The organism is Rhodococcus sp. 1168, from assembly GCF_002091955.1.
GTDB lineage: Bacteria > Actinomycetota > Actinomycetes > Mycobacteriales > Mycobacteriaceae > Rhodococcoides.
This window is the reverse complement of sequence record NZ_MKKY01000020.1, coordinates 1-114,052: the sequence shown is the minus strand read 5'-3', so window position 1 is coordinate 114,052 and position 114,052 is coordinate 1. Positions and strand designations below refer to the sequence as shown.

Genomic DNA, 114,052 nt, shown 5'->3' with positions numbered 1-114,052 from the left:
GATCGCCAACAGATACACGATGTCGTGTTGCGGTACTGCCGCGGGATCGACCGGCTGGATTTCGATCTGGTCCGGTCTACCTACCATGTGGACGCCATCGACCATCACACCGGCTTCGAGGGCACGCGTGAGGAATATATTGCCTGGGTCGAACCCAAGTTGAGGGCTCGGCGCGGTGGGACGATGCATATCCTCGGCAATCATCTGGTTGAACTGATGGGTGATAGTGCGATCAGCGAGACGTATGGGACGTCGGTTCATTGGGGCGAACCTACCGACGATTCCCGGGTGAATTTCACCAGCGGCGTGCGATTCATCGATCACTTCACTTGGCGAGACGGTCGGTGGGCGATCACCGAGCGGTGGGCTGTGCGGGAATGGACCCGTTCGGACGCAGGCCGGCTGATGCCCAAAGAGGGTGCGGGGCCTTCTGGAAGCAGGGACGGGGACGATCCGTTGATTCGACTACAGCGAACGCTACAAGTAACGGAGGCACAGGTATGAAGGTAGGAATCAGCTCGCCGATCGTGGCGTTGGCAGGTCATCGTCCCGCATGGGAGGCTGCGGCCGGTACTGCCGAGCTCGTCCGGGTGGCTCAGGCTGCCGATCGACTCGGGTACGAACACATGACGTGTGGTGACCACGTGGCCGTACCGCCTGGGCTCCCGCGTGGCGAACGTTTCTACGACCCGCTGGCGACATTCTCGTTCCTGGCGGGGCAGACGCGCCGACTTCGGTTCACGCCGTACGTGTTGGTTCTGCCCTTCTATCACCCGTTGGAGATCGCCAAGCGGTACGGGACACTCGACTACCTCAGCGATGGGCGACTGATCCTCGCGTTCGGAGTGGGGAATTTGAAGGAGGAATTCGACATGCTCGGGGTCCCCTTCGACGACCGCGGGCCGCGTGCCGACGACGCCCTCCGGGCACTGCGGGCAGCGTTGTCCGGAAGAAAGGTGTCGTATGACGGTCCTTACTACTCGTTCCAGGACATGGTGGTCGACCCGCACGCCGCTCAGTCTCGGGTGCCGATGTGGATCGGTGGACACAGCGAGCGCGCCTTGCGCAGAGCGGTGACTCTCGCCGACGGTTGGGCCCCGGCGCCGCAGGCCTTCCGTGGACCGACTCCGGAACTGATGCGGCAGATGCTCGACCGGCACGACTTGCCGATGGGTTTCGATGTTGTCTTCTCCCCGGGCAAAGCCCTGGACCCGACCGACGCGCCAGGCCTGGTGGCCGAGGTTATGGCCACCGCAGAGAAGGCAGGAGCGACCCGAATGAACTTGACGGTCCGTCATGAATCGCTTGCTCACTACCTGGAGCAGCTCGAAGCATTCGCGGAGATTGCCGGCCTCGACATTCAGTTGGTCTAGGCGGCGGACTCCAAAGGTCGTTGCACTGAACGTACGTAGTTCGACCCGCTGTCCTGTTGTGGAGGGCGCTGGGTCGCTTCAGCTTCTGAACGAGCAGCTATAGCCACTTCTGTCGCTTGAAGGTCACATATAGTGCACTCGAGCAGAGGACCATTGCCAGTAGTGCGAGCGGGTATCCGATGTGCACGCTCAGTTCCGGCATGACCTCGAAGTTCATGCCGTAGATCGCGGCGATCAGTGATGGCGCGAACAGGATGGCGCCCCACGACGAGATCTTCTTCACTTGCTCGTTCTGTTCGAGGCTGACTTGCGTCATGGCGCGAATTTCATCGTTCTGCTGCTGGGCGACCATCGTCGCATTTACCGAAAGTGCGTTCTGCAAGTTCGACCGGAATGTTTCGACGCGTTCTGCGATCAGAACACAGTGGTCGAGTACGTCGCGCAGATTGCGTTGAAGTTCGATGTCGACGTGGTACTTGTCCGAACCTTTTGCGAGGTGCTCGATCATTGTCACCAGGGGGCCGGTTGCGCGTTGGAACTCGGTGACCTCACGGGAGAGGGTGTAAATGCGTCGGGACACCGATTCGTCTCTCGAGAACAGTTGGTCTTCGATTTGGTCGATGTCGATCTGGAGTCCTTCGACCACGGGTTCGTACTCGTCGACGACTTGGTCCAGGATGGCATAAAGCACAGCCTCGGTACCTTGGCGGAGTAGCGCGGGTGTCTTCTCGAGTCGTTCGCGCACCACTTTGAGGTCCGGTGATTCAGCGTGCCTGATGGTGATGACGAAGTCTGGGCCCAGGAAGATGTGGAGCTCACCGAATTCGACTTTCTCGGTCTCGTCGATGTACCGAGCAGGTCGAAGTACGACGAATAATTGGTCGTCGTAGCGTTCGAGTTTCGGACGCTGGTGTGCGGCGATGGCATCCTCGACGGCCAGGCGGTGGAGGCTGAATTCTTCTGCAACGGAGTCGATTTCGTCGATATCCGGGCGGTACATGCCGATCCAGGCCATCCCTTCGCGTTCCCGCATCACCTCGTAGGTGATGTCGAGACTGCTTGGGTTGGCTGTCCTTTTGCCGTCGACGTACACGGCGTTGTCGACGATCGGCAACGTGAACCCAACCTTTCCTGTGGCGCTCCTCGAATGAAGTCAGCGTGCCATAGCAGTGGCGGATGCGCCCATGGGACGCTTACCGGGTGCTCGTGGATGTGTTGGGTTATGTGGGAATCGCGGCGTTCGCAGCGTCGGGCGCTCTGATCGGTGTTCGTAAACGCCTCGATCTCTTCGGAGTGTGTGTCGTCGGAATCACGACGGGAGTCGGCGGCGGCATCATTCGCGATCTTCTGCTCGGGATCCACCCGCCGACGTCGCTGGATCGGTGGCCCAATCTTACGGTCGCGCTCGTCACATCGCTGTTGGTGTTCGTCGCGCATCCGGTCATCGATCGCGTTTGGAAAGGTGTGTTGCTCTTCGACGCGTTCGGCATGGGGTTGTTCGCGGCGACGGGTGCGACGATTGCGTTGGAGAGCGGGGGTAGTTCACTCGCAGCCTGTCTCATCGGTGTGACGACAGCTGTGGCGGGCGGCGTCATTCGAGATATTCTGGTCAACGAGGTTCCGTTGCTACTTCGACGCGATCTGTATGCCGTCCCGGCATTGTTGGGTTCGACGGCAGTTGCGGTGACCGAAGCGATCGGATGGTCCGAGAATCTCGGCCTGCTCATCGGCACCGTTGCCGCGACGGGGCTGCGTGTTCTCGCCCTGTGGCGACGGTGGAATCTACCGATTGCTCGACGCCTCCCCGTCGAGGAGTAGGACACATCGGGACCCTTCTCAGACATATCTCAGTCCTTCAGGACAAACTAGACGAATGCGTATTCTGGTTGTCGACGACGATCGAGCGGTCCGTGACTCGCTCAGGAGATCCCTCACCTTCAACGGGTACACCGTCGACATCGCTGTCGATGGTCTCGATGCACTCGAAAAAATCGCAGCCGATCGCCCGGATGCCCTTGTCCTGGACGTGATGATGCCCCGTCTCGACGGGCTCGAAGTGTGCCGGCGCTTGCGCAGCGTCGGCGACGACTTACCGATTTTGGTGCTCACTGCCCGCGACTCGGTGTCCGAGCGCGTGGCAGGTCTCGACGCCGGGGCCGACGACTATCTGCCCAAGCCGTTCGCGCTCGAGGAATTGTTGGCTCGACTGCGTGCGCTGCTTCGTCGCACGGCGATGGAAGCCGACGGAGAATCGGAGGCAATGGAGTTTGCGGATTTGTCGCTGGATCCGGTCACCCGCGAAGTGACGCGAGGGGAGCGGTCGATCAGCCTGACGCGCACCGAGTTCTCGCTGATGGAAATGTTGATCATGAACCCGCGTCGAGTGCTGACGCGCAGTCGAATTCTCGAAGAGGTGTGGGGTTACGACTTCCCTACGTCGGGGAACGCCCTCGAGGTGTACGTCGGTTATCTGCGACGCAAGACCGAAGCAGAGGGGGAGACTCGGCTGATTCATACGGTCCGAGGAGTCGGCTACGTGCTCCGCGAGACGCCCCCGTAATGGTTGCTCCCTTCGGGCGTCGGCCGCCCGCGCAGGCTGTGTCGGACCCGTCGGCGATGCGTCCTCCCATGCCGTTGACACGGACGGTGTCGTTGCGTTGGCGGGTGACGTTGTTGGCCGCGTCGGTGGTGGCTATCGCCGTGGCGGTGATGGCGATTGCGGCCTATGCCGTCGTGTCGCGAGCGTTGTACGGCGATGTCGACAACCAGCTTCGTACCCGTGCAGATGCGTTGATCAACAGCAATCTGGTGACGTTCGACCCCCGCTACGTTGCCGGTGCGACGCTGTACAGCACCGACGTCTCGGTTGCGTTGATCTATCCCGATCTCACCAAATATGTGCCGCCAGGTTCCAAAGTGCCGATCGGGGCCGCGGAAGTCGCTGTCGCCGAGGGGGAGAGTGATCTTTCCTTGCGAACGGTCGACGGGCAACGGGTGCTCAGTCAGCGCACGCAGGACGGCAGCACAATTGTCATTGCGCAGCGGCTTTCGCCCACCGGTGAGGTGCTGGATCGACTCGCGTGGGTTCTGCTGTTCGTCGGAGGTGGTGGTGTCGCACTCGCAGCCGGCGCTGGAATGGCCGTGGGCCGCACCGGTTTGCGTCCGATTGCGAGATTGACCGCAGCCGCTGAACGGGTCGCCCGTACCGATGATCTGACGCCGATTCCTGTTACCGGCGACGACGAATTGGCTCGTCTCACCGAAAGTTTCAACACGATGCTCCGAGCCTTGGCCGAATCCAGAGGTCGTCAGAGTCGACTCGTCGCCGATGCAGGTCACGAACTCCGCACGCCGCTGACTTCGCTGCGCACCAACATGGAATTGCTGATCGCCTCGGGCCGACCGGGCGCCCCGTCGATTCCGGACGAGGACATGGCCGAGTTGCGCACGGACGTCGTCGCGCAGATTCAGGAATTGTCCACGCTCGTCGGAGATCTCGTCGACCTCGCCCGTGAAGACACACCTGAGACGGTGTTCGAGCGCGTCGATCTTGCCGATGCCGTCGCTCGCAGTCTCGAGCGTGTACGACGGCGTCGCAACGAAATCGACTTCGTAGCGACCCTCGAGCCGTGGTTCGTCTATGGGGATCAGGCGGGGTTGTCGCGAGCGGTGCTCAATGTTCTCGACAACGCTGCCAAGTGGAGTCCTGCCGGCGGTGAGGTTCGCGTGGTGATGCGCAAGATCGGTGATGGGCTGATGGAACTCACCGTCGACGACGGCGGTCCGGGAATTCCTGAGGAGGATCGCGAGCTCGTGTTCGATCGCTTCTACAGATCGACTGCGTCGAGGTCGATGCCCGGGTCCGGGCTAGGGCTTGCGATAGTGCGGCAAGTTGTGGTCAAACACGGCGGCACTATCGGTGTGGAGGTGTCCGAACGTGGGGGTGCGCTGATTCGAATTGTGTTGCCGGGTGAAGTGGATCCGCAGATCGTGCCCACGACTTCGGAAATTTGACCTTCTGGCCAAGAGCTTTACAGAGAGGGAATTGGATCTGGAGAGTCTCGGGAAATCAATAGGTGCATCTCAGCACGCTCTCAGAAGCAACCGGCATTGTTACCCATAACAACGGCGGGCGACCTCTACCGAGGTTTCTACTGAAAGAAGCACCACTGATGACCGATGATCGCACAGGCTCTGGGCAGAACCCCGAGCGTCCGGCGGCTGAGCAACCCACTGCGCAGAGCCCCTCGGATCAGCATTCCACCCAGCAGTTTCCTCCGCAGCAACCTCCATATGGTCAGCAGCAGGCCACCGGACAGTACGGCAGCCCGTCCTACGGTCAGAATCCGTACGCGCAACAGGGGTACGGCTACAACCAACACGCTGCACCACAGCATCACGAGGCGACTACCCAGGCGCCCGCTGCGCTCCAGGCCAGGCCCGGCCGAACCACCCTTGTCGCTGGAGCTATCGCACTGGTTCTGGTCGGCGGCGGAATCGGTGGCGCGGTAGGCGCATTGGCTACCAACAACGCCAACGGCACTGGCGGCGTGTCCAATTCGCTCAACTCGACCGTCACCGCGGCGCAACCGGCCGCCAACTTTCCCGACGGCTCGGTACAGGCTGTGGCAAACAAGGTTCTGCCGAGCGTCGTGCAGATCCAGGTCAAGGGCAGCCAGGCCGAGGGGGAGGGCTCCGGCGTCATCTTGTCTTCGGACGGGCTCATCCTCACCAACAATCACGTCGCGACCGGTGCCGGAGCCAACGGCAAACTGAGCGTAGCTTTCTCGGACGGGTCGATTGCAGACGCCACGCTCGTGGGTGCGGATGCAGTGTCGGACATGGCGGTCATCAAGGCGGAAGGCAAGACAGGCCTGACGCCGATCGAACTCGGCACTTCGTCGAACCTCGAGGTCGGGCAGCAGGTTGTGGCAATCGGATCACCGCTAGGGCTGGCCGGAACTGTGACCACGGGCATCGTGTCCGCGCTGAACCGCCCGGTGTCGACCAGCGGTGAGTCGGGTAATCAGAACTCGGTAATCGATGCCATCCAGACCGATGCCGCTATCAACCCTGGCAACTCGGGTGGCGCACTGGTCAATACCGACGGCCAGCTGATCGGAATCAATACCGCCATCGCCTCGCTCGGCGGAAGCCAGTCCTCGGGCGCGCAGAGCGGTTCCATCGGCCTCGGCTTCGCGATCCCGGTCGATCAGGCCAAGCGCATTGCCGATGAGCTGAGTAAGACCGGTAAGGCGACGCAGGCCATGATCGGCGTCCAGGTTCCCTCGAAGGACGACGCGAACGGTGCGACGGTAGTGGAAGTGACCGAGGGCGGCCCAGCAGCAGCAGCGGGCATTCCGAAGGGGGCTGTCATCACCAAGGTCGACGATCGAGTAATTTCCAGCGGTGACGCGCTCATCGCGGCCGTACGCTCACACGCTCCCGGCGATTCGGTGAAGATCACCTACACCGAAGGCGGCCAGGACAAGACCGCCGACGTCACACTCGGAACCGCCGAGTCGCAGACTGCCGCCGTCCAGATGCCGTCCGAATCGGAGTCGCAGTCACCGCTGCAAATTCCCGGATTCCCCGGTGGCCGCTGATGTTGTCCGATACCGATCTCTTGGCGACAGTTGCAACGATTTACGCACAGCGTGAGACCGAGCAGCGCGCTACTACTACGGTAAGCACTATGGAAATAGAGGCACCTCTGGCTGGACGGGCGTTGGTCGTGATCGTGGACGATCGGACCGCAAACAGCAGCGAACAGGACTCGACCGGCCCATTGGTCACAGAGTTGCTCACCGAAGCAGGATTCTTGGTCGACGGCGTGGTTGCTGTGACGTCGGATGAGGTCGATGTGCGCAATGCACTCAATACCGCTGTCATCGGTGGCGTCGATCTCGTCGTGTCGATCGGCGGGACCGGCGTCTCGCCGCGAGATGTAACGCCGGATGTCACTGCCGAGGTTTTGGATCGAGAGATTCCGGGCATCAGTGAGGCTCTTCGGTCGTCCGGGATTGCGGCCGGCACTCTCGACGCGGGCCTGTCCCGTGGGCTCGTCGGAGTTTCCGGTAGCACATTGGTGGTGAATCTCGCGTCCTCGAGGGCTGCGATCCGCGATGGCATGGCGACGTTGACCCCGTTGGCCAAGCAGGTCATCACTGACCTCTCTGGCCTGGACGCCTGAGTAGGAGGCCTTTTCATGGCCGAGCAGCACAGCGACAAGCATGACGAGGAGAGCCGGGCCCGAATCGAACGGGCTCGGCTCACTCGTATCTTCGGGGACGTTCTGCCGGAAACGACTGGCGACGATCGGGCGGGCGCAGAGGACACGAGATCGGACGACTGGTTCGACCGGGAGCGACCGCCACACCATTATTAGTGTGATCTGAGACACGTTTTGCAGGTTGAATCGAACGTGCGTTCACCGTTTGTTTACGTGTTATTAGCACAGTACGTCAGCCCGAAATGGGTGTCCCGCTTCCGATCACGATGATTCCAATCTCCACTTTCGGGTCCTTCGGCGGCGGTGTGAGTGGTGTTACTTGAGTGTCTGCCCACTTCAGGCCCTGTTTGGTCTTCGGTGAGGTCTATAACGGATCGGCCACGGACGTCAAAAAATGTGTTCTGCACTACCCGTCAGTATGTTGTCAACGTCCTTCACCCGCTCCAAACACGTAACGAACGGGACACCTTCGACGGCCAATCCTAGGGATTGTCACGATCCGGCAACTCCTCTAATGTTCCCCTCAGCTTCCGGCATCGAGGACGTGGAATCACACGTTCGACGCTCTTGGGCCGGAACTGACAATGAACCCGATCCAAGGATCGAAGTTCTGCTCGGGGATTCTCGGCAATGCTGCCGTCGTGAACCGAGGGTGAAAGCCACAAGCTTCCCGTGCGACTGTGCTGGGACTGAACATGATGAGGAAGTAAATGACGGAGATCCAGAAGTCGCGGCGTAGCCGTGGGTTCAAGTCCATGAGTGTTGCGGTTGCAGCAGGCGCTTCGGTTATCGGCCTGGTGCTCGGTACCGGTACCGCATCCGCCGCTGTCGACAGCACCAACACGGTCGTCGACGCCAACGGAAACACCATCACCGTGTCGCTGTCCGACACCTTCATCAACAGCGTTTCGCCGCTCGACGGCAACCCGCTCACCCGTGAGTGGTTCGCCAACGGTGTTGCAGGCTGGACCGTGACCGGACCTGACGCCGAAGACTTCGAAGGCACTGTGGCCATGGGCTACCAGGTCGGCTACCCGGCCAGCATCGGTGGCAAGGTGACGTTCGATTACAAGACCCCGAAGGTCGGCGCGGACATAACCCTGGGCTCGGACGCAATCAAGTTCGGTATCAGTGACATTCTTCCGCAGGCCGGTTTCTCCGCCGATATCGCTCCCGGACCCGGCATCGTCGACGCCACCGCTGCCTCGGGCAACGTCCAGGGCACCGAGGGTGACGCCGAAGGCGCTTCGGGAACCATCCAGATCGCCAACGCTCACGGCACCGCGACCGGCATCCTCGGTAACGTTCGCGTTCGCCCGTACGTCTCGGTCACCAGCTCCACCGGTGACGTTGCTGTCACCTACGGTGACCCGTGGACCTTCAACTGATCTAGATCGGTTGATCGAAAGCTTCACACCCCAGCGCTGACGCGCTGAACCTGATCGGGCCCGTCCGGAATTATTCCGGACGGGCCCGATTTGTTCGTCCCCAACTTTCCTCTGGATGCGTGCACCGGACCCGGCAGGCTCTGGGTGTACGAGAAACGGCTGATAATCGATGCGCTTCACTCTAATTCCCGTAGTCGCTTTTGCTGCTTTGGTTGCTCTAGTCGGTTGCAGCAGTAGCGATTCGGCGGACGGCTCGGTATTGGGCGCGAACGCTGATGTCTGCACGAAGTTCAGTGCTGCGCACGACGAGCTGGCGGCACTCGCCACAACCGGCCCCGGCGTCGGCGGGGACACTGTCCGGTGGACTGCGGACAAGGACGCTGCGCTCGCAAAGATCTCCCCCCTCGCTGACCAAGCAGAGGGGCAGGTGAAGGCGAACATTCAGAAGCTCGTCTCCGCACTTCCGAAGGATTCGCTCGAACTCACAGAGGCGGACAGCGTCTCGGGTCAGGCGTTCGTCGACAATTCGGAGGCAGTGGCAACCTCGTGCGACAGTAGCGGTACGACTGTCGAGTTGGCTGAGTTCCCTCTGCAAAAGTTCTGATCTCGGCAAAAATCGGGAAGCCCCCGGTTTCATGTGATTTGAATTACACTTGCTCCGTTTAGTTTCCCGTTCATCATGGTCGGGTCTAGGAGTGCAGATGTTCAAGAAGACCATGTGTGCAGTCGGCTTCGCGGGGTGTGGTTTGTTGGGATTCGCGGCGGTGGCTCATGCAGGGCCGCTGGTTCCGCCGCCCAACGTGGTGGGGATGAGCGAGTCGGAAGCCAGGGGCGTGCTGGCAGACGACGGCTACAAGCCAAAGGTGATATCGAGGAATGGCGGTGGCCCGAACTGTGTGGTCTTCCATCAGAGTTCGGTTACGGATTTCGCGTATCGCCAAAATGATGACGAAGACGTGTATCGCGTTTATCTGGCTGTGAACTGCTTGGCGTAAGAAGTTTGAATCTCACTATCCGGGGGGTGTAAGCGGTACAGCCCTGGATAGTTCAAAAAGCCGAAAGGCCCGTTTCTGCTGAGGGGATCAGCAGAAACGGGCCTTTCGCCTGGAGGCTGTGTCTTACTTGCTGTGCAACCCGCCGCCCGAATCGTCGGAATCGCCTATCGCCTCGCCGCTGCCGCCGGTATCATCCGCGGGTGTCGAGAGCCTGCGGCCGACGTCGGTTCCACCGGCCAGCATGTCTCGGATCTGAACGAGGACATCGACGTCGCTGAGTTCCTTGTCGGGCTTGCTGACGAACCGCTTCTTGGCGGTGGTCACCGGCAGGATGAGTACGAAATACACCACCGCGGCGAGGATGATGAAGTTGATGATTGCCGTAATCACCGCGCCGATATTGACGAATGTCTCAGGGCTGGAGGTGATTTTGAATCCCCAACCGTATTCGTTGGAACCGCCGAGGGCCGCGATGATCGGGTTGACGATATTGGTCGTGAATGCGGTGACGATGGCAGTGAACGCAGCTCCGACGACCACCGCGACGGCCAGATCGACGACATTTCCGCGGAGCAAGAAGTCCTTGAATCCTTTGAGCATGATTCTCCTCGAGTCCAGTCGAGCGGATGGACGACAAAGCATTGTTGGAAAAGGGTAACGGAATGAACGGCTCTCGGGGCGGAACTTGGCTGGTCTGTCGATTCTGTTCTCTATAACGGTCTCGTAAAATTTCATTCCATTTGTTCGTGTCGGCGGGCAGAACGTCCAGTACCCTTCGCCAGGAAACGTTTCGCTTCATGTGGGCCGTCGGATTCGAAGTCTTTCAGTTGACGTTGTATGAGGGGAACCATGAACGAGTCTCGCTTTTCCGCGCTGCGCAGGTTCGGCCGGCTGGTCGCACTCGGGGCTGTGGCGTCCGTCGGTATCGGGATGCTGTCCACCGGTGCGGCCAACGCAGAAACCTTCGTCCCATTGGCCAACGGTGAGAAGGTGGCCGGCCCCTACAAGATTGCGCACTTCGACGAGTCTGCCAAGGTTGCGCCTCAAATTGCCTTCAACGGACTGAACCGAAACGCGTGGGCCACCGGCACCGCACTGTCGGAGGTCCCCGAAGGCTCGACCGGAACACTGAAGACCGGCTACTTGGTCGGCTGCCAACTCGATATGACCGATCTCGAATTCGGGTTGAATTTCGATGCCGGTATCGAAGGTGGCAACACCAACATCATCACTCTGTTTCCCATCCCGTTCTTGATCGGCGGAGAAGGTAAGACCGAGAACAAGATCGGTGGCGGCGTCGACTTCGACATTCCGCTGCAGGACCGCGAGGTCGCCGCTGTCGAAATAGCATCCAAGGATGTGTCGGGACCGACTACGGCCATCCAGTATCAGGACGTCGCGATCTCGGTCCAGAACTGCGGAGGATTTGCGCAGGCGCGGTCCTACACCACACTCGAGCTCACCGGAAACTACCGATACAAGGGAACTCTGTACGGCCAGCCGTTCAGCCTCGGCTGAGACTTTCGAAACTTCGTAGGACCTAGAGGGGAACAGACACAGTGAAGAACAACAGAACTGTTGCTGCGCGCATCGCAGCACTCGGGGCCGTCGGTGCCATCGCAATCGGATTCTGGTCGGCAGGTGCAGCGAGCGCAGATACCTTCGTACCGTTGCCGGACAACGAGATCAGCAAGACCCTGATCGATGGAACAGTGGTGACCGTCAAAGGCTTCGGTCAGAGCGGGCTCATCTCTCCGTCCATGGGCGCCACCCCGACACAGCGCAATGTATGGGTGACGGGCAACTACACCGTAGAAACCTCCAATCCCGGTGGCGGAAAGATCGAACCAGGCTTCCTCGTCGGGTGCCAGGTGGATTTCGCAGCCGGGATCGGCGGCGGAGTCGGTGCCACCTTCGGTCAAGGAAATACGATTTCGCTCGAACCGGGTGACTTGAGTTCACTGAAAATCGACCGTACGCAGCCCAACACCTACGAGATCGGCGCAGGCCTCAACCTGGAGCTCGCGCCGGGACAGCTCAACGACGTCAAGCTGATCGCCGACGAGACAGATGCGAAGATCGATGGCATCACCGTTGCGACCGAAACGGACAACGACTTCCCGTTCGAAGGCAATGGCGGCGGGTTCACCTTCGCCGATGAAACCTTGAGCGTGTCCGGCTGCGCAGGCTTCGCGGAGGCCCGTTCGTACGTAGATGTCACCATCGAGAACGATGCAGTGACCTCGACCGTCACTCTCTGGGGACAGCCTTTCAGCATCGGTTGATGCGGGGGATCAAGATCTCACGAGTCTCTATGATCTATCTCAGGATCCGATGCTCAAACCAGCGGCGGGATAGGATGCCGCTATGAGTCGTCACAGAGCCGCTGCTTGTGCGCCTTCGAGCGACTGGATCGAAGGCGTACTGAGCAAGCGGTACAGGTTGTCGGAGTTCTACGATCCGGCCGCCACGGGCGCAGACCAATCGGACCTGTTGTGGATGTTTTCCAAAGCCGGTGACGTCGAGGACACTGCGCACAGGGCAGACGCGCAACGAAACCTGTCGACGTCTGCGGCTTCATGTGTGCTCGGGGAAGTCTTCGCGGAATTCGACTCCTATGTCCTGAGCCTGACCGAGCAGCGCACCATCGAGCATCGACCTCTGCGCTCGGAGGACAGTCTGCACAGCGATGTCTTCCTCGAGAGCCACGGCCGTGAGAACAACGCGGACACCTTCGGCGTCAAAATCGTCTTCACCGATCGGATCGGCGCACTGGTATTTACCACTTTCGCGACCTACGCCGGTCACCTCGATGCCAGCTCGGCAGACGTCGACAACACAGCGGCGTCGGATATGAAGGATCCGCCGTCGGAAGGCATGCACGGGCTCACCGTCAGTGAAAAGTCACGGTCAGTGAGCTGACCAGGGAAGCGGCGGCAACATCCGTCGCATCCTCCGGTGACATCGCCACCAGCACCACTCGGTCGCTGCTGCGTTGACGCGCGTCCTTGTCCGAAATCAGTACGACGACGGAATCGGTCGTCAGTATCCGCGCATTCTGTTCACCGCCGTCCCCGTCGGGCTGGACAGTGAGCACGTCGACGATGTCGCCCTCGCGTAGGAGATCTGTGACCGCGGCGTCGGTCAGCCGGACGGGCACGATTCGGGCGTCGGCGGAACCGAGAGCTGCCCCGGCCAACCGCGGAGTGAGTAGTCGTACATCGGTGAGGGGCTCACCGGCACGGATGGGACCCGCCACTGTATGGGCCGTCGCGTCATCGACATCCGTGATCGCGCCCTCCGGGACAGCCCCCGGCTCGTAACCGGTGATTCGAACGTCCTCGAGCTGGATTGGCCTACCCGGAGCCAGATCGCGGGCCGCAACGACAATCGGTACGCGATCTGTAGCTGCAGCATCCCTGACGAAGAGCACAGCCGCCAGAAAGGCAAGGGCCCCGGCGGCCACGCGCCGGACGAGGATCGTACGAGTCCATCCCGGCCGAACAAGGAGTCGATCCAGCATTGTGGAATCGAGTCGGGCATATCGCTGTGGCATGAAAGTGACGGTAACGGCGGACAGTCCGCACCAGCAGCCGAAACAGGCCTCGGCTGTGGATAACGCCGAGGCCTGTGGACAATCGAGAAACTACGAGGTTGCTGCTGCCTTCGACGGAGTGGACGAGGAGGTGCTCGGCGTCGAAGACGCGCTGGTCGAGCTGGATTCCTTGGCCTTCGTATCCGTCTTCACCGGTGCGGAATCGCTCTTGTCGCTCTTCGATTCGCCCGCGCTTTCGCTGGCTGAGCTCGCTCCGCTACGACTGTCGGTCCGGTAGAACCCGGTTCCCTTGAAAACGATTCCGACCGAATTGAACAGCTTCCGCAACTTGCCGCTGCACTGCGGGCACACGGTCAGCGAGTCCTCGCTGAACGACTGCACAATGTCGAACCGGTTCTCGCACTCGGTGCAGGCGTATGAATAGGTGGGCATCGATGTTCCTCCGCGCTGGTCCACTGGTCAACTGGTCGACTGGTCACCATGGAGATTTCGCCATTGCTCGGTCGAGACCACTGGTGTGCCGAAAAAACTGCTGGAACTTCTCCGAGTAGGAGAGAGCATTAGCACTCTACAGTCATGACTGCCAACGCTGCCATTCAGGCAGCTATTCCCAATTCAAGGCAATGAGACCGCCGGAAGGCGTCAGGGCATGGGACGCGCGTCGATCATGCGGTTCCTCGGGAAGTTCGTCAACCAATTCCGAGTCGCGAACGACAGCAACGACAGGGATTCCCGGAGGCACCAGATCGAGTGTTCGATCATAGAAACCGGCGCCCCGACCCAACCTGACTCCGCGCCGATCGACGGCCAACGCAGGCACGAACACCACATCGCACGTAGCGACTCGCGCGGGAGGCAACAGCGGTCCGGTCGGTTCGGACAAGCCGTAGGAAGCAGCCTTCAAGTTCTCGCGCCCTGTGTACTCCGCCCACTGCAACGGCCCTGGCTCCCTGGCCACAGGAACCAGTACGACCGCGGATCGAAGGGCAAGCGCGTCGAGCATGTCGAGCGACCCTGGTTCGCTTCCTACCGGGATATATGCCGCAACAACGGACGCGTCACACACCGTTTCGGCTGCGGCATGACAGAGTTTCAGCGACTCGTCTTCATGTGTGAGCGCACTCGAGGCCCGACGAGACGCGAGGACGCGTAGGCGCCACTCCTTCTTGGAGATCGGTTTCACAGCATTGCCAGCAGCATCGTCTCTAGCAGCATGGGTCGAGCTTAGGCACCTCGGGAACAGTCGGCAGGCGCGGAGCGAGATCCGCGGTGACCATGGATAAGGTGGGCAGCATGACAGAAGCCGCAGCAGACGCTCCGACAACGCATGTCGGGCATCAAGGGCACTTTCGGACAGCGATCGTTCCGGCCGCCGGCATGGGGACACGCTTCTTGCCTGCCACCAAAACCGTTCCCAAGGAACTGCTTCCGGTCGTCGACACGCCAGGAATCGAACTCGTTGCAGGTGAAGCGGCCGATTCCGGTGCCGAGCGTCTCGTGATCGTCACCTCGCCGGGCAAGGACGGTGTCGTCGCGCACTTCGTCGAGGATCTCGTTCTCGAGACGAAGCTCGAGAAGAGCGGCAAGTTGAAGATGCTCGCGAAGGTCCGCGTTGCTCCCTCGCTGCTCGATGTCCAATCCGTTGTGCAGTCCGAGCCGCTCGGGCTCGGACATGCCGTCGCATGTGCCGAGGAAGTGCTCGACGACGATGAAGACGCCGTGGCAGTCCTGCTGCCCGACGACCTTGTTCTTCCCCGGGGTGTGCTCGACGTGATGTCCCGGGTGCGGGCCAAGCGTGGCGGCACCGTGCTGTGTGCCTTCGAAGTACCCGAAGAAGACGTCTCCTCCTACGGAGTCTTCTCCGTCGAAACCGTCCCTGATGCGGTGAACCCGAATGTCCTCAAGGTCACCGGCATGGTCGAGAAGCCCAAGCGTGAAGATGCTCCGTCACTGTTCGCCGCGGCAGGCCGCTATCTGCTCGATCGAGCGATTTTCGACGCCTTGCGACGCATCGAGCCTGGCGCTGGTGGCGAGATTCAGCTCACCGACGCCATCGCATTGTTGATCGATGAGGGTCATCCGGTTCACGTCGTCGTACATCGCGGTTCCCGACACGACCTCGGAAATCCCGGGGGATACCTACGCGCTGCGGTTGACTTTGCACTCGAACGCGATGATTACGGTCCGTCGTTGCGTGAATGGCTGACCGAACGACTGAGTGACGATTGGGCGCCGCAACTCACCACGTATGAATAGGCCCGTAGTACAGAGATAGAGAAGGGGCCAGATGCGCTCGGTTGAAGATCAGCAGACCAGAGTGACCGCTGCGGCGGTCGCTCCACGGCCTGTCCGAGTGGCGATCTCGGAAGCGCAGGGCTTGTTGTGCGCCGAGGAAGTGGTCACCGAGCGTCCACTGCCAGGCTTCGACCAAGCAGCCATCGACGGTTACGCGGTGCGCAGCGTCGATGTCGCATCCGCCGGAACCGACTTGCGCAACGAGGACGACGAGCGGATCGAATTGTCGCTGCCTGTGGTCGGCGAGGTCACCGCCGGCTCACGGCAACCCATTCGGTTGCAACCGCGGCAGGCTGTTCGGGTGGATACCGGTGCACCGCTCCCGACGCTCGCCGACGCGGTACTCCCGCTGGACCGGACCGATGGAGGACGGGCGCGAGTGCAGGTCTATCGACCGGTGCGCTCGGGCGAATACGTCCGGAAAATCGGGGACGACGTACAACCGGGTGACGTTGCCGTGCGGGCAGGCACCATCATCGGCGCAGCTCAGGTCGGTCTGCTCGCTGCAGTCGGGCGTGACAAGGTGCTGGTCCATCCGCGCCCGCGCCTGTCGGTCATTTCCGTGGGCGGAGAACTCGTCGACACCGATAGAACCCCGGGACCCGGCCAGGTCTACGACGTCAACTCCTATGCCCTCGCGGCCGCGGCACGTGATGCGGGCGCAGACGTCAACCGCGTCGGAATCGTCAGCGGTGACCCTAAACGGTTACGTGAAGTCGTCGAAGGCCAACTCATTCGCTCCGAGATCGTCGTCATTGCCGGCGCCGTCGGTGGCGGTGCCTCCGACAGTGTCCGGGAGGCATTGTCGGACCTCGGCGATCTCGAAGTCGAACGCGTCGCGATGCATCCAGGTTCGGTACAGGGTTTCGGACAACTGGGCCGCGACGAAGTACCGACGTTTCTGCTTCCAGCCAACCCGGTCAGTGCACTGGTGGTGTTCGAGATCATGGTTCGGCCGTTGATCCGCATCGCGCTCGGACGTCGCCAGCCGATGCGTCGCATCGTGACTGCGCGAACGGTCGCGCCGATCACCTCCATCGAGGACCGCAAAGGTTTTCTGCGCGGTCAGCTGATGCGTGACGAAGGCTCCGGTGAGTACCTCGTACAGGCGCTCGGTGGCGCCCCCGGATCCTCCTCTCACCTGCTCGCCACTCTTGCCGAGGCCAACTGTCTCGTAGTCATCGAGCCGAATGTCACCGAAATCAGAACGGGTGAAGAAGTCGACGTAGCTTTCCTCGCCCAGCGGGGGTAGCCACTCCGCGGGGATGGTGCAGTGTCCCCGCCGGAGGCGCTAATGTCGACAGATGCCGCGCACGTGGTCGAGCCACCCAGGTTGGCCGGCGAAACTGGGACCTCTGACTGTGGCCGGGGGTAACGTCACCCTCCGCCCTGTGAAGCTCCGGGATGCGGGCCCCTGGAGTCGGCTCCGGCTCCGCGATCGCGACCACCTCGAGCCCTGGGAACCGACAGGTGAGGGCTCGTGGGCCGCGCGACACCACATTTCGTCATGGCCCGCCTTGTGCACCGGTCTCAAGTCCGAAGCACGTAAGGGCCACATGCTGCCGATGGCCATCGAGGTCGACGGTGAATTCTGTGGACAAATTACTGTCGGCAACATTATTCGCGGTGCGCTTAAATCTGCATGGATCGGGTACTGGGTGGCCAAGGACGTCAATGGTCGCGGCGTCGCCACTGCAGCGTTGGCCATAAGTCTCGATCATTGCTTCGGTCCGCTCGGACTCCATCGTGTCGAAGCGACAGTGCGGCCGGAGAATCTTCCGAGCCAGGCTGTACTACGAAACGTCGGGTTCCGTGAAGAAGGACTCCTGAGGGACTACCTCGACGTCGATGGACGATGGCGCGATCACCTACTGGTGGCGCTGACTTCCAACGAGGTTCAGGGGTCCGTCGCAGACCGTCTGGTGCGTACCGGACGGGCGGCTTGGGCATAGAACCAGGACGTGTCCACTCGTGACGGATGTGACTGGAGTTGCCTGTGTGTAATCTGGTGTCGGCGCGTCGGCGAGGTGCGGCAGCAACTTCCGCATAGCCTGAAGACGTCGTAGATGTCGGACCCAACAGGCATGAGAGGAGAACGCCGATATGCCCAACTCGATCATCTGGATCGGTCTTGTCGCAATCTGGGTGTTCGTCCTGCTGCCGATGATGATGAGTAAGCGCCCACGCATCATGCAGACGTCCGATGTCGCCCTCGCGACCCGCGTCCTGCACCGCGGCGGAACCTCGAGGCCCCAACGGGGACCTGCCGCCGGACACGCAAGCGACCCCGACTGGCGACCCGAGTACGACGAGCGCACATCGGCACCCGCCGGCGTCGTCTTCGGACGTAACGCACCAAGCACCGACGCGGAGGACCCGATGGACACTCACGCAGAAACCGAAGAAATCGACACACGCGACGTCGAACGTGCCTACGTTCCCAGCCGTCGAGGACGCGGCGGCTTCGACGCCGAAGCCGATGCGATTGCAAGCGCCGCTCGATACTCCTTCCGGCAGCGTGCCGTACTCGGGTTGGTCTTTGCCATCATCGCCACTGGCGCGCTCGCACTCATCATGACGCCGATGCTGTGGTGGGCGTGCGCCCTTTCGGTCGCAGCCCTCGCTGGATACCTCGCCTACCTGCGTCGGCAGGTCCAGATAGAGCAAGAGATCCGACGGCGGCGGATGACCCGAGCGGGTCGCTCACGCCTCGGTGTGGAATCACGCACCGACGAAGAGCTCCGGCTCGTTCCGCAGCGACTGCGTCGACCCGGCGCTGTAGTACTCGAAATCGACGACGAGGACCCGGAGTTCGAGTATCTCGATCGCTACGACGAGCCATTTCAGCAGTCGGCGCGCGAGAGCCATGGCGTGCGGCGGGCATCAGGGGCCTGAGGTTCAGCGGTTTCCGATCCCTTTGATAGGGTTTGCCCAGCAGTGATAAACGTTGCATCAGGGGCTGTGGCGCAGTTGGTAGCGCGTCTCGTTCGCATCGAGAAGGTCAGGGGTTCGATTCCCCTCAGCTCCACCCTTGAAATCGCAGGCCAGGCCCCATTCCGAGCTTCTCGGGTGGGGTCCTTTTTTGCTTTGGGCACAATTTGGGCACCGGACTGCGGAGCCTTCGGTCCGCTCCCGCGGTGCTGCCTTCGAGTGACAGGTGAGCGTCGTGTCAAAAAAGGGGTCTCCGACCGGTAGTCTTGCTGACAAGATGAGATCAAAGTCGGTTGTCGACGTCTACCGGGAAACGTCAGCCCGTCCCAGCAGTCTCGAACGTGCGCGCTGAGCTATGTGGAGAATGAATGACTTTCGAGATTGTCGACCTCGAGGAAACTTGGGTTGCAGGTCTTCCTGTACGTAGCCCCAAGCGGGCGTTGGGAAGGTTGAACGATCCCGCTCTGAATCGTGCGTGGTCTTCTGTACTCAAGCAGGAAATCTCCGGTCCGCTCGCATCCATTTATACCGACTTTGCGCCCGGTATCGGTTCCTATAACACCCAAATAGTCGGTTATCGATGTTCTTCTTTGAGTCACGTGGCCCGGGGGCATCTCGTAGCCAGGGTGCCACGCGCCAAATATGCGAAATTCTCCGCGGTGGGCTATTTCCCCGACGTTATGACGCGGTTGTGGAAACAGATCGACCATGCGGAAGATCAGGGCGAGATCAAGCGGTTGTTCACTGCCGACTACGAATGCTATCCACACGCGTACAAAATCGATCTGTATTTGCCGATCGCGTCTCCCGGACAGTCGGCATGACGCACAGCGTGACCGCGCGAGGTGCCGAGGTGTTCGGAGGGTTGGTAGCCCCGCTTGCCGTTCTGGGTTCCGAATCCAGCGGTAGCGAGCTGTTTCGCTTTCTGCGAGAACGCATTCGAGACAGATCGACCGATCCTGTTGCTGTCAGTACTGTCTTCGTTCCCGACGAGTTCGGTGACTACAACGTGCTGATCGGTCTACCGTATTCGTCACCGAGTGATGTACCTGTGGGTGACGTGTTCTTGCAAGTCCCGAGCGGAGTATTCGCAAAGTTCGTACCGAGCGGTAATCTTCGCGATCCCATCGACGATGTCTGGGCCCAGGTCGATGAGGCAACTGAATCCGGCACGCTATTCCGGGCATACAAAGAAGATGTCGAAGTCGTTACACAGTCCGGCGAAGTGGAACTCTTTGTCTCCGTTGTTATCTGATTCCGTGAGGTGTTCGCCGCATTGGGGCACCTTAAATCACATTTCGAACCTAGTTTGTGGTTATCATTACCCTGCGAGTACGGGTTCAGTGAGTTCGAGACTACGGATTCCTTGTGACTCGGATGTCCACGCTGGACAGCGTAGGTGTCATGTAGGCAACTGGGCAGGGGTGAACGATCATGGTTAGGCAACTGAGAGCGGAAGCAACACGAGCAGCCGCGCTTCGGGCAGCAGCGGATCTTTTTCTCGATGTCGGGCACGCGAATGCGACACTGAGTCAGGTGTCCGCGCAATCAGGCGTCACGAAGGGTGCACTGTACTTCCACTTCGCGTCGAAGGAAGAACTCGCCCGCGCCATTGTCGACGAGGGTCACGAACGCGTATCGACTGCGTGCGCAGGATTGGTCGATAGCCGATCGCCTGCCCTCGAGTCGGTCATCGGAATTTCGTATTCCGTTCTCGAGTTGGCGGCCTCCGATCCTTTGGTCCGAGTGATGTACCGGCTACAGATGGAGATCGACGGATCCGAAACCGCACGAGGCAGTGTCTTCTGCACCTGGGGAAACATCTTCGAGCATCTCTTCGATCGGGCGATCGAACACGGTGACGTCGCCGATCACCTCGACTCCGGAAACGCTTCGCTTCTCGTCTGCGAGATGCTCGCCGGTGTTCTGATGGTGTCCGAGGCTCAGTCCGCACTGGAGAGTGCACCGTCCCGTATGGAAAAGGTGTGGAACACCGTACTTCCGTCGCTCGTGCCGCCGAACAAGCTCGGATACTTCCGCGAGTTCGCAGCGCGCAGTCTGTCGAGTTTCGTGCCGTCCGAGGAATTCTCCAACGTGTAGAGCCCCTCTGGGCAGGCTTGCTAAGGGTCGGCGTCGGGCGGACACTGTGTGATATGAGCCACACAACGAGTTACCGCGTAATGTCCGACACCGAGCTTCGAAAAGCAATCGGTACCCTGCAGAGTCGAGCTGACGACGCACGTCGGCGCGGCTCTGAAGCGGACGCCGAGCGGATCGAGCAAGCAGTGAACGAGTACCGCGACGAGATGTCCCGGCGCTTGTGAGTCACCGGTTCAGCTCGAACCGAAACGTTCCGTTCGGATCCGATACGGTGGGTGACCTAGTTCGACGAGCATGTCGGCAGTCGACTCCACGAAACCGGTAGGACCGCAGACAAAGCAATCCGACGAGGAGTCTGGCTGCCACGTGTCCGACGCCAAGTCCTGAGGGCTCAGTCGACCCACGCGGCCGTCATATTCTGGCGGTGCCTCACGGGTGAAGCGGTAACTGACGTCGATTCCCTCCGGCAGTGACCGGAGCTCCTGGGCGTAGATCAAGTCGACCGGAGATCTGACCGAATAGATCAACCGGAACGGGGTCTTTCTCGCGCTCCGACTGCGGGCCCGCGTCATCGCCATCAGCGGCACGATGCCAGACCCTCCCGCTACGAGCAGGATCGGTGCCGGGCGGGCCTCGTTCCAGACGAACCAACCGCCGATCGGCCCGCGCAACTCGATCTGCTCACCGATCTCCAACATGGACGTCAGGAAGGGCGATACCTCGCCGTCGGCGACGGTCTGCACCGTCAACGCAATTCGGTCACCGTCGCTCGGCTGGGCGAGAGAATAGCTTCGTTGCGCGCTGTACCCATCCTCTGCGGTGAGACGCACGTCGACGTGCTGCCCTGGCTGGTGACCGGGCCAACCTTCGACGTCGTAGATCAGCGTGCAGGCAGTGTTCGTTTCGTGAATCTTTTCGACCAGGGTCGCGACGAGCCACTTCATGGTGTGCTCAATCTCCTTGGTATCGCTGTTCCTGCCAGGGGTCGCCGTAGTCGTGATAACCGTTGCGTTCCCAGAAACCCGGCTCGTCCCGCATGAGTAGCGTCAACTTCTCGATCCATTTCGCGGACTTCCAGAAGTACAGGTGCGGCACCAGGAGTCGAGCTGGACCTCCGTGTTCGGGAGTCAACGGCTTACCGTCGAACGTGTATGCAAGCCAAGCTTTTCCGCCGCGCAAATCGGTCAGTGGGAGATTGGTGGTATAGCCGTCGTGACTGTGTGTCATGACGTGCGTGGCCTGCGTCTCGATACCGTCGAGAAGCGTGTCGAGCGAGACTCCGCGCCACCGAGTGTCGAGTTTCGACCACTTGGTGACACAGTGAATATCCACTGTCGGCTTCTCTTCCGGCAGCGCACGCATCTGCGGCCAACTCCACTGATGCTTGACGCCCATCTCGTTGGAGATGGTGAACTGCCACCGATCCGGGTCCACCCTGGGCGTCGGGCCGACGGACAGGACGGGGAAGTCGTCGACCAGATACTGACCTGGTGGGGTGCGGCCGTCGTTGCCGCGACGCTTTCCGTGGAATCCTCGGGACACCAGTGCCATGGTCAGCTCCTCGTCTTGTCTGCTCTGGAAGTGTCCTCCGATTTTGTGTCCTGTGACAACTCGGTGTTTCCTGTGACAACTCGGTGTTCCCCGTGACAACTCGGTCGACGCGTAAGGTGCGGCTAGGAACGCACAGCAGGACGCCACCGAGAGTGGGGGAGAAGAGACACCGACATGGGCATCACCGATTTAAGCGGTAAGAAGACGTTCATCACCGGTGCAGGGAGCGGGATCGGCCGTGCGACAGCGCTCGCTGCCGGTGCGGCAGGTGCCGAACTCGTACTCACCGATATCAACGACGTAAGTCTGAAGGGTACCGTCGACGCCGTCCGGGGCGCGGGTGGAAACGTCTCTTGCTCAAAGGCATTCGATATTTCCGTGTTCGAAGATGTGACTGCATTCGCAGATGAAGTCCATTCCGCTCTCGGCAGCCTCGACATCGTCATGAACGTCGCTGGAATTGCCGCGTGGGGAACCGTGGAAAATCTCGAGCATCGGCACTGGAAGTCCATGATCGATGTAAATCTGATGGGGCCGATCCATGTCATCGAGAACTTCCTACCGCCGATGGTGAAAGCCGGCCGGGGTGGGCACCTGGTGAACGTCTCCTCGGCGGCCGGGCTGATCCCCTTGCCTTGGCACGCCGCCTACAGTGCGAGCAAATACGGTCTGCGCGGCGCATCGGAGGTGCTCCGATACGACCTGAAGCGGCACGGCATTGGGGTAAGTCTCGTCGTGCCAGGTGGAGTCAAGACAGGATTGGTCGACACCGTGGACATCGCGGGCGTCGACCGTGACGATCCGCGAGTGCAGAAGCTGCAACATCGGTTCGAGGCGCGTGCCGTCGAGCCGGAGAAGGTAGCCGAGGCGATCCTTGCGGGCATAGTGAAGAATCGCTATCTGGTCTACTCGTCCAACGACATTCGGTTCGCCTACTGGTGGGCTCGCAAGTTCGCACCACCGTACGAATTCGTGCTGCAGAAGGCCAACGATCAGTTCAGCAAGCTGCTTCGAAAGTAGTTCGGCAGTTCAGCGAATGACCCAAGTCTGCGCACAGCGCATTACGGTTGAGTGATGACTGCAGAACTCGGCGCTGATTCCGAGGTCGGAACGCTACGTACGGTGATGCTTCACCGCCCGGGCGACGAACTGCGACGCCTCACACCCCGCAACAGTGATCAACTGCTGTTCGACGGCATCCCGTGGGTCGATCGAGCGCAGGAGGAACACGACGCATTCGCGGAACTGCTACGCGGCCGCGACGTCGAAGTGCTGTTGTTGGCGACGTTGCTCACCGAGGCGATGACGGTCAGCGGAGCAGCGCGAATGCAGGGCATTTCGGCGGCGGTGAACGAGCGGCGTCTCGGTCGCGCGTTGGCGCACGATCTTTCCGTACATCTGCGAGAGGTCCCTGCAGCGGAGTTGGCGCAGATCCTCATGGCAGGCATGACGTTCGACGAACTTCTGGAAGCGGAGAGCGGTAACCCCGAACTCAGTGGGTCGTCACTGGTGCGTCGGATGCACCATGGAGCGGATTTCATCATCGACCCGCTGCCGAATCTACTGTTCACGCGTGACTCGTCGTTCTGGATCGGGAACCGCGTCGCGATCACGTCCCTGGCGTTGCCTGCACGTCTTCGCGAGACGACCCTGACCGATCTGATCTATGCGTTCCATCCGAGGTTTCTCGGTATTCGGCGCGCCTACGAGTCGCGGACCGCCCCGGTCGAAGGAGGCGATGTGCTGCTGCTCGCCCCGGGTGTGGTGGCCGTCGGGGTGGGGGAGCGCACCACTCCTGCCGGTGCAGAAGCATTGTCTCGCAGCCTGATCGAGGATGACTTGGCACATACGGTGCTGGTCGTTCCGATCGCGCAGGAGCGTGCATCCATGCATCTGGACACCGTGTGCACGATGGTCGACGTCGATGCCGTCGTGATGTATCCGGCCATTCAGGACACCCTGTCGGCGTACACGATTCGTCGAGAAGACACCGGCGTTTCCATCCGCGGTGCCGATCCGTTTCTGGAGGCTGCAGCGGACGCGATGGGAATCGGCAAGCTCCGAGTCATCGATACCGGACTAGATCATGTCACTGCCGAACGCGAGCAATGGGACGACGGCAACAACACCCTCGCCCTTGCCCCCGGTGTCGTCGTCGCTTACGAGCGCAACGTCGAGACCAACGCCAGGCTGGAGGCGTCGGGCATCGAGGTGCTGCGGATCAGTGGTTCGGAATTGGGCTCCGGACGTGGCGGTCCGCGGTGCATGTCCTGCCCCGTGGCGCGGGATTCGCTCGAGCACCCTGCCTGAGTGCCGTCCCAGGCAACGAGGCGTACGAGGAACCGCGAATCAGAGAATTTCGCGGACCTTGTCCGCTGGCCGCGCCAAGACCGTCCCCTGGTCCGTCACCACGATCGGCCGTTCGATGAGAATCGGGTGCTCGACCATTGCCTTGATGAGTTCGTCCTCGGAGGCGTGCGCCAAGTCGAGTTCTTTGTAGACAGGCTCCTGCTTGCGGATTGCTTGCGACGCTGAAAGGCCCGCGTCGTCGAGAAGCTTGCGGAGACCGTCCTTCGTCGGCGGGGTGTCCAGGTATTTCACGATCGTCGGTTCCAGTCCGGATTCTTCGATGATCTTCAACGCAGTCCGAGAGGTGTTGCAGCGTGGGTTGTGGTAAATAATCGCAGTAGATGCCATGTTTGTTGATTCTGCCACCAGGGTAGGCGACTGGACATGACGGATCTGAGAGTAGTTATCGCTGGAGGCCACGGAAAGATCGCTCAGCACTTGATTCAGGTGCTCACTGCGCATGGCGACCGCGCGGTCGCATTGATTCGCAACCCCGAACACGAGAGTGCGGTGGAAGCGCTGGGTGCGCTTCCCGTGGTGCTCGATCTGGAAACAGCGACGGTCGACGAGGTAGCCGAGGTTCTCGCTGGCGCCGACGCGGCCGTGTTCGCTGCCGGATCGGGTGGATCGGGCGGGGCCGCGAGAAAGGATTCGGTGGACCGAGCAGGTTCGGTGCTGCTGGCCGACGCCGCGGAGAGGGCCGGAGTCAAGCGTTTCGTTCAGATCAGTTCCTTCGGCGCAGGTGAGCCGGTAGCCGATGACGCCGAGGACAGCTGGAAGGAATACATGGCTGCCAAGACGGCGGCCGAAGAGGATTTGAAAGCCAGATCGAAACTCGATTGGACCATCCTTCGTCCCGGCGGATTGACCGACGAGGACGCGACGGCGCATATTGCCTTGTCCGAGCCGCCGCTCGAGCGAGGGACGGTGCCGCGCGGGGATGTTGCAAAGGTGATTGCCGCGTTGATCGAAACGCCGTCGACGATCGGGAAGACCCTGATGTTGACTTCTGGTGGTGTACGCCTGGAAGATGCCCTCTGACTGTCCTGGTTCTGCAGGGGCACCAGAGCAAAGGATCCATATGCGAGTGCACCTCGATCCAGCATCCAAAACCCCACTGTACGAGCAGCTCCGCATTGAAATTCTCGATCTGGTGCGAAGCGGAGAATTGATCGCGGAGACGAAGATTCCGACGGTCCGGGGCCTGGCCGCGGAGCTTTCCATAGCGCCGCACACGGTCGCGAAGGCTTACCGGGAACTGGAGCAGCAGGGAGTCATCGAGGCTCGAGGCCGGCTCGGCACATTCATCGCTTCCGGAGGTGATCCCACCGAAGACAGTGCCGCCCGGGCGGCGATGACGTACGTGGCAGAGCTTCGGGCATTGGGTTTGTCCGACCAGCGAGTGCGAGATCTCGTAGATAATGCACTGGCTGCAAGTTGACGCTTCAACCTGATCGTGACAAAGTCTCCGTGTCTCGCTGCCGCCCCGAAGGAATTGATATATGAACTCGAACATCTTCCGTGACGTCGCAACGCTGGTTGCCCGAATCGGGCTCGGCATCGTTTTCATCGCACACGGTTGGCAGAAACTCAACGCCAACGGTCTCGACGCCACGAAAGCCGGCTTCGACGGAATGGGCGTGCCTCTACCTGGGCTCTCCGCCTATTTCGCAACCTTCGTCGAGCTCATCGGCGGAGTCGCACTGGTTCTCGGCATCTTCACTCCGATCGTCGGCATTCTGCTCTTCGTCGACATGCTGGGTGCATTCTTGTTCGTGCACTACGACATGGGGGTCTTCGTCGGCGAGGGTGGCTACGAATTGGTAGTAGCGCTCGGGGTCGGATCTTTGTTGTCGGCGGCAGTCGGTGCCGGACGATTCAGCCTCGACGGGGTCTCCGGAGGTAGAACGAGCTTCACGAAAATGCGCAAACGCCGCTAGCGCCAACTCGGCAGCCAGAGTTGTTGCTGCCACAGCTCCGGCGAGATCGGCATCGCGGTCAGAATCGGCCACAACCAGATGAAGTTCGCGACCACCAGACCGACGTAGAGGCACACCAGTAGTAGTCCGGTGCCTCTACGTTCGGCGGACGCGCGTGCGCGGCCGATGATCTGCCCGAGTATCAACGCGAACCCCATCACCATGAATGGTGCCATCGCGACTGCGTAGAAGTAGTACATCTGCCGATCGAGCGTGATGAACCATGGCAGAAATCCTGCGGCGTACCCGACGATGACTGCGGCGAACCGCCAATCTCGCCGGACCAGGAACATCCACAATCCCCAGGCGAGCATCGGCACCGCGAGCCACCACATAGCCGGCGTGCCGATGAGCATGATGGCCTTGACGCACGACGACGTCGAGCAGCCCTGTACTTGCTCACCGTCGGCGAAGTAGTACAGCATCGGGCGTAAGCCCATCGGCCACGTCCACGGCTTCGATTCCCATGGGTGACGGTTGCCCACCGAATTGGTGAGACCCTCGTGAAAAGTCAGTACATTGCCGCTGTAATACCACAGTGAGCGCAGTGCATCCGGTACGAACGAGAACAGCCCGCCCGTACCGATCTGATTCCCGACGGCATGGCGGTCGACTCCGGTCTCGCTGGCGAACCACCCTGAGTACGTGCACAAATAGACGATCAACGGCACCACGACGAGGGCGTACAGAGACGGTCCGATGTCTCGAATTGCGGTACCGATCCATGGCCGCGACACTCCGTTCGCGCGGCGGGCCGCGACGTCGAATCCGACGCACAACAGTCCGAAGAACGCGATGAAGTACATCCCGGACCACTTGGTTCCGCAGGCGAGACCGAGCATGATTCCGGCGCCGAAACGCCACCAGCGGACACCGAGCCTCGGCCCGAATTCGCTTGCCTTGATACGTCCTTCGCTTCGCACCTTCGCCATGCGTTTACGGACGTCGTCTCGATCGACCACCAGACAACCCAGAGCCGCCGTGACGAAGAACGCCAAGAAGATATCGAGCATGCCGACGCGTGAGGAGACGAATGTGACGCCGTCGGCGATCAGTAGGACGCCGGCGATCGCTCCCACCAGCGTCGACCGCGCCATCCGCCGTACTATCCGAATCACGATCAGTACCAACAGGGTTCCGAACAGGGCTGCCGAGAAACGCCAACCCCAACCGTTGTAGCCGAACAGTGCTTCCCCGGCTGCGATCAATTGCTTGCCGACGGGCGGATGCACCACGAGTCCGTAAGCGGGGTTGTCCTCGACCCCGCCGCCGGTGAGTACCTGCCATCCTTGCGGGGCGTAATGCTTCTCGTCGAAGACCGGTGTGCCGGCATCGGTGGGGTAACGCAGAATCGCGAAACGGGTGATGGCGGCGATGGCAGTGAGAACGAGCGTGACGATCCATCCGCGTCGCCGATCGGTGTCGCGGTAGAAGTCGGCCGCCGCAATGGTGGGCCCAGGACTGACGACGGGGCGCGCATCGGTCGACAGGGTCACATGCCGATCGTAGGCGGCGCAGCGGAATGCGAGAAGGTTGGTGTGGGGGATGATGGGTGCATGCTGATCCTTGCCGCAACACCCATGGGCGATGTGGGTGATGCGTCCCAGCGACTGCGCGACGCACTGGCCACGGCCGACGTCGTCGCAGCAGAAGACACCCGAAGAACCAAACAGCTGGCGAGTTCGCTCGGAGTGGCCATCACCGGCAAGGTGATCAGCTTCTATGACCAGGTCGAAACCGCGCGTCTTCCCGGACTGCTCGACGCGGTTCGTGCCGAGAAGTCGGTCTTGTTGGTCACCGACGCGGGCATGCCATCGGTGAGTGACCCGGGGTACCGGCTGGTGGCCGCCTGCGTCGACGCCGACCTTCCGGTCACCTGTCTGCCGGGCCCTTCCGCGGTGACCACCGCACTCGCGCTGTCCGGACTACCCGTCGAACGGTTCTGTTTCGACGGGTTCCCGCCGCGCAAGCAGGGCCAGCGGCGAACCTTTTTCGAGTCCTTGCGGACGGAATCGCGTGCCTGCGTGTTCTTCGAGGCGCCTCATCGACTCGCTGCCAGTCTCGACGACGCCGTGACAGTCCTCGGCCCGGATCGACGTGCTGCGGTCTGCAGGGAGCTGACGAAGACCTACGAGGAAGTCAAGCGCGGCACGCTCGGCGAGCTGGCAGCGTGGGCCGCCGACGGGGTTCGCGGCGAGATCACCGTCGTGCTCGCCGGAGCGCAGCCCGTCACCGCGGAACCGGAAGATCTGATCGGTGAAGTAGAAGAACTGGTTGCGTCGGGCATGCGGCTCAAGGATGCATGTGCCGAGTTGGCGGTCGGCGGCGTCAGCAAGAGAGAGCTGTACGAGGCCGTTCTCGATTCCCGTAAATCGGCGGAGGAAACACTGCCGTAAGTTTTGGGCCGAGCCGTCAGCGGTGGGCCGTGGAGGTGAATTGGTAGGTGGCCGCGTCGACGATCTCGTCGGGCGTGATGGCGATCTCGTCGTTCAGCCATGCAGTGACCAGCTCGGCCAAGCCGCCGACGAACAGCAAGCCGTTGATTTCTCCCTGGTGTGGTGGCCACGCTCGATCGCCGTACATTCGGGTCGCTTCGTCTGCGACCATCTGAGCGAAGCCCCGTAGAGCTGCACGACGGTGGGTTCGTAGGGGCTCGAACGCAGCGGATTCGATCATCGCAACTCGACCCTTGCGCGGATCTTCAGTGAGGATGGTGACGAAGGAGGAGATGGCATTTCGTACGCGTTCCTCCAGTGTTCCGGTGTTCGATCTAAGCGCTGCCAACCCCGCCTGTCGAACTTCGTCGGCGATGCCGTCCAGGACTTTCTGTAGGAGATCGTCTCTGCCAGTGAAGCTTTCGTAGAAATATCGTTCTGTCAGCTTGGCGCGGCTACAGATGGCAGTCATCGTGGCACCGGTTTTGCCGGTAGCTGCAAACACGTCCAATCCTGCTTCGAGCAAACTCGCGCGCCGCTGGACTGCCCGTTGGTCTGCGCTCATGCCGCCGTAACGGCGTGGCTTGGATGGAGTCATGGAGTGATTTTGGCAGACGCATCCCGGCGCGACGCAGAGTGAGCTTCTTCGACAGTGAGTGCTGTCGACTCAGCGCCGCTTCGATCGGCGATCAACCGACGACCTGCTGACGCAGCCCCTCGGTCGCTGCTTCGAGGATGGTCTTGGTGCCCTTCCTGACAAGAAAACCTGGAAGCGGAACCTTCGGGTCGATGGTCAGCTCGAACGCCACATGAGTGCCCTTGGCTGTCGGCGTCAACGTGTACTCACCGTGCTGCGCCTTCTGCTGCGAACCCTCGACCAGGTCCCAGCTGACAGTCGTATCGGTCCAGGTGTACTCCACGACCTGTTCGTCGTTGATTCCCAGGACCGATACCGCCATCTTGACGTGATGGGGCCGGCCGTCGTCGAAACGGTCGATGACCTCGATCTTCTTGTGGACCGGCGACCACGACGGGAGCCCTTCCACATCTGCGAGGACCTCGAGCACCGCCTCGGGAGCAGCATCGATATCGACGTCTTTGTTCGCTGTGACTGCCATGGGGACAAGGTAACTCAGGCGGAGCGGTCCGCGACCGGAATCGCGCCATGCGAACGCACGAAGTCACCGATCCGTTGCAGCGCGCGGTGCGACTCAGGCAGGAAATCCGCCACCTGAAACACGTGCACCTGATCCGCCCACACCTGCAGTTCGCAATCGACGCCCGCAGATCCGAGCCGCTCCATCATCAGCTCGGCGTCGGCGAGCACTATCTCGGCGGAGCCGGCCTGGATCAGCACCGGCGGAAGTCCGCGGAGGTCGGCGTCGACCGGTGAAACCCTCGGCCCCTGTTGTCCTTCGACCACGATCCGGGCATCGACCTTGTCTGCCAAAGCTGTCAACGAAGGCACCGCATTGGGCGGAAAAATAGCGCATTTCGACGCGTTCTCGTGGTCGAGCTTGTTCGTCGGGTCCAGGTCCGTCAACGGCGACATCGTAAAAATGCCTGCAGGCATCGGTAGATCCAGAGTCTGCAAAGCCAACGCGACCATGAAGGCGAGGTAACCGCCGGCAGAGTCGCCGGCGATGAAAATTTGATCCGGACGGTATCCAGAATCGAGAAGGAAACGATAGCCGTCGACGCCGTCCTCGACCGCGTGGGCGATCGGATTGCGCGGCATCATCCGATAGTCGACCGAGAGTACGGGGGCGTCGACGTACTGCGATACCCGCGAGGTCAGCCTGCGATGAGTATTGAGGCCACAGCAGATGAACGCTCCGCCGTGCAGGTACAGCACCACATTGTCGTTTCGGACGCCTTCGGCACGGATCCATTCGGCGTAGCAATCGGCCAGCATGATCCGATTGCACTGCGCACCCTTCACTGCAGGCAACAGCATGCCTGCGTAGTCGACGAGTCCCATCGGCCACGGAAGGTGTGGCGCTTTGGCCCACAGGGACAACAACGGTCGAATGGAGTACTGCAAACCCGTCGAAAGGGCTCGTGAGCTCAAGCTTCCGCCAGGTAAGTCATGCCTGCGGGGTGCGCGGGTCGGCGTCGACTGTGGCTGCCGCAGTGCGGTAAGCGCTGTGTTCATCGTGCTCGCCTCGATTCGGCAGTTGTTTGGAACTCCTACTAACGGACCTTAGCGTGTGACATATATCGCTCGAACGTAAGGTCGTGTTCGATGTCACACCGTGATCGAAACTAGGCTCAAAGGTGATCCACATGGCGCTCATGCCCGTTACCGAATCCATGTTCTTGATCGCGGAATCGCGTGAGCATCCGATGCACGTCGGAAGTCTTCAATTGTTCGTACCACCAGGGGAACCACATGACTTCGCACAGGAGGTCCATGGCAAGTTGACGATGGGTGAAGTCCACGAACTGTTCCGAAAGCGCCCCGGTCGCCCCGTCAACGTCATGGGCAGCCTCGCGTGGTCACGTGAACCGGACATCGACTTCGACTACCACGTCAGGAGAGCAGTTCTGCCCTCCCCCGGGCGGATCAGAGAGCTGTTCCAGTTCTTGTCGCTCAATCACAGCACTCCGCTCGACCGGTACCGGCCGATGTGGGAAGTGCACATCATCGAAGGCCTCGCAGATGGCCGCATCGCGCTTTACACAAAGGTGCATCACTCTCTCGTCGACGGTGTCTCGGCCCTGAAGCTGACGCTCAACGCACTCAGTTCCGATCCCGATGACAGAAACGGTGTCGCCACCTGGGATCCGTCACTGTTCCGCGAGAAAAAACCGCGTGAAACACCGTCCGCACGCCAACGAATAATCGGTGGGTTGACACTAGGCCGCACAATTGCCGCTGACCTCGTGGACTTCCTCCCTGCCGCAACCCGAATCGGATTGCGCGCCATACGAAACGAAGGTGCACAACTACCTCTGCGCGCACCCCGCACGATGTTCAACGTGCCGATCGGCGGTGCACGACGTTTCGCGGCCGAAAGCTGGTCCCTCGAGCGAATGACGAAGGTCGCCAAAGCCAGAGGGGTATCGCTGAACGACATCGTGCTCGCGATGTGCTCCGGCGCGCTGCGGTCCTACCTCATCGACCAAGAAGCTCTACCTGAATCACCCTTGATCGCAATGGTTCCGGTATCGCTCCGTAAATCAGGGGAGGGCACAGGGACCGGTAACTCGGTCTCGGTGATTCTGTGCAATCTCGGCACCCATGAATCCGACCCGCTTGCCAGGCTCGACGCCATCACCGACTCCACCGCCAAGGGCAAGAACATGATGAGCGAACTCAACACCCTCGAATCACTGGCAATCGGCGCAGTAACCGTGGCGCCGTTGCTGTTCGGACCGGTACCCGGCTTCGTCAACTACACACCCCCGCCGTTCAACGTCATCATCTCGAACGTGCCCGGCACCGCCGAGGAACTGTACTGGAACGGAGCCAAACTCGACGGCATCTACCCGGCTTCGATCGTCTGCGACGGCATGGCATTGAACATCACCGTCGCCAGCAACGGAGATTCGGTCAACTTCGGGCTCATCTGCTGTAGGCGCAGCGTCCCGCACCTTCAGCGGATGCTGATGCATCTGGAGAACTCCCTGGAGGAGTTGGAAAAGACGATGTAAGGAGACGTTGCTGTGCGCCGGCCGCCGCTGGCTCCCGCCTACCGCCGTCGCCACAGCCCGCCTACCGCCGTCGCCACAGCCCGCCTACCGCCGCTTGAATGGACCCGTCAAGTTATCTGATCGTATGAGTGGCACATTCAAGCGATCCGGGTGCATGCTCCGCCACCGCTTCAATGTGCGCTTCAAGCTAACTGATCGTATGAATGGACCATTCAAGCGATGAGGGGAGCGGCACGACACCGCCGCCGCCACCCTGCGCGCTACTTGACCTCGTACTTCGGGAAGACCGGCGACGGGGCGGGTAGAGGCTTACCTGCGAGAATTCGGGTGCCGATATCGGAGAACTCGCGCGCTGGACTGCCGAGCAATTCGAGGATCCGGGCGGCCGAGTCGGGCATGATCGGCTGTACCAGAATGCCGACGATGCGCAGCACTTCCATCGTCACGTAGAGCACGGTTGCCATGCGCGCCGGGTCGGTCTTGCGCAGCACCCATGGCTCTTGCTGCGAGAAGTAGCGGTTGGTCTCGCCGAGCACCGACCAGATCGCCTCGACGGCCGAATGCAGTGCCTGCACGTCGAATTCGCGTCGGCAGATTTCGAGCAGTTCGTCTGCGCGTGCCAGCATCGCGGAATCCTCGGCCGTGAATTCGCCCGGCGTGGGCACCACAGCATCACAGTTCTTGGCGACCATTGTCAGCGAACGCTGCGCCAGGTTGCCGAGTTCGTTCGACAGGTCTGCGTTCATTCGCGTCACGATGGCCTCGGCGCTGTAGCTCCCGTCCTGGCCGAACGAGACCTCGCGCAACAGGAAGAAACGGAGCGAATCGAGTCCGAACTCCTCGACCAATGCGAATGGGTCGACGACGTTGCCGACCGATTTGGACATCTTCTCGCCCTTGTTGTTCAAGAAGCCGTGCACGAACACCCTTTTGGGCAGTTCGACGCCGGCGGACATCAGGAACGCAGGCCAGAACACGGTGTGGAAACGCGTGATGTCCTTGCCGATGATGTGAAGGTCTGCGGGCCAATATTTCTGGTACGTCGCCGACTCGGTGTCCGGGTAGCCGACGCCGGTGATGTAGTTGGTCAACGCGTCGACCCACACATACATCACGTGCTCGGGATCGTTCGGTACCTGAATGCCCCAGTCGAAGGTCGTCCGAGAAATCGACAGATCTCGCAGTCCGCCCTTGACGAAGTTGACGATCTCGTTGCGTCGCGAGACCGGTGCGATGAAGTCGGGCTGCGCGTCGTAGAGGGCGAGGAGCTTGTCCTGATATGCCGACAGACGGAAGAAGTACGACGCTTCCTCCGTCCACTCGACGGGAGTGTTCGTTTCGGTGGCGACGCGGGTGCCGTCGTCGGCGACGGTGGTCTCGGCCTCGGTGTAGAAGGCCTCGTCGCGAACGGAGTACCAACCGGAGAAGGCGTCGAGGTAGATGTCGCCGTTGGCCTCCATACGCCTCCACAGCTCCTTGCTGGCGGCGTGATGGTCTTCGTCGGTGGTGCGGATGAACCGGTCGTGGGAGATGCCGAGAGCCTTGTCGAGCTCCTCGAAGGCATCGGAGTTGCGGGCAGCGAGATCGACGACGTCGATGCCTTCTTTGGCCGCTGTCTGCTGCATCTTCAGGCCGTGTTCGTCGGTTCCGGTGAGAAACATGACGTCGAAACCGTCGAGTCGCTTGAATCGGGCGATCACATCAGTCGCGATGTACTCGTAGGCGTGTCCGATGTGTGGAACGCCGTTCGGGTATGCGATGGCAGTTGTGACGTAGAAGGAAGGCCGTGAGGCATCAGCTGGCGCAGTCATGGTTCGCCTACTCTATCGGCGTGAGCAAAGACCGTCCTGCACCACCATTGCCCGAGCCGCTCGGCCACCTCGTCGACGCCCATACCCACCTGGACGCATGTGGTGCCGTCGATGCAGCCGGCGTGGCTGTCATCCTCGACCGAGCTGAGTCCGTGGGCGTTTCTCGCGTGGTGACCGTTGCCGACGATCTCGCTGCCGCACGCTTCGCTGTCGACGCTGCGCACTGGGATCGACGTGTGTGGGCGGCTACGGCGATACATCCGACGCGAGCCAACGTGCTCGACGAGACGACCCGCAGCGAAATCGAGCAGCTTTCTGCCGATCCCCGAGTCGTCGCAGTGGGGGAGACTGGCTTGGATTACTACTGGCCCGGCAAACTCGACGGGTGCGCGACGGTCGCGGAACAGCATGAGGGATTTCGCTGGCACATCGATCTGGCAAAGCGGCTGCACAAGCCGCTGATGATTCACAATCGCGAGGCCGACGACGATCTTCTGGCGGTCCTGAGATCCGAAGGTGCCCCCGAGACGGTGATATTCCATTGCTTCTCGTCGGGGCCGGAAATGGCGAGGGCCTGCATCGACGCGGGGTACGTGCTGAGCCTGTCCGGGACCGTCAGTTTCAAGAACGCTCACGCTCTGAGGGAAGCGGCCGCACTGATCCCGGATGCGCAGTTGCTGGTGGAAACCGACGCACCCTTTCTGACACCCCATCCGTATCGCGGGGCGCCGAACGAGTCCTACTGCCTGCCGTACACCGCCCGGGCGCTCGCGGATATCCGGGGCCAGGACCCTGGTGAACTGGCCGCCCACGTCACTGCCAATGCAGAGAGGGTGTACTCGCTCCAGTCTGGGCAGTAGCGGAAGGCCACAGCGCGGCTTCATTTGCAACCGGCTACTTGCTTGGGTTGCGAGATATCCATCAGTTCGTTACCGTATCGTGACCGACCGCCGGGCGTTTCGAACAGAAGGTAACGCTCCAGAATCCAGGAATCGCTTGTGTCTAGTATTGCCCGCCTGAACTCCACCAGGTCTTTGACCTTTTACCTGGTGGTCGCCGCGCTGCTGACGACGTTGATCGTCGGGGGCGTCACCGCCGTCGCTCGTCACAAAACCGTGACAATCGACGTCGATGGCGAGATGATCACGCTCAGCACGATGACGTCCGACGTCAACGGCGCGCTGGGCGCGGCTGGATACGAACCGAGTGACAAGGATCTTGTAGTGCCTTCCGGCGATTCGTCGCTGTCCGACGGCGAGACGGTCGTCCTCCGGCGCGCTCGCGAACTGAGCGTGACGGTGGATGGCCAACCCCGAGCCGTCTGGACCACAGCGTTGACGGTCGACGAAGCTCTTTCGCAGATGGATCTGGCCGAGGACGTGCACGTTTCCGCTTCTCGCGGTGAACGACTGCCCCTGGAAGGCACGTCGCTGGAAATCGCACTGCCCAAGCAGGTCTCGCTCGTCGACGGAGCTGCGCCTGCCGCACCGGTGACGCTGGCCGCACCTACGGTTCGGGAACTCCTCGAGCAGGCAGGCGCGCCACTCCAAGAAGCCGACACGGTGGTCCCTGCGCCCGACGAGATCGTCACCGAGGGCGCGTCGATCGTCGTCACCCGAGATCGAACCGAGACCAAGTCCGAGACCGCCGATGTGGCGCCACCCGAGCAGCGCATCGAGGATCCGACGATGAACATGAGCCGTACCGTCGTCGAGAATCCCGGCGCACCCGGCATCTCCGACATCACCTGGGCGATCAATACCGTGAACGGCAAGGAAGTCGACCGCGAAAAGGTAGCCGAGACCGTCAAGGTCCCGGCACAGCCGAAAGTGGTTCGAGTCGGTGCCAAGCCGGGTACCGAGGTCCCGCCCGTCGAGAACGGCAGCACCTGGGACGCACTCGCACAATGCGAAGCAACCGGCAACTGGGCCATCAACACCGGCAACGGATTCTTCGGCGGAGTGCAGTTCGACCAGAACACCTGGGAGCGCCAAGGCGGCCTCAAATACGCGCCTCGCGCTGACCTTGCAAGCCGCGAAGAGCAGATCGCCATCGCTTCGGTGACTCAGAAGTCACAGGGATGGGGCGCGTGGCCGGCATGCACCTCCCGCCTCGGCTACCGATGACAGGTGCGTAGAGTTTTCACAGTGCAAGAACATGTGCGGGAACCCGCGGCGCTGCTAGGGCCCGCGGAGGTGCGATCTCTCGCCGCCGAATTGGACGTGCGTCCTACCAAACAACTCGGCCAGAACTTCGTGCACGACGCCAATACGGTGCGACGCATCGCGGCCGCAGCCGACATCCGTGGCAGCGATACCGTCCTCGAAGTCGGCCCCGGCCTCGGCTCGCTGACCCTGGCTCTGCTCGACGTCGCAGACGCAGTCATTGCCATCGAGATCGATCCGAAGCTGGCATCACGTTTGCCGCAGACAGTTGCCGAGCGAGCACCGTCGCTGGCCGACCGTCTCACCGTCGTCGAACACGACGCGCTGCGAATCAGGGCTGCCGACATTCCGGGGGAGCCGGCTGCCCTCGTTGCGAATCTTCCCTACAACGTTGCGGTTCCGGTTCTGCTGCACCTGTTTTCGGAACTGCCTTCGCTCCGCACCGCTTTGGTGATGGTGCAGGCAGAAGTAGCCGATCGACTCGCCGCAGACCCCGGCAACAAGATCTACGGCATCCCCAGCGTCAAGGCAGGCTTTTTCGGAACCGTCAAACGCGCAGGATCCGTCGGGCGTTCGGTATTTTGGCCGGTACCGAAAGTGGAGTCCGGGCTGGTACGGCTCGATCGCTACGCAGAGCCACCGTGGTCCATGAACGACACCCATCGACGTGCCGTATTCGCCGTCATCGATGCCGCATTCGCGCAACGTCGCAAAACCCTACGTGCCGCACTCGCAGGTTGGGCCGGCTCGCCGGTCATCGCGGAGCGCCGGTTACGCGAGGCCGGGATCGACCCATCCGCTCGCGGGGAAACTCTCGACGCCGCTGCCTACGTGCGGTTGGCGGCAACCGAAGCCTGACCTGACGGTTGCGCGGGCGGTCCGGTATCAGTCCGCTCCGCATCGCTTCGATGGTCCACTCATACGATCAGATAACTTCTGTGGTTCATTCAAGCGCCCAATGGGTGGGCTTCAGCGGGTGGGCTTCAGCGCGCCCCGGCAGGTCACACTCCGTCAGCACCCGCTCGGTACCGACGGCTGAGCATTGTGTGTCGCTCCGCGAGCACCCGGCACTCGTCGGCGAGTTGCGGCGGATCGAGGACCGTGAAGTCGGTGTCGAAGGCGGACAGCCATCGAGCGATCGAGGGTAGAGAATCTCCGGCCAACGCGAGGATGCAGGTCTCGTCGCTTGCGGACTCGAGGGTGCCCCATTCCGCGTCGACCATCGGTGCGATCGTCTCGATCGGTGAGTGCAGCCGTATCCGTGCCTGCACCTGAGCGAGTGCACGGTCGATTCCCCGCGCGACGAATGCCGCTGCCCCGCCGTCGGGCAATTCTCGTGGGGTAAAACGCGGACCTGTCGGGATCTTGGGTTGCAGTCGGTCGACGCGGAACGATCGCCAGTCCTGACGGGTCAGGTCCCAGCCGAGTAGATACCACCGCGAGCCCGCCCGCACCAGGCTGTAGGGCTCCACCTCGCGTCGGGTCTCGGTCCCGTCGTGGCTGCGGTAGTCGAATCGCAGTCGTTCGTGGCCATGGCAGACGCCCGCAACCGCCGACAGCACCGCAGCGTCGACGGCGGATCGCGCAGCTGGTCGATCTACGACGTCGATGCGCAGGGCGTCGAGTCGGTGCCGAATGCGCGACGGCATCACCTGGCGCAACTTGGTCAGCGCGCGCAACGACGCCTCCCCGATTCCCGCTACCGAGCCACCGGCCGCGGATTGGAGTCCGAATGCCACTGCGAGTGCTTCGTCGTCGTCGAGCAGCAGGGGCGGCATTTCGGCGCCCGCACCCAGCTGATATCCGCCGCCAACGCCTGCGGTGGCGTGGACCGGGTATCCGATCTCGCGGAGCTTGTCTACATCGCGTCTGACGGTGCGCGGGGTGACGTTCAGTCGGTCCGCGAGGTCGGCCCCTGCCCAGTCCCGTCGTGTCTGGAGCAGGGACAGCAACTTCAGAAGTCGTGCCGAGGTTTCCCGCATACCCCGATAATGGCAGTTATTGCGGACCGATGCTGTCCGCAGTCGGGGTGATTCGGGAGTTAGGACGGCCACACGAATGTGGGGTCCCTCGATTTCTCCACTACTGTTGACCCTCGTGCTCTCAGTCGTCCCCAGCCCCGTAGTCGTCAGGGCTCCATCCAAGGTGAATTTGCACCTCTCGGTCGGTGACCTGCGCGAGGATGGCTATCACGAGCTCACCACGGTGTTTCAGGCGCTGTCGTTGGCCGACGAAGTCTCGGTGGTGCCGGCACGGGCCTTGCGAGTGAGCGTTTGCGGCGACGATGCGCGGTCGGTTCCGACCGACGAGCGCAATCTGGTGTGGAAGGCCGCGGTGCTTCTTGCCGACGCTGTCGGACGTGAGCCGGGCGTCGAGATCACCATCGACAAGGGCATTCCGGTGGCGGGCGGTATGGCTGGTGGGAGCACGGACGCAGCGGCGACGCTCGTCGCGCTCAACGCCCTGTGGGATCTGGATCTCTCCCGAGCGGAATTGACCGACCTGGCCGCCAAGCTCGGCAGCGATGTCCCGTTCGTATTGCACGGCGGAACTGCGATGGGTACCGGCCGAGGGGAGAAGCTGCTTCCTATCCTCTCGCGCAACACATTCCATTGGGTACTCGCCTTGGCCAAGGGTGGACTGCAGACCCCTGCCGTGTTCGCCGAGTTGGACGAGTTGCGCGCCAAGGGCAACCCGCCGCGCCTCGGTGAGCCCGAGGCTCTGATGCATGCGCTCGCGACCGGTGATGCGAATGCGCTTGCGCCGCTTCTCGGTAACGATCTGCAGGCTGCTGCGCTGTCGCTGCTTCCGCAACTGCGCCGCACCTTGCGCGCAGGGGTGAACGCCGGCGCTCTGGCAGGGATAGTCTCCGGGTCCGGTCCCACGTGCGCTTTTCTGTGTGCTGACGCTGATACCGCAGTGTCGGTCAGTGCTGAACTATCCGGTGCGGGTGTCTGCCGCACCGTACGTGTCGCGAGTGGCCCGGTTCCCGGCGCTCGCGTGGTAACTAGTGAATCGATTGGTTTCTCCTGATGGTCAATCTCGTCAATCTCGAAAACGTCTCCAAGTCTTTCGGCGTCAAACCGCTACTCGACGGAGTGTCCCTCGGTGTGCAGGAGGGCGAACGCATCGGCATGGTCGGCCTCAACGGTGGTGGCAAGACCACCACGCTCGAGGTTCTCGCCGGCATCGAGCCGCCCGACTCGGGGCGGGTCAGTCGGGTCGGTGGACTGCGAATGGCCGTCGTCACCCAGCGCGGTGTGCTGCCTCCGGGCTCGACGGTCGGGCAGGTCGTGCTCGACCCGCTCGGCATGGCCGAGCACGAGTGGGCGGGCGACTCGCGCGTACGAAACATCCTGACCGGCATCGGTATTGCCGACCTCGGTCCGACCGGTAGCTCGGGGCTCGACGCGTCCATCGACAACCTGTCCGGTGGTGAACGCCGAAGAGTCGCGCTGGCGGCGGCCCTCGTCCAGGATCTCGACCTGTTGGTGCTCGACGAGCCGACCAACCATCTCGACGTAGAAGGCGTGCAATGGCTCGCCGCGCATCTGGTGTCGCGTCGGAGCGCTCTCGTCGTCGTCACTCACGATCGTTGGTTCCTCGACACGGTGGCGAACAAGACGTGGGAGGTCGTCGGCGGCGGCGTCGAAACCTACGAGGGTGGATACAACGACTGGGTGTTCGCCCGTGCCGAGCGCAGCAGGCAGGCAGATGCTTCCGAGGAGCGTCGCCGCAACCTTGCGCGTAAGGAGCTGGCATGGCTGCGTCGCGGCGCACCGGCCAGGACCTCGAAGCCCAAGTACCGGATCGAAGCGGCCGAAGCGTTGATCGCCGACGTGCCTGCGCCGCGCGACTCCGTTGCATTGGCGTCGTTCGCGCAGCGTCGCCTCGGCAAGGTCGTCATCGAACTCGAAGATGCGCGACTGGAAACTCCGGACGGCCGGGAATTGGTCCGTGACTTCACCTGGCGCCTTGCGCCAGGTGAGCGAGTGGGTCTGGTCGGGGTCAACGGTTCAGGTAAGACCACGCTCCTGCGCACCCTCGCCGGTGAGTTGGAACCCGCCGCTGGCAAGCGTATTCAAGGTCAGACCGTCAAGATCGGTTGGCTCAAGCAGGAATTGGACGATCTGCCCAAGAAGCTGCGAGTTCTCGACGCAGTCAAAGAGGTAGCTGAGCGAATTACCTTGGGCGACAAAGAGGTATCGGCGGGCCAGCTTGCCGAACGCCTCGGGTTCACCCCGGCCCGTCAGCGCACTCCGGTCGGCGATCTGTCCGGCGGTGAGCGTCGACGGCTGCAGCTCACCCGGGTATTGATGGCGGAGCCCAACGTGCTGTTGCTCGACGAGCCCACCAATGATCTCGATATCGACACACTGCAACAGCTCGAGGACCTGCTCGACGGCTGGGCCGGGACAATGGTGGTCATCAGCCACGACCGGTACCTCATCGAGCGGATCTGTGACTCGACCTGGGCACTGTTCGGTGATGGCAAGCTCACCAACCTGCCCGGTGGCATCGAGGAGTACTTGCGTCGGCGCGCGGTGATGGCGGCCGAGGCCACACCGGATTCGCTGACCACCGGCGGTGTCGTCAAGACCGCTGTGCGTGACGCCGGATCCGAGAGGGCTGCACGGAAAGAGCTCAGCAAGCTGGAGAAGTCCGTCATACGCTTGTCGAAGCGGGAAGCGGAGCTCCACGCCGAACTGGCCGAGGTGGCCACCGATACGGGCAAGCTCGTGGCGTTGGATACCGAGCTCAAGCAGGTGGTGGCGGACAAGGACGTCGCCGAGGAGCGTTGGATGGAACTGGCCGCCGAGCTGGAGTGACCTGCACATGATGGCGGGGCCCGACGGCGGTAGGTACTTTCGAAAGCAGGACGGTTGGGCGGATCGCGCAGACCGGATACGAGAGGACCTACGAGTACATCGTGTCCACACTTTTCATACCGAGCTTCCAGCCGAGCGCCGAGATGGGGTCCGCTCAGTGACGTCCGTGGTGCGCACGGCCATGGGTGATTCGTTCGAGGATCTACATCCCAAGGTCCAATGGCGCTTCGGACTGTCCGCGGCGGACGGGCTCTGCCAGATCGGCGTCGGCGTCATGGAAGAAATGACCCATTCTGCATTGGTGACGCGGCCAGTTCTGGCGCTCGGGGCCCGGCGAGGATTGTTCCCCGGGGGCCGAGGAACCGGTGTTCCCTTCACCGTCGCGAACTACGCGTACACCGACGATCTGGGTCGGGAAACGATGTCGTTCGTGCGCCGCTTTTCCTTCGTCGGAAAGCCGCAGGGCATGAACTCGGTGATGGTCACACCGGCCGTGTCACAGGGGCACGAGGTTGCGCTGGACTATCTGGGATACAGCTCGGACATGCTGGTACACACCCGATGTAGCGCGGACGCCGATGGTGGAATCCTGCTCGAGAGCGGCGCTCCACGGATACGCGGGATGCGCGTCCCCGCGTTCGCCTCTGCGTTGACAACCGGACGCGAGTGGTGGGACGAGGGCGAGCAGCGGCATCGCATTCAGATCGACGTCACCAGCCCGACATTGGGTCGGCTGTTCCACTACCGTGGCTGGTTCACAGCCGAGGAACGTCCGTGCGCTCCCGCTGACATTCCTGAAGATGCTCGGCCGTCGCGCCTGGAAGAGCGCGAATAGCCCTGAAGGAGTTGGAACCCTCTGGTACTGGACATAGTCGAGCCAGAGGTGTTCCGTCACGTGTTACGAGAGATCAGCGGTAGCCCTTGGCCGGGTTGAGCAGATCGAGCACGATGGTCTGACCGTTGGACCTGACATGTATTTCAGGGTTCTGCAACCCACCGGAGGTGAGGTACTCGCCCAGGAGCTGGAGTAGCTCGTCGGGGCCGACCGAGGTGTCCGGGGTACGGATGTCACCGGTGCGGCTGCCCAGCTCGTTCTGAGTGAGTCGGCCCGCTATGCGTACCGAGGCAACACCCATCGCGGTCCGGCGGTCAGGTGCAGCGCCGCGTGCCGGGCTCGACGACGTGCCGCTGCCGGCGCCGTTCGTGGCGTAGGTGCTCGATCGGCCGTTGGTCGGCAGGCCGTGCTCGGAGATCTGATCGCTAGTAGTCACTTCAACCTCGTTCGAATCTTTGGACGGCTGCTCGGGGACGGCACTTACGGGTTCCTGCTTCATGCCCGACTGCTCTGCTTCCTGCGTGATCGCAGGCTTCGTGGGCGCAGTAGGTGCCATCTCGACGGGAGCCTTCGCCGGGGGTGTGGCGGTCTTCGGATTGGTCGATGCCGGCGACTCTGCCCAAGGTGGCAAAATGTCCGCGGCCAATTTCGGGGTCGGCGTACTCAACCGGTGAGCCGGTGTTTGGCCGATCTTGATTCCCGCCTGCGGATAGCTGGAACCCTGCGTCATAGAAGACCTCACGTCGTGAAGAACCTGTATCGAGCCACGTCTCGGCGTGCAAAGCGTCACACTCGAGTATGAAACGTACCCGAAGCCCGTTCGGACTTCGGAAGCGTAGCACTATGACTGTTTAGCCGGTCCGGTTGCGAGTATTTTCCCGTTGTGGGTTACTCACCCGCAGCGACGAGGGGCTCCAGCGTCAGTTCGGGCATCTCCTTCTGGAGATACTGCAAACGCCACTTGTCGCTGACGAGAGCGAGCAGGACGCCGTCCGTCCGCGTGAAAACCTCCACGCCGCGCTGGCGACCCAACTCGACCGCAGACTCGGTGTCGGTCCGACGAGCGAGCGAATAGCCCAGCGGTTCCAGACGAGCATCGACACCGAACTCGGCTTTCATTCGGGCCATGACGACCTCGAACTGCATGGGACCGACAGCTGCGAGAACCGGCGAAGCGTCACCGCGAACATCGTTGCGCAACACCTGAACAACACCCTCGGAGTCCAATTGCTCCACACCGCGACGGAACTTCTTGTACTTGTCGGCGCTGTCCACGCGCAACAGTGCGAAGTGCTCGGGCGCGAACGAAGGAATCGGCGGATACTCGACCTTCTTCTCCGTGTACAACGTGTGACCGGGTGCGAGAGCGGTGGCGTTGACGAGTCCTACGACGTCGCCGGGATACGCGTGCTCGACGGTGGTCCGCTCCCGGCCGAAGACGGTCAAGGCGTACTTGGTGGTGAAGGGCTTACCGGTCTGCGAGTGCGTCACGACCATGCCGCGCTCGAATACGCCCGACACGACGCGCATGAACGCCAGCCGGTCCCGGTGGGCTGTATCCATTCCAGCCTGCACCTTGAACACCACCGCGCTGAACGGATCGGTCACTTCCCTCGCAGTGCCCTTGACGTCTTCCCGCGGTCCGGGCTGCGGCGCAAGCGCCACCAGGGTGTCCAGGATCTGGCGAACCCCGAAGTTGAGCATCGCCGAACCGAAAATGACAGGCGACGTCTGGCCGGCGAGGAACATTTCCTGATCGTGGCCCTGGCCGCTTGCAACCAGGAGTTCGCTCTCTTCCACCGCCGTGTCCCACTCGATGCCCTCACGCGCAGCGGCAGCGTCGGCATCCATCAATTCCTCGGGGGCGATAGTGGCGCCACCAGCGGTGCGAGTGAATCGGATGTAATTGCCTGCCCTGACGTCGAGCAGGCCCCGGAAGTCTCCTGCGATGCCGACAGGCCAGTACAACGGGGTCGGTGTCAGTCCGATGCGCTGTTCGATCTCGTCTAGGAGTTCCAACGGCGACTGGCCCGGCCGGTCCCACTTGTTGATGACGGTGATGACCGGAATGCCGAACTGGCGGCACACCTGAAAAAGCTTGAGCGTCTGTGGTTCCAGGCCCTTGGCTGCATCGATGAGCATGACTGCCGCATCGACAGCGGTCAGAACCCGGTAGGTGTCCTCGGAGAAGTCGGCGTGGCCGGGAGTGTCCACGAGGTTGATGACGTTGATCTCGTCGACGCTCGGGTCGAGTTGGTAGTTGAACTGCAGCGCGGTCGAACTCACCGAAATGCCGCGTGCCTTCTCCATTTCCATCCAGTCCGAGACCGTGGCGCGGCGACCGGCTTTGCCGTGGGTGGCACCCGCCTCAGAGATCACTCGGGCGTGCAGCGCGAGGGCCTCGGTGAGCGTGGACTTACCGGCATCGGGGTGGGAGATCACGGCGAAGGTGCGCCTGCGATGGACCTCGTGGACGAGTTCCTTGTGCGGATTCTTCGGCTGCGCCGTCGACTCGGTGGCGGTACTGCTCTTGTCGACCGGAGCGTCTACCGAATCGGGCGGCGTACTCAAACGAACCTCAATCTCACGTTGTGCGGCATCGGGCTCGTACCAGGGTACTCGGACGAATCAGCGGTAACGGTTCACCTCCGCGCGAGGATTGAATAACCTGAACACCACCTGCCGCGACCACGCTCGCTCGACGAGGAGATGGCATTGAGTAAGTTCACCGAAGAAATGTTCGCGACGGCAAAATCCAGTCGTCGCGGACTCGTGACCGGCGAGCCTGGCCAGCCGCTGCGTCAGTCCTGGGGTGAGATCCACCAGGATGCGCGCGCGATGGCAGGCGCTCTGGCCGAGGCAGGCATCGGGCACGGAGACGCGATCGGCGTACTCGCCGGGCAGCCGGTGGACATCGCACCCGCCTGCCAGGCCACTTGGATGCGCGGCAGCTCGGTCACGATGCTGCATCAGCCGACGCCGCGGACCGACCTTGCCGTATGGGGGCAGGACACCGAATCCGTGGTGAAGATGATCGACTCCAAAGCCGTCGTACTCGGCGCCCCGTTCGACGTCGCCGCCCCGATTCTCGAGGAACGCGGCATCACCGTGTTGACGATCGAGGACTTGCGTCGTGGCCTTCCCATCGATCCGATCGACACCTCGGAGTCCGACATCGCGCTCCAACAGTTGACGTCGGGGTCCACCGGGTCACCCAAAGCGGTGCGGATCACCCATGAGAACTTCTACGTCAACGCGTACGCCATGATCGACCGGATCGAGTTCGATGTCGACCGCGACGTCATGGTCAGTTGGCTGCCGTTGTTTCACGACATGGGTATGGTCGGATTTCTCACCGTGCCCATGCAAGTCGGGGCCGAGGTCGTCAGCATCACTCCACTGGACTTCCTGCGTTCACCACTGCTGTGGGCCAAGCTGATCGACAAGTACCGCGGAACTGTAACGGCGGCACCGAATTTCGCCTACTCACTACTCGCTCGACGGCTCCGGCAGGCAGAGGACGATTTCGATTTGGATCTGAGCTCACTGCGCTACGCCTGGAACGGCGCCGAGCCGGTAGATCCGGACACGATGACGGCGCTCGCCGAGGCCGGGCGGCCGTACCAACTCGATCCGCTAGCCCTTGCCCCTGTCTACGGTATGGCGGAAACGACTCTGGCCGTGTCCATTCCGGACCCACATCAAGGGCAGATGCTCGACGTCGTCGACGCAGACCTACTCGAGGTGATGGGTCGGGCAGTACCAGCCACCAAGGGCAACGTGCGGACCCTGGCGACGCTCGGGAAGATGGTGCCGAATCTCGAAGGGCGCGTGGTGGACAAGGAAGGACAGGTACTGACACCGCGTGGTGTCGGCATCATCGAAGTACGCGGCAAAGCGGTGACCCCCGGATACATCACCGTCGACGGCCCGGTAGCAACCCAGGACGAAGACGGTTGGCTCGATACCGGTGACGTCGGGTACTTCACCGAGGACGGTCTGGTTGTGGTGTGCGGGCGCATCAAAGACGTCATCATCATGGGCGGCCGCAACATCTATCCCACCGACATCGAGAGGGCTGCAGGGTCGGTGCGCGGAGTGCGCCCGGGCAACGCCGTCGCAATCCGTCTGGACGCCGGTGACAAGCGTGAAAGTTTCGCAGTTGCCGTGGAAACCAACGATTTTCGTGATCCGGAGGAAGTCAAGCGGATCGAACGCGAAGTGGTCCACGCAGTGCATTCGGAGGTAGGCGTTCGGCCCCGCACAGTCGCCGTCCTGGGACCTGGGTCGATTCCGAAGACGTCCTCGGGCAAACTGCGTCGGGCCAATTCGGCTGCGTTGCTGTGGTAGCGCGCACCCTTTTTGTAAAGCGCACACACGTGCTCGGACGTGAACAGGGCGCGAAGGTTCGCAAAAACGGTGTTTGCTTCAGCGCGGATGAACGTGGTTCTGCGCAGCTTCGAGCCCGTCGCGTAGAAGTAGTTCAGCCGCATCGGCAGCTTCCTCGCAGATCACGCCGAGATCTTTGCGTTCGGCTGCGGAGAACGGCTTCAGGACATACGCGGCAGCATCCATTCGGCCCGGCGGTCGGCCGACCCCGACCCGCGTGCGCAGGTAGTCCTTGGTGCCCAGCTGCTGTGAAATCGAACGAAGGCCGTTGTGTCCGCCCTCACCGCCGCCGAGCTTGAGGCGAATCGATCCGAACTCGATGTCGAGTTCGTCGTGCACGATCACGATGTTGCTCGGATCGACGGAAAAGAACCGTGCAAGGGCGGCCACCGGCTGACCCGACAGGTTCATGAACGTGCGCGGCTTGGCCACCACCACCGGACGATCGCTCAGGCGCGCCTGAATCACCTCTGAATTGGACTTCTTGTGCGAAGAGAACTTTGCACCGATACGAGCGGCCAACACGTCGGCGACCATGAAACCCACGTTGTGCCGCGTCGCCTCGTACTGAGATCCGGGGTTCCCGAGTCCGACGATCAGGGCTGGCTCTACATTCACAGCGACCATGCTTCCATTTGTGTGCAAACAACAACGCGCCGCTCCCAGTGCAGGGAACGGCGCGTCGGTAGTAAAGGGCTGAGATCAGCTCGCGGACTCTTCCGAGCTGCCCTCGGTTGCTTCCGGAGCGGCCTCTTCGGCAGCATCGCCTTCGAGGTCCGACTCGGACGGCGCCTCGACGACATTGACGAGCAGCAGTTCGGCGTCGGACACCAAGGTCACGTTCTCAGGCAGCGTGACGCCGCCTGCGAGGATCTGGGATCCGGCTTCGAGGCCCTCGACCGAAACGGTGATCGACTCGGGGATCGACAGTGCGTCCGCGTCGATTTCGATGACGGTCGAGTCGGTGTAGACCAGGGTGCCTGCAGCGGCGTCGCCCTCGATGAGGACGTTGACCTCTACGGCAACGCGCTCGCCCTTCTTGAGGACAAGGAGGTCGGCATGCTCGATGCTGCGGCGGATCGGGTGCACGACGATGTACTTGGTGAGCGCGACCTGCTCTGCGCCGTCGATGTCGAGCGTCAGGACGGCGTTGGTGCCGTGGTTACGGAGAACGCCGGCGAAGGCACGCGAATCGAGCGCGAGGTGCTGCGGATCGGTTCCGTGTCCGTACAGAACGGCAGGAACGAGGCCGTCGCGACGTGCGCGGCGGGCTGCACCCTTGCCGAATTCGGTGCGAACGATGGCCTTGAGGTTGTTAACAATTTGCGCCATGTGGTGAATGCTCCTGGTGTATCGCTTGTGGCGGATAAGACTCGTCGGGGCTGACACGTACGAGCAAGGCCAGGGGCCGAGCCGCGTCGATCACGGTAGATCCTGTGTAGGTTCTACCCTCGCCGAGACAACCCGGAAGACTTTACACGACGGCTCCACCAGCCTGTCCAGCGCATCCGGAACTCAGCGGGTGCGGAGTGCCTCGACCATGTCGTCCAGCTGCGCGAACGTGAGGAAATAGTGCGGTGACGCCCGTACGACGGCGACGAGTTTCCGATGCGTCATGTCGAGGAGCGTCGAACTGCGGGGACTCACGGTGACCGTGACGCCCTTGGCTGCCAGGAATTCGCGGACGTCATTCGGCGCTAGATCGTCGACTGTGAAGGACACGATGCCGCTCCTGCGGTCGCCCAGATCGTGCACCGACACACCATCGAGACCCCGTAGCGCGGTACGCAGGTATTCGGCACGCTGGGATATCGCTTCTTCTGCACTGTCGATGCCGATATCGAGCAGGTAGTCGACGGCGGTACCGAGCGCTAACCGAGCTGCGACGTCGCATTCCCAGAATTCGAATCGAGTGACGTCGGGCGCGAGCCGATATTCTGAGGCACCGACCCACTGGGCGCTGTGTAGGTCGAGGGCCGGCGGCTCCAAGGATGCGGACAGTTCTGGGCGCAGGTACAGGAATCCGGTTCCCCGAGGCCCTCGTAGCCATTTTCGTCCGGTTGCGCTCAGAGCGTCCACTCCGAGTTCGGCGACATCTACGCGAATCTGACCGATCGACTGGCACGCGTCGAGCAACACGAGTGCGCCGAAGCGATGCGCAAGATCGGCCACGGCGCGAGCCGGATTGATCAGACCGCCGTTGGTCGGAGCGTGCACGAGCGAGACAATTCGGACGCGTTCGTCGAGCATTTCTTCCAGCGCGAGGAGATCTATCTGCCCCGTCGGATCACTCGGCACGATCTCGACCCGCGCGCCCGTCGCCGCCGCGCGTTGCAGGGCTGCGATCGCGTTGCTCGCGTACTCGACTTCGCACATCAGAATTCGATCACCCGCAGCCAGCGGAATCGAATAGAAAAAATCACTCCATGCGCGGGTTGCGCTGTCGCTCAACGCAATATCCGACGCCTGAGCACCGATCAATGTTGCGATCGAGGTCTTGACGGCGGCGAGATCGTCCTTGCGCTCGATGGCAGCGCGGTAGCCCCCGACAACGGCTTCTCGACGTAAGTGTGCAACCGCAGTCTCGACGACCGGGGTCGGAGACAACGAGGACCCGGCGCTGTCGAGGAAAACTGCGGTCTCTGCGGCAGGGGTGTCGCGGCGAATTCTCTCGAGATCCAACACCGTAAGTGAGCCTTCCTGTACGAGAAAGTTGTCGGTGCGCTGTGATGCACTTCTGGTTATTGTCGATGCAGGATTGCACAGCATTCGCGTTTCGTGCAGCACGGCCTTGGGTAGTTCCGTCCCCTGGGTAGTTCGATCCACATTCGTACTTGGCGAGTGCGGATCATGCAAGGAGGCACTTTGTCGTCCAACGAGAAGTCGCTCGGGTTGAGTTCTCGGCCTGCGGCCGAGGCCTATGTGGCGAGGGTCTGCTTCAAGCTAGGGCCGCCGCAGCTCATCGGCGCCGAATTGGAATGGTTGACTTACGCCGAGGACGGAGACAGACCGTCACTCGAACATCTTGCCGCCGCGCTGGGGGACTACGCACCGCGCAGCATTGCACCTGATTCATCCGCCCTGACGTTGCCGGGCGGAAGCGCCGTCACGATCGAACCGGGCGGCCAGATCGAACTCTCCAGCTCACCGCATGCATCGGTGACCGAACTGCAGAACGCATTGGATTCGGACTCTCGTTTGGTCACTTCTGTCATGGAAGCGGGCGGCATCTATATGGCATCGGTACCCGCAGACACCGAGCGTGAGGCGCACCGAGTGCTGGTCCTGCCGCGCTACTGCGCAATGGAGAATCGCTTCACCACCATCGGCCCTTTTGGGAAGCTGATGATGTGCAACACCGCTGCAGCTCAGGTCAGCGTCGACGCCGGGGTCGATCGCGCCGAGGTTGCTGCACGGTGGGAGATGTTGGAGGCCATCGGACCTGCATTCGTTGCCGCGTTCGCATCTTCGCCTCGTCTCCGGGGCGCACCGGAAGGCGCTTGGGCTTCGCAACGCATGCGCACCTGGCTCGAACTCGATGACAGTCGCACCGAGGTGCCCGCCACCGGCGACCCCGTGGCGGATTATGCGAGATGGGCGCTCGACGTCCCTCTGCTGTGCATTCGCAGCGAAGGGGAGAGCTGGGAGGCACCGTTCGGTGCGACGTTTTCGGATTGGCTTGCAGGAGATGTCGCGGCACTGTCCGGGCGGCAGCCGACTACCGCTGACCTCGACTACCACTTGACCACGCTGTTCCCGCACGTCCGCGCCTGCGGGCACCTCGAGATTCGCTACCTCGACGCCCAACCCGATGGCCAATGGGTGGTTCCGGCATCGGCGTTCGAATCGTTGTTGTCGACTCCGAATGTCACCGAGGCAGCAACCGCCCTCGCCCACCGGACTGCAGGCCGATGGATCGATGCCGCACAGTCCGGGTTGGCGGATGCCGACCTGCGCGAGACCGCCGTCGAGCTGCTGCGGTTGTCGGCAAGCGTGGGAGGTGATCACTCGGCCTTGTTGTCAGCGGCCTCGGAGCGATGTCGCAGGGGTGAGTCACCCGAACCAGGAGACGCAGTAACCCGTTCGATGAACGCAGGCCATTCCACGAGCAAGGAGACGGTGTCGTGACGGTCGAGCAGCTCCGTGATCGAGTCGAAACTGTACTCACGCGTAGTCGTGCGCGGAGTGCGCTGCTGACCGAGAGCGTCGACGAAACAGATCTGACCGCGCAGCACTCGCCACTGATGAGCCCGCTGGTGTGGGATCTCGCGCACATCGGCAATCAGGAGGAGTTGTGGCTCGTCCGCGACGTCGGCGGCCGAGATCCGGTGCGCCAGGACATCGACGAGCTGTACGACGCGTTCAAGCACTCGCGGTCGAGTCGCCGGTCGCTGCCTCTGTTGTCGCCGGATGAGGCTCGCGCCTATGTCGGCACCGTGCGGGAGAAGGTGTGGGACATTCTTGCGTCCAGCCCTCTCGATGGGCGCAGGCTCGAGCGAGATGCGTTCGCGTTCGGCATGGTTGCGCAACATGAACAGCAGCATGACGAGACCATGCTTGCCACGCACCAGCTACGGCTCGGACCCGCGGTCCTCTCCGCGCCCGCGCCTCCCGCCCCTACCGTCGAAGCTGCCGGCGAGGTCGTGATCGAGGGCGGCCCGTTCACGATGGGCACCACTTTCGATCCGTGGGCTCTCGACATCGAACGGCCTGCGCACTCGGTGTTCGTTCCCACGTTCGCCCTCGACGTCGCGCCGGTCACCAACGGTCGGTATGTGGACTTCATCGAAGACGGTGGTTACGACCGAGAAGATCTGTGGAGCAAGCGCGGTTGGTCGCACCGGACCACAGAGGGACTCCGAGCGCCGATGTTCTGGGAACGTGACGCAGGCGGTGCGTGGTGGCGTCGACGATTCGGTGTCACGGCTCCGATTCGGCCGAGCCAGCCTGTGGTTCACGTCGGCTTCTTCGAGGCCGAGGCATACGCGCGCTGGGCAGGCAAGCGCCTACCGACCGAGGCCGAGTGGGAGAAAGCGGCGCGTTTCGACTCGTCGACCGGCTCGGTCCGCAAGTACCCGTGGGGCGACGCAGAGCCGACGGAAGCCCACGCAAATTTGGGTCAGCGGCATCTGGAACCGGCCGACATCGGGGCCTATCCAGCGGGGGCGACACCGCAGGGTGTGCAGCAACTCATCGGAGACATGTGGGAATGGACGTCCTCGGATCTCGAGCCCTACCCGGGCTTCGAGCCCTTTCCTTATGCCGAATACTCCGAGGTGTTTCTCCGCGGCGACTACAAGGTGTTGCGCGGAGGTTCGTTCGGTACCGACGAGGTCGTGTGCCGGGGCACGTTCCGGAATTGGGACCACCCGATTCGTCGGCAGATCTTCGCAGGCTTTCGGTGCGCACGCGATGTCGAGGCACGCTGAATGTGCCGTCATCTCGGTTACCTCGGCCCGCAGCGCAGCGTCGCCGACGCTGTGACGGCGGGTGGCAATTCGCTGCGCGTTCAATCGTGGGCGCCAAAGGACATGCGGGGCGGGGGCACCATCAATGCCGACGGCTTCGGTGCCGCGTGGTGGGATGCGGATACCGTGCGCAGCTACCGAAATCCGATGCCGATCTGGTCGGACCCAGCTGTCGACGACGTCCTCGTAGCCGCACAGTCGACGGCAATCGTCGCTGCGGTGCGCTCGGCTACCGTCGGAATGCCGGTGGAGCGCAGTGCATGTGCCCCGTTCACCGACGGCACCTGGGCTTTCAGTCACAACGGCGTCGTATTCGGTTGGCCGGAGGTGATGACAGACCTCGCCGAGCAAGTCCCGTTGACGGACCTCCTGCGACTGTCGGCACCAACGGATTCAGCAGCATTGTGGGTCATCTTGGCGAACCTTCTTCGTGAACACGAACCGGACAAGGCGTTGCGCATCCTGGTGAACCGCGTCGAATCCGTATCGCCGAGTTCACGACTGAATCTTCTGCTCTCCGACGGGCAGACGCTCTATGCCACGACCGTCTATCACTCGTTGTCCGCGCTACGAGGCGAAGACGCGATCACCCTCGCGTCCGAACCGCTGGACGACGATTTGTCCTGGGAACCGATTGCGGATCACCAGCTTGTGGTGGCCCGGCCCGGTTACCTCGATGTCACCGACCTCGATTGAAGGAGCTTTTTCGTGTCAGACAGTGCATTGGATGTCCATATTTCGCCGGAACGGCTACTGGAGGACCTGCGATCGGACGTGAGGCAGGGTCTGACTGCATCGCCGAAGTGGCTGTCGCCCAAGTGGTTCTATGACGCTACTGGCAGTGAATTGTTCGAGCGGATCACCGAGTTGCCCGAGTACTACCCAACTCGAACCGAGCGGGCACTCATCGAGGCGCATGCCTACGACATCGCCGAGCGCACCGACGCGGCGATCCTCGTCGAACTCGGTTCCGGTTCTTCGGAGAAAACTCGATTGCTGATCGAGGCCGGAATCAAACACGGTTCGCTTGCAAAGTACGTTCCACAGGATGTCTCGCCGTCGGCGTTGTCCGGCGCAATCGAGCAGATTTCGCACGAGTTTCCTGCGCTCGAAGTCCATGGGATCGTCAGCGACTTCACTGACACCTTGCAGAATCTGCCCGCCGACGGGCGGAGAACCATCGCTTTCCTCGGCGGCACGCTCGGCAATTTGATTCCCGAGGAGCGCGCGGGGTTCCTGTCCGACATCGCCGGCGCACTGATTCCCGACGAATTCCTCGTCCTCGGAGTGGGTCTGGTCATCGACCCGGACGTTCTGATCCCGGCATACGACGACGCAGCCGGTGTGACGGCAGAGTTCAACGTCAACGTGCTGTCGGTACTCAACGATCGGCTAGGGGCGAATTTCGATCGCTCTCAGTTCGATCATGTTGCCGTGTGGGATGCAGACAACGAGTGGATCGAAATGAGGTTGCGCGCACGATCCGCTCAGCAGGTTGCCATCGGAGACCTCGACCTCGATATCGAATTCGCCGAGGGCGAAGAGGTGCGCACCGAGATCTCTGCCAAGTTCCGCAGAGAAGGGATCACCGCGGAGCTTGCCGACGCCGGGTTCGGTGTCGACCAGTTCTGGACGGACCCGCAGGAACGATTCGCGCTGATCCTTGCTCGTCGCGGCCGCTGATCCTTTTCCTGCCCGCATCGCTCGTCCCGACCGCCCGTGGCCGGCGCTGGTAGGAATGAGAGTAGGTACCACGCGATAAAAGATCGGACGAGACGATGCCGAACAAAATTGTGTCCACGATCGGCCAGGTGGCCAAGTCAGCCTTGGGCATCGTCGGTGTTCGCATTGGCACCGAGGAACCTGCCTATACCAGTCGGCGGTTGACCGACATGGTGGAGATTCGTCGCTATGAACCGCGAATTGCCGCACAGACCACGGTTGACGCGGATGAAGAACAAGCACGCCGGGACGGGTTTCGGCGCCTCGCCGGGTACATCTTCGGTGGCAATACGGGCTCACAGAAGGTCGCCATGACAGCGCCTGTCAGTCAATCGTCCGCTGACTCCCAGCGAATCGCGATGACGGCGCCGGTGTCGAGCACCGCCGACGGCGACAAATGGGTAATCCGGTTCTTCATGCCGTCCTCATGGTCGATGGAGACGTTGCCAACGCCCAACGACGACCGCGTGAAGTTGGTCGAGGTTTCGGCGGAGACAGTCGCCGTGCTGCGCTTCAGCGGTAGCCGCGCCCGAGGCAACGTTGAGCCGCAGATGGAAAAATTGTCAGAAGTGTTGCACGCCAACAGTATCGAGATGTCGAGTGAGCCGATGATGTGGTTCTACGATCCGCCCTGGACGCTGGCATTCCGGCGTCGCAACGAGGTTGTCGTGTCGGTGCCCGAAGGTTCCTGAGCGTCGACTCAGGTGTACCGGCACGCCAGCGCACTCCGTAGCCGACCAGAACCACCCTCCCCTCGGAACACACGTGCTTCGGTGTGAGGAGGGAGTGGAGTCAGCTGGTACGGCGACGAGCCTTTTCGAGGGCGCCCAGTGTGCCCATCACGCTCGTGCGCTGACTGTTGAGGTCCTTGAGCCGCGCACGGGCCGGCAATCCGGAGCTGCCGTCGAGTGCGGCGATCTTTTCGTCGATGCTCGCCAACTGCTCGAGGAGCTTCTGTCCACGTGACTGAAGTTCGATCAGGTCGACACTGGTCACACCTGCCTGGGATTTCTTGGGAGCTGCTTTTCCTGATGCAGACGCCGACGCCGACGCCGACGTCGGCGCTGCGGCAACTGCGGCAGCTGCCCTCGGACGCAATGCTTTGCGCACGGCGGCAGGATCGGGAAGCTTCTCGAGGCGGATGCGATTGAGAACCTCGCGTGCGTCGCGTGCGGTGACGCGGTACTCGCGCTCTTCCTCGTCTTCGGACGCGAGGGTGCCGCCGAGGGGGCGCAAACCATACATTCCGATGAAGTGCTTGGCCTCGTCGATGATGGCTTCGTGTTCGCGGCATTGGCCGCAGCGTGGCTCGTTTCGATACATTTCGATCGAATCGGTGCTCCCACACCACACGCACGCGCCCGGAGTCCAGCGGGCGATTCGGACGGTAGAAGTTGCGGTCGGGCTGTCCATAGTTTGTGCGTCGATCACGACGAGTCATCCTAGGTTACAACGAAACCCGCCCCGCACACCCCTCCCTGTCGAACTGCGGTTTTCGAACCTGCTAGTGACCAAGTTCATGCAGTGGGGAGAGATGGCGGAGCGGGTGTAAAGAAACTGAGCCTGCGAACAACCAAATAGTGCTGGGTGCTAAGCGACGCCGTTGAAGAGGCTTGTCACCGAACCGTTTTCGAAGACCTCGTGGATGGTGCGAGCAAGCAGCGGAGCGATGGACAGCACGGTGAGCGTGTCGAAGCGCTTGTCTTCGCTGATCGGGAGGGTGTTGGTGACGACAACTTCCTTTGCCCCGCATTCTGCGAGACGTTCGGCGGCAGGGCTGCTGAGGACGCCGTGGGTGGCTGCGATGACGACGTCACCGGCTCCGGCTTCCTTGAGCACCTTCACCGCACCGGCGATCGTTCCGCCGGTGTCGATCATGTCGTCGATCAGGATGCAGGTGCGTCCTTCGACGTCTCCGACGACGCGGTTCGACTTGACCTGGTTGGGCACCAAGGGGTCGCGTGTCTTGTGAATGAAGGCCAGCGGTCCGCCGCCGAAGCTGTCGGCCCACTTCTCGGCGACGCGAACGCGCCCCGAGTCAGGGGAGACGACGGTGATGTGTTCGAGGCTGTACTTGCTTCGGATGTGCTCGGCCAACTGGCTGTGCGCGTGCATGTGGTCGACGGGGCCATCGAAGAAGCCTTGAATCTGATCGGTGTGCAGATCGACCGTGATGATGCGATCGGCGCCGGCGGTCTTGAGTAGGTCGGCCACCAGACGCGCCGAGATCGGCTCGCGTCCGCGGTGCTTCTTGTCCTGACGGGCGTACGGGTAGAACGGCAGAATTGCGGTGATGCGCTTGGCCGATCCGCGCTTGAGCGCGTCGATCATGATCAACTGCTCCATCAGCCAGGTGTTGAGCGGGAACGGGTGACTCTGCAGAACGAAGGCGTCGGATCCGCGGACGGATTCCTCGAAGCGAACGAAAATCTCCCCGTTGGCGAAGTCGCGTGCGGTCTGCGGGGTCAGGCCGATTCCCAGCTCCTTCGCCACCTGCTCGGCAAGCTCTGGATGTGCACGACCCGAGAAGAGCATGAGGTTCTTCTGGTTGTCGATCCAATTGGGGGTGGTCACTGCTGTTCGCCATCCTTTGATTCGTGCGCGTTTGTCGACTTGGCAGCCACAGCCCGAACCGCAGCTTCCGCCGCCGCCGTTCCTGGCCGTTTCTTTTCGACCCAGCCCTCGATGTTGCGCTGGGAACCCGCGGAGACGGCGAGCGCCCCCGGGGGTACATCGTGTCGGAGCACCGTTCCGGCTCCGGTGTAGGCCCCGTCGCCTACTCGGACCGGGGCGACGAACATGTTGTCCGACCCAGTCCGGACGTGCGAACCGACGATGGTGCGGTTCTTGTCGACGCCGTCGTAGTTCACGAAAACGCTCGACGCGCCGATGTTGGAGTACTCACCGATGGTCGCGTCGCCGACGTAGGTCAGGTGCGGCACCTTCGAGTGGTTTCCGATTGTCGAATTCTTGGTTTCGACGAAGGTTCCCACCTTGGCGCCGTTCCCGATGTCGGACCCTGGACGTAAGTACGCGAACGGGCCGACAGTGGCACCGGAGCCGATGGTTGCGAGATCGGCTTGGGTGCGTACCACCGACGCGCGCTCGCCGACGACGACGTCGCGGAGCGTGGTGTCGGGTCCGATGACGGTGTCCTCGCCGATGTGAGTGCTTCCCAGTAACTGAACGCCGGGTTCGAGACGGACATCTGCCCCGAGAGTGACATCGACGTCGATCCAGGTAGTGGCGGGATCGACGACGGTGACACCCGCGCGCATGTGTCGCTCGATGATGTGACGATTGAAGATTGCGGTGATGCGGGCGAGCTGAACTCGGTCGTTGACACCCAGAACCAGGTCCGGATCGGCGAGCTGAGTGCCGTAGACCGCCAGGTCGCTGCTCTTGCTGATCTTGACCACGTCCGTCAGGTACAGCTCGTGCTGAGCGTTCTGGGTGCTCAGCTTGCCCAGTGCAGTCCGCAGTGCGACGGCATCGAACGCATAGATCCCGGAATTGACCTCGTCGATTCTGATCTGTGCCGGACTCGCGTCGGCATGCTCGACGATTTCGGCTATTTCACCGTCTTCGGTACGTACGATTCGGCCGTACCCGTTGGCGTCGGAGGGCACGAATGTCAGGACCGTCGCCGCGGCAGGTTTGGGTGCGCTCAGGTGCTCGTCGAGCAACGCTTTGAGGGTGTGGCCGTCGAGCAGGGGCACGTCGGCAGCTGTGACGAGGATGGTGCCCTCGAAGTCGTCCGGTAGTGAACGTAAGCCGCACTGCACTGCGTGGCCGGTACCGAGTTGTTCGTCCTGAACGGAGGTGGAGATGGTGCGTCCGAGCTGGACACTCAACTCGTCGACCGATTCCGTAACCCGCTCACGATCGTGCCCGACAACGGTGACCAGGTAGTCGGGCCCTAGATCGGCAGCGGCATGCAGAGCATGGGCAAGCATCGTGCGGCCGGCGAGGGGGTGGAGGACTTTGGGAGTCTTGGACCGCATCCGGGTGCCTGCTCCCGCTGCGAGAACGACCACGGCGGTGTGCAACGGCAACTGAGCTCCTCGCGAATTGCTGGTTACTTTCTCGACAGAAATTCTTCTCGCTCCGCCGCCAGGACTCGAACCTGAACTATCTGAACCAAAATCAGAGGTGCTGCCATTACACCACGGCGGATCGTGGACCAGCGGTTTCTCCGAAGACTGAAGACCTTTGTGAATCAGGTCGACGGCCACGGTTCTTCCACCGAGCGCAACGAGTCTCGCATGAACGGTAGTTGCCAGTCGAACCGCGCCCAAAATTGACCACTAGGCTGGCCGGACGAGGCTCCTTGCAAGCAAGCGAGCGAAGAATTTCGGTGGGAGGCAGTTTGTCCGAACCCGAGCGGGTAACGCGCGTCCGTATGACGGGGACGCAGCGACGTGAGCAGTTGATCGAGATCGGGAGGTCTCTTTTCGCCGAGCGCGGGTACGAGGCGACGTCGGTGGAAGAAATCGCAGGTCGGGCACACGTGTCCAAGCCTGTCGTGTACGAGCACTTCGGCGGGAAAGAGGGCCTGTATGCGGTGATCGTCGATCGGGAGATGTCGACGCTGCTGCAGATGATCACGTCCTCGCTCGAACAGAATCGCTCTCGAGTTCGCGTCGAGCGAGTCGCGCTTGCCCTGCTGACCTATGTGGAGGAACGCACGGACGGCTTCCGGATCTTGGTTAGGGACTCGCCGGTCGCTGCGGTCGCTGATGGCAAGTACTCCTCATTGTTGAACGATGCCGTCTCTCAGGTAGGCCACATCCTGGCCGGGGATTTCACGCGGCGCGGGTTCGACGCCGGGTTTGCTCCCTTGTATGCGCAAGCACTGGTCGGGATGGTCTCGATGACGGCGCAGTGGTGGCTCGACGTCCGAGAACCTTCGAAAGAAGTTGTTGCGGCTCACGTTGTCAACTTGTGTTGGAACGGGTTGACCAATCTGGAGGCTGCGCCGCAATTGGGGGGCAAATGAGCGGTCGATTTTCGCACTACCGCTCGAAAGAGCGGGTAGGGTCAATTTTGCAGCACTGAGAGTTACGTCACAGGCGCTGGTTTTATTTGTTCAGACCGTTAGCAAGTTGACCGAGGCGAGAAAACCACTGGATGGTACCGTTCGCAGCATTGCGCAATGGCAGTCCCAGTATTCCTAAGGCGGATCCAATGGTCAGACAGGCCCGCGCTGAGATTACTCGCGACACGGTGTTGTCCGGTGCAGCGAACGTGTTTCTGCGTCTCGGATACGCGAACGCGAGTCTCAGCGAAATCATCTCTCAATCACAGGTCACCAAGGGTGCTCTCTACTTCCACTTCGGGTCGAAGGAAGAACTCGCGCGGGCTGTGATCGACGAGGGCAACGCCAGGCTCACCGCCGCGTGCCTGCAGTTCAACGACGGCCGTATCCCGGCTCTCGAAGCTGCCATCGGCATCTCCTACATCGTCGTGGACATGTCGGTCACTGACCCGATGGTCTCCGCGATGATGCGTCTGAGCCACCAGATCGGTGACTATAGAGGTACACAGGGCAATGTCATGGCCGGTTGGAGCGTCGCGTTCGATGCGCTTGCAGCCAAGGCGATCAAGCAGGGCGATATCGATCCGGATGCGGACCCGCACACCATCGGATCTCTCGTTCTCGAGATTCTTACCGGTGTGCACATGGTTGCCGTCGCTACCGGGACCACCGAGGAGTTGCCCTCGCGCATGGAGCGCCTCTGGTACTACCTGCTTCCCTCGCTCGTCACGGCAGGCAAGCTCGACTACTTCCGCGAATTTGCGGCACGACGGGTCATCCGGCACTAGCTCCGACGGCTCGGTGGGCACGCCCAGCCGTCGCCGGGTCGGTGTTCTCCCATAGAATTGGCCGCGACCGCCGGTTCGTTCGTTCGCCATGATCTTGGTGCACTTCGAACCGGGCTGCCTTCGTGTCGTCCTTCGTTCAGGAGCCCTGCTGTTGTCTTCCGATTCCTCGCTTCACCTGTCGGGCGTCGCGCGCGTCGCTCTGGCAGATTCCGCTTTGATGACCGTGAGCGAGGCTGTCGGGACTGCGGAGTACACGCTCGTCGCGCCGAACTCCTCGCGCCCCTTCGTCGCTGCCGCGATAGCGCAGCAGGCGCAGGTGCTCGTCGTCACCGCGACGGGACGTGAAGCGGACGATCTCACCGCTGAACTCGGTCAGATGTTCGGCGACGCGGTGGCGCAGTTTCCGTCGTGGGAGACCCTGCCGCACGAGCGGCTCTCGCCTAGCGCAGACACCGTCGGCCGGAGACTCGAAGTATTGCGGCGGCTCGCGCGGCCGGATGATCAGGACTACGGCCCACCCCTCCAGGTGATCGTCACCACGGTGCGATCGCTCGTTCAGCCGATGGCCCCGGGGCTCGGCGAGATCGAGCCGATCGGATTGAAGGTGGGCGTCGAGATCGACTTCGACGGCCTGATCCACCGACTCGTCGAGTTGGCGTACACGCGCGTCGACATGGTCGGCAAACGAGGCGAATTCGCCGTCCGTGGCGGCATCCTCGATATCTTCTCCCCGACGGCCGATCATCCGGTACGTGTCGAGTTCTGGGGTGACGAGGTCACCGAACTCCGCGCTTTCTCCGTTGCCGATCAGCGCTCCCTGCCCGACGTCGTCATCGAGTCGGTCATCGCACCGCCCTGCCGTGAACTGATTCTCACTCAGGACGTCCGCGATCGTGCGGCGGTGCTCGCCGGTGACAATCAGGCCGATGCGGCACTGGTGGAGATGTTGGACAAGATGTCTGCCGGGGTACCAGTGGAAGGCATGGAAGCGCTGCTTCCGCTGCTGCAGCCTGGCGAACTCGAGCTACTGGCCGATGTATTGCCGAAGGGTGCACACGTCCTGCTGTGCGATCCAGAGCGAATCCGGACGCGTGCAACAGATTTGGTTCGTACCGGGCAAGAGTTCCTCGAGGCATCGTGGACGGCGGCGTCCGTGGGTGGAGCGGCACCTCTCGACACCGCGACTGTGGACACCAGCAGCCTGGGCGGGACGAGTCTCGACCTCGGAGCGTCCGCATACCGTTCGCTACGCCAGATCCGCGAATCCGCGCAGGCGCTCGGGCGGCCGTGGTGGACCATCAGCCCACTGGCTTCGGGGAGTGAGACCGAGGTCGAGTTGGCGATCGAGACCGTCCCTGAGGTCCGTGGTTCGGAAGAGCTGCTCACCGGACTCTTCGCCATGCTCCGAGCGCATGTCTCCACCGGCGGTCGCGCCGTCATCGCCGTCGCGGGCGCGGGAACCGCAACGCGCATCATCGAGCGGCTCGGCGAGGCCGAAGTGCCCGCTGTCGCAATTGATTCGGGCACCGAGCCATTGCCCGACGTCGTCAGCGTCCTGTGCGCCTCGCTCCATGCCGGACTGATCCTGCCCGACGCGAACCTTGTGATCGTCACCGAAAGCGACCTGACGGGCAACCGCGTTGCCGCCGCCGAGGGCCGAAAGCTACCGGCCAAGAGGCGGAATCAGGTCGATCCGCTTGCATTGAAGGCCGGCGACAGTGTCGTGCACGATCAGCACGGTATCGGCCGGTTCGTCGAAATGGTCGAGCGGACCATCGGTGGAGCTCGCCGCGAGTACCTCGTCGTGGAGTATGCACCCAGCAAGAGGGGACACCCGGGGGATCGACTGTTCGTGCCGATGGATTCTCTGGATCAGCTCTCTCGCTATGTCGGCGGGGAAATGCCGTCGCTGAGCAAGCTCGGTGGTTCGGACTGGTCGAACACGAAACGCAAGGCGCGCAAGGCTGTTCGGGAGATCGCCGGAGAGCTCGTGCAGCTGTATGCAGCGCGTCAGGCGGCGCCCGGCCACGCCTTCGGCCCCGATACTCCATGGCAGCGTGAAATGGAGGACGCGTTCGCGTTCACCGAGACGATGGACCAGATGACGGCCATCACCGAAGTCAAGGCCGACATGGAGAAGCCGGTCCCGATGGACCGTGTCATCCTCGGTGACGTCGGTTACGGCAAGACCGAGATTGCCGTTCGTGCCGCTTTCAAAGCCGTTCAAGACGGTAAGCAGGTCGCCATCCTCGTGCCGACGACCTTGCTGGCACAACAGCATCTGCAGACCTTCACCGAGCGAATGGCGGCCTTCCCGGTGACGGTCAAGGGGCTCTCTCGCTTCACCCACGGTTCCGACTCGAAGCTGGTCATGGCAGGGCTCGCCGACGGGACGGTCGATATCGTCGTCGGTACTCACCGGTTGCTGCAGACTGGAGTGGCGTGGAAAGACCTGGGGTTGGTCATCGTCGACGAGGAACAGCGATTCGGCGTCGAACACAAAGAGCACATCAAGTCCTTGCGTACGCACGTGGACGTCCTGACCATGTCGGCGACACCGATTCCTCGTACTCTGGAGATGAGCCTTGCCGGCATTCGTGAAATGTCGACGATTCTGACTCCGCCGGAAGAGCGTCACCCGGTGCTCACCTATGTGGGCGCCTACAACGACAAGCAGGTCGCTGCGGCCATCAGACGTGAACTGCTCCGTGACGGGCAGGTCTTCTTCGTACACAACCGAGTCAGCTCGATCGACAAGGCAGCGAAGAAGATTCGTGACCTCGTACCGGAAGCTCGGGTGTCCACCGCGCACGGTCAGATGAACGAGGAGACGCTCGAGCGAACCGTACAGGGGTTCTGGGAACGCGAAACGGATGTACTCGTCTGCACCACCATCATCGAAACCGGTCTCGATATCTCGAATGCGAACACTCTGATCGTCGAACGCAGTGATTCGCTGGGCCTTTCGCAGTTGCATCAGCTTCGTGGTCGGGTCGGGCGTAGTCGCGAACGTGGCTACGCGTACTTCCTGTATCCGCCCGAGAAGCCGCTTACCGAGACTGCGTACGACCGTCTGTCCACCATCTCGCAGAACTCCGACCTCGGTGCCGGTATGGCCGTGGCGATGAAGGATCTCGAAATTCGCGGTGCCGGCAACGTTCTCGGTGCCGAACAGTCCGGCCACGTGGCAGGTGTCGGGTTCGACCTGTACGTGCGATTGGTCGGTGAAGCTGTCGAGGCCTACCGGGCAGCTGCCGACGGAAAGCCCATCACCACCGACGAAGCCCCCAAGGAAGTTCGGATCGACCTGCCCGTCGACGCCAACATTCCGCCGGACTACGTCACCAGTGATCGGCTTCGCCTCGAGGCTTACCGGAAGTTGGCCGCTGCTACGGATTCCGAAGGCATCTATGCCGTCATCGAGGAGTTGGTGGACCGCTACGGTCCGCTGCCCGAGGAAGTCGGCAGGCTCGTTTCCGTCGCGAAGCTGCGGCTTATCGCCAAGGAATACAACCTGACCGACGTCAATGTCGCTGGTACGCAGGTGAAGTTGGCGCCGATGGATCTCCCCGATTCCAAGCAGATCCGGCTCAAACGTCTCTACCCGAGCGCGCAGTACCGCGCGACCACCGGCGTCGTACAGCTACCGCTACCGCGGGTCGAGGGTGGGGGAGTCGGAGCGGCCAGGGTCCGTGACGTCGAATTGGTGCAGTTCATTGCCGACCTGATCCTCTCGCTCGACAGTAAGCCGTCTCGATCGGTTCTGTTGGAGCACACTGTGGGGGTGTGATGACGGTAGTGCTGCTCGACCCGACCCGGCCCGGTCAAGTCCCTGCAGAGGCCGTCGAATTCCTCAGTGGAGTAGTCGAATTCACCGAGGAAGTGCCGGTCAGTATTCGATGGATGTTCGCCGGAACTGCACGCTCCGACAACTCCGGAGGGGTGCTCGTCAGTACCGACCCGCACAACGGTCGAGTCCTCGCGCGTATTCGGCGCGGCGACCGGGTCATCGCCTCCCCGAAACTGCCCGGTGACGACCTCATCGCAGCGGTCGTTCTGATGGATCGACTCCGATCGATCGGGGGCTGGGAAGCCCAACAGACGCATGCCTCGTTGAGCGGCTACCTTCTGGAAGAAACCTACGAGTTACTCGATGCGATACACAGTGGGAACCTCGTGGATCTGAAGGAAGAACTGGGCGATCTCCTTCTGCAGGTCTTGTTTCATTCGAGGATCGCTCAGGACGCAGAACCCGGCGGCTTCGACGTCGACGATGTCGCTGCCGGTCTGGTCGCGAAGCTGACCCACCGCACACCCCACCTGACTGACGGATCGACGGGACCCATCGACGTCGCGACGCAGGAACGGGCGTGGGAAGAACGCAAGGCGGCAGAGAAGGCGCGCGGATCATGCCTCGACGGCATCGCGATGGCGCAGCCCGCACTTGCATTGACGCAGAAGATCATTGCGCGCGCAGCCAAGGCCGGTCTGCCGGACGAGCTGGTGCCCGACAACCTGCGAACAGTGCACATCGGCCTCGATCACAGCAGTGGGGGGGAGAGCGCGGAAGATCTGCTCCGCCGTCGGGTGTTGGAGTTCGCCGAGCGCATCCGTTGTGCCGAAGTGTCGGCCAAGGATCGCGGGGCGGTTCCCGGGCGGATCTCCGCGATCGAGTGGATCGAAAACTGGGGTCTGCGGGCGTAAGTTGTCCCCGCCCCCAGCTTGCCCGCACGCCCCAGCTTGCCCGCCCCCAGCTTGCCCGCACGCCCCAGCTTGCCCGCACGCCCCAGCTTGAATGGCGCATCCAAGCTATTTGATCGTATGAATGCGCCATTCAAGCGATTATGCGAACAGCGTAGAACCCCAGTACTCCGATTCCCCGAGACCCGGTGGGCACGCGAACACCGCGGAGCCGACGTGCTGGATGTACTCGTTGAGTAGGTCCGTTCGCGCCAGCGCGAGTTGCAGCGGCACGAACTGGGTCAAGGGATCACGGCAGTAAGCGATGAAGAACAGTCCGGCGTCGAGGTGCCCGAAACCGTCGGAGCCGTCGGTGAAGTTGTAACCGCGCCGCAGGATCTGGATACCACCGAGTTCTTCTTTGGACGCCAACCGGACGTGCGCGTCGGCGTCGATGAGGGGCCCGTCCGGACCCTTCGAATCGAGATCGAGCGCATCGAATTCGTCGGTCAGGCCCAGTGGAGCGCCGGTTCCCTTGCTACGTCCGATGACTCGTTCTTGCTCTTTGAGCGTCGTGCGGTCCCAGGACTCGATGAGCATACGTATTCTTCGTGCAACGAGGTAGGAGCCGCCACCCATCCACTCCTGGTCGTCGGCAGGATCGACCCAGACGTTCTGGTCCAGCATCTGCGGATCCTCGGCCTTGAGATTGGCGGTCCCGTCCTTGAAGCCGAACAGGTTTCGAGGTGTGGCTTGAGTTGTCGACGTCGAAGAGGTGCGTCCGAATCCGAGTTGCGACCACTTGACGGACACCGTCCCGAATCCGACGCGAGCCAAGTTGCGAATGGCGTGCACGGCAACCTGCGGATCGTTGGCGCATGCCTGAATGCACAGGTCGCCGCCCGATCGCGCAGGATCGAGGTTATCGGCCGGGAAGTGCTGGAGGTCGGCCAACGACGCGGGCTTTTTGTCCGCGAGACCGAACCGATCGAACAACCCCGGACCGAATCCGATGGTCAATGTCAGTGATGAGGCCGCGAGCCCAAGGGCTTCGCCGGTGTCGGACGGCGGCTTGTATTCGCCTGCCCCGACGGCGCCGCCCTCGAACGTCTCTTCGCCCTTGGTCAGTCGCTCGGCCATATCGGTCCACTTGCGAAGCAGAGCGACGAACTCCTCGCGCGAGTCGGTGGTGATGTCGAAGGAAACGAAGTGCATGCGGTCCTGTGCAGGCGTGACGATGCCTGCCTGATGGTCACCGCGGAACTCGACGACGTCGGACGTCGGGGACTCGGAACCGGCTGCTGTTGCGTTGCCTGCGATGGCTCCGACTCCGACCAGCGCGGCACCCGCCCCGACGGCACCGAAGAGGCGCCGTCGGGAGAAGCCGGAGGCGGACGAACCTGTGCTCTTACTCTCCTGCGACGACACTCTGTACCTGACTTACTTCGGCGGACAGTGCGTCGATCTTGTTCGAAAGTTCTTGGCGCTGTGGTTCGGTCACGGTGTCGTAGAACACGAAGCCGTCGCCGACGCGGTACTTGGCGAGCTCGGCGTCGAGTGCGGCGAAGCGAGTGTCGATCGATGTTCCGAGTTCGGGTCGACGCTCGTCGATGATCGGACGCACTGCGGCGATCGCAGCCTGCGCGCCGTCGACGTTGGCCTGGAAGTCCCAGAGGTCGGTGTGCGAGAAGAAGTCTTCTTCGCCGCTGATCTTGGTCTTGGCGACCTCGTCGAGCAGACCCTGCGCGCCACCGGCGACCTGGATCGGGTCGACGGTGAAGTCGTCGGCCCTGACCTTCTCGGCGAGTTCGTCGATGTTGGCCTGAAGCTGATCGGCCATCGCGTTAGTGTCCGGCTGCAACCCCTGTGCCCAGAGATCTTTTTCGATGCGGTGGAAGCCGGTCCACTCCGCGCTTGGCTCTACGTCGGGCTCGCGGAGGTCGATGCGGGGGTCGAGCTCGTCGGGGAAGCTCTCGGCGACGGGCTCGATACGCTCGTAATAGCTACGCGCGATGGGGAATTGAGCCTTGGCGCCCTCGACATCGCCGGCCTTGACAGCTGCCACGAAGCTAGCCGTCGTCTCCTGTAAAGCATCGATCTGGCTGAGGACGTAGCGCTTGTAGCCGGATGCGGCTTCGGCAAGCAGACCACCTTCGTCGGCCTGGCGGACGGCGTCGCCGCTGACGAGGAAGTCTGTGCGGATGCCGTCGCCCACCATGCCTGCCTTGCAAGCAGTTTGGTATGTGCCGGGGTCGGGCAGCGCAACGATGAGCTGGCGCGTCAGGCCGGGGCCGATGTTCTCGACCTCACCCATAACTCGATCGCCTTCGCCGTAGACATAGAACTCGGTGACCTTGCTGCCGTTGTTGGTGATCTGGAAGGTGGAGTTTCCAGTGGCGCCCTCGGAGGCGCTGATGTCACAGCCGTTGTCGGTCGCGGTGACCGTGATGTCCCCGGCACTCGTCTCGGAGGACGACTTTTCGGTACAACCGGCCAGAGCCAGCGGAAGAACCGCAACCGCTGCCAGAGCGTAGGTGGTACGACGCATTTTCTTCAGTGCCTTTCGGAAGCGTGGAGAACAGGCTCTGGTGTCGCGGGGACGCGAACCGGCCGGAGAAACAGAAACAGGACGATGACGAGATATGCCAACCAGCCGACGGACTGCAGGACCGTCGGCTCGGGTCGGAAGTTGAAGATGCCCGCGAGCACGGTGCCGTACCAGCTCGAGGCGTCGTAAAGCGCTGTGATGTCGAACGCCACCGAAGATCCGCCGGGGAGCACTCCGCCGATCTGTAGGGCGCGTATGCCGTAGGCGAGGATTCCGGCGGCGACGACGATGAGGAAGATGCCGGTGTATTTGAAGAACACGGCGAAGTTGATGCGAATCGCACCGAAGTACAGGAATATCGTCAGGATGGCCGCGACTACGATGCCCACGAGAAGACCGAGCAACGGCCACAGGCTGCCGTTGGCGTTCTCTGCGTAACCGACCATGAGAAGCGCGGTTTCGATTCCTTCACGCCCGACCGCGAAGAAGGCCAGTGTCAGAACCGCAATCGGACCGACGGTCAGTGCACGTTCCATTCCGCCCTTCAGTTCACCGGAGATGTCCTTGGCCGCTGTGCGCATCCACAGGACCATGGCGGTGACAATGGCGACGGCGACGAGGGATGCGAACCCGGCGATGATCTCGGCGGTGAGACCGGTGACCGTCGACGTACCGTAGTGAATGACGAAGAATACGACCGCGACCATGGCGACGGCAGCGCCGACTCCGAGCCATACCCATTTGAGTGCATCGCGGCGATCGGCTTTGACGAGGAATGCCACGAGGATCATCACGACTATGCCGGTTTCGAGCCCTTCACGGAGTCCGATCAGTCCACTGCCGAACATCTGGGTTGCGATCGATGGCGCAGTTCCGGCGGCAGCGAGTACGGACACGGGTGACCTTCCCTGGAATGGCACTGAGTTCGGTACGCCTTCCCTTCTGTAGGGTAGGCGACCCTCATCTGTTGACTATTACAGGAACATACACCCAGATAGCCAGAGCAAAAACACCACAAACGAGCTCTTACATAGAGCTTTAGGTTTCTATTACCTTTGATGTGCAGGATGGGTGGTGTGACCCATCGACCCCGCCGAGCCGCGATCTTGCTGTCCACAGCTTTGGCAGTGACGATCATGGCCAGCGCATGCGGTTCCTCCGAACCCCCGCGAGTCATTCCCGAGGGCATACCTCCCGGCCCAGGCGCTCCCGTCCCGGACATCGATTTCAATGCTCCCGGACGCACCGCAGATCTACTGCTCGCGTGGGCTGCCCCGCAATCGGATGCGCTGAGCATTTCCGAACCGGCGCTCGCGGCGTACGCGCACGCCGCCGCGGTCATGTCCGCCACGGCGCCGGACTGCGGGATCGCCTGGACCACTCTCGCGGGCATCGGATTCATCGAGAGCCGCCACGGTACCTACCAAGGCTCTGCTGTCGCGCAGGATGGCACCGTTGCGCCGACCATTCGCGGAATTCCGCTCGACGGGGCTCCCGGCATCGCCGAGATCCCGGATACCGATCGCGGAGCCCTCGACGGCGACGACATTCACGACCGCGCGATGGGACCGATGCAGTTCATTCCCGAGACATGGAAGAAATGGGGTGTCGACGCCAACGGCGACGGTGTCCCCAATCCGGACAACCTGGACGACGCGTCCCTTACTGCAGCCCGGTACTTGTGTGCGCGCGGGGGCGACTTGCGCACCGCGGAAGGGTGGGAGCGGGCCCTGATGGCGTACAACCAGTCGGGTGTCTATCTCCGTGATGTCCGCGACGCTGCCGCGGCCTATTCGGTGGGAGCCGGCGCCTAGCTACATGTCGTATGCGGGTGAGTGAGCGAAGCGGCTAGTCTGACACACGGCACAGTCCGCAACTCGGTCGTGGCGTCGTAAACAGCGGCGTTGTCGGTCCCCGTTTATAGGAGAAGCATTCGTGGCCATCATTGAGCAGGTCGGAGCTCGCGAGATCCTCGACTCCCGTGGCAACCCCACTGTCGAGGTCGAGGTCGCATTGGACGACGGAACTCTTTGTCGTGCGGCAGTTCCCTCCGGTGCATCCACCGGCGAGCACGAGGCCGTCGAGCTTCGTGACGGCGGCGAGCGGTACGGCGGCAAGGGCGTGGAGAAGGCCGTCAACGCTGTTCTCGACGAGATCGCACCGGCGGTCATCGGCCTCGACGCCATCGAGCAGCGCACCATCGATCAGGCCCTGCTGGACCTCGACGGCACCCCGGACAAGTCCCGCCTCGGCGCGAACTCGCTCCTGGGTGTTTCACTCGCTGTCGCGAAGGCTGCTGCAGAGTCTGCGGGCCTCGAACTGTTCCGCTACCTCGGCGGACCGAACGCGTACATACTTCCCGTCCCGATGATGAACATCATCAATGGTGGCGCGCATGCGGACAGTGGCGTCGACGTCCAAGAATTCATGATCGCTCCGATCGGTGCACCGACGTTCAAGGAATCCCTGCGTTGGGGCGCCGAGGTCTACCACTCGCTCAAGTCGGTTCTCAAGGCCAAGGGCCTCTCCACCGGACTCGGTGACGAGGGCGGTTTCGCTCCTGATCTCGCCGGTACCAAAGAAGCACTCGACCTCATCCTCGAAGCCATCAAGAAGACCGGACTCGAGCCGGGACGCGATATCGGTCTGGCTCTCGACGTCGCGGCCACCGAGTTCTACACCGCGGGCACTGGCTACGCCTTCGAGCGTGACACCAAGACCGCAGAGCAGCTCTCAGCGTTCTACGGCGAGCTCGTCGACGCCTACCCACTCGTGTCCATCGAGGATCCGCTGGACGAGAACGACTGGGATGGCTGGGTTGCACTCACCGAGTCCATCGGCGACAAGGTGCAGCTGGTCGGCGACGATCTCTTCGTCACCAACCCCGAGCGTCTGGAAGACGGCATCGTTCGCGGCGCCGCCAACGCACTGTTGGTCAAGGTCAACCAGATCGGCACCCTCACCGAAACCCTCGACGCAGTCGAGCTGGCGCATCGCAACGGTTACAAGACCATGATGAGCCATCGCAGCGGCGAAACCGAGGACACCACCATCGCTGACCTGGCAGTTGCCGTCGGAAGTGGTCAGATCAAGACAGGCGCACCCGCTCGAAGCGAGCGAGTCGCCAAGTACAACCAGTTGCTGAGAATCGAAGAAGCTCTCGGTGACGCGGCGCGTTACGCAGGCGAGCTGGCCTTCCCCCGGTTCAATTACGAGGGATAGTTTTCTCACGCAAGCGTTGAAGGTGGGTCATGGCGGCAGGACGAGGTAGACCGGGGACCAGCCCAGGTGGGCGCGATCCTCGGCCTCGCGGCCGTTCGGCTTCGCCACGCAACCGGCAGACCGAAGCTGCGCGCGGCGACGCGCGCAGCACCGGTCAGCTGCCGCCTGAGCCGTCCGATCAGGCACGCGATGCCGTCGTGGCGGGCCGGGCAGCGCCACGACGCGTCGGCGTCCAGGCTTCGACCCGTCCGGATCGAAGTTTTTTCGGGCTCTCCACCGGTCGCGCTGTGATCTTGGCGATCGTGGTGTGTGCGTTGGCGTTGACGCTCGCGATGCCGCTGCGGACGTACTTTTCGCAACGGACCGAGCTCGCTGCGGTCCTCGCGGAGCGTCATAGCCTCGAAGACGATGTAAAGAATCTCGAGCGCGAGAAGTCACAACTGAACGAACCAGCACGCATCGACGCCGAGGCACGCAGTCGGCTGCGGTGGGTTATGCCGGGGGAGACGCCCTATCAAGTGCAGCTACCCGGTGACATGGCGAAGTCCGACGAAGAAGCAAAATCGATCGAGCAATCCGAGGGCCCGTGGTATCGGGATCTTTGGGAATCAGCAGTGCAGCCGCAGCAGAGCGACGAACCGGAGCAGCAACCACTGCCCGCACTCGTTCCTGCGCCTGCACCGGTACTAGAAGGAGGACCTGTCGGGTGACCGGTGCAGGAAAATCGGCAGTCTCGCCGGAGGATCTCGAGGCGGTTGCGACCCAGCTGGGGCGTGAGCCTCGCGGGGTACTCGAGATCGCCTACCGATCCCCGGACGGCAGGCCCGGTGTGGTGAAAACTGCACCCAAACTCCCCGACGGCACACCCTTCCCGACCCTGTATTACCTGACCGATCCGCGGCTGACCGCAGAGGCGAGCAGACAAGAATCTGCAGGCGTCATGCGTGAGATGACCGAAAGGCTGGGGACCGATACGGAGTTGGCAGCCGGATATCGGCGAGCCCACGAGTCCTACTTGGCCGAACGCAACGAGATCGAATCGTTGGGAACAGACTTCACCGGCGGAGGCATGCCGGACCGAGTGAAATGCCTGCACGTTCTCATCGCGCATTCGCTCGCCAAGGGCCCAGGTCTCAATCCACTCGGCGACGAGGCAGTTGCCCTCGCCGCCGAAAACCATATGCGCGGCAAAGCCATTCCAGCGGACTGGCCGACCATCGCAGAACTTCGCGGGGAGACACAATGACCAGAGTTGCCGCCATCGATTGCGGAACCAACTCGATCCGGCTGCTCGTCGCCGACGTCAAGGACGGTGTCCTTACCGACGTCGCACGTGAAATGCGCATCGTGAGGCTGGGCCAAGGGGTCGACGCGACGGGAGCGTTTGCGTCGGAAGCCATCGAGCGAACCCGAGATGCTTTGCAGGAGTACGCCGGAATCATCCGTGAGAGCGGAGTGTCGGCGCTACGCATGGTGGCCACCTCGGCTACACGCGACGCGTCGAACCGTGAGGACTTCTTCGCGATGACGCGTGAAATCCTCGATCCGATAGTCGCAGGCTCGGTCGCCGAGGTCATCACCGGCGACGAAGAAGCCAGACTGTCCTTTGCCGGAGCCGTCGGTGAACTCAACGCTGCCGGTGCACCTTTCCTGGTCGTCGACCTCGGTGGCGGATCCACCGAGCTGGTACTCGGAGACAACAAGGGTGTCAAGGCTGCGTTCTCGGCGAACATCGGATGTGTGCGGCTGACCGAGCGGTTCTTGCACAGCGATCCGCCCACCGCAGACGAGATCGCCAGTGCCCGTGAATATGTGCGCGCAAAGCTGGAAGAAGCCTTCGAGGAAGTGTCGATCGGAAACGCGACGAGCTGGGTCGGCGTCGCGGGCACGATGACCACCATTGCCGCCATCGCCTCCGGACTCACGGAGTACGACGCCGAGAAGGTGCACCTCACCCGTGTGCCGTTCGCGGACCTTTTCGAGGTGTGCGACCGGCTGGTGAACATGACGCGTGCCGAACGAAGCGAGTTGGGCCCCATGCACCCAGGACGGGTCGATGTCATCGGCGGCGGTTCCATCGTCTGCAGCGTCTTGGCCGAGGAATTCGAGCGCCGCGGAGCCGTCAGCACACTGATCGTCAGTGAACACGACATTCTCGACGGGATTGCCCTATCGGTGAAGGTCTAGGCAGGTAGAACTCCCCGGTGGTGCGGGTATTTTTCCGTGTTGCTGTTCGGTCGGATGACCTTGCAGTAGTTCATCTTCCATCTTCTGCTGTGAAGAGAATCCGGAATTCTGGCGCCGATGATTCCAGGGTCGATACTGCCTTATAAGATGATCGACGCGGACCTGCTTGTCCGCGGTGGCCCCTATAGCCCAATTGGCAGAGGCAACGGACTTAAAATCCGTACAGTGTCGGTTCGAGTCCGACTGGGGGCACTCGGGGCGATGTGGATCCATAAATGTGCACCGCAGACGTTCGATGGTTGGGTGTACCCGCTATGCAGTCATCCGTGATACCTCCTCGGGCTATCGATCATCGAGATCTGCACATGCCGAAGTCGTTACTTTGTCCGTCTGCGACAACTACCGTCCGAGTAGCTCCTGTGCCTCGGCCAGAGTGAGGACGTCTGCGTACTTGGCCTGCAGATCGAGCAGGTTCGACTCGTGCATTCCGAGCTCGCGATCGCCGCAGGCATCGGAGACCACCAGCGGCCGAAAGCCATGTTGCAGAGCGTCGGTGGCGCTCGCGCGGATGCATCCACTGGTGGTCAACCCACAGATGTAGAGCGTGTCGATGCCGCGGGCGGTGAGCGTCGCGGCGAGTGAGGTACCGAAGAAGGCGCTCGCGTACTGCTTGGTCACCACCGTCTCGCCCTCGAGAGGCCGTGGATCGGGCGGAAAGTCGCCGAGTTCCGAGCCCTCCTCGAACACTGTCAAAGCGGGAATTTTGTGCATGAACAAGCCGCCGTCGAGACCACCGGTCTGATAGCTGACCCGGGTGAAGACAACGGGGACCTCGGCGTCCCTCGCCGCCGCGACCAGTGTTGCGGCGGCGCTCACGGCGGCCTCGACGGGGGCGCGGAGAGGCGACCCGTCGACAAGGTAAGCCTGGACGATGTCGACGACCAGCACTGCGGCACTGCGCCCCGGCCCCAGGTCTCCGGCGAACCCCGACTGCCGATACGAACTGAGGGCATCGTTCATGCGCGCACGGCTTTGCGCACGTTCACCGGCGGGCGAGGTGCAGGCAGGCCTGTCTCCTCTTCGCACCGTTCGAGTAGTTCCTCGATGGATGGACCTTTGTCGAAAACTTGGATCTCTCCGCGATCGGACACCATCTTCTCGCGAAGGGTGATCGATGCCGCCGAGTCCACTGAACCCTCTGCGTCACAGACGATTCCGTACCCGGTACGGGCTCCTTCGGTGCTGACGAGGCCGCGCCGAACTTCGAGACCGACCAGCTCTGGATCGCGAGCGAAGGGGTCTCCCCATCCGCCGCCGCCCCAGGTGACGAAGTGCAGAACGTCGCCACGTGCGACCTCCACGTCGTGGATCTTGCTGGGCAGTATCTCGATCTCGCCCGACGCCCGGATGAGCCACTTCTTGCCGCGCGCACCGGGTTTGCCCCCGTTCACGCCCCACGGGTAGGTGAGCCAGCGATCATCGTGGATGGCGATCGTTCCCGGCTCCTCGAAGTAGTAGGCGACGTCGACACCGTTTCCGCCGCGGTGCAATCCCGCTCCGCCGGTGTCGGTCACCGTCTCCCAGCGCTCGATGCGCAATGGGTAGTACGACTCGAGGTACTCGCACGGGATGTTCACGAACGACGGCCACAGCGAATGTCCGTCCGGCCCGTCGCCCATCGGTCGACCGGGAATGCCGCCGAATCCGATGGAGTACAGCTGGAACCACTCACCGTCACGTGATCCTCCGTCGTAATGACCGGAGTACATGAAGTGGGGTGACGACGAGAAACCCGCGGCATTGAGGATCTCCGGATTGTTCTTGCCCAACAGTCCACCGAAAAGATCGAAGACGCGGCCGATTCCATGGTTGCGGCCGTTGAGTGCGGCGGGATAGCGCGGTTTCCAGAACGAGTCCTCCGGGATGGTCACCTCGATCAGCGGATAGAACCCGTCGTTCCACAGAATCTGCGGGTCGGCGACCGTGATGACGTAAATGCCGAAGAACATCCGGACCAAGTTTTCGTTGATGAAATAGTTGATCGGGCCGACCGCCTGCGGCGCAGCCTTGCTGAAATCAAGGTGGACCTTCTCACCGTGCCGGGTGAGAGTGATCGCGAGTTCGTAGGGGCCGTAACCACATCCGTCGTCGCAGATGAAATCGCTGAACTCGATCGTCTCGCCGTCGACGAACAGCATCGCCAGCAACACCTTCATGGCCTGATAGTTCCGCTCGAGCAACGCGTCGAGGGCAGAGAGATACACATCGACACCGAAACGGTCACACAGTTCGACGATCCGCCGCGACGCGGTGGTGCACGCGGCCACCAAACCATTCAGGTCCGCTCGGTTCCAATCGGGCTTGCGTACCTGATTCAGGATGATGTCGAGCGCGGTCTTGTTCAGCTGCCCCTGGCTGTAAAGCTTGAAGGGCGGGATGATGACGCCCTCCTCGAAGATGGTGTGCGCGTCGGTCGGCATGGACGAGGGTGTCTTGCCCCCGACGTCGGACATATGGCCGAACATCGACGACCATCCGACTACGCGACCGCTGTGAAAGATCGGCAGGACGATGAGCCAGTCGTTGGCATGACTGATCGCGGCACCACAGGCGTACGGGTCGGAGGTCAGCAGGATGTCGCCCTCGCCGACGGTTCCGTCGTAGTTGTCGAGGAAGTCGGGGACGGACAGACCGAACTGACCGACCACCATCTTTCCTTTTGGATCGGCAATGAGGGGGAATTCGTCGTGCTGTTCGCGGATGCCTGGCGACAGTGCGGTGCGGAAGAGGACCTCGTCCATCTCGGTCCGGGCGTTTCGTAGAGCGTTCTCGATGATGTCGAGCGTGATCGGGTCGACCGGAACCGTGGTGAACGGGGTTTCCGAGGTCTCGATGATCGTTGCCATCAGTTCTCCTGAAATCGAGGGGTGCGAGGAAGGTTTCGGTATTCAGCGCCGATCAGACGGGATTGATGAGCAGACACGCACTTGAATGCACCGTCGCGGCGTGTCCGGAGAGCACTAGCGTCGTCGAGTCCATCTCTTTGATGACCGCCGGGCCGGTCACGATGTTGCCCGCCAGCAACTTCGAGCGGTCGTAGATGCCGGCCGAGCAGAATTTTCCGTCCATCCACACCTCGTTCGTCGATTCCAGAGCCGCGGACGGATCCTCGTCTCCAGTGTCGAGCGCCTGAAATGCTACGTCGGGTCGCGGGCCGCTGACGGAGACGCGGAGGTTGATCACCTCGCGTTCGTTCTCGAGCAAGAACGAGAACAGACGCTGGTGCTCCTCGTCGAACGCGATCCCCAGCGTCGACAACAGATCGCCGGACTCGAGTGCTGTCGCGTCCAGATCGACAGGAATCTCGAACCCCTGTCCCTGATAGCGAAGGTCGACTTGGTATTTAGCCGTCTGTTGTTCCGTGGCAACTCCCTCCGTCGTCAATCGTGATGCAGCCGATTCAGCCAATTCGGCGAGCGCAGTGCGTAATTCGTCATTGTCGATGGCGGAGAACGCCCGGATCATGGTGCGTGCACTCTCGTCACGAAGACAAGTGGTGGCGTCACCGTATGCGCACAACACGCCGGGAGACGGTGGCACGATCACCGGCCACGATCCGGTGAGGCGACCGAGGGCGTTGGCGTGGAGTGGTCCCGCGCCGCCGAACGAGACGAGCGCGAAGTCGCGGGGATCGAATCCCTGCTGCACACTCACCAGTCGCAGCGCGCCGAACATGTTCTCGTTGACGATATCGACGATGCCCGACGCGGCCTCCTCTGGACTACCCAGGCCGATGGCATCGGCGATGGTAGCAACTGCTTTTCGGCTTGCCTCGACGTCGAGTTCGACCTCGCCGCCGGCCAAAGCGGTCGGTAGATATCCCAACACCACGTTCGCATCGGTGACGGTGGGGTCGGTTCCACCCTGGCCGTACGCAGCCGGTCCAGGATCGGCGCCGGCGGACTGTGGGCCCACGCGAAGTGCGCGTGTCAACTCCGGCACGTGCGCGATGGAGCCACCGCCCGCTCCCACCGTCCGGACATCCACACTGGTTGCGCGAACGGCGAGGTCGCCAACCTTGGTCTCACGTCCGATGCGTGGTTCGCCGTCGAGCACCAGGGCCACGTCTGTGGACGTTCCACCCATGTCGAAGGTGAGGAAGTTGGAGAATCCGGCCTGCTCGGCAAACCAGACTGCGCCTGTGACTCCGCCCGCGGGGCCCGACAACAACAGGGACACCGGTGCTTCGGCGGCTTTCGCCGATTGCACCAATCCGCCGTCGCTACGCAGGATCGACAGCGGAGCGGTGATGCCCTTGTTTTGCAACGATGTGTCGAGGTTCCGTACGTAACGCGAGACCTCGGGTTGAACGTAGCTGTTGGCAACCGTAGTGAGTGTTCGCTCGTACTCTCGCATTTCGGGCAGGACCTGGCTCGAGATGGAGATCGGGATGCCCGGTAGTTCGACTTCGGCCCACTTCGCGACCTGCTTCTCGTGTGCGTCGTTCGCGTACGAATTGATCAGCGAGATCGTCAACGCTTCGATGCCGGAACCAGCCAGACGCTGGAGTTGTGCGCGGGCCTGCGTCTCGTCGAGAGGCGTGATCTCACCGCCGTCCGCGCCGATACGGCCGATGATCTCGACCGTGTTCTCGAGTGCTGCGAGCGGCTCCGGTTTGGGCCAGATGATCCATCCCGCAAGGCCTCCAGGCACATAGGATCGCGCGATCTGCAGAACTTGCCGGAATCCGTCGGTGGTGACGAGCCCGACACGGGCGCCCCGCCCTTGCAGGATCGCGTTGGTCGCAACCGTGGTGCCGTGCAGGACCTGACTGATCTCCGAAGGCTCGATATCAGCTTCGGAACACACCTTGGCGATACCGTTGAGTACTCCGACGGATTGATCCGCGGGGGTCGACGCAGTTTTGGCTCGGTAGGTGATTCCAGTGGTCTCCTCGAGTAGCAACACGTCGGTGAATGTCCCGCCGACGTCGACGCCGAGTCGATAGCGCATAGGTGTTCTCCCGTGATGTGCGGTGTGTGAGTGGTGGGCGTGGTCGAGCTCAGATGATGCCGCGCTCGGCGAGCGCAATCCTGTCCGATTCGGAGATGCCGAGCAGCCGTCCGTAAATTTCGGAGTTGTGCTCTCCCAGTTCGGGTCCGGGGTGGTTGACGGAGCCCGGGCTGTCACTGAGTTTGGGTACGACGCCGGCCATCGGAATTTCACCGAAGTCGGGATGCGCCAACCGGACGATGGCCTCACGGGCCTTGAAATGCGGATCGTCGAACATGTCGCGCGCGGTATAGATGCGACCCGCGGGAACTCCGGCCTCGTGCAGGACGTCGAGGACCTCGTCGGTTCCCCGCGTCGCCGTCCACGCCCCGATGATGTCGTCGAGCTCGACCATGTTCGCTCCTCGCGCAGCGTGATCGCAATACAAGGGGTTGTCGATCAGGTCTGTTCGATCCATTGCCGTAGCCAGGCGCCCGAAGACTGAATCCTGGTTCGCCGCGACGAGGATCATTTCCCCGCCCTTGGTGGGGTACACGTTGCTCGGAGCGATGTTGGGGAGCACCGAACCGGTACGTTCTCGCTGGTAACCGCCGATCGCGTACTCCGGGAGCAGTGATTCCATCATCGCTAGTACCGCTTCGTAAATTGCCGAGTCGACCAGCTGCCCCCTCCCGGTTCGTTCACGGTGATGCACCGCGGTGAGGACGCCGATGGTCGCGAATACGGCGGCCAGTGAGTCGCCGAGCGAGATACCGGCCCGTGATGGTGGCATGTCCGCATTGCCTGTGACGTAACGGATTCCGCCCATGGCTTCGCCGATCGAACCGAAGCCGGCACGGGGGGCGTAAGGCCCGTTCTGGCCGTACCCGGTGACCCTGGCCATGATCAGTCGTGGATTGATTTCGCGCATCTCGTCGAAGCCCAGCCCCCATCGTTCGAGCGTGCCCGGTCGGAAGTTCTCGACGACGATGTCGGCATCAGCGATGATCTTGCGTGCGAGCGCTTGTCCTTCCTCGCTGCGGAGGTTGCAGGTGACCGACTTCTTGTTGCGCGCGACGACGGGCCACCAAAGGGACTTGCCGTGCGACTTCTCTCGGCCCCATTGACGCATCGGGTCACCGGTGCCGGGTGGCTCCAGCTTGATCACCTCGGCACCGAAGTCTGCGAGCAGTTGTCCGCAGAAGGGTCCTGCCAAAAGTTGGCCCATTTCGACCACGCGCAGGTCCGATAGTGGTCCAGCGGGTCTCTCACTCATGTGCTGTTCCTTCTTTCATCGGCCTCGAATGATTGCAACAGAACATGTTTCGCGGCGCGTACGTGTGCACGCATGACGGAGTCGGCCCACGTCTCGTCGCCGGCGCGCAGGGCGGCGACGAGATCGCGATGGTGCGCGTGGCTACGGGTGAGATCCTCTGGTGCGTAGCGGTGAAAGGTGCGCAACACCAACGGAAGTTGAATCACCGCCCCGAGCATCGACATCAGTCGAGTGCTCGCCGCTGCCGTTCGGACGATGGCATGAAATTCATCGTTCAGCTGCGCCATCAGGTCGAGTTGTTGCGCTGCACCACTTCTCGCCGCAGTCTCCATCAGATCGCAGAGCTCACAGAGGCGGTCGACATCCTTCTCGCCGATGCGCGTGGCTGCACGCGCCGCGGCCATCGACTCCAGATTCATCCGGAGATCGTAGATTTCGTCGAGATCGTCGATCGTCCATTCGTATACCCGGGCACCCCTGTTGGGAAGAACTTCGACGAGCCCCTCCATTTCCAGTTGCCGTAACGCCTCCCGGACCGGTGTGCGACTGGTCGAGGTCAGCTCTGCAAGCTCGACCTCGCCGAGGCGGGCGCCGGGTGCAAATTTTCCTGACACGATGCTGTCCCGAATGTGGGTGTACACGCGGTCTACGGCCCTCGTCATCAGTGCCTCCGATCACATATCGATGAATTGCTCACAATTTATTCCTACGACCTGGCATTTGTCCTGGCTATTCGGAATAAATATTTTGTTTCGCGCAGGTATTGCATGCAATTGGTTCAGGGGAGAGGATGGCCTGTATGAGTGCGGTAGAACTTGTGGAAGTAGGTCCTCGTGATGGGTTGCAGAACGAGCAGGCCCTGTTGTCGGTGGACGAGAAGATCGAGCTGATCGGTCGGAGCGTGACCGCGGGTGTCCGCCGAATCGAGGCCGTGAGTTTCGTCAACCCGAAGCGTGTGCCGCAGATGGCCGGTGCGGAGGAGGTGATGGCCGGTGTTCCTCGTCCGGACGGTGTCTCTTACATCGGGCTGGTCTTGAACCGTCGCGGTCTCGACCGAGCGCTGGCAGCGAGCGTCGACGAGGTCAACGTCGTGGTCGTGGCATCCGAGGAGTTCAGTCAGCGCAACCAGGGATGTTCGGTGGAGGATGCTGTGAAGACTGCACGAGAGGTAATTCGTGAGGCTCGAAAGGCGGGTGTCCCCGGCACGGTGACCATCGCTGCTTCCTTCGGGTGCCCGTTCAGCGGTGAGGTCGATCCTGGCTTTGTGGGCACTATCGTCGCGCAGATCGCCGAGGCCGATCCCGCGGAGATCGCTTTGGCTGACACAATCGGAGTCGGGGTTCCGGCTCAGGTTCGCCGATTGGCAGAGATCGCGACTGCGAATGCTCCCGGCGTTCCCCAGCGTTGGCATTTCCACAACACGCGAAACACCGGTTATGCCAACGCATTGACTGCGCTCGATACTGGTGCACGTGCATTGGACGCGAGCATCGGTGGGTTCGGTGGATGTCCGTTCGCGCCTGCTGCGACAGGCAACATTGCATCCGAGGATCTGATCTACGCGCTCGATCGCTCCGGAGTTCACACCGGTGTGGACGGACGAGTGCTGATCGACGCCGCCAACTGGCTTGGCGGTGCTTTGGACAAAGACGTGCCCGCTCTACTCGGCCGTGCGGGTCGGTTCCCCTCTGCGTGAGTGCGTTCGTACCGACCCATCGCCGGGGTTGGCCAAAGTTGCCCACGGTCCGCCGGTTTCGTAGATACTTTTGCGGTGACTGCGTCCAAACGAACCTGTTTCTCCGAACTGTCGACGGCGCCACTTGTTGTCGCAGCATCGTAGGTCGCAGCCCCGGGGAGCAGTGCTGCACCAACAGGCTCGCGATACACGATGGTGGCGTTCAGCAACGCGAGTGACCGCGACATGGATGTGTACGAGTCGGGTGACGCTACTTCGTTGGAAAATGGGATCGCGCTTGCCGTGGACCACCAGAGTGGGTATCGCAATCGCGGGTAGGCGTTCCCGCCAACGAGGCGTGCACTTCAAGTGCGCAAACACGATTCCCATCTGATTGGCCATCTGCACCGCAGCGTCGGTACCTGGCGTGCGATCCCAGATATGTTCGGCAGTTGCGCGAGCAGCGGCGGGGTCATCGCGGAGAAGGTCGGCGCCTGCGGCTGCAAACTCTCCCACGGCAGAGCGGTCGGTCCAATCAGGCATCGGGTGGCTGAAGAGTTCTTTCATGGTCGCCGCGTCATGATCGGGCAGATCTTCATCGACCGGGCCTGGGGCAACGGGTCTGGTTCCGACGAGGGTGAGCGCTTGAAACGCGGACGGATGGTCGAGTGCGGCAACCTGGGCGACCATGCCACCCACTCCGATACCTGCCAGGTGGGCCGGACGAGAATCGAGTTCGTGGGCGAGCGCAGCGGCGTCGGCCGCCAAATCTCGCAGCGTGTACGAGGGTGCAGCAGGCTGTGCGGTGGTCGACGCTCCCGAATCGCGTAAGTCGTACCGGACGACATGACGTCCGCCGCTCGCGAGCACCGCACACAATTCGTCCGGCCAGGAAAGCATGGTCGTTCCACCGACGATCAAGATCAGCGGCGCCGCAGGGTCGCCGAACTGCTCGATCCCCAGAGTGACGCCGTTCGTGTCAACCGTTGTCCTCATGTCCGTCATGTACTTCCCCTTGTCGATAGCGTCGGCCATAGTGCTGCTCGTCGAACTTGCGTGTACGAAACGGACCCGTCGGGAACTGCGGATTCATAGCTCACGAGCCTGATAACGCTGCCCCTGATGGGCACCGTGAAGCTCATGGCCATCAAACTCGAGAATGTCGGTATCGCAGTCCGTGCGCGTCGCCTTCTCGGTCGACGATCTCGACGCGGCCCTCGAGATCGCTGCGAGGCACGGCTGTTACCCGCTGCGTGGGGTCGCGAGATACGGGGACGTCTACAAGCTCACCTACGTCCGCGGCCCCAGTGGCATCATCGTGATGCTCGCCGAGGAGCTGAACAAGAGCTGACGCACCGTCTTGGTGGATGGGGGGTGACGGCAGGCCCCTGGTGAAGCCTGCCGTCGCGTAAGTTGTTTTCCCGTTGGCACCTGCGCTCCAGGTGTCAGGCGATCACCGGCGTTCGCGATTCCCGTCGGGCCGCGGCTTGGAGCGCAGTCAGTGCCGCCACGGCCAGTGCCTGGACCAGAACGAACAGCACACCCCAGCCGGTAAGCCCGCCCCAGCCGCCGATGGCGAAGGTGACGCTCGCGGCAACCCAGACCAGGTTGAGGACGACGACCTCCAGCACCATTCGGCGCTCTGCTGCGGCAGTGGCGATCTCCTCGACGAGTGAGTCAGCTCGAACTGTCGAGCAAGGCCGGGGTGTCGACCCGGCATTTGAAGCTTCGTCGAAACCGGCCGATCCCAACCCAGCCGTGAGATGGTGCTGCGGATGTGTGTGCACCTGGATGTGCCTCTGCGCGAGCGCAATCGGCTGCTGCTCGCCGCGGGCTTCGCGCCGGTCTATCCCGAGAACGACTTGACCTCACCGGAGATGGAGCCGGCTTGTATCGCAGTACGCGAGGTTCTCGAAGCGCACCTGCCCTATCCCGCTGTGGCAGTGGACCGAACCTGGAATATCGTCGACGCGAATGCCGCGGTCGCTGTCCTCACTCAGGTCGTTTCGCCTGCCCTGCTGGCAGACCAACCGCTCAACGCGCTCCGGCTCACCCTGCACCCAGACGGCATGGCGCCGCACATCACCAACCTCGGCCAGTGGCGCGCCGCGGTCCTAGCTGCGCTGCTGCGTAGTGCCCATGCTCGTGCCGACGCCGAGATGCTCGCACTGCACGACGAGCTTTTCGCTTACCCCGGGGGTGACTCGGATAGTGATCACGCGGACACCGACACAGGTGCCGTGTACGTGCCGCTGAAACTTCGTGTCGGAGATGCCGATCTATCGTTTTTGGCGATCATCGCCACCTTCGGAACCGCATTGGACATCACCTTGTCCGAGCTCGCAATCGAGTCGTTCTTTCCTGCAGACCCCGTCACCTCGGAGTATCTACGCGGGTTCGACAAGCCAGACGACCGGCCCCAGCCAGCGCTGTAGGTAGCGCCGCAGGTCTTCCTCGCTGCGGGGCGGGTTTCCCGGGGAGATGAAGAACGACTGCATGGTTCGAAGTTGATGTTCGACGAGTTCGCGGAGGGCCTGCTCGTCGTAACCGTGGTGTTCCCAATCGACGTCGAAGCGTCTGATCATGGTCATCCCGAAAGCCATGGCCTCGTCCGAGGCGATACCTTCTGTGTGTGAGTGCGCACCCGAAAGCATGATGGCCAGGTGGGGGGTTCTGGGGACGTCGCCGAGTGCGAACATGACGGCTTCGACGACGGCTTCGGCCGGATCGTCGATGCCACGCACGTGTTCGGTGAGGCGATCGAGGAAGGCACCGACGGACGCTATGGCAGCGGCCCGGAAGAGAGCGTCGGCGCTGGGGAAGTACCGGTAGACAGTTTGCCGGATGACACCGAGAGACTCCGCGACGTCGGCGATGGTGACTTCACCCTCCGTGCTGCCGATGAGTTCGACGGCAGTATCGACGATCCGCCGCGCAGCGTCGTCGTCGCTCTCAGGTGGTGCCCCACCCCACCCGCGCCTGCGTGCCACTTTTGGTGTGTCCTCGTTTCGCCCGTCGGGTCGTCAGCGTTCGTTGCCGGAATCCCGAGGATATCGCGAATAACTGCGCCTCTGTGGCACCTCACTGCTCGGACCCACGCGGATTCAGCGGATTACTCAAAGTCAACATACGTAGCGACACCTTGATGTATGTTCGTCGCAATATGTCAGCAACAGAGAGGTGTCGTACATGACCGACCTTCATCCCCGGAAGATGGATTTCGGGTTCGAGGACGCGGACGTCCCATTCGTGTGGAACCCGGAGAACCCGGCATGGTCGAGCATGTCGAACGCGGTGTCGTTCCTGGCAATCGGTTTCGAAAAGATGATCGTGAAAGCGATCATCCAGTCCAAGCCGTTGATGACCGACCCTGTGGTCGCGGAGGAGGCCATGGCGTTCATGCGTCAGGAAGGTCATCACTCGACCGCTCATCGGCAGCACGTGAAGGCCCTGATCAGGCGCTATCCCGGATTGCAGAACACGCTCGATGCAGTACTCGGTGAGTACGACGTACTTACCGAGGCGACCTCGTTGAACTATCGACTCGCCTACACCGCGGACCTCGAAGCGACGTTCACCCCGGTGTTCAAACTGATGCTCGACAACGAAGCCACCTTGTTCGCACCGGGCGACGACCGTGTTGCGTCGCTGTTCCTATGGCACTTCGTAGAGGAAGTCGAGCACCGCAGTTCCGCGCTCATCATCTTCGATGCCCTCGTGGGCAACGAGGGCTATCGCGTGCGGATGGCGCCGTCGATTTTCGCCCACGTGATGAAGGTGATTCGGATTGCCTGCGCGGGGTTCAACCAGCATGTTCCGCTCGAGGATCGGCAGGTCGACTCGTTGTCGATGTTCGCTTCCCACCGCGCCAAGCAGAAAGTGCTCACCCTCTTCGCTCCCTACCTGAGCAAGGGGACGATGCCGCGAGCGTTCGACGGCCTGCCCCTCAAAGAACAGTTCACTGCCCTCGCGGGAGCCGCCCGGAGTCAAATGCCCCGGCACAAGCCCGAACACGAGAAGCTCCCGGCGCTTGCCGACGCATGGTTCAAGCGTTACGACGAGGGTTACGACTGCACACGCTGGTACAGCGCTGCGCCGTCCGATCAGTCGATCGGATCGAGGTCCGACCGATGACAGACCTCTGTACGTCCACCTTCGATCAGCTCTCGACTGCGCTGGGTTTCTCATGCGAAGAAGTCGGGGGACTGTTCGAGCTTCGCAGTCCGGGCGGGTTGGAGAACTGGACTCTGCCGGTGCTCGAGCTGATGATCGTGCTCGGATCGGTGATCGCGCTCGTGTACGCGGTCGTGCGCCTTCGTCGGCATGGGGATCCCACCAACTTGGTGCTGTGGTTCGGTGCGACGGCGTTCCTGTTCATCATCGAACCGCCGCTGTACTTCCCAGCCGCTTTCGGGATAGAAGAACAAGTCGACACGATGTTCGCGCACAATCTGTTCACCGTCGAGTTCATGTGGGGACGACTCCCGCTCTACATTGTCGCGATTTATCCGCTGATGGCGACGCTCGCCTTCGAGATCGTCCGGATGCTCGGCGTGTTCCGCAGGTACGGCGTTTTTCTCGGTGCGGTGTGCGTCGGATTCGTCCACCACGCCTTCTACGAGATCTTCGATCAGCTGGGCCCGCAGCTGCGGTGGTGGGAATGGTCGACCGACAACCCGATCAACCAACCCATGTTCGATTCCGTCCCGATACCGAGTGTCGTGGTGTTCGCTGCGCTGTGGCCGATGTCGTTGGCGTTGTGTGTCCAATTCTTCGTCGGCCGTCACGTCGATCAGGGCAGACGCTTCACCGGACTCGAACTGTTTTGGCGCACAGTGGTAATCGGATTGGCGGCGTCGGTCGGCACGTTCGTCCTGCCACTTCCGGCGACGGTTTTCGGGATGGGTAGCGATACCGTCCGCGGTTTCCTTTACGCGGCCGAGCTTGTGGCTGTGACGCTCGTGGCGATCCCACTTCTCGTTCGCCAATGGCGCGCAGTGCGGGCTGGACAAGCGCGCGAGCCTGCGTATTCGAACGACTTGGTCCGTATCTACAGCCTCGTCTACCTCGGCGTGATGGGGTTGCTGTGGGCGAGCGCGTTGCCGGACTACTTCTCCGCAGTCGACGGCGTCACCGACAACGGCGATCCGATCGGCAACCTCTGGTACACGCTCGCATGCTTTGCGGTCGTAATCGGTTGTATTGCCGCGATATTCACTATCCCACGCACGAGTTCAACCGGCCTACGCGCTGAACCGGACTCCGCAACCCAGTCGCATATCGACGCGCAGTAGGGCGGCCAACTGGACGATTCAGGTGCGGCCTGGGGACTGCGAGATGTACGGGTACGGCAGGTCCGTGTCGACGTTGTCGTCGACGACCAGGGGCCGTCCCAACTGGGGGAACGCGCGTTGGGCGCAGGAGGTACGTTCGCATACTTTGCAGCCCGGCCCGATCGGGGTCGACGCGCTGGGCGAGTCCAGGGGGAGACCGTCGGCGTAGACGAGCTTGTTCGCGTACGCGACATCGCATCCGAGGCCGATGGCGAAACTCTTTCGTGGTGAACGGTATCCGAGTCCACCGCTGTCGGTGGTCCGCGCTATCCAGAGGTAGGACCGGTCGTCGGGCATCGTCGCGATCTGGGTGAGAATGCGGCCCGAAGCGGCGAAAGCGTCGTGCACCACCCACAGCGGACAGCTGCCGCCCACACGTGAGAAGTGAAATGCGGTGGCGGACTGTCGCTTCGAGATGTTGCCCGCGCGATCGGTGCGGACGAAGAAGAAGGGGACACCCTTGGTGCCCGGCCGTTGCAGGGTGGAGAGCCGATGGCATACGGTTTCGAAACCGACCTCGAACGTCAACGACAACATTTCGATGTCGTAGCGCAGTGATTCTGCGGCCGCCAGAAACTGTCGGTACGGCAGCAGTAGTGCGCCGGCGAAGTAGTTGGCCAGGCCCACGCGGGCCAATTCGCGTGACTGGGTACTCATCACCGTATCGGAATCCACCACTGCGGCGATCGTCGACGAATGCGAAACGAAGGCCAACTGTGTAGCTATCTGGTACGCACGCTGTCCCGCCGTCAACCGTCGCGCAAGTGTCAGCGTCCGCGTTGATTCGTCGAAGACCCGCTTGGGTCCCAAAGCGCCAGGGTCGTCGTCGCGGATAGCGACCGAAATGCCGTGATCCTCGTAAATGAGCTGCGCTAGTTGCAGATCCAGTGCGCCGATGGTCAATCGGCGACGGAAGAACAACTCTTCTGCGGCCACGTCGAGTTCGGGGATGTGGTTGCGACGATCGTAGAAGAAGTCTCGGACCTCCTCGTAGGGCATCGGTGCTCGGCTGTCCAAAACAATGTCGGGCCCGCGGCCATCCAGTCCCGCTGACAATCGCTCCACCTGGTCGGTCGCAGCATGTAGGCGCCGATGCAGCGCAACCAGGGTTCGGCCGACATCGGGCATACGCGAGACGAGTTCGTGTACCTCGGACATCGAGACTTCACCGCGATCGGAGGTCTCGGTGAGAACATCGTGAAGGTTCGCGACCAGTCGAGCATCGGTGTCGGTAGCGAAGAACGCTGGATCGAGCTCGAACATGGTGTTCAACTTCAGCAGTACCTGGACCGTGAGCGGACGCTGATCGTTCTCGAGCTGATTGAGATAGCTCGGCGATAGTTCGAGCGTCTTCGCCAATGCCAACTGTGTCAGATTTCGACTCTCTCGCAGGCGACGCAGACGACTGCCGGCGTAAATTTTCTGCACCTCGATCACTTCCTCTCGACGAGAGCACACTGTACTCGGACCGCATTCGCAAGATTCGCTGATTTGCAACAAAAGCCTCGCAAAAATAGGCAATTGCAAGACCTTCCGCAGCTCCGAGCGTGTACGTAAGGTTGCGAATCAAGCGTAGTCACCACCAGTATGGAGGGTTTTGTGAAGACTCATCTCGTTCGTACCCATCGATCCGCCGAGGATTTTCCGCAGTCCGATCACCTCGCATGGAAGATCGCCGAGGTAGCTACCGATGCGGTCGAGGTCCCCGCCTCCACCTCCGAGATGATCGTGAACCGCATCATCGACAACGCCTCAGTCGCGGCCGCCTCACTGGTGCGACACCCGGTGACGAGCGCCCGCGCACAGGCGATGTCGCATCCGTACAGCCCCGGTGCGACGGTGTTCGGTGTCGCCGGGAGGTACTCACCGGAGTGGGCAGCGTGGGCCAACGGCGTGGCAGTGCGTGAACTCGACTTCCATGACACCTTTCTCGCAGCCGAATACTCCCACCCTGGCGACAACATTCCGCCGATCCTCGCTGTCGCGCAGCATGCGGGCCGTAGCGGGCGCGATCTGATTCGCGGCCTCGCCACCGGCTATGAAGTTCAGATCGATCTGGTACGCGCAATCTCGTTGCACGAGCACAAGATCGACCACGTGGCCCATCTGGGGCCGTCGGCGGCTGCCGGCATCGGAACGCTCCTGGGTCTCGACACCGAGACCATCTACCAGGCGATCGGCCAAGCACTTCACACCACCACCGCTACACGCCAGTCACGCAAGGGGCAGATCTCGAGCTGGAAGGCCTATGCCCCAGCACTCGCAGGCAAAGTAGCAGTCGAAGCAGTCGACCGTGCCCTGCGCGGCGAAGGTGCACCGTCGCCGATCTGGGAAGGCGAGGATGGCGTCATCGCCTGGCTGCTCGGCGGGCCCGACGCGGAATACCATGTGTCACTGCCCGGACTTGGAGAGTCCAAGCGCGCGATCCTCGACAGTTACACCAAAGAGCATTCCGCCGAGTACCAGAGTCAGGCGCCGATCGACCTCGCGCGCCGGATGCGCGAGAAGATCTCCGATTTCGAACAGATCGAGAAGATCGTCCTGCACACCAGCCACCACACGCACTACGTCATCGGCACGGGATCGAACGATCCGCAGAAGTTCGATCCGACGGCATCACGCGAGACTCTCGATCACTCGGTCATGTACATCTTCGCTGTCGCGCTCGAGGACGGAGATTGGCACCACGAGTATTCGTACGCCCCCGAGCGTGCGCAACGACCTGACACGATTGCACTGTGGAACAAGATCTCCACGGCCGAGGACCCGGAATGGACGCGTCGTTACCACTCGATCGACCCCGATGAGAAGGCGTTCGGAGCACGCGCCGAGATCACTTTGAAGGACGGCACTGTGATCACCGACGAACTCGCTGTCGCCGACGCACATCCGTTGGGAGCGCGGCCGTTCGCTCGCGAACAGTACATCGCCAAGTTCCGGACTCTCGCCGACGGAGTCATCGAGCCGGCCGAGCAAGACCGCTTTCTTGCTGCTGCTGAAAACACACCGAACCTCGCTGCCGGAGGACTCGACCAGCTGACCTTCACCGTCACCGACGATGTCCTCTCGCGAGCACCGAAAACCCCGAAGGGGATCTTCTGATGGCGGGCTTGATCGCAGCGTCGACACCGGCGGTCGACAAACGCGTCGCATTCCGGGCGAGCCTGATATCGGACAAGATCACCCGGCTCCCCGGCGCGATCAACCCGTTGACCGCCAAACTGATTCAAGAAATCGGTTTCGAGGGTGTGTACATATCGGGCGGCGCGTTCTCGGCCGGACTCGGTCTGCCGGATATCGGGCTCACCACCTTGACGGAGGTTGTTTCGCACAGTGCGCAGATTGCCGGCGTCACCGATCTTCCGGTCTTCATCGACGCCGACACCGGATTCGGTGAGCCGATGTCCGCGGCACGCACGGTCCTAGCGGCCGAGGACGCAGGCGTCGCCGGTCTTCACCTCGAAGACCAGGTCAACCCGAAGAGATGTGGGCACCTCGACGGTAAGTCGATCATCCCGACCGAGGAGATGGTGCGACGACTTCGTGCAGTCGTCGCCGCTCGTCGTGACCCAAATTTTGTAATCTGTGCTCGGACCGATGCCGCGGGAATCGATGGCATCGATGCCGCGATCGAGCGCGCGAAAGCATATGCCGACGCCGGTGCCGACCTGATCTTCACCGAGGCTCTGCACACCGAGGAAGACTTCACCAACTTCCGGGCAGCTGTGCAGACGCCGCTGCTCGCGAACATGACCGAGTTCGGGAAGTCGAATCTGATTCCGGCGCAGACGTTGCAAGATATCGGTTACAACGCCGTGATCTACCCGGTCACCACCCTGCGGCTTGCCATGGGTGCGATCGAGTCCGGTCTGCGAGAGATCCACGCGAAAGGTACTCAGGAAGCCTTGCTCGACCGGATGCAGACGCGGTCGCGACTGTACGAGCTGCTCGAATACGAGAAGTACAACGAGTTCGACACCGGCATCTTCAACTTCAGTCTGGGAGCGCAGACATGACCGATTCGATTCCTGATTCCCGACCGGCCTCCGGCCTTCCCACAGCGATCTACAAGGGTCTTGCCGGTGTCGTCGTCGACACCACGGCGATCTCCAAGGTTGTGCCCGAGACGAATTCGCTGACCTACCGCGGATACGCCGTTCAGGATCTGGCCGCGCACTGCAGTTTCGAACAGGTGGCATACCTGTTGTGGAACGGAGAGATCCCCTCGGTGCAGCAACTCGAGTCGTTCACACAACGTGAACGAGCGCTGCGCCGGGCGGACAGGTCTCTGTTGTCCCTGGTGACGAAGATGCCCGACAACTGCCATCCGATGGATGTCGTCCGCACAGCGATCAGCTACCTCGGTGCCGAGGACCCTGCCGAGGACGACAGCAGTCCGCAGGCCAATCTTCAGAAGGCATTGCGGATGACGGCGGTACTGCCGACGATCGTGGCTGCCGATCATCGCAGGCGCCACGGCCTCGATCCGATTGCACCGCATTCACATCTCGGATTCGCCGAGAACTTTCTGAACATGTGTTTCGGGAAGGTTCCTGAGCCGGCGATAGTAGAAGCGTTCGAAGTCTCGCTGATTCTGTACGCGGAACACAGCTTCAACGCGTCCACGTTCGCAGCCAGGGTCGTCACCTCGACACTGTCGGACATCTACAGTGCTGTGACCGCTGCCATCGGAGCGTTGAAGGGGCCATTGCACGGTGGCGCGAACGAGGCTGTCATGCGAGACATGCTCGGGATCGACGACCCGGATCTCGCGGGAGCGTGGCTGAAGAACAAGCTCGCCGCGAAGGACAAGGTCATGGGATTCGGCCACCGTGTCTACAAGCACGGTGACTCCCGCGTCCCGACGATGAATGCGGCGTTCCGTGATGTAGCTGCTGTCACCGGTGGCGAGAAGTGGGTCCGCATGTACGACATCCTCGAGAAGACCATGGGTGACGCAACCGGAATCAAGCCCAACCTCGACTTCCCGACTGGCCCTGCCTACTACCTGATGGGCTTCGACATCGACGTCTTCACACCGATTTTCGTGATGAGCCGGATCACCGGCTGGACCGCCCACATCATCGAACAAGGCGCATCGAATGCACTGATCCGACCGCTGAGCGAATACTCGGGGGTGCCGCAGCGCGCTGTCGTTGCGTGACTCTCGGCAGGGCAAGTGAAGGTCGCCGGACATCGTTGGCCCTCGTTGTGGTCGAGAGTCACGACGGCGTGGTTAGGCTCTAGTGCGTGACGCCCCCCGCCGACGACCCCCCTGAGAAGCGTCGATGGTTCGTAGACGCTGCGAAGTTGACTCCGGTTCGTTTCGTTTCTCTGGGATTTGCGGTTGCTATCGCGGTCGGGACGGGTCTTCTCAGCATCCCCTGGGCCAGCCAGCCAGGATCGGGCGCAAGTCCGCTGCAGGCATTGTTCACCGCGACGTCGGCGATGTGTCTTACCGGTCTCGTCGTGGTGGATACACCGACCCAGTGGTCGGGTTTCGGACAAGGCATCATTCTGGCGCTGATCCAGCTCGGCGGGCTCGGCATCATGACCATGGCCTCGTTGGTGGGGTTGATCCTCGCCGATCGAATCGGGTTGCGGAGTCGGCTGAACACGGCCGTGGAATTGCGAGCAACGGGACAGACCGACATCCGCAGTGTCGTTACCGGGGTCGTGCGCACCAGCTTCATCATCGAAGCCGTCATAGCAGGAGGTCTTGGACTTCGTTTCTGGCTGGGATACGACGAACCGCCGCTGCGAGCGGTGTGGCTGGGCGTTTTTCATTCCATATCGGCATTCAACAATGCTGGATTTGTTCTCTTTCAGGGAAATATCATCAGCTTTGCCACCGACCCTTGGATTTGTCTACCCCTGATAGTCGCCGTCGTGCTGGGAGGACTGGGCTTTCCAGTGCTGTTCGAGGTAATTCGGCAAATTCGTCGCCGTCGGTCACAGTTGCCGCGTCGGTGGTCTCTGCATTCTCGACTGACGCTGTCGGTCACCGGAGTGCTTCTGATCGTCGGTCCGGCGCTGGTACTGGCACTCGAATGGTCTCGGACCCTGGCACCCTTCGGAGTCGCAGACAAAGTGCTGGTCGGCAGTTTCCAAGGGGTCATGTCGAGATCCGCGGGCCTGAACAGCATCGACTGGGCTGAGGCCGACCAGGCAACGTTGCTCGTCACCGATGTGCTGATGTTCATCGGTGGGGGAAGCGGCGGCACGGCCGGCGGCATCAAGGTCACCACGTTCGCAGTGCTGTTGTTCGTCATCATCGCCGAAATCCGTGGCGATAGGACAGTGACGGCCTTCGACCGACAGATCAATACACGCGTGCAGCGGCAGGCCTTGACCGTCGCATTGTTCGGTATCGCACTGGTGGTGATTCCGACCGTAGTCCTCTTGGCCGGGACACCTTTCGGTCTCGACGAGCTGTTGTTCGAGGTCATCTCCGCTTCCGCGACTGTCGGGCTGTCGACCGGGATCACCGGCCAGCTTCCGCCATGGGGACAGTTGGTCCTGATTTTGCTCATGTACGTCGGCCGAATCGGGTCGATCACCTTGGTCAGTGCACTTGCAGCGCGTGATCGTGGGCGCCGCTACACTCTCCCCGAAGAAAGGCCGTTCATTGGTTAAGAAACCTTCCTCCAACGTGGTCGTCGTCCTCGGGCTCGGTCGATTCGGCAATTCCCTTGCACTCGAGCTCATGTCGCAAGGTACCGAAGTTCTCGGAATCGACTCCGACGAAACGCTCGTACAACGGATGTCGGATCGCCTGACTCACGCAGCCGTTGCCGATACCACCGACGAGGAGGCGCTTCGGCAGCTCTCGGTGCACGAGTTCGACCGCGCGGTGGTCGGCATCGGTTCGAAACTCGAAGCCAGTCTGCTCACCGCGTCGGCCCTGATCAATCTGTCGGTCACCAACATCTGGGCCAAAGCCACCACCAATGCGCACGCAAAGATCTTGACGCAGATCGGTGTCCACCACGTGGTGCGACCCGAGCACGACATGGGTAAGCGGGTAGCGCACCTCGTTCGTGGACGAATGATGGACTACATCGAGTTCGACGACGAATTTGCGATGGCCAAGACCTCGCCCCCGAAGTTCGTCATCGGAGTGGTGTTGGGTGACAGTGCTGTTCGTACCAAGCACAAGGTGACGGTGGTCGCAATCAAACGACCTGGCGAGGGTTTCACTTACGCTGCCGCTGACACGATCGTCGCTGCGGGGGATACCATCATCGTCTCGGGCAAGGTCCGCGACATCGAACGATTCAGTGAATTGCTCTAAAAATGGGCCGACATACTGTGGGCCGGTCCAGCAGAGGTGTCGTGCATCGAAGGAGTCGTAGATGAGTACAACTAGTTCTCCCGGTGAGAGTCCGTGGTGAGCGCTTTACGTGTCCGGCTTCTCCGGGCGCGTGAATCGTTCTGGTTTCTTCCCGCGCTCCTCGGTATCGTGGCCCTCGTTCTGGCGCAACTTTTGATCATGCTCGACCGCCGTCTCGACGGTACCGATTTCGGCGCGTGGGGTTTTCTGCTCTACCGGGTCGGAGCCAGTGGTAGCCGTGACATCCTCGGTGCCATCGGTGGCTCGATGCTGGCGGTGGCTGCGACATCTTTTTCCATCACGATCTCGGTACTCGCGACGGCTAGTTCCACCTATGGTCCGAGGCTCGTGCGAAATTTCATGTCCGACAGAGGTAATCAGTTCGTGCTCGGAATTTTCGGCGCTACGTTCCTGTACGCATTGATGGTGTTGCGTTCGATCCGCTCCGAATCGAACGACGGGATCTCCTTCGTTCCCGATATCGCCGTCAATGTCGCAGTCCTATTGGCAGTGCTCGACGTCGCGGTATTGGTGTATTTCATTCACCATATTGCGAATTCGATTCAGGTATCCACGCTCTCTGCACGGGTTCGCGGTGAGCTGGTCGCGGTGGTCGATTCTTTGTACCCGGAGACCCCGCCCGACAATGCCGTTGCCGCGCGTACTCGTCCTTCACCTTCGGTGGATGTGCTTGCGCAATCGTCGGGGTTCGTGGTCGGCGTCGACGAACAAGCGCTGGTGTCAGCGGCGCGCGCCGGTGACTGCGTCATCGAACTGCGCATCGGGCCCGGAGACCACCTGATCGCGGGTGAGCCGATCGCCACCAAGAGTGGCGACGTGGATTCTGATGTCGACGATGCAGTCAGGGCAGCACTCGATCTAGGGGACACCCGTACCCCGAATCAAGACATCCAGTTCGCAGTACAGCAACTGACGGAGATGGCGGTGCGGGCAATGTCGCCGAGCACCAACGACCCCTACACTGCCCGAAACGCGCTCGCCGAACTTGCCGTTGGACTGGTTCCGCTCAGCACGCGGCCGGCACCCCTTCTCGGACGCGTCGACGGTGCGGGGAATTATCGAGCTACCGTGACTCGCGCGTTGGCGACGGACTTGATCGACCAAGTCTTCGATGCCATGCGTCACTACGCTCTCGGTAATCCGCTTGCAGTGACTGCAGCTGCGGAGTTGGGTCAGCGCATCGGGACCGCCACAGTGCATTCCGATATCCGAGAAACTGTTCTGCGTCAGTTGGCGGCCCTGAACCGCGCCTACAGCGGTAGTGACAGCGACCCGATCGACATCGAAGCCGGTCGAACGCGCATCGTCGCGGCAACCACGGCGATCACCGCCAAGCGCTGATCCCAGCTCAGCGTTGATCAGTACCGGCAAGGTCGAATTACGCTGGTGGAAATCCGGATACCAAAAGAAAGAAGTACATGTCGACACGCGCATTCGTCATAGCAGGATCCGAAGCCACCGGTGGCGCCGGACTGCAGGCCGATCTCAAAACATTCGAGAAGCTCGGTGTCTACGGCGTCGGGACCATTACCTGCATCGTGTCGTTCGATCCTGCGTCGGGTTGGGGGCACCGATTCGTTCCGATTGCAGGCTCGGTCATTGCCGATCAGATCGAAGCAGCAACCGGGGCGCACCACCTCGACGTCGTCAAAATCGGCATGCTGGGCACGCCGGAGACCGTCGCGACCGTCGCGAAGTCCCTGGGCAGACAGTCGTGGCGTCACGTCGTCGTCGATCCGGTTCTGATCTGCAAGGGGCAGGAACCGGGCGCTGCCCTGGATACGGACACCGCGCTGCGTTCCGACATACTGCCGCTGGCCACCGTCGTTACTCCCAACCTGTTCGAAGCCCGAACACTGGCAGGGATGGACGCTATCGAGACTGCCGAAGATCTGGCCGAGGCGGCAAGGAGAATTGCCGACCTGGGTCCTCGATATGTAGTCGTAAAAGGTGGAACCGGTCTGCCCGGTGACGACGCCGTGGACGTGCTCTACGACGGCCAGGACGTCACCTTCTTTCGGGCGCCGAAGATCGGGAACGAGCGGGTATCCGGTGCAGGATGCGTCTTCGCGGCCGCCATCACCGCCGAGCTTGCCAAAGGCGTGAGTGTTCTCGAAGCAGTGTCTACGGCCAAGGACTTCGCGCGTGCGGGCATCGTCGGCCGAATCACGACGAATGCTCCGTTCGCCGCTGTCGGTTGGCACGACTGAGGACGGGCGAAAGTATCATTCAGTCACTCGTCATTGCCGAGTCGACCGGATCGGGATGGATTGCGAAGTAGGGTCGGACACGCCAGGCAAGTTCAGGTGATGGGTGGGGACGATGAGTTTTGAGTCATCCGATCAGCAAGCACTCGACAGCGCGCTGAGCCGAGTGATGTCGGAAATGGCGCGTGTCCTGCAGCAGAACTACGCGAGTATCGAAGACACGCTGGTCTCGATCACCACCATGGCAGTCGGGATGGTCCCAGGTACTGATCACGCTGGAATAACGCTGGTTACCGGACGCCGCACGGTCGAGTCGAGGGCCTCCACGGGTGAGTTGCCGCGTCGACTCGGCTCCCTACAACAGCAATGTGGGCAGGGCCCCTGCCTGGATGCCGTGTGGGAACAGCGGACGGTACGCGTAGTGGACATGAGATCGGAACGTCGATGGCCGCAGTTTGCCTCAGCGGCATGGGAACTGGGGATGCGTTCGATGTTGGTGTTTCAGCTCTACATCGGGCGTGACAATTTGGGGGCCCTGAATCTGTACTCCGAGAGGGTGAACGGGTTCGATTCTGCCAGCGAAAAACTCGGCTTGGTGGTGGCCACGCAAGCTGCCGTCGCGCTGATCGCCGCTCAACACGAGGATCAGATGCAGTCCGCGCTGACCTCGCGTGACCTCATCGGCCAGGCGAAAGGCGTGATCATGGAAAGATACGGCATCGACGCGGTCCAGGCGTTCGACCTACTCAGCAAGCTTTCGCAGGATTGGAATATCGGCGTCGCCGAACTGGCGGGCCGAGTCACGCAGCGGCGGTGATCGTAAGAGATTGCGCAGTGAACATTCGGTAGTGGCCGCCCTGCTTCGTCCGAGAACCAGGGTGCCCCCCGACTGCTCGGCGGCCCAGTGTCAGAATGTGCTGGTGAACGCGCGCGTAAAGAACAATGTGACGATCGTCGGAGTAGACGACGGTCCGGTGATAATGCTTGCGCACGGGTTCGGTTGCGATCAAAGTTTGTGGCGATCGGTCACCGAACGCTTGGTGGATTCCTTCAAGGTGGTTCTGTTCGATCATGTGGGTGCAGGTGGGTCGGACCCGCACGCATGGGACGCCGGAAAGTACGGTGACCTCGCACAATACGCTCGCGACGTGCTCGACATCGTAGAGGAACTCGATCTACGTGACGTCGTGTTCGTCGGCCATTCGGTGGCGTCGATGATCGGCGTCTTGGCCGTCGCCGAGGCGCCCGAGCGATTCGCGAAGCTGATCTTGTTGACGCCGTCACCGTGTTATATCGACGACGGCGACTACCGAGGTGGATTCACCAGGGCCGACATCGATGAGTTGCTCGAGTCTCTGGACAGCAACTACTTGGGTTGGTCAGCGGTCATGGCTCCGACCATCATGGGTACGCCCGATCGACCCGAGCTCGAAGCGCAGTTGACGGACAGCTTCTGCCGAACTGATCCCGCGGCTGCCAGAGTGTTCGCGATGGCGACGTTTCTTTCGGACAATCGTGCCGACCTCGAGCGCGTCACCGTGCCGACTTTGGTGGTCGACTGTGCACGTGACACGCTCGCCCCGCCCGAAGTCGGTCGTTTTGTGCAAGAGAACGTGGTCGGCAGCATATTGCAGACACTCGACGTGAGCGGACACTGTCCACAGGTCAGTGCTCCTGAACTGACGGCCGCCGCGATAGCAGGGTTCGCGGCGCGGCCGTGAGCGCATCGAAGGAACCCGCCACTGGCGATGCCCTCGAAGAAAGTCTGCTCGATCTGTACGAGAACGCGCCGTGCGGGTACCTCTCGTTATGGCCGGATGGAACCATCGCGAAGTTGAATTCGACGATCGCCACATGGCTGGGGCATCAACAGGACTCGATGATCGGGACCTCGTTCACGCAACTGCTCACCGCGGGCGGTCGAATCCACTACGAGACGCATTTTGCACCGATTCTTCACCTGAACGGGCACATCGACGGTGTCACTGTAGATCTCGTCACCGCGGGCGGTGGCCGGTTGCCGGTGTTCTTGACTGCGAATGTCAAGACCGACGATTCCGGTGAACCAGTGTTGATTCGGATCACTGCCCTCGACGCTCGCCATCGGCGGGCCTATGAGCGTGAATTGCTCGAGGCGCGCAGACGTGCAGAGGAAAGTCGAGCGCGAGTCGAAGTGTTGGCAAAGACATTACAGCGATCGCTACTGCCATCTTCGTTGTCTCCACCCGCGGGAATGGATGCCAAGGCCTCCTACCACTACGCGTCGGCGGAGGATGTCGGTGGTGACTTCTACGACCTCTTTCCGCTCGCGGTCGACCAGTGGGGTTTCTTCCTCGGCGACGTCTGCGGAAAAGGTGCGAGCGCGGCGGCGGTGACGTCGTTGACGAGATACACGCTCCGCGCAGCTGCGGTGTACGACCGAGACCCAATTGCCGTGTTGCACAATCTCGATGCCGTGCTCGAGCAGGAGTTCCGCGCAACCGAACCGCAGTTCTGCACCGTGATTTTCGGCGTCCTCACGGTCGCCGACGACGGTTTCGAGGTGGAGTTGGCCGGCGGCGGACATCCGCCGGCGCTCCTGTTTCGCGCAGACGGCAATGCACGCTACTTGGAGACGACAGGTGGCCAATTGGTCGGCATACTTCCCAATGCCAGGTTTGTCTCGACCCGATTCTCCCTGAGGCCGGGCGACACTCTCGTGCTCTACACCGACGGATTGACGGAAGCGCGTGTCGGGACCGGGCGCGAACGATATGACGACACCGGTGCGCTACTCGACTTCGCGCGGTCGCATTCCCCGACGACCGCCGAGACGATCATCGAAGACATCCGAGCCTTGCTGGACAGCTTCGGGTCGGGTCTCGAGGACGACGCGGCGGTACTGGCGCTCGGTGTGCCCGCCTGACCAGATGCTCAGTTCGTCGAGTCGATTGCTGCCAGCGCGGTAGGCAGATCTTCGTAGAGAGAGAAGACCTGATCCAGGCCCATCAGCCGGATCGGACGGCTGGTGGCCGGCCCGTCGGCCACCACGGCGAACTGCAGTGTTTCGCCCAGCTTGTTCTGAGCGATAGTGAGCACCGTCATCGCGGCCGAGGCCACAAATGTCACCTTGGACAAATCCACCACCAAGGCGTGCGGTGCCGTGAGTGCACCTTCGGAGATGGCTGCGTCGAGAGCCGGCGCGGTGCGCATGTCCAAGTCACCGGACACAGTGAGAACGAGCGTGGACCCGTCTAGATGTTGCGCAATATCGAACTGCGCTGCCTGGGTCTCGTCGACCGGCATGGGCACTCCTCGCTCAGAAGCGGTCCGGAGGTGGCCGCTTACCGGTCGATTAAACCAGGCCCATGTCGCGGCCTTCAAATACACCAGGGCGGAATGATTCTTTCGCTCTGCGTGGCAGGTCAGAGGTGCCCTTTCAATATCGAATACCAGTAGATGCGAGGTAGCACGTACCGATCGAATGCCCAGGCGATTCGGCGGGGAGCAAGCGGATCGAGAGATGACGGAAGTGACGAGGTCACCGCACCGGTTCGGTCGAATTCTCCGGCAATGAGCCGGTGTGCGTCGACTGCCACCGGGGCAACGGTGTACCCATCGTACGAGGACAGTTCGGTGCCCGCGCGAGCCGCCAGAATGTTGTCCACCAATATCGAAACCTGCTGGCGTAAAGCGCCACCCGACGGATCTGTTTGCACGGCCGCACCGTCTCCGACCGCCCATACACTCGGGTGTTCGCGGTGCGCGAAGGTCAGCGGATCGATGGCCACCAATCCATGTTCGTTCTCGCCCGTCAGGTTCGAGGATTGCAACCACTGTGGGCCTCGGAAGGGCGGCACCAGGTGAAGGAAGTCGTACTTCAGTTTTTCGGTATTGCCGTCGACATCTGTCACGGTCAGTCGGCATTCTTCCGGTTCCAGTGACGTGACCGCCGTGCTTGCCAGTACCCGGACGCCGAGTTCTCGCAAGCGGCTCAGCAGCCGAGCATCCAGATCAGGCACCCCCAGGAGGCGGAGGCGATCGACGACGAGAGTGATCTCGATGCTGTCCAACCGGCCGGTCCGCTGCCAGTGAGCGACTGCGAGGAACAAAGGTTTGAGCGTCGTACCGGTACAACTGACAGGAGCTTTGGGAACGGTGAATACCGCGTGACCGGCACTGGGCATCGCCTCGATCAGCGCCCAGGTCTTCTCGGCACGGTCGAGGTAGTTGCTGGTCACCGCAGGCGAGTCGAGTGCGCCGTAGATGCCCGGCAAGGCGTCGAGATCCGGAACCAGACCAGGACCCAGCACCAGGTCGCGGTATCGGTAGCGCCTTCCCGACGCGCACGTCACGGTGCGCTCCGCGGCGTCGACTACGGTGACCGAGTCCTCGATCCACGTGCATCCGCGCGGCGTCACCGATCGTTGGGTACGTTGCGCGCTGCTCAACGAAGCCTGGCCGCCACCGACGTAGGACAACAGCGGTCGGTAGGTGTGAACTTGCTGAGGTTCGATCACGGCGACAGAATTGATCCCCTTACGGATAAGACGTGCGGCCGCGCTGGTACCGGCGTTTCCACCGCCGACGACCACGACATCGAAGAACGTAGGGGTGTGGTCTTTCACGTGGGGTCTTCGTGGGCCAAAGCGCGATATCCGTGTGCGCCTGCTCGATCGATCGCAGCTTTCACCAGCCCGAATACGGCGCCATGCACTGCCGCGGCGATCAATACCTCCCGCGCGGAGCGTCCGAGATCCTTCGCGTCCGGGGCTTTGTCGTCGTCGTCCCCGATACGCTTCCACACCTGTTTGAACACCATGCCGGCAACGACTCCGCCGAGCACGCTCATTGCCAACGACAGCGGCTTGTACATCGTTTTCGATACTGTGCTCATCGGAGGGCTCCTCGTCTCGACTTGCGCCGCCGGACGACGACGTATGCAATCACTGCGCCGATCGCGGCTGCTGCCAGCGCAGCGACGATCCCCGGATTCGATTCCGCAGTGGTCTTGGCCTTCTCCACACTTGCCGACGCGCTGTCGTGGACGCGGGTCGGAACATCCGCCTTCGCTGCGAGCGCTGCCACGGTTTCCGAAAGTTCGGCACGCAGATCGTCGATGTTGGGTGTCTGCTCGTTCGGTGGCTGGTGTTCGTTGGAGTGTTTTCCGGTCATCGGATGCCTTTCTTGATTGCGGTGATGTCCTTGTCGACGCTGGCGACGGTGTCTTCGGGAACGGGAGGAAGCGCGTTCTTCGCGCGCTTGGCCCCGACGAGCGCGAGAATTGCACCGACAAGGGTCACTGCCGCAGCGATGATCAACGCGGCGAGCCAAGGGTCCAGTACGGTCGCCAGGCCGAGAATCGCCGTGGCAATGAAGGTGGCAAGGCCGAAGAACAGCAGTAGCGCGCCGGCGCCGGAAATCCCGATTCCGATTCCCAAGCGGGTGCCCTTGGTTTTCACCTCGTCCAGACCGGCCGAGATCTCGGTGCGAACCAGGGTCGAGACCTGCTGGGTGAGCCGTTCGACGAGCTGGACGGTGGACAGGTCTGCAACCTCGCTCCTACTTGCCTGCCGTAGATGGTCGGGTCGGTCGGTCACGGTTGCTCCTTTCGTGCCGATGGGAGAGTCGGCGTCACCTGACTGGTCGGGGTTGTGTTGTGTGCGCAATAAGCGGCCCTGTTCGACCGCTTCGGCATCTTTCTCGGCGTTCTTGTCCGAGACTCGCGTATCGCGTGGCGGTAACTGAAGCTGCTCCTCGGCGACCATTCCTGCCTGTAGCTGACGGCCTCGCTCCAATTCGGAATCGAGTTCTGCTCCGAACAGCAACGCCAGATTGGTGATCCACAGCCACAGCAAAAATATGATCGCGCCTGCGAGCGACCCGTAGGTCTTGTTGTAACTGCTGAAGTTGGCGACGTAGAAGCCGAAACCAGCCGATGCCAGAATCCACGCGACGATGCCGACTGCAGCGCCAGAGCTGATCCAGCGGAACTTCGGTTGTTGGACGTTGGGGGTTGCGTAGTAGAGAACGGCTACGGCGACAACGACAAGTACCAGGACGATCGGGAAGCGGGCGATGTTCCAGACAGTCAACGCGGTTTCGCCGAGTCCCACGGTCTCGCCTACCGCTTTGGCGACAGGACCGCTCAAAGCCAACATGACCGCTGCGCATGCCAGCAGGGCCAGAGCTACCAACGTCACCACGAGCAGGATCGGACGCAGTTTCCAGACGGGCCGGCCTTCGTCGACCTCGTACATTCGATTCATCGCTCGCCCGAAAGCTCCCACGTAGCCCGAGGCCGACCACAGCGCACCCACCAGGCCGGTGGCAAGCGCGAATCCGGCAGCCGGAGCCTGAACCAGCTGCTCGATGGGTCCTCGCAACGTGTCCACTGCTGACGACGGACCGAGATCGCCGACGACCTCGAGTACTCCGTCCACCGTTGCCTGGCCCTGGCCGAACACTCCCAGTAGCGACACGACAGCGAGCATCGCCGGAAACAGTGACAACACAGCGTAATAGGTGAGAGCCGCAGCGAGGTCCGTGCATTGATCGCGCGAAAACTCTCTTGCAGTCTTGCGAACGACGAACAGCCAGGAGGGCTTGGTCAGCTCGGTCGGTGACTCCGGCTTACGAGGGTCGTCGGGGTCGGCGTCGACCGGGGCTGGTGAATCGCTACGTACGTGCACAGCTCGGGCATACCCGTCCGTCGATTCCGGAAACCGTGATGTGGCACCAATAATGGAAGACGGCCCGAGCTGATCAGCTCGGGCCGTCTTCCACTGTTCGAAACATCATCGATCAGCGCGTCGAGACAACTTCTTTGGCAATTGCAGCCACCCGTGTCTGGGCCGCGGAGACGACCCCATGACGATTCTTGTGCGCTTCTTCGTAGGCGAGCACGACGCGAATGTCCGAAGGATCATCCAATTCCTTGATTGCAGAAACGGATTCGGAAACATTCAAATCTTCGTAACCGTCGATGGGGAGCTCCTCGGGCTCGAGTATGCCACCGGCCGCACGTGCGGAGTGAATGGCGTCGGCTACTCCGTCGGCGCCCTCGTTGCGAGTGACGCCCTCGGCGGCTTCCAGTGCTGCGTCGCGGCTGGCGGCTAAAGTCTTCGCTGCAACATCGCCTGCGTGCGCCCCTCTACCGAGTAGCTCGCTCACACGGTTGGGTGTGCCGCGGGCCGCGTCGAGTGCTCGGTCGAGACTGCGGGCGGACCACGTCGCGGGCGCATTGACCAACTTGACGGCGCTGCCCGCCGCAGCCTGCAGCGGTGACCGTCGCAATGCTGCGGGGCCGCCCAGTGCGTCTTCGGCGAGGACGGTTTCGAGCCAATCCACCGTGGCACTGTGTGCGGTGATCACCCACGTAGTCAAGTGGCACTCCTTGGTCCGTTACCCGTCGATATCTGTAACAAACACCGACGTCATGAGAGTGATGCGCATCACTTGCAGCTATCGATGGGTATGCAGGAGCATGTGTTCGCGGGGTGCTGTCGAAATGTCCCATTTCGAAGTCGATGACGGGGGTGGTCGTCACTTTTGTGAAGGGTGGTTCGTTTCATGTATTCCATTGCACTGCAGTGGAAAACAGACCCACCGGCGACGTGCCTCGGTTCAGTCGATTCGCAAATCCAGCACAAACATGCGTGACCGGGGTTGACGTGTACATCGTGGCAGAGCGCGGGGCCAGACCCCAGGTTTCGATGGTCCGCAGAACGATGCTGAGAGCGGTCCGTTTGCTGTTCAATCCGCTGAGGCCGGACGACTATCTCTCGATGATCAATCCGCTCTGGACCACCCGTGAGCTGCGCGGCAAGGTCGAGCGAGTCTCTCCCGAGGGGTCGGAGGCAGTGTCGGTCTACATTCGACCAGGCTTCGAATGGGCCGGCCATACTCCGGGGCAGTATGTGCGTCTCGGCGTGCTCATCGACGGCCGGTACCACTGGCGAGCGTATTCGATCACCTCCGATCCAGACCCGATAGACGGCCTGGTGAGTGTCAGTCCCAAGCTTGTCTCGGAAGGCACCGTATCTCCCTACTTGGTCGGCACCATCAGGACACAGCATCGACGGCGAAATCGTGGAAGCACTCACACAATTACGTACACCACACGTACACGAACATTCGCGGCAAGGACGAAGATCTCGGGTACGAGATCATGCGTATCGACCCGCGGTAGAAGTGGCACCCAGTCTATCTGGCGCAGCCCTTCTACAACGTTCTCCTCATGGCGTTCTTCGAATGGGGTGTGGCGCTGCTCGATCTGGACCTCGATGCGTTGCGACACGGCGACAAGTCGCCGAGGGAACTGCTGACAGATCTCGAGGGCATTGCAGGTAAAGCACGTCGGCAGTTCGTCAAGGACTATATCGGCTGGCCGGTTGTCAGTGCGGGCGCATTCGGTTTGGCGCAGCTGATGTCCGGAGGGCATCTGCGCGAGAGCAAGAAGTCGAGAGTGGCCGCGCGGCTGCGTAAGTCGACACGATTCGGGAAGAACAACGCCGTATCCGATGTACTCGATGCTCGCTTCAGTGGCATCGAAAGCACGTTCGTCGCGACGTTTGCCGCGAATTTCTTCGCGAATATCATTCGCAACGTCTGGTCGCACGGCATCATTTTCTGCGGGCATTTCCCGGATCAGGCCTACACGTTCAGCGAAGAAGAAGTGGAGAACGAGACCCGCGGCGGCTGGTATGTTCGCCAGCTCATCGGGGCGGCCAACATCGATGGCGGGCCACTGTTCCACCTGATGAGCGGAAACTCGAGTTACCAGGTAGAGCACCATCTGTACCCGGATACGCCGAGTACGAGGTATTTCGAAGTGTCTCCGAAAATCAAGGACATTTGCGAGCGTTACCAACTTCCATACAACAGTGGACCGTTGATGCAGCAGTGGGGGATGGTGCACCGCACGATCGCCCGACTCGCTTTGCCCGGTGGCAAGGTTCGGCCGAAGCCCGGGGCCCTACCGGCCCGAAGAAGCTGGCGTAGGAAGTTCAACGAGAGCGAAGCCGCGAATTCGCGCAGTCGTGTTCCCGCGGGCCATCCCGACGCGGGGCCGGAGCACCGGGGCGGAGGCGTGGACGTCGAGCCGCCACCACGCGGCGACGACTGACTTCGTCGACGGTGCGGTGCCCGATCGAGTAGAACAGGTACCGCACTGTTCGGTCTATCCCTGGTGAGAGTGCTGGGGTGAGAGTGCTGGGGTGAGAGTGCTTGGTGCGAGTCAGCTTTCGGCCACCCGATCGCTTTCCGACATACCTGTGGCGGAGAGAGCCGATTCGAGGTCGGTATGACGGAAGATCGACGTGACGTGGTCGTGGACGACTCGGAAGCTGGCGGCCTCCATGGTGGCTCCAGCCGACTCGTCATCGCTGGTTGCCGATTCTTCGACCACAACGACGCCGTCCCGGTAGAACATCGCACCTGGAGTGAGCGTCACCCCCGGAGTGCGCACCCACTCCTGCAGGTGCTCGAGCCCCTGCGCGGCGCCGTCGGCCGAGCCCACCTCGATATCGTCACTCGACAGAGCCAACACCGTGTCCACGTCGTTCCCGTTGAGTGCGTCGTGCCAGGCCAATACAGTCGCGATCTCAGAAGTACTCACCGATCGAGTATAACGACGTCCTCCAGAGTTTTCGCTGATGCAGACAGTCTTCGGTGCCAGTCGCGGGTGCGTCGGGGACTGCGTGCTGCGAGGTCCTCGACGAGCGCGTCCACAGTCAGTTCGGCGTCGACCTTGTTGTCGCCGATTCCGCCCGTGGCGCCACGCTTGGCCCAACCGACCACGTAGCAACCGGCTACGAGTGTTCCGTCATGGTTCGTCACTCGGCCGTCGACATTGTTGATGGTCCCCGAATGTTCGTCGAAAGGAACTCCTGCAGAAGGTGTTCCGCGGTATCCGATCGCGAGAAGCACCAGCTCGGTGGAAATCGATCGGGAGTCGTCCTCGGTCCCGACGAGGACCGAGTCGACACCGTTGTCGCCATGAACGGCCAGTGGTGCCCGCCCGAAAGCGAAGACGATTCGACGAGCAGAATGCGGCGACCCCAGTTCGACGAGGTCGGCGCCGCGCAGCGCCGAGGCAGGGGCAGCGGGGGGAAGCGCATCGATCGTCGAGACCGTTTCCGGCGATCCGGCGACAACCACATCGACGTGTGGGCGGTCGAGAAGCGCCTTGCACTCGGAACGAGTGAACGCAGCGAACTCCGGACCACGACGAGCGAGGACAACCACTTCCTCGACCCGGTTCTTTCGGAGCGCCGCCAGGGCATGGGGCGAGATGGAGGTGGATGCGAGATCGTCCGGGTCGGCGGTGAGGATGCGCGCCGCATCGAGGGCCACGTTGCCATTGCCGATGATCGTGACGCTCCGGACTCCGGTCAGGTCGACGGCGTCGGCGGCGACGTCGGGATGGCCGTTGTACCAACCGACTACGGTGCGAGCGCTGATCGAACCGGGCAGGTCGAGGCCGGGAATGTCGAGGGGGCGATCGTTCTCCGCACCCACGGCGTAGACGACGGCGTCGTAGCGTTCGGACAGCGTCTGCTGGTCGATGTCGACGCCGACCTCGACGCCGAGCTTCATGCTGACGCGGGGATGCGCGAAGATGCTGCGAAAATGCTCGTTGATTCGACGGGTTCCGAGGTGGTCGGGCGCAACCCCGTAGCGAGCCAGTCCGCCTACCGTCTTCAGACGGTCGTAGAACGTCACCCGGCTGCGCGGAAGCCGAAGGAGTGCCTGCGCGGTGTAATAGGCAGCCGGGCCGGTCCCGATGATCGCGACATCGATTTTTCGAAGCTCGCTCACCGCCGGGGCTGGGAACCGTGGACGTGCCCAAGCGGGATCGGTCGGCTTGTCCTTGTAATAGTCGGCATTGATATCGGCGTAGATCGACTGCTCCGGTGTCAGACGCGACACGGGGGTTATCGCGTCGACCGGACATGCATCGGCGCACGCCCCACAGTCGATGCAGGAGCGTGGGTCGATGTACAGCAACTCGGTCTTGCCGAAATCCGGCTCATCAGGTGTCGGATGAATGCAGTTGACGGGGCAGACCGACAAGCAGGACGCGTCGTTGCAGCAGTTCTGGGTGATGGCGAAGGCCATGTCAGCTATTCTTTCTTCACAGCATGTGCAGCCGACGATAAATTGCCTCCGCCGGCTTGGTGATCAGACCGCAGTCCAGCAGGAAAGCCATCAGGTGTTCGCTGCTGGTCCGCATCATGGCGTGGTGGTGGGCGTTGTTCTTGGCTTCCCTTATTGCACGATCTGCGTCGAGACCTGCAGCCTCGTACACCCCTTTGTTGACCATGTTCGAGACGATGATGCGAGCGGCGATGGCAACGACCAATGCACTCGACTTACGTCGCGCGACGCTCTTGCCTTGAATCCGTTCACGCATCTGCGCACGGGCGAAGGTCATGTGTCGTGATTCTTCGACTACATGGATATTGCTGGTGGTGCGCACCAGCGGAAGTACGTTCTCCCCGCGCATCCAATCGCGCTGCATCACGTCGAGAACTTCTTCGGCCACAAGTATTCCGCCATAGGCTGCTTCGGCGGATGCCAGGGCTTTGAAGCCGCGGCCGAGTTCGATGCTCGTACGGCGCGGTAGGTAAGCCTTGATGCCCATGGTCTTACATGCGCGAGCGAACATGATGGAGTGTCGGCACTCGTCGGCGATCTCGGTCAGGGCGAACTGGAAGTCGGAGTTCGACGAGTCCTTGCAGTACTGGTCACGAAGAACCATCTGTTGCAGGATCATTTCGAACCAGATGCCGGTGCTCATGATCGAGCACACCTCGTGGCGGGTGAGCAGGATGCGCTGTTCCTGCGTCATTTTCTCCCACATCGCCGTGCCGTAGAGGGTGCTCCATTCCGGATTGAGGCCGAACAGGGTGGGGTCGAGGGGTTCGTCCCAGGCAACTTCCTCGGCCGGGTCGTACGACAATTGCGCGGCGGAATCGAGCAGCCGTGCTGAGACGTCCTCGGTTTCGATGGTGTCGATCGAGCTGACGGTGCTGGTCATCGCAGGTTTATCCTTTCATCCTTCGCTCTACCAATCTAACTGTTACGCAGATTACCAGTTACTTGAAGAGACGGGTAGAACTTCGAGGCGTCGGCCCGCAGGAAGGGGTGGCGTTCAACCTGTATAGATAATGGTTATCATTTTCATATGAAAATGGTGGAAATGGACGCTACAGGCGACGGGTTCAGACGGGCGGTGCAGTTGCGGCGGCGCGTCATCGTCGCCGGGTTGGCGGCACTGACGCTTGTGTCGGTCACGAGCGTGGGAATAGGGCCAGTCGGTATCGATCCCCTCACAACGGTGCAGATTCTCTGGGCTCACCTCGTGCCCCGGACAACGTCGGTATCGTGGTCGATCGTCGAAGACCAGATCGTCTGGGACTTTCGGGTTCCGCGGATACTGCTCGCGTGCCTGGTCGGCGCAGCCCTCGCGATAGTCGGGACGATTCTGCAAGCAGTCATCCGAAACCCTCTGGCGGATCCATATGTTCTCGGAGCTTCATCCGGCGCATCGCTCGGAGCGGTCGGAGCAATGGTCCTGGGCGTGTCGGTTCCCGGTCTCCTAGTTACCGGATCGGCCTTCGCCGGAGCTGCGATTGCCGGATCCACAGTCTATTTGCTCGCCGCGCGCGGACGCAGACTCGAACCGCTGCGGCTCGTTCTCGCTGGCGTCGCACTGTCCTACCTGTTCAGCGCCGCCACCGGATGGATCACCATCACCGCCGAGCACGGCAAACTTCCCGGCTTGATGTTCTTTCTGCTCGGCAGCATCAGCTCCGCAAGTTGGAGCCTTCTCGGATTGCCGACCCTCGCACTCGTTGCAGGCTTCGCGTATGCCATGTGGCGGGCCGACCATCTCGACGCCGCAATGACTGGGGAAGAAACCGCAGCGTCTCTCGGCGTCGACATGACGAGGTTGCGAGTCGAGACTCTCGTGGTGACCTCGGTCCTGACCGGTTCGGTGGTCGCGGTCGCGGGGGGTATCGGCTTTGTGGGAATGGTGGTGCCCCACGTGTGTCGCCTCATCATCGGAGCCGGGCATCGGGCGCTGATCCCGCTGTCCGCCGTAAGTGGCGCCGTACTGCTGGTTCTCGTCGACACGATCGCCCGAACTGCAGCCTCACCTCGCGAGATTCCTTTGGGAGTGGTCACGGCACTCGTGGGCGCCCCCTTCTTCCTATGGTTGCTACGCCGCCGCACGATGGGCCAGGAGCAATGAACGGTGCCATTGCGGTCCAAGACCTCTCCGTCACTATCGCGGGCAAAGCGATACTGAGCGGAATCGACCTGGAGGTCGTGCCCGGCGAGGTCGTCGGCCTGCTGGGTCCCAACGGGAGCGGCAAGTCCACTCTCCTACGCGCCATCAGCGGGCTGTTGCCCATGGCTGGAGGCCTGATCAACCTCGACGGAGTCGACGTCGAGACCTCCAGCCGACGCGCCATTGCACGCAAGTGCGCGGTGCTCTCACAAGACCACGCAACCGACATCGAACTCTCTGTCCTGGAGGTCGTACTGCTCGGTCGGATACCACACCACCGCAGGACCGGAGACGGTGCAGAGGGTCTTGCCCTCGCGGCAGAAAGCCTACGCAAAACAGGTGCAAGCCAGCTGGCCGAACGCGCTTTCCCCACGCTCTCCGGTGGAGAACGCCAACGAGTACTGCTGGCACGCGCTCTGTGTCAACAACCGCACGTCATGCTGCTGGACGAGCCGACAAACCACCTTGATGTCGCACACCAACTCAGTCTCCTGGAGCTCGTCAGATCTCTGGGCGTCACCACGGTGGTGGCACTGCACGACCTGACTCTTGCCAGCACGTATTGCGACCGCGTCGCACTGCTCCGCAACGGGCGCCTGGAGGCCTTCGGCACACCGCGCGAGGTCCTGACGGTAGGCCTGATTCAAGACGTCTACAGCGTCGACTGCGACCTGCTCACCCATCCCCGAACCGGGCGCCCGATCGTCGCTCTCACCCACAGGCCACCACGCAATACCGTCGCCGACGCCTCAACCCTGAATCCCGTACGAACTCAATAGGAGAACAATGACCATCCGACACCGCGCCACCACTCGCAGCGCGCTCATCGCCGCAGGATTGCTTGTCGTCCTTACTGGATGCGGCACGCTCGCGGTCCCCGACAGAACCGCCGACGACTTCTCCAACACCGGGTCGGGCTATCCCGTCTCGGTCACGAACTGCGGGCGCGCGGTGTCGATCCCGGCACCGCCAGTGCGAGTGGTCAGCATGCACCCGAGCATCACTGAACTCCTTGTGCAACTGGACTTGGGGGACAGGGTTGTCGCCCAAGCACAAGACGGGCTGGGCGAGCCGTCTCCTGAGCTAGCGGTCGCGGTGAAGCGGATACCCTCGCTCAGCGTCGACACCCCGCCTACCCGCGAGGTGCTGCTCGCCCAGCAGCCAGACCTTGTGATCAGCGGTACCGAGTACGAGTTCAACACGGAAATGGGGTTCGCCGGCTACGACAATCTCGAAGCTGCGGGAAGCTCGACCTACGTAGCCACAGCAGGATGCAAGGACAGGAGGTCCAGGGGGACGGTAGCCGACACCTTCGAAGACCTACGGACCCTGGGTGTGGTGTTCGGCGTCCAGGAACGTGCTGCCGAGGTGGAGCGTGAGGCCCGAGCACAGTTGCAAGCCGTCGCGGATATCGTCGGCGACACGAGGCCGGTCCGCGCAGCGCAGGTGTATGTCGAGGGCGGCAAGCTTTACGCGGTGGGAGGGGCAGTCGAGATCGATGTCCTACGGATTGGTGGCGGCGAGAACCTTTTCGCCGCCGACGGCCGTTTCGCAGACTTCTTCGCCGCCGAGGTCAACCCCGAGGTGATCCTCGACAAGCGCCCGGACGCTCTCGTTTTCGCCGTCAACGACGCCGAGCACGAGGCCGAGACCCGCGCGTTCCTGCGTAAGAATCTCGCGGATACTCCGGCTGTGCACGACGACCGGCTCGTCGCAGTGGACAACACCTACGTCCAGCCGGGCACCTTGTCGGCAATCACTGGCGCACGAATCGTCGCCGAGGGTCTTCATCGGTGAAATCTGGCGTGCTGGGACGTGACTTCGTCCTGTTCTCCGCCGCGCGGATGGTGACCGTCATCGGGTCGGCGGTCACCGCAGTCGCCTTCCCGATTCTCATGTACCAGTTGACGGGGTCCGCCGCTTGGACGTCATTGGTCGCCGCGTTTCACGTTGCCCCCTACCTGTTGTTCGGACTGGTTGCGGGGGCTGTCGCCGATCGGCAATCGCGTCGCCGCATCATGGTCGTCGCGAATGTCGTTGCCGCCTCGGCTCTGTTGACCGTGCCTGTTGCCGGGAACGCTGGAGCGCTGCACGTCGGTCATATCCTCGCCGTTGCGGGCTCGGTGTCCTCGGCTTTCGTCTGGTTCGACGCAGCGGCATTCGGGGCGCTCCTCACCCTCGTCGGAAGAGAGCAGGTGGCGCGGGCGAACAGTGTCATGTGGACCGCAACTACCCTTCTGGGCGTAGTCGGCCCCGCACTGGGAGGGCTTCTCGTTGCGTGCACCGGCGCGAGCATCTCGGTCGCGCTGGACGCCGTCTGCTATCTTGTCGCCGCGATATGCCTGATTGTGGTCGCCCGCCCGATGGGACCAGCTCGGAGGCCGGGCCACGAGGCCACCGCCTCAAGGGGGCTGGGCGCCGCTATAGGCGAAGGTGTTCGGTTTATCCTGGGCCACAGCGCTATCCGTTCCCTTACCCTGGTAGGGGTCGCAAACTCGGTGGCAGCAGGCGGGCTCACTGGCCTGCTTCTGGTCTTCGCGGTCGAGCGATTGGGGTTCAACGCACGAGGCAGTGGCTACGGCGCGCTACTCGGTCTGATCGCCGCCGGGGGCTTTTTCGCCGCCGCCATCCTCCCTACTCTGAGCCAGCGCTTGCCCGTCGGGAGGATCACGATGGCTGGCCTAGCTGTCTGCGTCCCCTCGATACTCGTGCTTTCGACAACGACCTCCGGAATCGGCGCCTGCGTCTGCCTTTTGATTTACAGCGGCGGAAACACCGTGGTAATCCTCAACGGCATCAACCTCCGGCAGCAACTCACCCCTGACCACTTGCAGGCCCGCGTCAACACCACAGCCCGTATGGCGGCATGGGGTGGTACCCCTTTCGGCGCGATCGCCTGCGGACTGCTCACCAAGGTCGTCGACGCACGCATTGCCTTGGCGGCGACCACTATCGTTCTTGCCTTTGGGCTTGCCTACGGACATCAGGCCGGATTGTCGCGACGCGATTTCGGCACAAGCTAAGAATCGAAACCAACGCAGCTTGAGTGGACATCGCAATGACGGGCAGTGAGTGGGGCAACCCTCCTTATTCGAGGGACACCCTGGCCTTAGACTGCCCGACGTGACGACACCGCCCGCACGGCCATCCCACCTCGACTCACCGATCGTCCCCTCGGTGATGAAATACGGCGCCAAGGCGCAGGTCTGGTTGTATCGACGCACCGGCGGCCGGATCGGTGGGAAATGGCGTATCGGCAGCGGATTCCGCAAGCCGGTGCCGGTGCTCCTGCTGGGGCATCGAGGCCGAAAGTCGGCCACCGAGTACACCACTCCGCTGATCTATCTGCTCGATGGCGACAACGTGATCGTGGTGGCTTCGCAGGGCGGAATGCCCAAAAACCCGCAGTGGTATTCGAATCTGATGGCGAGCCCCGACACCTGGTTGCAAATCGGCTCCGAACGACGCGACGTGCATGCACGCACAGCAGACTTCGCCGAGCGCACTCGGCTGTGGCCGTTACTGGTCGAGAGGTATGCAGACTTCGCGAATTACCAGGCGTGGACCGACCGCGAGATCCCGGTGGTCGTTCTCTCCCGCCGCTAGCCCATCGGCGAGGTGGATCATTTCCCGGCCGCACCGAGGCTCGCGGCCTCCTGTTCGCTAGATTCCTCGGTATGACGTCGCGTCCCGACAAAGAAGACCCATCGACCCTTGTGTTCCCCACGCAAGCGGTACACGCGGGTATTCGAATGGACGGTGGATCGGGAGCGATCAGGCAACCCATCGCCATATCCATCTCGTATGCATTACCCGAGGATGCGTCCTGAGTTGGTCGTCCATCGATGTACCGCCCTACACGCGCATTTACGGTGCGAATCAGATTCTGTCGCAGGAGAAATTGACGGCACCCGACCAAGGCGCGGACGCCGTCGGTCTTGCATCCGGAGTGGCCGCGCTGCATGCGGTGTTCTTCACATTTCTCTCGTCCGGTGACTACGTGGGGGTCGGCGATGTCACGTACGAAACGGCCTTCCGGTTGTTCTCGGAACTACTGCCGCAGAAGTACGGAATCGACGCCGAGTCCGTTACCGACAACGCGTTCGTCGCGAATCTTTGCGTGATCACCTCGGCGGTATCACTCGGCCACGATCGCCGATCTTCGGCAGCTCTGGACCTCATATTTGCGTGAAGTTCTTGACTACCCCGGCTCGATCGGTGTCTGGGGAGTCGGAACGACCGGGAGGCTGTGTGCTCAACCTGCCCGGACGCTCCGGCGGCGAAGTGAATCAATACGGCCCCGCCTGCCTATCGCACTACCCGTTCCGTCGGTCATTACAAACATCGTGCTTTCCGCCGTGGGTGGTGTGATCTCCGATAGTGGAAGGGACTCTCGATAAGTTCTGTCCAGTAGGGCCGCAGCCGTTCCTCGTGGACTAAGCAGGAGGCGGCGCGCGACAGTGGCGCCGGAAGTGCGGATTTCGAGTGCGTAATTCGCAAGGCTGATGGCGAGACCCGAGACGGTCATCTCCGAGCGACCTGGTGTTTTGTCGGGGATTTTGGGCAGACTTGTGCCCCCAGATTGTGAGTGGGCGTTTTCTGCTAGTCCCGCTGACGGTTCGCCCTGGCCATACCCATGGGGTGACTTGGCATGTGGATAATTTCTGGGGACTTCCCAAGGCATCACCCGAACAGTGTGTCTTCGTGGGGTTTTGACACTTCGAACTTCGATCGAGCCGGTCACTGACTGTTCACTTGACGATTGAATAGAGAAGCGTCAATATAGACATATGTCGAATCAAGACTACCCGAGCGCTGTGAGCGCCAGCGGCCAGTGTTGTTCCCCGCTCACCCGCGAACCGTTGAGTGCCGATTGGGCCGGCGACCTGGCTCGGATGTTCAAAGCGCTCGGTGACCCGGTCCGCCTGCGTCTGCTCAGCTTGGTCGCCAGCCACGACGGCGGTGAAGCATGCGTCTGCGACATCTCCCCTGCATTCGATCTTTCCCAGCCCACGATCTCCCATCACCTCAAGGTGCTGCGCGAAGCGGGGCTCCTGGGCTGTGAACGCCGCGGTACGTGGGTGTACTACTGGGTGATGCCTGCTGCATTGCAACAGCTCTCGTCTGTACTCGGCGCCGCCGATCCGAGCTGCGACGACGCTGAGCTCGTGACCGCATGAGCACGACGACCGACACCGATGGGGCCGTCGCGGGCAAGCTCTCCACCCTCGACCGGTTCCTGCCCGTGTGGATCGGCGTGGCAATGGTTGTGGGCCTGCTCCTGGGCCGGCTGATCCACGGGATGAACGACGCCCTCTCCGCCGTCTCGATCGACGGCGTCTCACTACCGATCGCTATCGGCCTGCTGATCATGATGTATCCGGTCCTGGCGAAGGTGCGCTACGACCGACTG

112 protein-coding genes, 3 tRNA genes and 7 pseudogenes (1 of these 122 cut by a window edge) are annotated in these 114,052 nt (G+C 62.0%); 78 read left to right on the top strand and 44 right to left on the bottom strand.

From position 1 onward, the window contains the following. Both BJI47_RS01880 and BJI47_RS01875 read left to right on the top strand, forming a co-directional pair. Positions 1 to 504, top strand: partial view of a nuclear transport factor 2 family protein gene (locus BJI47_RS01880; protein ID WP_088942102.1) — the 3' portion only. It extends 27 nt beyond the left edge of the window; 504 of the gene's 531 nt are visible here — the last part of the coding sequence; its start codon lies off the left edge, out of view; it ends in the stop codon at positions 502 to 504. Beyond that, positions 501 to 1,373: a TIGR03619 family F420-dependent LLM class oxidoreductase gene (locus BJI47_RS01875; protein WP_088942101.1), complete on the top strand. Its 873-nt coding sequence runs from the start codon at positions 501 to 503 to the stop codon at positions 1,371 to 1,373. The genes BJI47_RS01880 and BJI47_RS01875 overlap by 4 nt, the downstream gene beginning before the upstream one ends. Positions 1,374 to 1,470: 97 nt before the next feature. Here BJI47_RS01875 and BJI47_RS01870 read toward each other — a convergent pair whose 3' ends face one another. Beyond that, positions 1,471 to 2,487, bottom strand: a complete 1,017-nt coding sequence (locus BJI47_RS01870; protein WP_088942100.1) for a magnesium and cobalt transport protein CorA — start codon at positions 2,485 to 2,487, stop codon at positions 1,471 to 1,473. Positions 2,488 to 2,573: 86 nt separating this feature from the next. On the opposite strand from BJI47_RS01870, the gene BJI47_RS01865 reads away from it, so the two are divergent. From BJI47_RS01865 to BJI47_RS01825, 9 genes are all read left to right on the top strand, one after another. After that, positions 2,574 to 3,191, top strand: coding sequence for a trimeric intracellular cation channel family protein (locus BJI47_RS01865; protein ID WP_088942127.1), 618 nt, complete (start codon positions 2,574 to 2,576; stop codon positions 3,189 to 3,191). A 55-nt stretch (positions 3,192 to 3,246) separates the two neighbouring features. After that, positions 3,247 to 3,933, top strand: coding sequence for a response regulator transcription factor (locus BJI47_RS01860; protein WP_088942099.1), 687 nt, complete (start codon positions 3,247 to 3,249; stop codon positions 3,931 to 3,933). Further along, positions 3,933 to 5,387 (top strand): HAMP domain-containing sensor histidine kinase, encoded by a 1,455-nt coding sequence (locus tag BJI47_RS01855; RefSeq protein WP_088942098.1) that lies wholly within the window; start codon positions 3,933 to 3,935, stop codon positions 5,385 to 5,387. The genes BJI47_RS01860 and BJI47_RS01855 overlap by 1 nt, the downstream gene beginning before the upstream one ends. Before the next feature lie 158 nt (positions 5,388 to 5,545). After that, on the top strand, positions 5,546 to 6,979 hold the full coding sequence (locus BJI47_RS01850) for a S1C family serine protease (protein ID WP_088942097.1): 1,434 nt from the start codon (positions 5,546 to 5,548) through the stop codon (positions 6,977 to 6,979). A gap of 89 nt (positions 6,980 to 7,068) precedes the next feature. After that, complete coding sequence (locus BJI47_RS01845) at positions 7,069 to 7,566, top strand: molybdenum cofactor synthesis domain-containing protein (protein WP_217808493.1); 498 nt, start codon at positions 7,069 to 7,071, stop codon at positions 7,564 to 7,566. 15 nt (positions 7,567 to 7,581) lie between these two features. Beyond that, the gene (locus BJI47_RS01840; RefSeq protein WP_088942096.1) at positions 7,582 to 7,761 is read left to right on the top strand and encodes a hypothetical protein; all 180 of its coding nucleotides are present in this window, start codon (positions 7,582 to 7,584) and stop codon (positions 7,759 to 7,761) included. Between the two features lie 554 nt (positions 7,762 to 8,315). Beyond that, on the top strand, positions 8,316 to 8,993 hold the full coding sequence (locus BJI47_RS01835) for an MspA family porin (protein WP_088942095.1): 678 nt from the start codon (positions 8,316 to 8,318) through the stop codon (positions 8,991 to 8,993). 169 nt (positions 8,994 to 9,162) lie between these two features. Next, entirely contained in the window at positions 9,163 to 9,597 is a 435-nt protein-coding gene (locus BJI47_RS01830) for a hypothetical protein (RefSeq protein WP_088942094.1), read from the top strand. Positions 9,598 to 9,694: 97 nt separating this feature from the next. Beyond that, positions 9,695 to 9,988, top strand: coding sequence for a PASTA domain-containing protein (locus tag BJI47_RS01825; RefSeq protein ID WP_125458631.1), 294 nt, complete (start codon positions 9,695 to 9,697; stop codon positions 9,986 to 9,988). 123 nt (positions 9,989 to 10,111) lie between these two features. Here the strand turns inward: BJI47_RS01825 and mscL are convergent, their stop codons facing one another. After that, positions 10,112 to 10,588 carry a large conductance mechanosensitive channel protein MscL gene (mscL, locus tag BJI47_RS01820; RefSeq protein WP_088942092.1) on the bottom strand — a complete coding sequence of 159 codons (477 nt, stop codon included), beginning with the start codon at positions 10,586 to 10,588 and terminating at the stop codon, positions 10,112 to 10,114. Between the two features lie 249 nt (positions 10,589 to 10,837). Between mscL and BJI47_RS01815 the strand changes: the two genes are divergently transcribed. The 3 genes from BJI47_RS01815 to BJI47_RS01805 all read left to right on the top strand — a co-directional run bounded on the left by BJI47_RS01815 (position 10,838) and on the right by BJI47_RS01805 (position 12,910). Next, positions 10,838 to 11,506, top strand: coding sequence for an MspA family porin (locus BJI47_RS01815; protein ID WP_088942091.1), 669 nt, complete (start codon positions 10,838 to 10,840; stop codon positions 11,504 to 11,506). Between the two features lie 41 nt (positions 11,507 to 11,547). Further along, positions 11,548 to 12,273, top strand: coding sequence for an MspA family porin (locus BJI47_RS01810; RefSeq protein WP_088942090.1), 726 nt, complete (start codon positions 11,548 to 11,550; stop codon positions 12,271 to 12,273). Between the two features lie 82 nt (positions 12,274 to 12,355). Continuing rightward, on the top strand, positions 12,356 to 12,910 hold the full coding sequence (locus BJI47_RS01805; RefSeq protein ID WP_088942089.1) for a hypothetical protein: 555 nt from the start codon (positions 12,356 to 12,358) through the stop codon (positions 12,908 to 12,910). On the opposite strand, the gene BJI47_RS01800 is transcribed toward BJI47_RS01805, so the two are convergent. The 3 genes from BJI47_RS01800 to BJI47_RS01790 form a co-directional block, all read right to left on the bottom strand. Beyond that, complete coding sequence (locus tag BJI47_RS01800; RefSeq protein WP_088942088.1) at positions 12,882 to 13,544, bottom strand: Flp pilus assembly protein CpaB; 663 nt, start codon at positions 13,542 to 13,544, stop codon at positions 12,882 to 12,884. The two genes, BJI47_RS01805 and BJI47_RS01800, sit on opposite strands and share 29 nt — an antisense overlap. Before the next feature lie 90 nt (positions 13,545 to 13,634). After that, a complete protein-coding gene (locus tag BJI47_RS01795; protein WP_088942125.1) occupies positions 13,635 to 13,976 on the bottom strand; it encodes an FmdB family zinc ribbon protein in 342 nt (113 codons plus the stop codon). Between the two features lie 172 nt (positions 13,977 to 14,148). Next, a complete protein-coding gene (locus BJI47_RS01790; protein ID WP_176224626.1) occupies positions 14,149 to 14,727 on the bottom strand; it encodes a 5-formyltetrahydrofolate cyclo-ligase in 579 nt (192 codons plus the stop codon). Positions 14,728 to 14,837: 110 nt separating this feature from the next. Here BJI47_RS01790 and BJI47_RS01785 point away from each other — a divergent pair, with 110 nt between their 5' ends. The 9 genes from BJI47_RS01785 (at position 14,838) to BJI47_RS23965 (ending at position 21,094) form a co-directional block, all read left to right on the top strand. After that, positions 14,838 to 15,800 carry a UTP--glucose-1-phosphate uridylyltransferase gene (locus BJI47_RS01785; RefSeq protein ID WP_084348073.1) on the top strand — a complete coding sequence of 321 codons (963 nt, stop codon included), beginning with the start codon at positions 14,838 to 14,840 and terminating at the stop codon, positions 15,798 to 15,800. A gap of 31 nt (positions 15,801 to 15,831) precedes the next feature. Further along, positions 15,832 to 17,091 (top strand): gephyrin-like molybdotransferase Glp, encoded by a 1,260-nt coding sequence (gene glp, locus BJI47_RS01780; RefSeq protein WP_088942087.1) that lies wholly within the window; start codon positions 15,832 to 15,834, stop codon positions 17,089 to 17,091. Between the two features lie 52 nt (positions 17,092 to 17,143). Then, entirely contained in the window at positions 17,144 to 17,791 is a 648-nt protein-coding gene (locus tag BJI47_RS01775) for a GNAT family N-acetyltransferase (RefSeq protein ID WP_088942086.1), read from the top strand. 151 nt (positions 17,792 to 17,942) lie between these two features. Then, a complete protein-coding gene (glpR, locus tag BJI47_RS01770) occupies positions 17,943 to 18,734 on the top strand; it encodes a gephyrin-like molybdotransferase receptor GlpR (protein ID WP_088942085.1) in 792 nt (263 codons plus the stop codon). A 60-nt stretch (positions 18,735 to 18,794) separates the two neighbouring features. Then, a tRNA-Ala gene (locus BJI47_RS01765) sits at positions 18,795 to 18,867 on the top strand. A gap of 271 nt (positions 18,868 to 19,138) precedes the next feature. Continuing rightward, a complete protein-coding gene (locus BJI47_RS01760; protein WP_088942084.1) occupies positions 19,139 to 19,594 on the top strand; it encodes a GyrI-like domain-containing protein in 456 nt (151 codons plus the stop codon). Next, positions 19,591 to 20,025: a GyrI-like domain-containing protein gene (locus BJI47_RS01755; protein WP_254900330.1), complete on the top strand. Its 435-nt coding sequence runs from the start codon at positions 19,591 to 19,593 to the stop codon at positions 20,023 to 20,025. Before BJI47_RS01760 ends, BJI47_RS01755 begins: the two co-directional genes overlap by 4 nt. A 179-nt stretch (positions 20,026 to 20,204) precedes the next feature. Beyond that, complete coding sequence (locus BJI47_RS01750; protein ID WP_088942083.1) at positions 20,205 to 20,870, top strand: ScbR family autoregulator-binding transcription factor; 666 nt, start codon at positions 20,205 to 20,207, stop codon at positions 20,868 to 20,870. 53 nt (positions 20,871 to 20,923) lie between these two features. Beyond that, a complete protein-coding gene (locus BJI47_RS23965) occupies positions 20,924 to 21,094 on the top strand; it encodes a hypothetical protein (RefSeq protein ID WP_176224625.1) in 171 nt (56 codons plus the stop codon). Between the two features lie 9 nt (positions 21,095 to 21,103). On the opposite strand, the gene BJI47_RS01745 is transcribed toward BJI47_RS23965, so the two are convergent. Both BJI47_RS01745 and BJI47_RS01740 read right to left on the bottom strand, forming a co-directional pair. Continuing rightward, a complete protein-coding gene (locus tag BJI47_RS01745) occupies positions 21,104 to 21,814 on the bottom strand; it encodes a ferredoxin reductase (protein WP_088942082.1) in 711 nt (236 codons plus the stop codon). A gap of 7 nt (positions 21,815 to 21,821) precedes the next feature. Then, a complete protein-coding gene (locus tag BJI47_RS01740) occupies positions 21,822 to 22,421 on the bottom strand; it encodes a sulfite oxidase-like oxidoreductase (protein WP_088942081.1) in 600 nt (199 codons plus the stop codon). Positions 22,422 to 22,595: 174 nt separating this feature from the next. Between BJI47_RS01740 and BJI47_RS01735 the strand changes: the two genes are divergently transcribed. Together BJI47_RS01735 and BJI47_RS01730 are read left to right on the top strand one after the other, a co-directional pair. Continuing rightward, entirely contained in the window at positions 22,596 to 23,441 is an 846-nt protein-coding gene (locus BJI47_RS01735; RefSeq protein ID WP_088942080.1) for an SDR family oxidoreductase, read from the top strand. A 54-nt stretch (positions 23,442 to 23,495) separates the two neighbouring features. Beyond that, positions 23,496 to 24,731 (top strand): arginine deiminase, encoded by a 1,236-nt coding sequence (locus BJI47_RS01730; protein ID WP_088942079.1) that lies wholly within the window; start codon positions 23,496 to 23,498, stop codon positions 24,729 to 24,731. A gap of 39 nt (positions 24,732 to 24,770) precedes the next feature. Here BJI47_RS01730 and arsC read toward each other — a convergent pair whose 3' ends face one another. Further along, positions 24,771 to 25,118, bottom strand: a complete 348-nt coding sequence (gene arsC, locus BJI47_RS01725) for an arsenate reductase (glutaredoxin) (protein ID WP_088942078.1) — start codon at positions 25,116 to 25,118, stop codon at positions 24,771 to 24,773. A gap of 36 nt (positions 25,119 to 25,154) precedes the next feature. Between arsC and BJI47_RS01720 the strand changes: the two genes are divergently transcribed. The 3 genes from BJI47_RS01720 to BJI47_RS01710 all read left to right on the top strand — a co-directional run bounded on the left by BJI47_RS01720 (position 25,155) and on the right by BJI47_RS01710 (position 26,710). Further along, a complete protein-coding gene (locus BJI47_RS01720; RefSeq protein ID WP_088942077.1) occupies positions 25,155 to 25,811 on the top strand; it encodes an NAD(P)H-binding protein in 657 nt (218 codons plus the stop codon). Between the two features lie 40 nt (positions 25,812 to 25,851). Further along, positions 25,852 to 26,211, top strand: coding sequence for a GntR family transcriptional regulator (locus tag BJI47_RS01715; RefSeq protein ID WP_088942076.1), 360 nt, complete (start codon positions 25,852 to 25,854; stop codon positions 26,209 to 26,211). Positions 26,212 to 26,272: 61 nt separating this feature from the next. Then, a complete protein-coding gene (locus BJI47_RS01710) occupies positions 26,273 to 26,710 on the top strand; it encodes a DoxX family protein (RefSeq protein ID WP_088942075.1) in 438 nt (145 codons plus the stop codon). Here the strand turns inward: BJI47_RS01710 and BJI47_RS01705 are convergent. Beyond that, positions 26,707 to 28,197, bottom strand: coding sequence for a phospholipid carrier-dependent glycosyltransferase (locus tag BJI47_RS01705; RefSeq protein WP_254900333.1), 1,491 nt, complete (start codon positions 28,195 to 28,197; stop codon positions 26,707 to 26,709). The genes BJI47_RS01710 and BJI47_RS01705 overlap by 4 nt on opposite strands. A gap of 108 nt (positions 28,198 to 28,305) precedes the next feature. On the opposite strand from BJI47_RS01705, the gene rsmI reads away from it, so the two are divergent. Continuing rightward, on the top strand, positions 28,306 to 29,145 hold the full coding sequence (gene rsmI / locus BJI47_RS01700) for a 16S rRNA (cytidine(1402)-2'-O)-methyltransferase (protein WP_088942122.1): 840 nt from the start codon (positions 28,306 to 28,308) through the stop codon (positions 29,143 to 29,145). A 16-nt stretch (positions 29,146 to 29,161) separates the two neighbouring features. On the opposite strand, the gene BJI47_RS01695 is transcribed toward rsmI, so the two are convergent. From BJI47_RS01695 to BJI47_RS01685, 3 genes are all read right to left on the bottom strand, one after another. Continuing rightward, on the bottom strand, positions 29,162 to 29,782 hold the full coding sequence (locus BJI47_RS01695; protein ID WP_088942073.1) for a TetR/AcrR family transcriptional regulator: 621 nt from the start codon (positions 29,780 to 29,782) through the stop codon (positions 29,162 to 29,164). A gap of 91 nt (positions 29,783 to 29,873) precedes the next feature. Next, on the bottom strand, positions 29,874 to 30,302 hold the full coding sequence (locus BJI47_RS01690; protein ID WP_088942072.1) for an SRPBCC family protein: 429 nt from the start codon (positions 30,300 to 30,302) through the stop codon (positions 29,874 to 29,876). Between the two features lie 14 nt (positions 30,303 to 30,316). Then, positions 30,317 to 31,339, bottom strand: coding sequence for an alpha/beta hydrolase (locus BJI47_RS01685; RefSeq protein WP_254900329.1), 1,023 nt, complete (start codon positions 31,337 to 31,339; stop codon positions 30,317 to 30,319). Positions 31,340 to 31,470: 131 nt separating this feature from the next. On the opposite strand from BJI47_RS01685, the gene BJI47_RS01680 reads away from it, so the two are divergent. Further along, complete coding sequence (locus tag BJI47_RS01680; RefSeq protein WP_088942070.1) at positions 31,471 to 32,841, top strand: wax ester/triacylglycerol synthase family O-acyltransferase; 1,371 nt, start codon at positions 31,471 to 31,473, stop codon at positions 32,839 to 32,841. Positions 32,842 to 33,101: 260 nt separating this feature from the next. Here the strand turns inward: BJI47_RS01680 and metG are convergent, their stop codons facing one another. Continuing rightward, positions 33,102 to 34,652, bottom strand: coding sequence for a methionine--tRNA ligase (metG, locus tag BJI47_RS01675; protein WP_088942069.1), 1,551 nt, complete (start codon positions 34,650 to 34,652; stop codon positions 33,102 to 33,104). A gap of 20 nt (positions 34,653 to 34,672) precedes the next feature. Between metG and BJI47_RS01670 the strand changes: the two genes are divergently transcribed. From BJI47_RS01670 to rsmA, 3 genes are all read left to right on the top strand, one after another. Continuing rightward, positions 34,673 to 35,512, top strand: a complete 840-nt coding sequence (locus BJI47_RS01670; RefSeq protein WP_088942121.1) for a TatD family hydrolase — start codon at positions 34,673 to 34,675, stop codon at positions 35,510 to 35,512. 138 nt (positions 35,513 to 35,650) lie between these two features. Beyond that, the gene (locus BJI47_RS01665) at positions 35,651 to 36,778 is read left to right on the top strand and encodes a resuscitation-promoting factor (RefSeq protein WP_088942068.1); all 1,128 of its coding nucleotides are present in this window, start codon (positions 35,651 to 35,653) and stop codon (positions 36,776 to 36,778) included. A 21-nt stretch (positions 36,779 to 36,799) separates the two neighbouring features. Beyond that, positions 36,800 to 37,675, top strand: coding sequence for a 16S rRNA (adenine(1518)-N(6)/adenine(1519)-N(6))-dimethyltransferase RsmA (gene rsmA / locus BJI47_RS01660; RefSeq protein ID WP_088942067.1), 876 nt, complete (start codon positions 36,800 to 36,802; stop codon positions 37,673 to 37,675). 143 nt (positions 37,676 to 37,818) lie between these two features. On the opposite strand, the gene BJI47_RS01655 is transcribed toward rsmA, so the two are convergent. Beyond that, positions 37,819 to 38,799 carry a YafY family protein gene (locus BJI47_RS01655; protein ID WP_088942066.1) on the bottom strand — a complete coding sequence of 327 codons (981 nt, stop codon included), beginning with the start codon at positions 38,797 to 38,799 and terminating at the stop codon, positions 37,819 to 37,821. Positions 38,800 to 38,914: 115 nt separating this feature from the next. On the opposite strand from BJI47_RS01655, the gene BJI47_RS01650 reads away from it, so the two are divergent. The 3 genes from BJI47_RS01650 to BJI47_RS01640 all read left to right on the top strand — a co-directional run bounded on the left by BJI47_RS01650 (position 38,915) and on the right by BJI47_RS01640 (position 42,481). Then, on the top strand, positions 38,915 to 39,850 hold the full coding sequence (locus BJI47_RS01650; protein ID WP_088942065.1) for a 4-(cytidine 5'-diphospho)-2-C-methyl-D-erythritol kinase: 936 nt from the start codon (positions 38,915 to 38,917) through the stop codon (positions 39,848 to 39,850). After that, complete coding sequence (locus BJI47_RS01645; protein ID WP_088942064.1) at positions 39,850 to 41,646, top strand: ABC-F family ATP-binding cassette domain-containing protein; 1,797 nt, start codon at positions 39,850 to 39,852, stop codon at positions 41,644 to 41,646. Before BJI47_RS01650 ends, BJI47_RS01645 begins: the two co-directional genes overlap by 1 nt. Before the next feature lie 157 nt (positions 41,647 to 41,803). Continuing rightward, entirely contained in the window at positions 41,804 to 42,481 is a 678-nt protein-coding gene (locus tag BJI47_RS01640) for a DUF4166 domain-containing protein (RefSeq protein ID WP_088942063.1), read from the top strand. 73 nt (positions 42,482 to 42,554) lie between these two features. On the opposite strand, the gene BJI47_RS01635 is transcribed toward BJI47_RS01640, so the two are convergent. Both BJI47_RS01635 and BJI47_RS01630 read right to left on the bottom strand, forming a co-directional pair. Beyond that, entirely contained in the window at positions 42,555 to 43,211 is a 657-nt protein-coding gene (locus BJI47_RS01635; protein ID WP_088942062.1) for a hypothetical protein, read from the bottom strand. Between the two features lie 158 nt (positions 43,212 to 43,369). Beyond that, the gene (locus BJI47_RS01630; RefSeq protein WP_088942061.1) at positions 43,370 to 45,052 is read right to left on the bottom strand and encodes a peptide chain release factor 3; all 1,683 of its coding nucleotides are present in this window, start codon (positions 45,050 to 45,052) and stop codon (positions 43,370 to 43,372) included. 144 nt (positions 45,053 to 45,196) lie between these two features. Between BJI47_RS01630 and BJI47_RS01625 the strand changes: the two genes are divergently transcribed. Further along, positions 45,197 to 46,831 carry a fatty acyl-AMP ligase gene (locus BJI47_RS01625; protein ID WP_088942120.1) on the top strand — a complete coding sequence of 545 codons (1,635 nt, stop codon included), beginning with the start codon at positions 45,197 to 45,199 and terminating at the stop codon, positions 46,829 to 46,831. A gap of 78 nt (positions 46,832 to 46,909) precedes the next feature. Here the strand turns inward: BJI47_RS01625 and pth are convergent, their stop codons facing one another. The 3 genes from pth to BJI47_RS01610 form a co-directional block, all read right to left on the bottom strand. Continuing rightward, entirely contained in the window at positions 46,910 to 47,488 is a 579-nt protein-coding gene (gene pth / locus BJI47_RS01620; protein ID WP_088942119.1) for an aminoacyl-tRNA hydrolase, read from the bottom strand. Between the two features lie 84 nt (positions 47,489 to 47,572). Further along, positions 47,573 to 48,202, bottom strand: a complete 630-nt coding sequence (locus BJI47_RS01615) for a 50S ribosomal protein L25/general stress protein Ctc (protein ID WP_088942060.1) — start codon at positions 48,200 to 48,202, stop codon at positions 47,573 to 47,575. 183 nt (positions 48,203 to 48,385) lie between these two features. Next, positions 48,386 to 49,555 (bottom strand): aminotransferase class V-fold PLP-dependent enzyme, encoded by a 1,170-nt coding sequence (locus tag BJI47_RS01610; RefSeq protein ID WP_088942118.1) that lies wholly within the window; start codon positions 49,553 to 49,555, stop codon positions 48,386 to 48,388. 165 nt (positions 49,556 to 49,720) lie between these two features. Here BJI47_RS01610 and egtA point away from each other — a divergent pair, with 165 nt between their 5' ends. The 5 genes from egtA to BJI47_RS01585 all read left to right on the top strand — a co-directional run bounded on the left by egtA (position 49,721) and on the right by BJI47_RS01585 (position 54,752). Next, on the top strand, positions 49,721 to 50,998 hold the full coding sequence (gene egtA, locus BJI47_RS01605) for an ergothioneine biosynthesis glutamate--cysteine ligase EgtA (RefSeq protein ID WP_088942117.1): 1,278 nt from the start codon (positions 49,721 to 49,723) through the stop codon (positions 50,996 to 50,998). Next, the gene (gene egtB, locus BJI47_RS01600; RefSeq protein WP_088942059.1) at positions 50,995 to 52,299 is read left to right on the top strand and encodes an ergothioneine biosynthesis protein EgtB; all 1,305 of its coding nucleotides are present in this window, start codon (positions 50,995 to 50,997) and stop codon (positions 52,297 to 52,299) included. The genes egtA and egtB overlap by 4 nt, the downstream gene beginning before the upstream one ends. Continuing rightward, a complete protein-coding gene (gene egtC, locus BJI47_RS01595) occupies positions 52,300 to 53,034 on the top strand; it encodes an ergothioneine biosynthesis protein EgtC (RefSeq protein WP_088942058.1) in 735 nt (244 codons plus the stop codon). A gap of 12 nt (positions 53,035 to 53,046) precedes the next feature. Continuing rightward, positions 53,047 to 54,021, top strand: coding sequence for an L-histidine N(alpha)-methyltransferase (gene egtD / locus BJI47_RS01590; RefSeq protein ID WP_088942057.1), 975 nt, complete (start codon positions 53,047 to 53,049; stop codon positions 54,019 to 54,021). Between the two features lie 95 nt (positions 54,022 to 54,116). Beyond that, positions 54,117 to 54,752: a heme-binding protein gene (locus BJI47_RS01585; RefSeq protein ID WP_088942056.1), complete on the top strand. Its 636-nt coding sequence runs from the start codon at positions 54,117 to 54,119 to the stop codon at positions 54,750 to 54,752. A 100-nt stretch (positions 54,753 to 54,852) separates the two neighbouring features. On the opposite strand, the gene BJI47_RS01580 is transcribed toward BJI47_RS01585, so the two are convergent. The 4 genes from BJI47_RS01580 to BJI47_RS01565 form a co-directional block, all read right to left on the bottom strand. Beyond that, positions 54,853 to 55,491 (bottom strand): hypothetical protein, encoded by a 639-nt coding sequence (locus tag BJI47_RS01580; RefSeq protein WP_176224624.1) that lies wholly within the window; start codon positions 55,489 to 55,491, stop codon positions 54,853 to 54,855. 159 nt (positions 55,492 to 55,650) lie between these two features. After that, the gene (locus BJI47_RS01575) at positions 55,651 to 56,634 is read right to left on the bottom strand and encodes a ribose-phosphate diphosphokinase (protein WP_088942055.1); all 984 of its coding nucleotides are present in this window, start codon (positions 56,632 to 56,634) and stop codon (positions 55,651 to 55,653) included. Beyond that, positions 56,631 to 58,115: a bifunctional UDP-N-acetylglucosamine diphosphorylase/glucosamine-1-phosphate N-acetyltransferase GlmU gene (gene glmU / locus BJI47_RS01570; protein ID WP_176224623.1), complete on the bottom strand. Its 1,485-nt coding sequence runs from the start codon at positions 58,113 to 58,115 to the stop codon at positions 56,631 to 56,633. Before glmU ends, BJI47_RS01575 begins: the two co-directional genes overlap by 4 nt. A gap of 50 nt (positions 58,116 to 58,165) precedes the next feature. Next, a tRNA-Gln gene (locus BJI47_RS01565) sits at positions 58,166 to 58,236 on the bottom strand. A gap of 226 nt (positions 58,237 to 58,462) precedes the next feature. Here BJI47_RS01565 and BJI47_RS01560 point away from each other — a divergent pair. The 4 genes from BJI47_RS01560 (at position 58,463) to BJI47_RS01545 (ending at position 64,590) form a co-directional block, all read left to right on the top strand. After that, positions 58,463 to 59,059: a TetR/AcrR family transcriptional regulator gene (locus tag BJI47_RS01560; protein ID WP_176224627.1), complete on the top strand. Its 597-nt coding sequence runs from the start codon at positions 58,463 to 58,465 to the stop codon at positions 59,057 to 59,059. A 188-nt stretch (positions 59,060 to 59,247) separates the two neighbouring features. Further along, complete coding sequence (locus BJI47_RS01555; protein WP_088942113.1) at positions 59,248 to 59,886, top strand: ScbR family autoregulator-binding transcription factor; 639 nt, start codon at positions 59,248 to 59,250, stop codon at positions 59,884 to 59,886. A 217-nt stretch (positions 59,887 to 60,103) separates the two neighbouring features. Continuing rightward, the gene (gene mfd, locus BJI47_RS01550; RefSeq protein ID WP_254900332.1) at positions 60,104 to 63,676 is read left to right on the top strand and encodes a transcription-repair coupling factor; all 3,573 of its coding nucleotides are present in this window, start codon (positions 60,104 to 60,106) and stop codon (positions 63,674 to 63,676) included. Next, positions 63,676 to 64,590: a MazG family protein gene (locus BJI47_RS01545; protein ID WP_088942054.1), complete on the top strand. Its 915-nt coding sequence runs from the start codon at positions 63,676 to 63,678 to the stop codon at positions 64,588 to 64,590. The genes mfd and BJI47_RS01545 overlap by 1 nt, the downstream gene beginning before the upstream one ends. Positions 64,591 to 64,728: 138 nt before the next feature. Here BJI47_RS01545 and efeB read toward each other — a convergent pair whose 3' ends face one another. Genes efeB through efeU form a run of 3 tightly spaced genes read right to left on the bottom strand, consistent with a single transcriptional unit; the run spans position 64,729 to position 68,010 of the window. Next, positions 64,729 to 65,994, bottom strand: coding sequence for an iron uptake transporter deferrochelatase/peroxidase subunit (gene efeB / locus BJI47_RS01540; protein ID WP_088942053.1), 1,266 nt, complete (start codon positions 65,992 to 65,994; stop codon positions 64,729 to 64,731). Next, the gene (gene efeO / locus BJI47_RS01535; RefSeq protein WP_088942052.1) at positions 65,975 to 67,114 is read right to left on the bottom strand and encodes an iron uptake system protein EfeO; all 1,140 of its coding nucleotides are present in this window, start codon (positions 67,112 to 67,114) and stop codon (positions 65,975 to 65,977) included. The genes efeB and efeO overlap by 20 nt, the downstream gene beginning before the upstream one ends. Positions 67,115 to 67,119: 5 nt before the next feature. Beyond that, positions 67,120 to 68,010 (bottom strand): iron uptake transporter permease EfeU, encoded by an 891-nt coding sequence (gene efeU, locus BJI47_RS01530; protein WP_088942051.1) that lies wholly within the window; start codon positions 68,008 to 68,010, stop codon positions 67,120 to 67,122. A gap of 240 nt (positions 68,011 to 68,250) precedes the next feature. On the opposite strand from efeU, the gene BJI47_RS01525 reads away from it, so the two are divergent. From BJI47_RS01525 to BJI47_RS01500, 6 genes are all read left to right on the top strand, one after another. Beyond that, the gene (locus tag BJI47_RS01525; protein WP_254900331.1) at positions 68,251 to 68,928 is read left to right on the top strand and encodes a lytic murein transglycosylase; all 678 of its coding nucleotides are present in this window, start codon (positions 68,251 to 68,253) and stop codon (positions 68,926 to 68,928) included. Positions 68,929 to 69,049: 121 nt separating this feature from the next. Then, positions 69,050 to 70,336, top strand: a complete 1,287-nt coding sequence (eno, locus tag BJI47_RS01520; protein WP_088942050.1) for a phosphopyruvate hydratase — start codon at positions 69,050 to 69,052, stop codon at positions 70,334 to 70,336. Positions 70,337 to 70,365: 29 nt separating this feature from the next. Next, positions 70,366 to 71,046 (top strand): septum formation initiator family protein, encoded by a 681-nt coding sequence (locus BJI47_RS01515; RefSeq protein WP_088942049.1) that lies wholly within the window; start codon positions 70,366 to 70,368, stop codon positions 71,044 to 71,046. Continuing rightward, entirely contained in the window at positions 71,043 to 71,582 is a 540-nt protein-coding gene (locus BJI47_RS01510) for a DUF501 domain-containing protein (protein WP_088942048.1), read from the top strand. Before BJI47_RS01515 ends, BJI47_RS01510 begins: the two co-directional genes overlap by 4 nt. Then, entirely contained in the window at positions 71,579 to 72,523 is a 945-nt protein-coding gene (locus BJI47_RS01505; protein WP_088942047.1) for a Ppx/GppA phosphatase family protein, read from the top strand. Before BJI47_RS01510 ends, BJI47_RS01505 begins: the two co-directional genes overlap by 4 nt. 178 nt (positions 72,524 to 72,701) lie before the next feature. After that, positions 72,702 to 72,775, top strand: a tRNA-Leu gene (locus tag BJI47_RS01500). 147 nt (positions 72,776 to 72,922) lie between these two features. Here BJI47_RS01500 and BJI47_RS01495 read toward each other — a convergent pair. Genes BJI47_RS01495 through BJI47_RS01475 form a run of 5 tightly spaced genes read right to left on the bottom strand, consistent with a single transcriptional unit; the run spans position 72,923 to position 79,453 of the window. Then, entirely contained in the window at positions 72,923 to 73,543 is a 621-nt protein-coding gene (locus BJI47_RS01495; protein WP_088942046.1) for an isochorismatase family protein, read from the bottom strand. Next, complete coding sequence (locus BJI47_RS01490; RefSeq protein ID WP_088942045.1) at positions 73,540 to 75,429, bottom strand: hydantoinase B/oxoprolinase family protein; 1,890 nt, start codon at positions 75,427 to 75,429, stop codon at positions 73,540 to 73,542. The genes BJI47_RS01495 and BJI47_RS01490 overlap by 4 nt, the downstream gene beginning before the upstream one ends. Positions 75,430 to 75,481: 52 nt before the next feature. Beyond that, the gene (locus BJI47_RS01485; protein ID WP_088942044.1) at positions 75,482 to 77,536 is read right to left on the bottom strand and encodes a hydantoinase/oxoprolinase family protein; all 2,055 of its coding nucleotides are present in this window, start codon (positions 77,534 to 77,536) and stop codon (positions 75,482 to 75,484) included. Positions 77,537 to 77,585: 49 nt separating this feature from the next. Then, positions 77,586 to 78,791, bottom strand: coding sequence for a CaiB/BaiF CoA-transferase family protein (locus BJI47_RS01480; RefSeq protein ID WP_088942043.1), 1,206 nt, complete (start codon positions 78,789 to 78,791; stop codon positions 77,586 to 77,588). Then, positions 78,788 to 79,453, bottom strand: coding sequence for a GntR family transcriptional regulator (locus BJI47_RS01475; RefSeq protein WP_088942042.1), 666 nt, complete (start codon positions 79,451 to 79,453; stop codon positions 78,788 to 78,790). Before BJI47_RS01475 ends, BJI47_RS01480 begins: the two co-directional genes overlap by 4 nt. Before the next feature lie 137 nt (positions 79,454 to 79,590). Between BJI47_RS01475 and BJI47_RS01470 the strand changes: the two genes are divergently transcribed. Further along, complete coding sequence (locus BJI47_RS01470) at positions 79,591 to 80,487, top strand: hydroxymethylglutaryl-CoA lyase (RefSeq protein WP_088942041.1); 897 nt, start codon at positions 79,591 to 79,593, stop codon at positions 80,485 to 80,487. A gap of 108 nt (positions 80,488 to 80,595) precedes the next feature. Then, positions 80,596 to 80,742, top strand: a pseudogene (locus BJI47_RS24405) (arabinofuranosidase); the annotation flags it as partial. Between the two features lie 6 nt (positions 80,743 to 80,748). Here BJI47_RS24405 and BJI47_RS24400 read toward each other — a convergent pair. Beyond that, a pseudogene (locus tag BJI47_RS24400) lies at positions 80,749 to 81,462 on the bottom strand (alpha/beta fold hydrolase); the annotation flags it as partial. Between the two features lie 184 nt (positions 81,463 to 81,646). Between BJI47_RS24400 and BJI47_RS01460 the strand changes: the two are divergent. Further along, positions 81,647 to 81,817 (top strand): annotated as a pseudogene (locus tag BJI47_RS01460) (VOC family protein); the annotation flags it as partial. Positions 81,818 to 81,911: 94 nt separating this feature from the next. Here the strand turns inward: BJI47_RS01460 and BJI47_RS01455 are convergent. Then, the gene (locus BJI47_RS01455) at positions 81,912 to 82,100 is read right to left on the bottom strand and encodes a hypothetical protein (protein WP_088942040.1); all 189 of its coding nucleotides are present in this window, start codon (positions 82,098 to 82,100) and stop codon (positions 81,912 to 81,914) included. A gap of 8 nt (positions 82,101 to 82,108) precedes the next feature. Between BJI47_RS01455 and BJI47_RS01450 the strand changes: the two are divergent. Then, a pseudogene (locus BJI47_RS01450) lies at positions 82,109 to 82,901 on the top strand (helix-turn-helix domain-containing protein). Here the strand turns inward: BJI47_RS01450 and BJI47_RS01445 are convergent. Next, positions 82,854 to 83,456, bottom strand: a complete 603-nt coding sequence (locus tag BJI47_RS01445; protein ID WP_088942039.1) for a TetR/AcrR family transcriptional regulator — start codon at positions 83,454 to 83,456, stop codon at positions 82,854 to 82,856. The pseudogene BJI47_RS01450 and the gene BJI47_RS01445 overlap by 48 nt on opposite strands. Before the next feature lie 199 nt (positions 83,457 to 83,655). Here BJI47_RS01445 and BJI47_RS01440 point away from each other — a divergent pair, with 199 nt between their 5' ends. Next, positions 83,656 to 84,600, top strand: coding sequence for a metal-dependent hydrolase (locus BJI47_RS01440; protein ID WP_088942109.1), 945 nt, complete (start codon positions 83,656 to 83,658; stop codon positions 84,598 to 84,600). Then, on the top strand, positions 84,597 to 85,760 hold the full coding sequence (locus BJI47_RS01435; RefSeq protein ID WP_088942038.1) for a hypothetical protein: 1,164 nt from the start codon (positions 84,597 to 84,599) through the stop codon (positions 85,758 to 85,760). The genes BJI47_RS01440 and BJI47_RS01435 overlap by 4 nt, the downstream gene beginning before the upstream one ends. Before the next feature lie 18 nt (positions 85,761 to 85,778). Here BJI47_RS01435 and BJI47_RS01430 read toward each other — a convergent pair whose 3' ends face one another. Then, positions 85,779 to 87,227, bottom strand: coding sequence for a short-chain fatty acyl-CoA regulator family protein (locus tag BJI47_RS01430; RefSeq protein WP_088942108.1), 1,449 nt, complete (start codon positions 87,225 to 87,227; stop codon positions 85,779 to 85,781). Positions 87,228 to 87,398: 171 nt separating this feature from the next. Here BJI47_RS01430 and prpD point away from each other — a divergent pair, with 171 nt between their 5' ends. The 10 genes from prpD (at position 87,399) to BJI47_RS01380 (ending at position 98,265) form a co-directional block, all read left to right on the top strand. Next, positions 87,399 to 88,901: a 2-methylcitrate dehydratase PrpD gene (gene prpD, locus BJI47_RS01425; protein WP_088942107.1), complete on the top strand. Its 1,503-nt coding sequence runs from the start codon at positions 87,399 to 87,401 to the stop codon at positions 88,899 to 88,901. Beyond that, on the top strand, positions 88,901 to 89,815 hold the full coding sequence (gene prpB, locus BJI47_RS01420) for a methylisocitrate lyase (protein WP_088942037.1): 915 nt from the start codon (positions 88,901 to 88,903) through the stop codon (positions 89,813 to 89,815). Before prpD ends, prpB begins: the two co-directional genes overlap by 1 nt. Next, positions 89,812 to 90,963, top strand: a complete 1,152-nt coding sequence (locus tag BJI47_RS01415; protein WP_088942036.1) for a bifunctional 2-methylcitrate synthase/citrate synthase — start codon at positions 89,812 to 89,814, stop codon at positions 90,961 to 90,963. The genes prpB and BJI47_RS01415 overlap by 4 nt, the downstream gene beginning before the upstream one ends. 86 nt (positions 90,964 to 91,049) lie before the next feature. Beyond that, positions 91,050 to 92,435, top strand: coding sequence for a TrkH family potassium uptake protein (locus tag BJI47_RS01410; protein WP_088942035.1), 1,386 nt, complete (start codon positions 91,050 to 91,052; stop codon positions 92,433 to 92,435). Beyond that, positions 92,428 to 93,093, top strand: a complete 666-nt coding sequence (locus tag BJI47_RS01405; protein ID WP_254900328.1) for a TrkA family potassium uptake protein — start codon at positions 92,428 to 92,430, stop codon at positions 93,091 to 93,093. Before BJI47_RS01410 ends, BJI47_RS01405 begins: the two co-directional genes overlap by 8 nt. 96 nt (positions 93,094 to 93,189) lie before the next feature. Continuing rightward, positions 93,190 to 94,494 carry a DUF2254 domain-containing protein gene (locus BJI47_RS01400; protein ID WP_088942106.1) on the top strand — a complete coding sequence of 435 codons (1,305 nt, stop codon included), beginning with the start codon at positions 93,190 to 93,192 and terminating at the stop codon, positions 94,492 to 94,494. A 77-nt stretch (positions 94,495 to 94,571) separates the two neighbouring features. Beyond that, a complete protein-coding gene (gene thiD / locus BJI47_RS01395) occupies positions 94,572 to 95,363 on the top strand; it encodes a bifunctional hydroxymethylpyrimidine kinase/phosphomethylpyrimidine kinase (RefSeq protein WP_088942033.1) in 792 nt (263 codons plus the stop codon). 112 nt (positions 95,364 to 95,475) lie between these two features. Next, the gene (locus BJI47_RS01390; protein WP_088942032.1) at positions 95,476 to 96,177 is read left to right on the top strand and encodes a GAF and ANTAR domain-containing protein; all 702 of its coding nucleotides are present in this window, start codon (positions 95,476 to 95,478) and stop codon (positions 96,175 to 96,177) included. Positions 96,178 to 96,280: 103 nt separating this feature from the next. Next, positions 96,281 to 97,081, top strand: a complete 801-nt coding sequence (locus BJI47_RS01385; protein WP_088942105.1) for an alpha/beta fold hydrolase — start codon at positions 96,281 to 96,283, stop codon at positions 97,079 to 97,081. Further along, positions 97,078 to 98,265: a PP2C family protein-serine/threonine phosphatase gene (locus BJI47_RS01380; protein ID WP_088942031.1), complete on the top strand. Its 1,188-nt coding sequence runs from the start codon at positions 97,078 to 97,080 to the stop codon at positions 98,263 to 98,265. Before BJI47_RS01385 ends, BJI47_RS01380 begins: the two co-directional genes overlap by 4 nt. An 8-nt stretch (positions 98,266 to 98,273) precedes the next feature. Here BJI47_RS01380 and BJI47_RS01375 read toward each other — a convergent pair whose 3' ends face one another. From BJI47_RS01375 to BJI47_RS01350, 6 genes and pseudogenes are all read right to left on the bottom strand, one after another. Beyond that, complete coding sequence (locus BJI47_RS01375; protein ID WP_088942030.1) at positions 98,274 to 98,645, bottom strand: STAS domain-containing protein; 372 nt, start codon at positions 98,643 to 98,645, stop codon at positions 98,274 to 98,276. Between the two features lie 119 nt (positions 98,646 to 98,764). Further along, positions 98,765 to 99,967, bottom strand: a complete 1,203-nt coding sequence (locus BJI47_RS01370; RefSeq protein WP_088942029.1) for an NAD(P)/FAD-dependent oxidoreductase — start codon at positions 99,965 to 99,967, stop codon at positions 98,765 to 98,767. Further along, complete coding sequence (locus BJI47_RS01365) at positions 99,964 to 100,236, bottom strand: DUF4235 domain-containing protein (RefSeq protein WP_088942028.1); 273 nt, start codon at positions 100,234 to 100,236, stop codon at positions 99,964 to 99,966. Before BJI47_RS01365 ends, BJI47_RS01370 begins: the two co-directional genes overlap by 4 nt. Then, on the bottom strand, positions 100,233 to 100,514 hold the full coding sequence (locus tag BJI47_RS01360; RefSeq protein WP_088942027.1) for a DUF3618 domain-containing protein: 282 nt from the start codon (positions 100,512 to 100,514) through the stop codon (positions 100,233 to 100,235). The genes BJI47_RS01365 and BJI47_RS01360 overlap by 4 nt, the downstream gene beginning before the upstream one ends. Continuing rightward, entirely contained in the window at positions 100,511 to 102,031 is a 1,521-nt protein-coding gene (locus tag BJI47_RS01355; RefSeq protein ID WP_088942026.1) for a YhjD/YihY/BrkB family envelope integrity protein, read from the bottom strand. Before BJI47_RS01355 ends, BJI47_RS01360 begins: the two co-directional genes overlap by 4 nt. A 112-nt stretch (positions 102,032 to 102,143) precedes the next feature. After that, positions 102,144 to 102,713 (bottom strand): annotated as a pseudogene (locus BJI47_RS01350) (ferritin-like domain-containing protein); the annotation flags it as partial. A gap of 308 nt (positions 102,714 to 103,021) precedes the next feature. Here BJI47_RS01350 and BJI47_RS01345 point away from each other — a divergent pair. Then, positions 103,022 to 103,408 (top strand): annotated as a pseudogene (locus BJI47_RS01345) (FAD-binding oxidoreductase); the annotation flags it as partial. Then, positions 103,408 to 104,466: pseudogene (locus BJI47_RS01340) on the top strand (fatty acid desaturase); the annotation flags it as partial. The pseudogenes BJI47_RS01345 and BJI47_RS01340, both read left to right, overlap by 1 nt. Before the next feature lie 111 nt (positions 104,467 to 104,577). Here BJI47_RS01340 and BJI47_RS01335 read toward each other — a convergent pair. Genes BJI47_RS01335 through BJI47_RS01325 form a run of 3 tightly spaced genes read right to left on the bottom strand, consistent with a single transcriptional unit; the run spans position 104,578 to position 107,382 of the window. After that, positions 104,578 to 104,958 carry a nuclear transport factor 2 family protein gene (locus BJI47_RS01335; protein ID WP_088942025.1) on the bottom strand — a complete coding sequence of 127 codons (381 nt, stop codon included), beginning with the start codon at positions 104,956 to 104,958 and terminating at the stop codon, positions 104,578 to 104,580. Then, positions 104,955 to 106,460, bottom strand: coding sequence for an FAD-dependent oxidoreductase (locus BJI47_RS01330; protein ID WP_088942024.1), 1,506 nt, complete (start codon positions 106,458 to 106,460; stop codon positions 104,955 to 104,957). Before BJI47_RS01330 ends, BJI47_RS01335 begins: the two co-directional genes overlap by 4 nt. A gap of 16 nt (positions 106,461 to 106,476) precedes the next feature. Then, a complete protein-coding gene (locus tag BJI47_RS01325) occupies positions 106,477 to 107,382 on the bottom strand; it encodes a diiron oxygenase (protein ID WP_088942023.1) in 906 nt (301 codons plus the stop codon). Positions 107,383 to 107,529: 147 nt separating this feature from the next. Between BJI47_RS01325 and BJI47_RS01320 the strand changes: the two genes are divergently transcribed. From BJI47_RS01320 to BJI47_RS01285, 8 genes are all read left to right on the top strand, one after another. Continuing rightward, positions 107,530 to 108,600: an iron ABC transporter permease gene (locus tag BJI47_RS01320; RefSeq protein ID WP_088942022.1), complete on the top strand. Its 1,071-nt coding sequence runs from the start codon at positions 107,530 to 107,532 to the stop codon at positions 108,598 to 108,600. Further along, positions 108,597 to 109,418 (top strand): ABC transporter ATP-binding protein, encoded by an 822-nt coding sequence (locus tag BJI47_RS01315; RefSeq protein WP_088942021.1) that lies wholly within the window; start codon positions 108,597 to 108,599, stop codon positions 109,416 to 109,418. The genes BJI47_RS01320 and BJI47_RS01315 overlap by 4 nt, the downstream gene beginning before the upstream one ends. Positions 109,419 to 109,425: 7 nt before the next feature. Next, entirely contained in the window at positions 109,426 to 110,436 is a 1,011-nt protein-coding gene (locus BJI47_RS01310) for an ABC transporter substrate-binding protein (RefSeq protein ID WP_088942020.1), read from the top strand. After that, complete coding sequence (locus BJI47_RS01305; protein WP_088942019.1) at positions 110,433 to 111,662, top strand: MFS transporter; 1,230 nt, start codon at positions 110,433 to 110,435, stop codon at positions 111,660 to 111,662. Before BJI47_RS01310 ends, BJI47_RS01305 begins: the two co-directional genes overlap by 4 nt. Positions 111,663 to 111,819: 157 nt before the next feature. Next, positions 111,820 to 112,245 carry a nitroreductase family deazaflavin-dependent oxidoreductase gene (locus tag BJI47_RS01300; protein ID WP_088942104.1) on the top strand — a complete coding sequence of 142 codons (426 nt, stop codon included), beginning with the start codon at positions 111,820 to 111,822 and terminating at the stop codon, positions 112,243 to 112,245. Positions 112,246 to 112,540: 295 nt separating this feature from the next. After that, the gene (locus tag BJI47_RS24395) at positions 112,541 to 112,831 is read left to right on the top strand and encodes a PLP-dependent transferase (protein ID WP_088942018.1); all 291 of its coding nucleotides are present in this window, start codon (positions 112,541 to 112,543) and stop codon (positions 112,829 to 112,831) included. 598 nt (positions 112,832 to 113,429) lie between these two features. After that, positions 113,430 to 113,819: a helix-turn-helix transcriptional regulator gene (locus tag BJI47_RS01290; protein WP_088942017.1), complete on the top strand. Its 390-nt coding sequence runs from the start codon at positions 113,430 to 113,432 to the stop codon at positions 113,817 to 113,819. Then, on the top strand, positions 113,816 to 114,052 hold a 237-nt coding region (locus BJI47_RS01285; RefSeq protein ID WP_368655867.1), incomplete at its 3' end, for an arsenic resistance protein. The genes BJI47_RS01290 and BJI47_RS01285, both read left to right, overlap by 4 nt.

Coding starts and splice junctions, on each gene's coding strand:
- BJI47_RS01555 (WP_088942113.1), top strand. CDS start 59,248: ATGGTCAGACAGGCCCGCGCTGAGATTACTCGCGACACGGTGTTGTCC.
- BJI47_RS01805 (WP_088942089.1), top strand. CDS start 12,356: ATGAGTCGTCACAGAGCCGCTGCTTGTGCGCCTTCGAGCGACTGGATC.
- BJI47_RS01375 (WP_088942030.1), bottom strand. CDS start 98,645: ATGCCGGTCGACGAGACCCAGGCAGCGCAGTTCGATATTGCGCAACAT.
- BJI47_RS01470 (WP_088942041.1), top strand. CDS start 79,591: ATGAGTGCGGTAGAACTTGTGGAAGTAGGTCCTCGTGATGGGTTGCAG.
- BJI47_RS01850 (WP_088942097.1), top strand. CDS start 5,546: ATGACCGATGATCGCACAGGCTCTGGGCAGAACCCCGAGCGTCCGGCG.
- BJI47_RS01855 (WP_088942098.1), top strand. CDS start 3,933: ATGGTTGCTCCCTTCGGGCGTCGGCCGCCCGCGCAGGCTGTGTCGGAC.
- BJI47_RS01440 (WP_088942109.1), top strand. CDS start 83,656: ATGACCGACCTTCATCCCCGGAAGATGGATTTCGGGTTCGAGGACGCG.
- BJI47_RS23965 (WP_176224625.1), top strand. CDS start 20,924: ATGAGCCACACAACGAGTTACCGCGTAATGTCCGACACCGAGCTTCGA.
- mfd (WP_254900332.1), top strand. CDS start 60,104: ATGACCGTGAGCGAGGCTGTCGGGACTGCGGAGTACACGCTCGTCGCG.
- BJI47_RS01760 (WP_088942084.1), top strand. CDS start 19,139: ATGACTTTCGAGATTGTCGACCTCGAGGAAACTTGGGTTGCAGGTCTT.
- BJI47_RS01545 (WP_088942054.1), top strand. CDS start 63,676: ATGACGGTAGTGCTGCTCGACCCGACCCGGCCCGGTCAAGTCCCTGCA.
- BJI47_RS01485 (WP_088942044.1), bottom strand. CDS start 77,536: ATGCGCTATCGACTCGGCGTCGACGTCGGCGGGACATTCACCGACGTG.
- BJI47_RS01815 (WP_088942091.1), top strand. CDS start 10,838: ATGAACGAGTCTCGCTTTTCCGCGCTGCGCAGGTTCGGCCGGCTGGTC.
- BJI47_RS01845 (WP_217808493.1), top strand. CDS start 7,069: ATGGAAATAGAGGCACCTCTGGCTGGACGGGCGTTGGTCGTGATCGTG.
- egtC (WP_088942058.1), top strand. CDS start 52,300: ATGTGCCGTCATCTCGGTTACCTCGGCCCGCAGCGCAGCGTCGCCGAC.
- BJI47_RS01315 (WP_088942021.1), top strand. CDS start 108,597: ATGAACGGTGCCATTGCGGTCCAAGACCTCTCCGTCACTATCGCGGGC.
- BJI47_RS01300 (WP_088942104.1), top strand. CDS start 111,820: ATGAAATACGGCGCCAAGGCGCAGGTCTGGTTGTATCGACGCACCGGC.
- BJI47_RS01825 (WP_125458631.1), top strand. CDS start 9,695: ATGTTCAAGAAGACCATGTGTGCAGTCGGCTTCGCGGGGTGTGGTTTG.
- BJI47_RS01390 (WP_088942032.1), top strand. CDS start 95,476: ATGAGTTTTGAGTCATCCGATCAGCAAGCACTCGACAGCGCGCTGAGC.
- mscL (WP_088942092.1), bottom strand. CDS start 10,588: ATGCTCAAAGGATTCAAGGACTTCTTGCTCCGCGGAAATGTCGTCGAT.
- BJI47_RS01860 (WP_088942099.1), top strand. CDS start 3,247: ATGCGTATTCTGGTTGTCGACGACGATCGAGCGGTCCGTGACTCGCTC.
- BJI47_RS01795 (WP_088942125.1), bottom strand. CDS start 13,976: ATGCCCACCTATTCATACGCCTGCACCGAGTGCGAGAACCGGTTCGAC.
- BJI47_RS01495 (WP_088942046.1), bottom strand. CDS start 73,543: ATGAACGATGCCCTCAGTTCGTATCGGCAGTCGGGGTTCGCCGGAGAC.
- BJI47_RS01710 (WP_088942075.1), top strand. CDS start 26,273: ATGAACTCGAACATCTTCCGTGACGTCGCAACGCTGGTTGCCCGAATC.
- arsC (WP_088942078.1), bottom strand. CDS start 25,118: ATGGCATCTACTGCGATTATTTACCACAACCCACGCTGCAACACCTCT.
- BJI47_RS01655 (WP_088942066.1), bottom strand. CDS start 38,799: ATGCGGGAAACCTCGGCACGACTTCTGAAGTTGCTGTCCCTGCTCCAG.
- BJI47_RS01730 (WP_088942079.1), top strand. CDS start 23,496: ATGACTGCAGAACTCGGCGCTGATTCCGAGGTCGGAACGCTACGTACG.
- BJI47_RS01480 (WP_088942043.1), bottom strand. CDS start 78,791: ATGAGTGAGAGACCCGCTGGACCACTATCGGACCTGCGCGTGGTCGAA.
- BJI47_RS01750 (WP_088942083.1), top strand. CDS start 20,205: ATGGTTAGGCAACTGAGAGCGGAAGCAACACGAGCAGCCGCGCTTCGG.
- BJI47_RS01775 (WP_088942086.1), top strand. CDS start 17,144: ATGCCGCGCACGTGGTCGAGCCACCCAGGTTGGCCGGCGAAACTGGGA.
- BJI47_RS01785 (WP_084348073.1), top strand. CDS start 14,838: ATGACAGAAGCCGCAGCAGACGCTCCGACAACGCATGTCGGGCATCAA.
- BJI47_RS01360 (WP_088942027.1), bottom strand. CDS start 100,514: ATGACCGGAAAACACTCCAACGAACACCAGCCACCGAACGAGCAGACA.
- metG (WP_088942069.1), bottom strand. CDS start 34,652: ATGACTGCGCCAGCTGATGCCTCACGGCCTTCCTTCTACGTCACAACT.
- thiD (WP_088942033.1), top strand. CDS start 94,572: ATGTCGACACGCGCATTCGTCATAGCAGGATCCGAAGCCACCGGTGGC.
- BJI47_RS01735 (WP_088942080.1), top strand. CDS start 22,596: ATGGGCATCACCGATTTAAGCGGTAAGAAGACGTTCATCACCGGTGCA.
- BJI47_RS01875 (WP_088942101.1), top strand. CDS start 501: ATGAAGGTAGGAATCAGCTCGCCGATCGTGGCGTTGGCAGGTCATCGT.
- glp (WP_088942087.1), top strand. CDS start 15,832: ATGCGCTCGGTTGAAGATCAGCAGACCAGAGTGACCGCTGCGGCGGTC.
- BJI47_RS01680 (WP_088942070.1), top strand. CDS start 31,471: ATGGCGCTCATGCCCGTTACCGAATCCATGTTCTTGATCGCGGAATCG.
- BJI47_RS01325 (WP_088942023.1), bottom strand. CDS start 107,382: ATGACCAGCACCGTCAGCTCGATCGACACCATCGAAACCGAGGACGTC.
- BJI47_RS01800 (WP_088942088.1), bottom strand. CDS start 13,544: ATGCCACAGCGATATGCCCGACTCGATTCCACAATGCTGGATCGACTC.
- BJI47_RS01715 (WP_088942076.1), top strand. CDS start 25,852: ATGCGAGTGCACCTCGATCCAGCATCCAAAACCCCACTGTACGAGCAG.
- BJI47_RS01365 (WP_088942028.1), bottom strand. CDS start 100,236: ATGAGCACAGTATCGAAAACGATGTACAAGCCGCTGTCGTTGGCAATG.
- BJI47_RS01695 (WP_088942073.1), bottom strand. CDS start 29,782: ATGACTCCATCCAAGCCACGCCGTTACGGCGGCATGAGCGCAGACCAA.
- BJI47_RS01740 (WP_088942081.1), bottom strand. CDS start 22,421: ATGGCACTGGTGTCCCGAGGATTCCACGGAAAGCGTCGCGGCAACGAC.
- BJI47_RS01490 (WP_088942045.1), bottom strand. CDS start 75,429: ATGGCAACGATCATCGAGACCTCGGAAACCCCGTTCACCACGGTTCCG.
- BJI47_RS01435 (WP_088942038.1), top strand. CDS start 84,597: ATGACAGACCTCTGTACGTCCACCTTCGATCAGCTCTCGACTGCGCTG.
- BJI47_RS01720 (WP_088942077.1), top strand. CDS start 25,155: ATGACGGATCTGAGAGTAGTTATCGCTGGAGGCCACGGAAAGATCGCT.
- BJI47_RS01505 (WP_088942047.1), top strand. CDS start 71,579: ATGACCAGAGTTGCCGCCATCGATTGCGGAACCAACTCGATCCGGCTG.
- egtA (WP_088942117.1), top strand. CDS start 49,721: ATGCAAGGAGGCACTTTGTCGTCCAACGAGAAGTCGCTCGGGTTGAGT.
- BJI47_RS01475 (WP_088942042.1), bottom strand. CDS start 79,453: ATGACGAGGGCCGTAGACCGCGTGTACACCCACATTCGGGACAGCATC.
- BJI47_RS01635 (WP_088942062.1), bottom strand. CDS start 43,211: ATGACGCAGGGTTCCAGCTATCCGCAGGCGGGAATCAAGATCGGCCAA.
- BJI47_RS01690 (WP_088942072.1), bottom strand. CDS start 30,302: ATGGCAGTCACAGCGAACAAAGACGTCGATATCGATGCTGCTCCCGAG.
- BJI47_RS01330 (WP_088942024.1), bottom strand. CDS start 106,460: ATGGCCTTCGCCATCACCCAGAACTGCTGCAACGACGCGTCCTGCTTG.
- BJI47_RS01645 (WP_088942064.1), top strand. CDS start 39,850: ATGGTCAATCTCGTCAATCTCGAAAACGTCTCCAAGTCTTTCGGCGTC.
- BJI47_RS01290 (WP_088942017.1), top strand. CDS start 113,430: ATGTCGAATCAAGACTACCCGAGCGCTGTGAGCGCCAGCGGCCAGTGT.
- BJI47_RS01685 (WP_254900329.1), bottom strand. CDS start 31,339: ATGAACACAGCGCTTACCGCACTGCGGCAGCCACAGTCGACGCCGACC.
- BJI47_RS01560 (WP_176224627.1), top strand. CDS start 58,463: ATGACGGGGACGCAGCGACGTGAGCAGTTGATCGAGATCGGGAGGTCT.
- efeO (WP_088942052.1), bottom strand. CDS start 67,114: ATGCGTCGTACCACCTACGCTCTGGCAGCGGTTGCGGTTCTTCCGCTG.
- BJI47_RS01835 (WP_088942095.1), top strand. CDS start 8,316: ATGACGGAGATCCAGAAGTCGCGGCGTAGCCGTGGGTTCAAGTCCATG.
- rsmI (WP_088942122.1), top strand. CDS start 28,306: ATGCTGATCCTTGCCGCAACACCCATGGGCGATGTGGGTGATGCGTCC.
- BJI47_RS01585 (WP_088942056.1), top strand. CDS start 54,117: ATGCCGAACAAAATTGTGTCCACGATCGGCCAGGTGGCCAAGTCAGCC.
- BJI47_RS01415 (WP_088942036.1), top strand. CDS start 89,812: ATGACCGATTCGATTCCTGATTCCCGACCGGCCTCCGGCCTTCCCACA.
- BJI47_RS01840 (WP_088942096.1), top strand. CDS start 7,582: ATGGCCGAGCAGCACAGCGACAAGCATGACGAGGAGAGCCGGGCCCGA.
- BJI47_RS01310 (WP_088942020.1), top strand. CDS start 109,426: ATGACCATCCGACACCGCGCCACCACTCGCAGCGCGCTCATCGCCGCA.
- BJI47_RS01320 (WP_088942022.1), top strand. CDS start 107,530: ATGAAAATGGTGGAAATGGACGCTACAGGCGACGGGTTCAGACGGGCG.
- BJI47_RS01455 (WP_088942040.1), bottom strand. CDS start 82,100: ATGGTGCTGGAGGTCGTCGTCCTCAACCTGGTCTGGGTTGCCGCGAGC.
- BJI47_RS01755 (WP_254900330.1), top strand. CDS start 19,591: ATGACGCACAGCGTGACCGCGCGAGGTGCCGAGGTGTTCGGAGGGTTG.
- prpB (WP_088942037.1), top strand. CDS start 88,901: ATGGCGGGCTTGATCGCAGCGTCGACACCGGCGGTCGACAAACGCGTC.
- BJI47_RS01515 (WP_088942049.1), top strand. CDS start 70,366: ATGGCGGCAGGACGAGGTAGACCGGGGACCAGCCCAGGTGGGCGCGAT.
- BJI47_RS01745 (WP_088942082.1), bottom strand. CDS start 21,814: ATGAAGTGGCTCGTCGCGACCCTGGTCGAAAAGATTCACGAAACGAAC.
- glpR (WP_088942085.1), top strand. CDS start 17,943: ATGCCCAACTCGATCATCTGGATCGGTCTTGTCGCAATCTGGGTGTTC.
- BJI47_RS01525 (WP_254900331.1), top strand. CDS start 68,251: ATGGCCAGCGCATGCGGTTCCTCCGAACCCCCGCGAGTCATTCCCGAG.
- BJI47_RS01830 (WP_088942094.1), top strand. CDS start 9,163: ATGCGCTTCACTCTAATTCCCGTAGTCGCTTTTGCTGCTTTGGTTGCT.
- BJI47_RS01615 (WP_088942060.1), bottom strand. CDS start 48,202: ATGGCGCAAATTGTTAACAACCTCAAGGCCATCGTTCGCACCGAATTC.